The sequence below is a fragment of the Psychrobacter sp. AOP22-C1-C5 genome (assembly GCF_052378885.1).
Taxonomy (GTDB): domain Bacteria; phylum Pseudomonadota; class Gammaproteobacteria; order Pseudomonadales; family Moraxellaceae; genus Psychrobacter.
Map to the genome: position 1 here is coordinate 57672 of NZ_JBQSYC010000006.1, position 95823 is coordinate 153494.

Sequence of the window (95823 nt, forward strand, 5' to 3'; positions counted from 1 at the left end):
CAAAGTACAGTACACCGTATGATTGATGGGGATTATCAAGCCAATCCAAACCTATCTAAAATGGGCGATGACGAATTGGGCTTATTGGCTAAAGACGTGGCCAAGCTATCAGTGCGACTGGCTGAAAGCGAACTGGCACGTAAGCAGATGCTAAGTGATATCTCGCATGAGCTGCGCTCGCCATTGGCGCGTCTGGATGTTGCCACTGAGCTGACGCGAGATTTTGCGCCCAATGCCAATCGTTATCTCGACCGTATTGATAAAGAGTCAGCGCGTATGAATGAGCTGATTGAACAAATCATTCATATCCAATCGTTGCAGATGCAGCAATATACCATCGATAATTTAGAAAACGACATGGTCGATATCTCGCAGATTATTAGTGAAATTGGACAAGATGTTTGTTTTGAGTTTCAGCATAAAAACGTGCAATGGCAATGGCAGGCATCTAGATTTTCTTCAAAAAACACTCTTGCTACTTCTTGGATGGTGCTCGGCAATCAAGAACAGCTGCACAGTGCCCTTGAAAATGTCATTCGTAATGCCTTTATGCATACTACATCTGATTCAGCGGTGACTGCTGACATTAAAAAAGTGGATCTGGACAATAAGCGGCCTGCCATCCAAATCAGTATTAAGGATGAAGGCGGCGGCATAGCAGAGAATGACTTAGAACGTATTTTTCAACCGTTTGTACGTCTTGATTCTGCTCGCCATCGCGAAACGGGTGGCTACGGGTTGGGGTTAGCAATTGTTCATGCAGTGGTGATGGCGCACAAGGGATATATCAATGTCTATAATCGACAAGATGGCATAAAAGGGCTGGTAATGCAGATCATTTTGCCCATTGAATATAAAGGGCGTTAAGCGCGAATTAGAACAATGAGCGTGGCGTTCTTACAATGTATTTATGATGTGCATAGAGTTAATTTACTTAAAAAATATTGTCCTAATTGGATAAAATTTCCTCGCGTGCTACTAACGCAAAGACTGCGTAAAACTCCTCGAAATAACCTATTTCCAATTCTAAGATGGTTTGACTACAAAGCGTCAAACATTGCATTATTCGCTTTTTATTTGTCAAATCACCGGATAAACTCATATATAAGAATGTTTTTAAGAGTATTCTAATAACTATTATGATGCCAAATTTTTTTACTCGTCCTCTCACTACTTGGATAACCATGTTAGTCGTCGTACTGCATGGGATCATTGCGTGGACAATGGTATCTGTTGATAAACCAGCACCTGTTATCACTAAAGCCAAGCCCAGTATCATTCACTTAGAGTTGATAACATTGGCATCAACACCTGAAAACATAAGACCATCTACAAAGAACCTTCCGACTGTCCCTCAGTCCAAACCCTTAAATGACAAACCCTCACCGCCCAATGTACAACCAGATGAACCGATAGAAAAGGCCGAAACTACTGAAACGTTCACAGTATCAGATTCAGTGGAGCCCCTAAAAACCGTAGTAGAACAGAAGCAAACAACCCCAATGACAAGTACAACATCGATTAAAGAAGATGTTGAAGTGGAGAGGAAGCCTGAAAATCCTTCATCAGACCAAAAGCTATTAATAGCAGAATTAAAGCAAACAGTTAACACATCTGACACAAAGGAAGAAACAGAAGATGATTTGTCTGCCATGATTCGTGCTGTAACCGCGCAATTTAATCGCGAACAAGCCGTACAGCAGCGAGCCGCGAAAAATCAAGCCAATAGAAAGCTAATAGAACAAGAACAGTGGCAAGCACAAGCAGCAAACGAAGCAGTTGGCAAGATGTTAGCATTAGCCGCATCCCAGGCCGAACAACAAACCACCGATCAAGCCGATTTAGATAATAACGTTAACAAAAACGACGTAGACGCTCCTTTTTTGGCAGAAGATGGCAGCTGGATGGATGGGCAAGAACCCACTACCAGTGTCCCATCGCTTGTATGGCGTAATGTTAATACTCGTTTGGGTGATGTATTTATTGTTATGCTAGAGCTACATGTCAACAAAGAGGGATATATTACTGAGGTGCAATTACTTGAGTCGTCAGCCAGTCCCATCATCGATGCCATAGCAACCACTCAAGTAAGGGCAGGGCAACTCAATCCGCTTATACAAAACGGCATCGCAGTGGATGCCGTTGTACCGATGTCGCTAGTTTATGAAAGACCTTAGTTTCAGATTTCAACAACGCGTAGGACAAAAAGGTTTGGCTACCAATTTGTCACAGCTGTTGTACTGGACGCCACCCATTTATATATTAAGCCCTTATATCAGATAGATGCGGCCAAACTGCGTGCTGTTTGGTTCTTTGAGTAATATTACTGTTCACTTGACCTAAAATGCCCGCTCAAAAAACCACCATAGGGCCACTAAAATACTAATTAATGATCCTATATAAAAAATAACGTACTTATAAAATTGCGTGTGACGTAACAAGAGGGCTATTGGAAACACTAAGGCGATAAATACCAGTTGTCCCAATTCAATGCCTATATTGAAACTCAATAATGCTAATACACGCGCGCTTGTGGCAAGTGGCAAATCTACTAAAACATTGGCAAAGCCAAAACCGTGAATGAGGCCAAAAAAGAAAGCAAGATAGATTGCTCGTACTCGCAACAATGGTACTAAGTTATTGAGCGCGGCAAAGGCGATAGACAAAGCAATGACAGACTCAATAAAACTGGCTGGTATACTGACGATTTGTAAGGCCGCTAAGCTAAGCGTAATCGAATGCGCGAGCGTGAACGAGGTGGCAATCCAAAAGACTTCAAGTAGAGCTGCTTTCGGTTTGGAGACAGCAACCAATTGTTTTTGTTTGCGCACGTATACGGCAGGGATGAGCAATACGAACAAAAATAGGAGGTGATCCCAACCAATCAGCAAATGATGTACACCGCTTTTGAGAAAATTTGTCGCCGTAGATATCGAGTCAGACGCTGCTTCTGAACCTAATGGGTTTTGACCGACAGCCAATACTTGTAGCGGCATGCCCTCATTGGGTTGTGTCAGGATCAGGCGGTGATTGGCGTCAATACCTGCCAGTATCTGATAATCAAGGCGATCAATTGGCTGCTCACAGTTTAATTTAAAATTGATATGTAAATAATTAAAACCGCCGCGTGTGTTGATTGCTAGTGGCTCAAAACTTGCTATTTGACAAGCTTGTGCCGCACTTTCTAATGTTACCTTAGACGTCATTAGCTGCTGTATAAGTGGCGTCTGTGATTTTATTTCCGCCCAGCTGACCTGCTGGTCTTGGTTTGGGTCTATGTTTATCAGCAATGCCAAATCGCGAAGTGACAACTCGTATTCGGCATCGTATCTGACTTCCGATGCTCCCTCAGAATCATCTTTGGTAAGGTTTAAGTAGGCGGTACTGGCTTCATGCGCTTGTACTAGGGTGCAAGTCAGCAATAAAAATAGTAGCGTCAAGTAACGATAGGTTCGACACCAAATAAGTCTGCTAAGTACGCTCATAAAGTCTTATCCTTGACCTGAACTTGTGCATCTGACTGTTGAGTGCTTTTAACCTGCATAGAGGCATCCTGCGTGCGAGCAGTTTGACAATGTATACAGTCGCTGATTTTACCTAAGCGTAGATCACGCTCTAGTGCTGGATATTCAAACTGAGTGTCTGTTATAAATTGACGTATAAGCTCGATGTCTTTTTGGCTGCGAGCTTTGAGAGCAGCTGTCGCATAGAGCACGATATCCGCTGTCTCACGCTGCTGTTGCCAATTATCCCGAGCCAGTTGAAGGGCAGAGTCAACCTGATTGGCAAGCAAAGCATAAGTGGCCTGTTCGCGCATATGAGCGTCTTCTTGGCGTATCTGCCACACATTAATGCGCTCCTTCATCAATGCCAAATTCTGACTGGCCCTCTTATCGCCCAATTTCATTTGAGCAGTAATGAGGCGTAGTAGCAAAGCATCTTTATCCGTATGCTCTTGAAGCAGATCACGGACTTTCTCATATTCACCAATACTCAATAGCCAATCAGATCGAGCCATGAGCGTAGGTACTGTCTGATCATCCATGACATCGAAGACTTGGCTGGCAAGCGTGGTATCTTGGCTACGTAATGCTGCATCTGCCTGAATCAGATAGATCCAGCGAGCAGTCGAGGCATCTAGCCCAGAAGCAATGGCTGCCAGACCACTGAGCGTTTGTTTTGCTGGTTCAAGTTCACCAGTCATGCTCTGTATTTGCGCTTCACAAGCCAATGCATAAACACGCAGGTCAGGGTCATCAAGCTTTTTGCAGTGGCTCATCGCTTCTGCAAACTGACCCTGAACCACGAGTAAAGAAGAAAGGGTCAGTAGCGCATCTGCATGAGCCGCATCTTGACTGAGTATTTGCTCTAATACGGCGGTTGCTTCAGCAAATTTGTGATCCGATTGAAGTGCCCGTGCTTGTAGCATGAGGGTCTCTATACTCTGGTCCGTTGTCTGATCTAGCTGCGCACGCGCTTGTCCTAATGCTCGTGGATCACCCTGTAGATAAGCACGCTCCAACAATTGACTGGTTTCCTCCAACGTGTTTGTACCCGTATCGGAGACAAAATCAGCTGAGCTTAGATAGCGTGGCGGTGGAGAGTCGTCAGGTAGGGTCGCAAGAATTTGTTGATCGTCTTTTGGAATAAAGGGGGCAGCATGAATCAGCTGGCTACTGATGAATAACAACAATAAGCATTCGATAGGGAACTTAATCCAGTGCATAAAATATCTCGCTCAGAACATAAAGAAACACCCAATCAGTATACTGACTAGGTGTTTGCTAGATTTATCTCACGTTATACTAGAGTGAGGCATTGGCATTTGCTACTACAACAGGTTCTGCCAAATTTGCTTCAGGAAGTATAATCCGATCGATATCTTGAGGCTCATCGGTATCCACATTATTACTGGCGTCAATCACATCAGAGGTTCTGCTAACAGCCAGCTTAGCTTTTTCTTGGTCTACTGCAACATCGTTATTGACTGGATTTGTTGGTTTACTAGCATTGTTATCATTGTCATTGAAACAACCAGAAAGCGCAGCTGATCCAGTGATCAATACGGCTAACATTAGATAGCGCATAGTATTTCTCCTTGGGTTAGTTTCAGCTTATCGGCTACCTGGGGTAGGAGTCGTTAGATAAGGAAAGACTGAATCAAACTCGGTAGCAGGTTTGAGAGCGCCATCAGTGAGTGGTGCTTTTCCAGCTTTGGCATCAGCAGGTACACAGGTGACCTTGGCGTCTAGACCAGCATGACACAGTGCACCCATCGATACTCTTAACGCAATGTCAGTCACGTCATCACCAGGGCGTCGACCATTTGGGAAGCCTGCAGTATCTTTAGCATCTGCCTTAGGACGACCATCGGTCTGACCAGGAATAATACTAATCACACCCAAGTCATTTTGCATAGAAGCAGGTACTGCTGCAATATTGGTGTTCAAGCGCAGCATATCGGCAGGTACTTGATTTGCATTCATTGGCTTATTAACACCAGGAACGCCCGTCAAAAATGCCGTTACTAAATCTTGACGTGGGAAGTTCGTCGGCGCTGGCGCACTTGGGTACAATGACTCAATCAAGGCTGGGAGTGTAGGATAAAAGACATAAGGTGCAAATTTTGCGACATCGTCTTTTGGTTCTGAGGCGTTAAACTTGTCTTTGTCCTTAAGACCAATCACCACTTCGTTGACTAATGGCATACCCAGTCTTGAAACCTGAGTCCATGCACCGCCTTTTTTAGCAGTGGTACTGATGCCAGAAGCAGGTGAAGGGTTCACAAGCGTTGCCTGACGGACACTAGCAGTTGTCCAAGCCCCAACCACAGGATCTTTGCTGCTCGCGTTGATCAGACAAGCTTTCGGAACTTCCATCGCAATCGACGTAACGTTTTTGTCCGCTAATACGTTGGTACCGCTATCGCGTGCGCCCAATGGGTTTAGGTTAACTAAATCGAATACTCTACCTAAATCGATAGCAAAACCTTCAGCACGTTGACCAACAAATACCTTACCTTGCCCGCAGCTGCCCAAATTCAGAGTTTTGATAAAACTTCGTGCGTAGGTAGGATAGTCTGCAAAAGACTTCGTACCGATATAATCAAACGGCTTATCGAAAGTACCTAAGGAAGTTCTTGTGCCACTACGGCGATCGCCTTTAACCATGGTTACGTTATAGCTCTCGCTCGTTTGTAAATTATCAGGATTTGAGGCATCACCAGCGTTCGATAATGGTATAGCGACATTTGGCGTCGATGGATTACCATCTGAGTCAATTTCAATGCTGTTTAATTTTTGAGTAAAGTCAAATTGGAAAGTGAGGTCTTCAACAGCGTCACCGTTGTTGTCGATATGAATCTCATAAAGGGCATCTGGATCTAGCGCAAAATAATTGGGTCCGCCGTAGGCGTCTTGTAGCGGTAGGTAGTTGGCAATAATCGTGACATAATCTGCCCGATTATTCTCATAGCTATTGAACATATAAAAGTCAGAGGCATCGACTTTTGGGGTTTTAGTGATAGAAGGTGCTTCGCGGTGACTTGAAGCGACTGCACTTGCGCTCACGCATAGTGCCATGGCTCCTATCAGAGTCTTAGTCATATATTTCATATACATCCTTGTAAAGAAACTTTAAGTGAAAAGGCTGTTGGGTCGGTACCACTTGTAAACATTGGTTAACTGAATAACGTCTTGATTAAGCTGATTTTAATCATACACTCATTTAAACGGATTTATCAAAAATTTTATTGATTTTAACAATTTATTATTTAGGACGTTCTTGGCGCATCTGGTTGCATCATAGGATCAGCGTCTGCAAAGGCTTTGAGTGTGCGACAATGTGTATCAATTTCAACGATATTGGGATAAAGGCTGAGGTCTACCTTGAAGCGGCGGGCAGAAGAGACCTGCGGAATCAGATAGCAATCTGCAAAAGTAGGACTGTCGCCATAGCAGAATTTTCCACGAGTCTTGTCGTCAGCCAAGCGTTTTTCTAACGCATCAAAACCCTCCTTCATCCAGCGACCACACCATGCCATTACCTCGTCCTCATCTACTGACAATTCATTGCGCAGATACTGTAAGATACGGCGGTTATTAATCGGGTGGATATCACAACCAATTAGAGCACTAAGCGCACGCACGTGCATACGACCAGTTGCGTCTTTGGGCAATAGAGGCGTATCAGGATAGACTTCTTCTAACCATTCCAGAATAGCGGGGCTTTGGTATAACAATAAATCATCCGCTTGCAGGACAGGCACCAATCCTTGCGGGTTGAGAGATTGAAACGCATTTTGTCGTTGTTCATCTTGCGCCAGATTGACCGCAATATAGTCATAATCCAGCCCTTTTAAGTTTAGCGCGATACGAGTACGATAAGAGGTACTGCTACGAAAGTAGCCATAAAGTGTCATCATTATTCATTCCTTTTGTTAGAGTGTCCGTAAGAGAAGGGGTTATAATTATCTAAACTACATTTATTTCAGATAAGTTTATTTTAAAGAGATAGAGACAGTTTTAAATAACCAAAAATAGTATGATGAAGTTAAAATTTATTCGACCGATACTAACTAAGCAAACTACTCATTAAGTAAATCATTTATCGAGCAAAGCATGCCAGCAGCTGACAACCTTGTAGATACGTCCCTTCTAGCCAATAAAAACCAAAGTGGTGTCCAGTCGCTTGAGATTGGACTATCGATATTAGATGTTCTTATCGATCATAATGAGCCTATGATGTTAAAGGACGTCGCTCACGTGATGCAGATGCATCCTGCCAAGTGCCATCGTTATTTGGTGAGCCTTATCCGTAAAAACTACGCTCGTAAGCTTAGCGATGGCCGTTATGGATTGGGTGATAGAGTCAATGCACTCGCAGCTTTGGGGCATACAGGGTACAATCAAAACAATATCTTAGAGCGGCTGACGCATATTGCCAATGAGATTAAAGATACTTTAAATTGTGCAGTACAAATTGCCAAATGGTTCAATGAAGGGCCTATCATCATTCATTCTGTTGAGCCAGACAGCCCCATCAGTATCATTACGCGTATCGGCTCACGTATGCCGCTGACGACATCAGCCACGGGTCAGCTGTTTGCCAGTTATCAACCCGATGCTGTGATTGAGCCATTGGTAATGAATGAATGGCAGGCTGAAGAGAACGCGGCGGCAGCAAAAAAGTGGCAACATTTTATCCAACTACAAGCCAACATTCGTACCCAAGGCTATGCAACCGTCACTGGTGATATGTTGATGGGCATCAATGCCATTACGATTCCGGTTATTTTGCCACAACGTACAAATAGCCATCCTACTCAGTCAGCTACCAATGACAAGCCCTCTGATAAAAACTTGCCATTAGAATACGCGATTACTGTCATCGGAACCACAGAGCAGCTGCCAATGAGTAAGCAGCATAATGTGGTTGAGCAAATTTTAGTCATCGCGCAGCGTTATCAAATCGCATAACCATTCTTTGGCATAAAACTGCCTGCGCCAGCCATGACCTGAGTCTATTAAACGTTAAACAACACAGGTTTTACTGGCGGCTTTGATTTTTTCGTATACGTCATTGGCGTCCAGCCCTGTAGCATTCACCTCATTTAAGTATTTCTGTGAGCCTTCCATTAATGGCCCTTTCCAATTGGGATCATCGAGAGGGTCAGGAATATCAATCATCACATCGCCTTTTTCTTTGGCGGCGTTCATCGCTTTGTCGTTACTCACATCAAAGACTTTAGAGACATTAGCCGCCATTGCCGCCCCTGAATTATCATCTATCACTTTTTTAAGATCATCTGGTAAATTATCGTATTTGTCTTTATTCATACTGATGACAAATGTGGAGTTGTAAAAAGGAATGTTGGTATGAGTATTGATCAGCTCATCGAGACGAAATGCCTGAATAGGCTGCCAAGTAAAGCTTAGCCCATCAATAACGCCGCGTTGAAGAGCGGTATAGGTATCACTGGCAGGCATACCAACGGGCGCAGCGCCAGTCGCTTCGATGATATGACTGGCAACCGCCGACGGTTGACGAATACGTAAGCCCTTCATGTCAGCTGGTGTGCGTATCGGTTTATCAACAGTATGCAGCGCGCCTTGTCCTGTGCCCACAAGAGCGAGGAGATGAGTGTCTGCGTACTCACTGGCAATAATGCCCTCGTCATAAAGCTTATGGAGGATACAGCTCTGCTGCTGGGCAGTATTTGTGATACCAGGAAGCTCTACAATTTGGGTTAAAGGAAATCGTCCAGCCGTATATCCTTGTGCTTGCATACCAATATCAACGATACCTTTCGCGGTGGCATCATAAGTAGCACCGGGTTTGCTCAAGGTAGCAGAAGGGTAGATCTCGACCTTGATACGTCCGTTTGAATCGGCTTCGATTTTCTTCGCCCAAGGCTCTAACGCCTCGGTATTGATATTATCAGTGGCCGTCATAAAATGTGAGAATCTTAAGGTCGTGACTTCTTCTGTATTGCCTGCGTCTGTATCCGCTGAAGCGTTGACAGCTTGGTCGCTATTGCTACAGCCACTTATCATCATTAAAGCGGTTAATAGCATTCCTAGGTGCGTTTTTGTTGTCATCATAGAATCCTTTCCTGATGGTTAAAGAGTAGGGCATGATAAACACGCCCTAGTATTCATCTGTCTATTTTGCCTCAGCCAGTTCTTCACTGTGCAAAAACTGTGTATGCGTTGGTGCGCGTTTGGTACGTGACCATTCTTCAAGCATGTCTTGCTTGATGGCTTCTGTAATCATCGAGACTTTGTCATGTGAAGTGGGGTCATCATAAGTCAGCTCTAAACGATGACCATTGGGATCAAAGAAATAAATAGAATGGAATATTCCATGATTGGTGACGCCAATCACATCGATCCCCGTTTTTTCCAAGTGTTCTTTGGCCAGTAGCAACTCATCGCGGTCTTTGACCTTGAGTGCCAAGTGCTGAACCCAGTTTGGCGTATTGGGATCAAAGCCCATTTCAGGCTGATTGGGCACTTCGAAAAACGCCAATACGTTGCCATTGCCAGCGTCTAAAAAAACGTGCATATACGGGTCAAAGGCTTTGGTCGAAGGCACGTGATCTTCGGCAAATGCTAAGATAAAATCCATGTTTAGGTGCTTTTGATACCATTCAACGGTTTCTTTGGCATCTTTGCAGCGATAAGCCACATGATGAATTTTTTCAATTTTAAAGCTCATATCAATATCCTTTTGATAAGGCGTGTCACTCACTGCGCTGTCAATACATGACTGTATGTAATCTTTCACTAGTCTGAATGAGATAGTCACGCCTGTGTTGTATGCCAATAAGGTTTATCTAAATTATTTGTCAAAATCAAAGCTAAGAGCGGGCAGTACTTTGCCGCGCACTTCACCAAAACCAACCCGAATACCGTCTTTTTCACTATAACCTTTCATAATCACAGTATCACCATCTTCGATAAAGCTGCGAGTTTCACCGCTACTGAGTGTGACGGGTTTGGTGGCGTTCCAAGCAATCTCTAACATCGAGCCGTAGGAGTCAGGCGTTGGTCCTGAAATGGTGCCTGAACCCATCATGTCACCGACTTCTACTTTGCAGCCTGTGATGGTGTGATGGGTCAGCTGCTGCGCCATTGACCAGTACATGTATTTAAAATTGGTTTCACAAACAACGGTGGCACTATCCGCATGTTCAGGCAGTAGCTCGACCGACAGATGAATATCAAAGCTGCTATCGGTGTCTTTTTCATTTAAATAAGCAAGGGGCTTTGGCTCTTGAGTCGGGCACGGCGTTTTAAAGGGTGCCAGCGCATCCATGGTCACAATCCAAGGAGAGACTTCAGAGGCAAAGGTTTTGGCGTTAAAGGGGCCTAAAGGCACGTATTCCCATTTTTGTATGTCACGGGCTGACCAATCATTGAGCAAGACCATACCAAAGATGTGATCGAAGGCATTATCTACCGCAATTGGTTGCCCGATGTTATTGCCTTTACCGACAACAAAAGCAGTCTCAAGCTCAAAATCTAAACGCTTACAGGCTGAAAAAATAGGGCGGTCATCCGCATTGGGTTTTAGCTGACCAGATGGGCGTACGACATCCGTACCACTGACAATCACTGTACTGGCGCGTCCATTATAACCAACAGGCATCTCTGTCCAGTTCGGCAATAGGGCGTTGTTGGGATCGCGGAACATGGTGCCGACGTTGGTCGCATGCTCTTTAGAAGAATAAAAGTCTGTAAATCCTGGTACTTGGACTGGCAGATGCATGATGACGTCTGTTTGCTTAAAAAGGGCTTTTTGCTGCAATTCTGCATTGTCACGCAAAGCATCGCTATCAGTAGACAGCAGCGTTTGAACGGTTTGACGCGCTTTCGTCCAGTTGTCTCGACCAGAATCGATAAAAGCGTTTAGCGTGGGTTGATCAAAATATGAGCCGCCCGCTAATTTCAACAGGCCTTCGGTTTCAAGTACAGACAGATCCAATATCTGATCGCCAATGGCGACACCAGCGCGACGTTTGCCGTCTTCAGTTTCGCTAAAGATGCCATAGGGCAGATTATGAATTGAGAAATCAGAATCGCTAGCGATAGTGATAAATGAGGTAAGATTTTTGTCAATCGTTGACATTGAGACGCTCCTTGCTAAAAGTGTGTTTTGAATTACGTTATGATTAACTACTTACGAATAATGTAATTTATAGAACAGTAGATTGCAAGTTTTTTTATGCAGCGATTGAACGTCTTGTTGGTAGTGCTAGGGGCATTACTATTGCTAGCGTTATTTGTATGGATTCAACAAATACGGGACGAAAAAAAGGCTAAGCAAGCGCTCAGCCTTTTTCTTATAACGTGCTTTTACCACATTGTATCGTTTGGCAAAGGAAGCAATTAGTCTTTTAATACGTCTGCCATGGCGTTTGCCACATAGTCGATGTTACTGGTGTTTAATCCTGCAACACACATACGTGAGTTGGAGATCATATAAATACCGAACTCGCTTTGTAGACGCTCGACCTGCTCAGGCGTCAATCCTGTGAAGCTAAACATACCATTTTGGCGGGTTAGATAATCAAAATTGCGGTCAGAAATCTTAGTTTCTAAGACAGATTTGAGCTTGAAACGCATCGCTTTGATACGATCACGCATCGCATACACTTCGCCAACCCACTGCTCGTGTAATGCCTCGTCATTCATGACGATATCGACGACGCGTCCACCATGTGATGGCGGGCTTGAGTAGATACGGCGTACCATAGCATTCAATTGACCAAAAACACGCTCAGTTTCGTCTACGGTTGGGCAGACTACGGATAGACCGCCGACACGCTCGCCATAGAGTGATAAGTTTTTAGAAAATGAGTTGCTGACAAATAACGGCAGACCCATATCGACCGCTTTACGAATCGCATAAGCGTCGCTGTCCATGTCCTCGCCAAAGCCTTGGTAAGCAATGTCCATAAATGGAATCAGTTCACGCGCTTGAACCACATTTAGAACGGTGTCCCATTGCTCACGAGTCAAATCCATACCGGTTGGGTTGTGGCAGCACGGGTGCAATAAGACCACGTCGTTTTTATTCAAGGTTTCAAAAAAGCTGATCATCTCATCGAATTTGACGCTATTGCTGGCCTTATCGTAGTACGGGTATTTACCCACTTCGACATCAGAGCCTTCAAAAATAGCAATGTGGTTGGCCCATGTTGGATCGCTGACATAGCACTTGGCTTGTGGAAACCATTCATTGATGAACTCTGCACCGATCTTTAGCGCGCCAGAACCACCGATAGTCGCGATGGTGGCAACCAAACCGTCTTTTAGAACTTGGGCATCTTTACCGAAAAGCAGCTCTTGACAGCCTTTACGGTGTCCTGGCAAGCCTGCCATTGGTAAATATGGGCGCGCAGTAATAGGATCGGCAATGCGCTGCTCGGCAGTTTGTACACAATCGAGGACGGGCAATACGCCATTTTCGTCATAATAAATACCAATCCCTAAGTTGACCTTGTTGGGATTTTTGTCCGCCAAAAACTTTTCCATAAGCCCTAAAATCGGATCACCAGCGTAATAGTCGATACGTTCAAACATGTTGTTTCCTTATAAAAATATAAATCGAGCAACCAAAAATCATAGAGCAAATTGGCACGTAACTCAACACGAGATTCAGTTATCTTGGATAATTCATCCTAGCCACATTTAGATACGCTGTAAGTCATTAAAATGGCTCGAAAAATAAGTCTGTAAAAAGGTTTTAAAGGCAATGGTGGCAGGTGACAAAGCGCGAGACGACCGCTGATAGATAAAAAATTGGCGCATTTTAGTGGGCTGGGTGAGCGGTCTCATCTGTAAGCCATTGGCACTGACCCAGTCAATGACCTCAGGCATGTAGGGCAGACACAGAGTGATCCCAAAGCCTTGGCGGGTCATCTCAAGCGCGGTAGACATAAAGTTCACTTTATAACGGGCTTGCTGGATATGAGTCGCGATGCTATCGGCAAGCTCTGCGGTTACTTGCTCAATAAAACGTCCTTGCAGTGTGATAAGTGGAATGTCTAATAAGTCCTGCCACGTGATTTCAGATTTTTGAGCCAGCGCATGACTGTCAGGCATGACCACACAAAATGGCAGCTGGTATAATAAATCAGCACTGATATCATCCTCAGTCTCCATAAAATCAAGCTCAGTACCGACACCCAAATCTACTTCAATGTCTTGAATATGTTTTAGCAAGTTTTCTGCTGAACAATCCAGCAAAGAGACGCTAATCTCAGGATGCTTGTCAGCAAATTGGGCGATTACAGCTGGCATGGAGGAAGCTGCAAACTGGGAAACCGCCAAACGTACCTGACCTTGCGCCAAGCTTGTCAGGCTGTTTGCCTCATTTTCAAACAATTGCATCTCATTTAAAATGCGCCGCGCTTGCGGCAGTAAATGCCGTCCTACTGCCGACAAGGACAGCTGGCGTGTGGTGCGGTCAAATAGCACGATACCAAGACTCGATTCTAGCTCTTTGATCAAACCACTTACGGCAGATTGGGTCAAATGCATCTGATCGCTGGCACGGGTAAAGCTACCATTGTCAGCAACTTCGATAAAGGCCGTCAATTGGCGAAAGCTGATATTCATAAGTAAACCTGATAAATAAATCATAAAAAACAATTAGTCTTATAAATAAAGCTAATCTAATATAAATGCATCGTCAATAAGAATTATTGATTGAACGCATTTTTCGCAGTATTTTTAACGTATTTTTTATACCACCAATTGAAATTAAGGATGATTACAATGGCAGATTTATTTGAAAACCCAATGGGATTGCAAGGGTTTGATTTTGTAGAATTCGCCTCACCAAAGCCCGATACGGTCGACGCATTGTTCAAACAGCTTGGCTTTGCCCATGTAGCCAACCACAGATCAAAAGACGTGGCTCTATACCGTCAAGGTGACATCAATCTTATCCTAAACCGTGAGCCTAAAAGCCAAGCCAGCTACTTCGTTGAAGAGCATGGTGCAGGGGCTTGTAGCATGGGTTTTCGCGTTCAAGATTCCAAAAAAGCTTATGAGCGTGCCATTGAAATGGGCGCGCAGCCAGTAGACGTGCCAACAGGCGTAATGGAGTTGAGATTGCCTGCCATCAAAGGCATTGGTGGCTCACTGATTTATCTGATTGATCGCTTCAAAGATGGCGAATCTATCTATGATGTCGACTTTGAGTTTTTTGCAGATGTAGATAGACGTCCTGTTGGCTATGGTTTTAAAGTCATCGACCATCTGACTCACAACGTTTACCGTGGCCGTATGGCGTACTGGGCCAATTTTTATGAGCGCATATTTAATTTCCGCGAAATCCGCTACTTCGATATCAAAGGTGAATACACTGGTCTGACCAGTAAGGCCATGACTGCGCCTGATGGCAAAATCCGTATCCCGCTCAATGAAGAATCTAAGCAGGGCGGTGGTCAAATCGAAGAGTATTTGATGCATTTCAATGGTGAGGGCATTCAACACATTGCCTTAGCCAGTGATAATCTGCTTGCCAGTATCGATAAACTTAAAGCCGCAGGCATTCCATTAATGACCGCACCGACGGCTGCTTATTACGAAATGCTAAGCGAGCGTTTGCCAAACCACGGCGAAAACGTCGATGACTTGCAAACTCGCGGTATCTTACTAGACGGTACGACAGAAGGCGGTACGCCGCGCCTATTGCTACAGATTTTCTCTGAAACCATCTTAGGTAGCCCTGTGTTCTTTGAATTTATTCAACGTAAAGGCGATTATGCAGATGGCTTTGGCGAGGGTAACTTCAAAGCGTTGTTTGAATCCATAGAACGCGACCAAGTGCGTCGTGGCGCGATTGGGCAACAAGAGGCTGGTTAGCAAAAGTCTGGTCTACTAGCGTCGTCGTTTTTACGCCAGTTATAGCCAGCTCAATGTAAAAGGGATACGGCTTGACTGGTATAAATTTTTCTTGCTTGCTGCGTTGCTGACAGAGGCTACGAAAAATTTGTACCAGTTACGCATCTAATCCCTTGTATCCATCTTATTTTGAATCAACAGTGTCAAAGTAAACAGATGATGTAAAAGTAATGGACTCATCGTAATAAAAGGAATACAGGCATGGAACGCCTACAACAGACTTCTAGTATCAACGCTGTCAATGCGAGTACTATTCATAACAATACTGGCAATGCTAACAATATAGCCTCCAAGATTATTGGTATCGATGGATCTCGTCATGACGATTCAACACCTCAAAAACAACCTTATGTGTCGCATCAGCCAGATGCCAATGGTCATATTCATTATAGTGATGATGAGAATGCCATGTGGCAAGCACTGCTTGAGCGTCAAGCCAAGCAAACCCCCAATCGCGCGTGCGTAGAGTACCTACAAGGTTTGGACAAGCTGAATCTGCCGCCGACACGTATTCCTCAGTTACAGGATATTGATGAAGTATTGCAAGCCACTACTGGCTGGCAGACAGCGGCTGTGCCTGCATTGATCAGCTTTGGTAAGTTTTTTAAACTCTTGGCCAATAAATCCTTTCCCGTGGCAACCTTTATCCGCCGCTTTGAGGACATGGATTATATCGAAGAACCTGATATTTTCCATGAAATCGTTGGTCATTGCCCGCTACTGACGCATCCTGCTTTTGCCACTTTTAATGAGACATACGGCAAGCTTGGTCTAGAAGCCACTAAAGAGGAAAGAGGATTTTTGGCGCGGCTTTATTGGTTTACCATTGAGTTTGGTTTGGTCGGTAGCAGTATGGAAGATCGGAAAATCTATGGCGGTGGTATCTTAAGCTCACCCTCTGAAACCATCTATGCCCTCAGTAATGAGCCAAACCACAGCCCAGAGTGCCGCGCGTTTGACTTATTGGATGTATTGCGCACGCCTTATCGCATCGATCAGATTCAGCCGGTTTATTATGTCATTGATGATTTGGATACGCTGTTTGATATCATTAATAGCGATATTAGGGGAGCGGTCAAGCAGGCCATGTCATTGGGATTGTTTGAACCGACTTATCCAGTCAAAACCCGCTGATGGTTCAAATGGGTTTTCAGTACTAAATATTTAAATAAAAAAACAGCATCAACATGGATGTATGTATCAAAAAACAATGGTTAAATTAAAAGGATATTATCATGACTGCATTATCACAAAACAGCTGCGAAGCCTGCCGCATTGGCGCACCAACAGTCGATGAAACTGAAGCAAAAGAACTACTACAACAAATCCCTGATTGGGCACTGATTGAGGTAGATGGCATCAAACAGCTACAGCGCCAGTATAAATTCAAAAACTTCGTCAAAGCGATGGCATTCGCCAATCAAATCGCAGAAATAGCCGAACAAGAAGGGCATCATCCTGGCATCTTGGTAGAGTGGGGCAAAGCAACCGTAACATGGTGGTCTCACAGCATCAAAGGCTTGCATCACAACGATTTTGTCATGGCAGCTAAGACCGATCGTTTATTGGATTAGGGCGTGTTTGATGATTCAACCATGGCACTGACAGAGACTATTTTTTAGGCGATTCGAAGGTAAAAATAGTGAGTATAGTTATTCTATACGGCTATTTTTACCTTCGAAGCGGCAAAAAAGAGTCCTGTCCTTTCAGGCTGATGCTAAAACTGCCCCATACTGTGTTGCAAGTCTCGCTAAGGTATTAACATTATCATCGACTTGCGCCTTGTCTGGAACAGTTTTAGCGATCAGCAGTGCCTATTTGTGAATATCAAGCACGCCCTAATCCGATTGGCAATCGCCAAACAAACTCATTAAACTTGCCCCCACCTAAATTCAATATTGAAATTCAATCTAACGCCAGCTTCCACTGGCGCTTTAAGGATGTGTGATGCCTCCAAAAATATTAACTCAAATTTCACCTCAACTGGCGTTTATGATTTCTGCCATTGTCATCGCTATCATGGGCGTTACCATGATTGGCTTTGGCTGGGTTCCTCATTTATCATTAATACTTGCTATCTGTGTCTTACTGGCTATTGGTCTGTTCAAAGGCTTGAGCTTTGATGACATGCAAACGCAAATGGCATCTGGTGTCATGCGCGGTATTGGTGCGATATATTTATTCTTCTTTATCGGCTTAATGGTTGCCGCCTTGATGATGTCTGGTGCCATTCCAACGCTGATGTATTTTGGCTTTGAGCTGATATCGCCAGAGTATTATTATATATCTGCCTTTGTATTGACCTCTATTATCGGTATTGCTTTGGGCAGTAGTTTGACGACAGCTGCGACATTAGGCGTGGCTTTTATTGGTATGAGTAACGCTTTTGACGCTAATGTAGCAATCGCGGCAGGCGCAGTGGTATCAGGGGCGTTTTTTGGTGATAAGATGTCGCCACTGTCTGACACTTGTACCATTGCCTCATCGGTTGTAGGTATCGATTTGTTTGAACACATTCGTAATATGATGTATACCACCGTGCCTGCGTGGATATTGACAGTTATCCTGTTTTGGTTTTTCTCAGGGCAGACGGCAGGTTCTGATCTCAGTGAAGTCATCGTATTACAAGGACAGCTGATTGAAAGTGGCTTGGTGCATGGATATGCGGTGTTGCCTTTTGTAGTGTTGGTTGGATTAGCGGTGTTTCGCGTCAATGCTATCTATACGATTATTTGTACCATTGTAACTGCTTTAATCATTACCTATTTGCATAGCTCGCCAAGCTTTGGACAGCTGGGTGGTTATCTGTTTGCAGGCTATACCCCTGCCGAATCATTGGAGTTGGGTGAAGTCGGCGGTATGCTGTCGCGTGGCGGTGTGCAAAGCATGCTCTTTACTCAGGCGATTGTGATACTGGCACTTAGTCTTGGCGGACTGCTGACCGCATTGGGTATCTTGCCAGCATTATTGTCAGGTATAAAGGATACGCTAACCACATCGGGACGCGCCATATTTGCGGCTGCCATGTCAGCATTGAGCATCAACGTGCTGATCGGCGAGCAGTATTTGAGTATCTTACTGTCTGGTACGGCGTTTCGTCCGACGTTCGAGCGTTTGAATTTACATCCCAAAAACTTGTCTCGCACCATTGAAGATGCCGGTACGGTTATCAATCCTTTGGTGCCTTGGAGTGTGTGCGGCGTGTTTATCAGTCAAGCGTTAGGCGTACCTGTGCTTGATTATCTGCCTTATGCGTTCTTCTGTTATTTGTCTCTACTGCTGACGATACTGTTTGGTTTTACGGGCGTGACGATCAGTCGCCTAAAAAGTCATGAGTCAATTAAGACAGCATAAGAAATTCTTAAAGCAATGAAACTTCTATGAAAAAATTTAGGGCGTATCTTCAATGAGGATACGCCCTGTTTTTTACCAGCCTTGCAGAATAATATTGTTATTATTTAATGTCACCTGATAAGCCTCTAGTATCACACTCTCATCATCCAAGCATTGCCCTGTGGCAAGGTCAAAGCGCTGCTTATAGATGGGCGAGGCGACATAGAGTATTTCTTCATCTGTGCCAGTGTCGCTTACAATCGTCGTCCCACCAATCAAACCTCGGGACAGTACGTTTGCTTGGCTAAATGGGTCGTAATTATCAAGGGCGAAGAGGTCGTTTTTTTTGGTGCGAAAGATGGCAATTTGTTTGCCCTCTATCAATGCACAAACGCCTGTATCCGGAATGATGTCGTTAAGATGGCAAATGGTGTGCTGTTGCATGGGATTTTATCCTTAAACAGTGTAGCGTTAATAAAGCGGTCTGCTGGTATAAATTTTTCTTCCTTTACCTCGGCAGGCAAAGGATTTGAAGCATTTGTCCCAGCAGTGCTATCTTCTTTAAAAGGTGTTTTTTAAATTGAATCAACGCTCTGCAAAAGAGCAGGGCGCTGATATTCAGTTAAGCCAACTCCACCAGTTTGATCTCTGACTTTTCCGCGTCAGTTGCAGGGCGAATCTGATCCCGTTCGGTCACAAAGACGACGTTGTCATCGCCTTGCTCACTGTTCACAAAGTGACGGAAGCGCTTGAGTTTTTCGGTATCGTTGATTGTCTCTGCCCACTCACACACATAGTTTTCGATGAGGAGCTGCATTTGTGCCTCAAGCTCCTCCGCAATTCCCAAGCTGTCCTCGATGATGACCGCTTGTAGATAGGCAAGACCGCCCTCTAAACTCTCGCGCCATTTTGAAGTGCGCTGGAGCTTATCAGCTGTTTTGATATAGAACATAATAATGCGGTCGATGTATCTGACCAGTGTCTCGGTATCGAGATCGGTTGCAAACAGCTCACCGTGGCGCGGGGTGATACCACCATTACCGCATACAAATAAATTCCAGCCGTTTTCAGTTGCGATCATGCCAAAGTCTTTACTTTGCGCCTCGGCACACTCTCTCATACAGCCTGACACCCCCATTTTGATCTTGTGCGGTGAACGCACGCCTTTGTAACGATCTTCTAGCCTCAAAGCAAGCCCCATACTGTCGTCAACTCCATATCGGCACCAGTCATTACCCACACAAGACTTGACGGTACGCAGCGACTTACCATAGGCATGACCCGTCTCAAACCCTGCCTGTACCAATTGTGTCCAGATATCTGGTAGCTGCTCCATACGTGCACCAAATAAATCCACACGTTGTCCGCCAGTAATTTTGGTATATAGATTGAACTCTTTTGCGACCTGACCAAGGACGATGAGCTTGTCCGCCGTGATTTCACCACCTGGTACTCGCGGCACAACCGAATACGTGCCGTCTTTTTGGATGTTCCCTAAATAATAGTCGTTGCTGTCCTGTAGCGGGGTCAGCTCAGGTTTGAGCACATAATCATTCCAGCACGATGCCAAAATAGAGGCGACGGTTGGTTTGCAAATCTCACAGCCATGACCGCGACCATGTTCAGTCAGCAATTCATCAAAGGTTCTGATGCCATGCACGCGAATCAAGCTGTACAAGTCTTGACGAGAGTAGGCAAAGTGCTCGCACAAGTCGTTATTGACCTCAAAACCAAGCGTGGTCAGTTGATAGCTCACGGTGTCTTTCACCATGGGCGCACAACCACCGCAGCCTGTACCTGCACTCGTTACTGTTTTTACGTCAGCAATGGAGTACGCGCCGTTTTCGACCGCTGAGCAAATGGCCCCTTTGGACACGTTATAACAAGAGCAAATTGTGGCAGTATCTGGCAAATTATCGATGCCCATTACAGGTTTTTCGACATTGGGTAGTATTAGGCTTTCAGGATGCGCTGGCAGGTCAATGTCATTTAGATACAATTGCAACAAGTTGTTATAGTCTTCGGTGTCGCCGACCAATACAGCCCCAAGCAAGCGTTTGTTATCGGCTGTAGTGACAAGCTTTTTATAAATACCTTCTGCTGGATTCTGATACAGATAGCTGAGTCCGCCTTCAGTCGTGCCATGAGCATCGCCAATACTGCCCACGTCAACACCCATCAATTTCAATTTAGTGCTCATATCGGCACCCGTAAAAGTTTGCTGGCTATCACCTGCAATTTGCGCGGCACAAATGCTTGCCATGCTATAGCCTGGAGCAACTAAGCCAAACACCTGATTGTCCCACACGGCGCACTCGCCAACCGCATAGACATGATCGGCATTGGTGCGACATTGCTCATCGATCAAAATCCCGCCGCGAGCGCCCATTGCAATACCGCATTGCGGGTTGTTTTTTATAATGTCATCTTGAGGTCTAATGCCCGCACTGAACACAATCATATCGGTATCCAATGATGTGCCATCGGTAAATTGCATGGTCAAGTAACTGCCATCATCGCCTGTATTATCAGGATGAGAGACAATTTCTTTGGTGTTTTTGCCTGTCAGGACTTTTACGCCCAGCGCCTCAATTTTACGCTTCAAAATCTCGCCACCCGCTGCATCTAGCTGAACGCCCATCAATTGCGGAGCAAACTCGACCACATAAGTATCTAGACCTAATGTGACCAATGCTTTTGCCGCCTCAAGTCCGAGCAGGCCGCCACCGACTACCACACCTTTTTTGACTTTGGGCAATTCAGCAATGGCTAAAATCTCATCTAAATCAGCAATCGTACGGTACACATGACAGTGCGGATGCTCACGACCCGGAATCGGCGGCACAAACGGATATGAGCCTGTCGCCAATACCAATTCACTGTATTCAATCTGCTCGCCAGACTCAGTGGTGATGGAACGATTGGTCGAATCGATATCTACAATCCGCTGGTTCAAATGCAAATTGATTTGTGACGACTCATAAGTGGTGAGATCGACTAGGTTCAGCTTGCTAGCATCTTTGTGCTCAAAATAACTGGATAGATACACACGGTCATAAGCAGGGCGGTCTTCTTCTGCAAACACATGAATCTCAAATTGTTCATGCAGTCCTTGCTCAATCGCTCTTTCAACAAAATGATGACCGACCATGCCATTGCCAATCACGACCAAATTGCCTTTGTTTTTTATGACTGAGTTTTTTGTGACCATGTTTTTTACGCTCATGTTTTCTGCGTTCATTGTAGTGCTACTCATACGTCTGTCCTCTATATAGCTGATAAATGACATTTAGATGCCTACTACTAGAGAGCATTCAATAATTGTGCCAAGCAACTTTGTTTTTATGTATTTCTTGAGGATTAACCCTACTGGTGGTTGCGTGAAATATGAGGATAAACAGTAGGTTTCTTAACGTTTTGTAGGGATTAAATAGAGGCTAAATAAAAACGAAGATCAACATAAATACTGATCATAAGAATGTCGTTTATGAATTTTTTATAAGTGCCAACATAAAATATTTATGCACCAAAATAGATACTATCGTGCCCCAATTTGGGTTCTCTGATTTCTTAGAAAACCCCTCGCTACTGTCGTTTTATTTATCTGTTTCTAATGCGGATTAAAAAAATGATCGAATGCTAGCACTGCTGCAAAAGCCTTTATCAATGGGCGTTGTCACGTTGACTGAAAACCGTTTCTCATTTCTTAAAACGCTTCACATAAAAACAACTGGCATAGCCATTGCACCGCCTTAAGTGTCTTAACGGATTATTTTTTGGACATCTGACGCTTTGTAATAATCTAAAAGTTAACCATTTGAGGAATTTGCCTATGTCATCATCGACCCCCGTTGCACCTACCAAAGACAAGCTCAATATCTTGTCCTTTTCGGGTAAAAATAAAATCCTGCATTTAGGTTGGATGGCATTTTTTCTAACTTTTTTTGTGTGGTTTAACCATGCACCGTTTTTATCAGCGATTGGTGAGACGTTGAATTTGAGTAAAGACCAAGTCAAAACGTTGCTGATTTTAAACGTGGCATTGACCATTCCAGCCCGTGTCATCATCGGCATGCTGACGGATCGTTTTGGCCCGCGTCTTGTTTATACGGCCATTTTGGCTATCGGCGCGATTCCTTGTTTTACCTTTGCATTTGCGCAAGATTACAACACCTTAGCGCTGTCTCGTTTTTTACTGGGTTTTGTGGGGGCAGGCTTTGTGGTTGGGATTCGCTTGATGAGTGATTGGTTTCCAACCAACGAGCTGGGCACGGCGGAAGGCATTTATGGCGGCTGGGGTAACTTTGGTTCAGCGGCAGCGGCACTATTATTGCCAACCGTGGCGATTGGAGCAGCGGCTGTCTTTGGCGGCGATGAAGGGTGGCGTTATGCCACTGCCGTATCAGGTGTCGTCATGGGACTTTATAGCGTGGTTTTTTACAAGATGGCACGCAACACCCCTAAGGGCGCTACGTACTTTAAACCCAAAAAGTCTGGCGCTATGATGGTGACCTCATCAGGCGACTTTTGGCTCATGATGGCATTTAAATTGCCGATGTATTTGGCCTTGGCTTTATTGGCATGGAAGTTGTCACCTGCGGGCGTGAGTTTGCTCAGTCAGTCTAGTGTTACGATTATCTATATTGGCCTTGCCGTGCTGTATGTTTATGAGTTCATCAGTAGCTATCGCTTTAATAAAGAGGTGTTTACCACGCCTGTACCTGAAGCGCATCGTTATGATTTTAAGCAAGTCGGTATTCTCAATATTCTCTATTTTGCGACCTTTGGTTCAGAGCTTGCCGTCGTCTCGATGTTGCCTCTGTTTTATCAAGAGACCTTCAACCTGTCGATCGTGATGGCGGGTGTGTTAGCGTCGAGTTATGCCTTTATGAACCTGATGTCACGCCCCGGTGGTGGCTGGCTCAGTGATAAATTCGGCCGCAAAATAACCTTGTTGATTTTGACGGCTGGTTTGGCAGTAGGCTATCTATTGATGGGTATTCTGGATTCAACTTGGCCACTGGCGCTCGCATTATTGATCACTATGTTTTGCTCGTTCTTTGTACAAGCAGGTGAGGGAGCGGTATTTGCGGTGATTCCACTCATCAAGCGCAGTATGACAGGGCAGTTTGCAGGTATGACGGGCGCGTACGGTAATGTCGGCTCAGTGGTCTATCTCACGATACTCAGCCTAGTGTCTTATCAGGTGTTTTTCTTTGTGATCGCTGCGACGGCCGTGGTTGGTTTCTTTGCGCTGTTTTTACTTAAAGAGCCATCAGGCGTTATTATTGAAGAGATGCCAGACGGGTCGTTTGCCGAAATCCAAGTCAGTCACAGTTAGCATCAGTCATAGGTAAAACAAGAAAAATAAATGAGGACGACTTTGAACACTATTCTCGAAATCAGAAAAAACAAAAACTATAAAGGCACTCATAAAAGCCAGCAGGATCATGGTCATGAGTTGGGTGCTAATGTAACCACTGACACCGTGACGGGTTTGGATGTTCAAAGCCATACGGCTAGTCAATCGTCGCCCATTGAATCGAGCCATCCGAGGGCAGATTCTGCCTTGTGGTGGCTTGATTTTTTTACAATGAAAGGTCGCAAAGCCGAAAACCAAGACAGTCTATTGATAACGACTTGCCTGCCGTATCATTTTTTGGCGTCAACATCGACCAAATCGGACGACTTAAACCACGGTGATTCAGCTAAAAATATATCAGTACCGCCAGCGCCACTGTTGGTGCTTATGGCAGACGGCGTCAGTGCTTGCCAGTTTCCAAAGCAGGCCAGCCAATTGGTCATCAACACAGTTGCCGAAAAAATCACACTGGCATTGGCAAAGTTGGCGCAAGTCCAGTATGAGTCACAAGAGCAATCTCAAGCCATGTCTATTAGCTTGGATGACGATCAAGTTGCTAGCATCATTAGGACGGCGGTAGATAAAGCCAATGATGTGTTGTATTTTCCGCAAGCATATCAGCGGGTGCCGCCCTTGTTGTCTACGCTGTCAGGTCTATTGTGCATTGGCGATCGTATCCATTTGTTCCATACGGGCGATTCACGCATTTACCGTGTTGGGATAGACAGTCTGACGGTACTTAGTGACGATCATCGCATTCATCGAGGTGAAGATAAAGGAGCGCTTTCGGCGGCTATCGGTGCTGACAGGCAGATAGAATTACAGCAATTGGTCTTTACGCTGCACCAAGACGAGTGCTTAGCAATCATGACGGATGGTATTTATGAGCATATCGATGCGATAGAGTTGGAGTTTGAGCTGTGTAGTGCGGCCACAACGATGTTTCAGGCGCTGGCTACAATGCACAAACTGCCCGCAGGGTTTCATGCCAGTCAGACCATATGTAAGCATGCGTTTACAGACGGCAGTCATGATAACTTGAGTATGATTATGCTGAGTATGAATGCGATGTCAAATCAATCAGACCCAGCAGACAGTTCTGGTGTGGTTGATCCTCTTGCAAGTGACAGCGCAACGTCCCAAGATATGCATCGCTATCGACTGCCTACAGATTTAGAAGTGGGCGATAGCATTGATGGTTTTACGGTGATCAGCATTATCGCACGCACTGCGCGTAGTCATGTGTATTGGGTGCAAGATGAGGATCATAACGATTTTGTTTTAAAGTCGCCGAGCCTTGACACCATTGCTGATGGTCATTATTTGCGTGATTTTTTACAAGAACGCAAAATTGGTCTAAGCTTGTCAAAATACCGACGGGCGGGTGAATCTGCTTATAATCAAGCCGATCCGAATCTCTTGCAGACGACTGGCTCAAACCAAAGTAGCCCGCATCCTATGGGTTCTGGACTCAACACATCAGGGCTGCTGCGCTATTATCCAGTACCCGCCAGCACCACGTATCTGTATCACTTGACTGAGTATATCGAAGGCGAGAGCTTACGAGATTTTATTGAACGCAATGCACCATGCGATGTATGGCAGACTTATGATTTGTTGACCAAAATCGGTATGACGGTTCGAGTGATGCACCGCAATTATCTGTTGCACCAAGATATCAAGCCCGAAAACATACTATTGACCAAGTCAGGAGCGGTGAAGCTGATTGACTTTGGCTCTGCCAGCTCATCCATCCTAAAAGACAGTACGCGACCACCCAATGGCGATCTGCACTACGCTGCACCAGAGTATTACACCGATGCACCAAAAGGGGTACATTCTGATCTGTTTTCAATCGCCGTGATTGGCTACGAGCTTTTAACAGGCCAGTTGCCGTTTGGCTCGCAAGCTTTGATGAATCCGCAGCAGGCTTTGGTCATGCCAGCGCAGCCATTACGACAACGAAATGTCCCGCCTGTCAGTCAGCAAGCGCTCATGCGGGCGCTACATTCCAATCCCAATGTTCGCTATCAGGCCATCGGTGAATTTTTACAAGATTTTAACCCTGATAACAGAGCACGCAGTCGTGACCCCGAACCTCTGATTAAGAGCAATCCTTTACTGGTATGGCATGGCATTTGCTTCACACAGACTGTCATCATTGTATTATTGTTGTGGGTCTATCTGTCATAGGTATCGTCAGTACAAAGTAAAATTGATACGTTGATAGCCAGTGCTCTGGTACAAGTTTCCCTCGCTTGTTGTGTAACTTTGTCACTCTAGCGACTTCGAAAACTTCATTCCAACTGCACTGTATCAGTAGCCTACATCCAATGAAACACCATCACTTGTTTAACGCTGCACTATGCTGCTAAGGAACGTCTTCATATGTTGCTCCATAGGTCAAAAACTGCCGCACCATCTGATAGTTCTACTACAGAAATGATTGAAACGTCCGCTTATCAAGGCGCTACCAACCCTGTGAATGATCGTGAGGATAACTATAGTCGTGATCATGCCGGAAATGTGGGTATCGTCATCATTGGTGCCGGTATGGCGGGTAGCCGTTTTGCCATTGAGCTTGCGCGGGCTCAACAGAAGAATAAGTGCCGAGACAGTTTGCCTTTGCCCATTACTCTGATCAGTAAAGAGCTGCATGTGGGTTACAACCGCATTATGTTGTCCCCTGTGCTGGCAGGAGAAACGGCGTTTGAGGATACGTATTTGTATGACAAATCAGATTATGAACAATTGGGCATTACGGTACTGGCTGGGGTCAGCGTTGATATGCTTGACACTGACCGGCAGTGTATTGAGCTTGATAATGGGCAAACGCTTCCTTATGTCAAATTGGTGATTGCCACTGGTTCCACGGCTCGAGTGATACCGTTTCCCAATCATACGGCGAAAGGCGTTCATGTTTTTCGTGATTTAGCGGATGTCACCACCTTGACCGAATACGCCCGTCAAGGCAAAACGGGGCTAGTGATTGGCGGCGGCGTATTAGGATTGGAGGCGGCGTGTGCGTTGGCGGCGCAAGGGGCGACCATGAGCGTCATTCATGTGGACGACTATGTGCTCAATAATCAGCTGGATTTGCCTGCTGCTCAGCTGTTACAAGCAGAGCTGCGTCGCCGTGGTGTTGGTCTTGAAGTGTCTGCGAATACTGAAGCGATCGTCACGAATGATACAAATGAGGTATGCGGATTGGCCTTAAAAGACGGTCGCACCTTGCGGGCGGATTTTATCGTGATGGCAGTGGGCGTGATTCCCAATACCGCCTTGGCAAAAGACAGTGGGCTTGAGGTCAATCGCGGCATTGTCGTTGATGATTACATGCACACCAGCTGCCCGCATGTGTATGCGATTGGCGAATGCGTCGAGCTGGATGGTGAGCTGTTCGGCATGGTCGCACCCGTGAATCAGCAAGTCGATACGCTCGTGTCGGTCTTAAAAAACGCAGTGATATCAGACTCTGTAATGTCGGACATCACAGACTCAAACGGTTCAGCGTCCTTGCAAGATTCTTGGATTCCGTTTGTCAGCAAACCTTTGTCATTAAAACTCAAAGTCTCCGGCGTGTCAGCGTTTTCAGCGGGTCAAATTGCCTTTGATGATGATGATAGCGACGCTGAAGCCATTGAAACGCTTGTTTATCGTCAGCCCACCTTAAACCATTATCACTGCCTCTATCTAAAAAATAATAAAGTCGTCGGTGCTGTCCTTTATGGCGACGTCAATGATGGCAGTTTTTACAGTCAGTTGATTATAGATCAGGTCGATATTACGGCTATAAAGGACACGTTAATCTTTGGCGAGGCCTACTGTGATTTGGAAACCATAGATCCGAGTGATCTCACTTGTCATATAGTCACCAATGAACATGGCGAGGAAACTGATAATGATAAAAGCACAGTAACTGAATTAGTAGAGGAGGCATCATGAATGAATCGGCTGCCAGTAAAATCCCAGATAGTAGCGAAACCGTACAAGCTGATGTGTTAGGCCATTTATCTAACAGGTCTAAAAACACGACTGGTCAGGTTATTGCCACTCACAACATTACTACTCATAACACTAGTGCTGCTGAAAAGGTTGATCAAGTAGCGTCATCAACGGTTGATTTGACCAGAACCATTCGCACAACCTGTCCTTATTGCGGCGTCGGTTGCGGGGTTTTGGCTCAGATCGATGACACTGGCAGTATTAGCGTAGCGGGCGATCCTGAGCATCCTGCTAACTTTGGTAAGTTATGTTCAAAAGGCAGCGCGCTTGCCCAAACGCTGGGCACCGAACGTCGATTAAAACAGCCTTATTATCAAAACAAGCTGGCGTCCATGCACCAGCAGCAGCCCATGCCGCTGGATATGTCCTTTGGTACTCATGCTATAAAAAAGTCTGATGCGCAGCCACTCATTAAGCAAACGGACTGGGACAGCGTATTAGCAGATATTGCCAAACGTTTAAACGATACCATCGCCAAATATGGGCGCGACAGCATTATGTTCTATGTCTCAGGTCAGCTATTGACTGAAGACTATTACGTCGCCAATAAATTCATCAAAGGCTTTATCGGTAACAATAATATCGACTCCAATTCTCGACTGTGTATGTCATCAGCGGTAGCAGGGCACAAGCGCGCATTTGGTGCCGATCTGGTGCCGGGCAATTATGAGGACTTTGAAGCTTGTGATTTATTGGTGCTGGTCGGCTCAAATATGGCGTGGTGTCATCCCATTCTTTTCGGACGTTTTTTAGCGGCCAAGAAATTGAATTCGAACAAAAAGCTAATCGTCATCGACCCACGCCGTACGGACTCTTGTGAGTTTGCGGATTTGCATTTACCTATTGCAGCTGGTACGGATACCCATTTATACAATGGTCTATTGCATTATCTTGAGCAGCAAGGTTGCGGTGACGATGCTTATATCGAGCACGTTGATGGTGTTCATGAAGCGTTGACTGCAGCTAAAACATGGACGATTGACAAGGTGGCCAGCGCTTGCCAAGTGCCAATCGATAGTATTCGCCAATTCTATGAGTCAGTGGCGGCCAATGATCGGACAGTCACTGCATTCAGTATGGGGGTGAATCAGTCCAAAAGTGGCACGGACAAAGTCAATGCCATTATCAACACTCATCTATATACGGGGCGCGTAGGTAAAGTGGGCGCGAGTCCGTTTTCACTCACCGGTCAGCCCAACGCGATGGGCGGACGGGAAGTGGGCGCACTGGCCAATTTGCTGGCCGCTCATTTGGATTTGGATAATGCCGATCATCGGCAGCTGGTGGCGGACTTTTGGCAATCGCCGCAGTCTATCTCCTCAAAGGTTGGTGTCAAAGCTTGCGACGCGGCGGACGCTATTTTGGACGGACGTATCAAAGCTATTTGGATTATGGCGACCAATCCGGTGGTCAGTTTGCCAGAGGCGGATAGGTTTCGCCAAGCGCTGGCAGAATGTGACTTGGTAATCGTGTCCGATTGCTCAGTGGACAGCGACACGGTAAAGTGCGCCGATATTGTGCTACCTGCCCAAGGGTGGGGCGAGAAGTCAGGAACGGTGACCAATTCTGAGCGGCGCATCTCGCGTCAACGCTCATTAACACCTGCGGTAGGTATGGCAAAGCCAGATTGGTGGATACTCTCACAAGTTGCCAAGCACATGGAGCTAGCAGGGTTTGACTATCGAGATCCCAGCGAGATATTCAACGAGCATGTGGCGTTGACGGCTTATGGTAATGAGCAAAATGAAAGCACATCAGCCAAAAGCCAGCCGCGTTATCTGAATCTTGCCAATGACTTGTCTGCTTTTATGACAGAGGCCGACCATAACGGTCAGTCTATCTATCAGAGCCGTAAGCCAAGTGCGCTTAGTCGTGAAGACTATGACGTGATGCCACCATTTCAATGGGGCAACACGCGTATATCCATGATTGAGACATCAGATGACTTATCCAATCAGTCGACAGAGGATTCTATTGATCAAATTACCATTTGCGTCAAAGCACAGCTGATCGCCATTACGCCTGCTGATGACGCCAGTGTACCCAATCGGCACCAACAAACGCGACAACCTAAAAGACGGCAGACCGATGTTAATCAACCGTTCTTTAAACCTTACTCTCAATCGGTTAGCCAATTAGAGGAGAATATATCGTCAACCTTTAATGACCCAAACATTGATTTGCGTCTTATCACAGGCAGATTGCGTGACCAGTGGCACACCATGACTCGCACGGGTTTGGCACCACAACTCAATCAGCATCAATCCGTGCCAACGCTAACGCTTCATCCCAACGATGCCCAGCAATTAGGTGTTGCAGCCGATGATTTTGTGCAGCTTTACCCTAAATATGAAGCGACATCTATTTTGGTCGATCATACATCAGTGAGTAATGTACTGGCGCAAGTCACGATTAGCAATGCAATGCGAGTTGGTGACGCATTTATGCCTATGCACTGGAGCGATGCTTTTGCCAGCTTTGCTCGTATGGGTACGTTGATTCCAACAGTCGTGGATCCCCATTCAGGGCAGCCTGAGCTTAAAAACTCCGCAATCAGCATCATGGCAGTGCCAATGCAGGCATTTGGCAAGATTTTGGTGCATCCTGACTGGCAGGACACCGTTATAGTGCAACTGCGTGATATTTTGGACAGTTTTGAGGCAGACAGGCGACAGAATGGACTGTTAGAAAAAAACAGCAGTAGCAGCCTTGATAGTGGCAGTCGCAATACTGCTTCGGCAAGTCAATTACCCGCACTGACTTGGAACCTCAGCCATCAAGTCCATAGTGTATTGATTAACTTTGCTAGCCCAATCGCTAGTGTTGGTGACACGTTGAGTACCCCTGACTTTTGGCAGCAGTTTGTCTCGTCTGTACAGTCATCATTACAGTTGCCAGCACAGGCGCGCACTACGAATACGGCATTCACCATCAACCAACAGCATGATCAATTACGCTTTATTGTGACCCAATCCACTCCCATAACAGCGCTTGATAATGGTGCTGCTGACAGTGCTGTTTTTGAGAATGAAGAGTCCGAGGATAAAGGGTCTGAGGAGCGCCTCATCATGGCGATTTATCTGGCACCAGAACTAAAAGAGTTGCCGACTGTCCATTGGCTGGATAGCTGTTTTGCGGATGCCAGTCAAATCCCTAGCAGCCAGCGTTATAAATGGTTGCTGGCAGGGCGTCCTGCCAGTGGTTACGTCGATCCAGGGCCATTGGTGTGTTCGTGTATGTCTGTGGGAGAAAACATTATTATTAATGCGATTACTCAGCATGATTGCACCAGTGCGACAGCAGTCGGGGCACAGTGCCGCGCTGGTACCAATTGCGGTTCTTGTGTGGGTCAGATCAATGAATTGATCGCGGAACATGCGCAACTAGAGCAGGCTTAATCACTCATGTGGCATGCTGTTTGCAACTAGTAATAGGTAGCGCGAAACTAATTATATATCCTCATGACTTTAACTGATTTCCTTATGGTTTTACCTGCACAGTCAGTCCTAAGTAAAGACAAACGTTATAACGCGCTACTGAGATGAATTTTTCTTGCTTGCTGTGCCTGCGCAGACAGAGGCTGCGCAAAACTTATCTCAGTAGCGCTGTACTTACTTTCTAGTCAAGAAATAATAGTTACAGCTATCTACTTTATTATTTTTATAGTGTTATCAGGAGCGCCCACCATGACTGATTTATCTGCCTTTGCCTCAAACCGTGTTCCATACGATCTAGTGAATCAAAATGGTGCGGACGCTGCCGTATCTACTCAAAAAGGGGTTGTGTATTTGGTTGGTGCAGGATCTGGTGACCCTGATTTATTAACTTTAAAAGCATTGAGAGTGATGCAACGCGCCGATGTGGTGCTGTATGACAGCTTGGTGTCTGAAGATATTTTGGATATGTGTGCGCTCACTGCCGAAAAGATATTTGTTGGTAAACGCCGTGCCAATCATGCGCTACCGCAAGAGGGTATCAACGAGCTTTTGGTCAAACATGCATTGGCCAACAAAACAGTGGTCAGACTCAAAGGTGGCGACCCCTTTATTTTTGGGCGCGGCGGCGAAGAGCTACAAGAAGTGGTACGTCATGGCATCTATTTTGAATCGATTCCAGGTATCACAGCCGCCAGTGCCGCAGCAAGTCGAGCGGGTATTCCACTGACGCACCGTGATCACGCTCAATCGGTTAAGTTTGTCACTGCCTGCAAAAAACTTGGCGAACCCAATAATGACTATAGTGAATTGCTTGAAAGTACTGAGACGGTCGTTTTTTATATGGGATTACATCGTTTGGATGAGATGACCAAAGGGTTGATTGCGGCAGGTCGCGACAGTGAGACACCCTTTGCTGTTATCAGTCATGCCAGTTTACCCACGCAGCAAGTACTGATTGGCACGTTGAAGGATATCGCAGAACAACAAGCGTTTGCCAATCTGCCCACACCAGCACTACTGATTATGGGCGATGTGGTGACCTTGCATGGGGAGTTTGCAGACTATAATCTTGGCGCGCTGAAGGCAACTATCGAGGTAAGCTGCGCGTAAACGGTTTTATGTATCTTTAAAGGACTATCAAGCCTTTAATCTTTACGCCAATAAACTTTCACAGTTGCATCAGCACGCTCTAACTTCAGTCTTTGTTTCAATAGCCCGCGAAGTGCTTTGGCTGTATGTGCTTCTAAGGCACCCCACACCTTGTCAATGCGTAAGGGATAAGTGGTTAAATAATCGGCCAATGTATGATCGATTAATGCGGCCAACGCTCGTCCTGAATGTACCTGATCCGTCACTAACGGCAACACTGTAAATTGGTTGGCTCCCTGAGCCACACCATTATTATCGATGTTGTCAGTTCGTATGTTAACCCCATCAAAATACGCTTGATCGGCGGCATCTTGTGTGACGCAGAGGATTAGTGGCGGCTGAGAATTGTCCCAAAGCTCCAACAAGCGCGCAACAGTTGGCATCGAGGTCTCATCCGCAATCAGCAATGCTTGACCCTCACGTAAGTGCTCGACCTTTTCAGGAAACTCACGTTTACTCACCACGCTATCACCTGCTTGTAATGAACGCGCCCAATTACCGCCCGATGTATCACCATGCAAAAAGACATCAACCCATGCCTGCACGCCATCTGAGGTTTGCCACGCTTTTCTTAATGTGTAATAGCAATGAGCGCGTGAAGGTTGAATGCTTTCATTGACACTGTCATCAACGCTTGTATCACCACCTTGTAAGGCGGTGCGGTTGTGCTCTAAATCGAACAAATACGCGTAGCCAGCTTCATTCAGTGGTACAGAGCTTGGGTGATGGTTATTTAAGGTTTCACCAGCGGCATTTGAGTGAGGGGCGGTTAATATAAGACGCAGCATGTTTTTGCTGACCATGTGGCTGTCTTGCACGATAAAGGTTTGCTTGGTCAGTTTGATGGTTTTTTTACCGAGCTTCTTATCCGCTTTTTGTTTGAGCAAAATATATTGGGTGTTTAACTCATCAATCTGGGTGATAGGTGCTACAAGTGGGATAAAAAACGTCTGGTCACAAGACTGAGCAGACGTCTTTTTTGTGTCTTGAAACTGTAATTGTAGGGCGATTGCTTCCGCATAAACTGCGGTCAATTGTACATTTGCCCCAACCAGCTCATCTGATGTTAGAGACGTAAAAGCCTGCAAAAATCCGAGCAGCTCATCGACATGCTCCTCATTGATATGAGCCATGGCAGCTGCAATCTCAGGGAAAGTTAACAGAGTATACAAGTCTGTTTGGGGTTTAGGTTTACTTATAGTAGGTGCAATAGAATGGGTCATATACGTACTCGTGAGCAACTAATAAATAGAAGAAAAAACAATTTAAGTTAATGATAATTGTTTTTATTATCATTTACGAGTAAAATCCATTTTTATTGGCAATTGTATACTTAGTAAGTTGGTCATACGGGAACGTCGTTCTCATTGACATTGGCAATGGCTTTATAGCACGTCAGTCCGACACAATCGCTTAAAAGTCGGCTTTACTTATGTTTGCTCATTTATTTCATCCTACTTTCTTAAAAGATAGACCGTTATGTTTTCTGTCCTGCACAAATATAAGTTATCTCACCTGATAGTAAAGTCCTTCATCATTGATCGCTTAACTGCTACTGCCGCTAATATGACATGCTTACCTGTCATAACGGTTTTGGCATTAACCACAGTGCTAACAGCCTGTCATCGACCAGTGACTGAGCAAGAAAACGTCCAAAATGGCAACACTAAAAATGATAACGCTAATAGTGCAAGAATCAATATTGCATCTCCTGATTGGGGCAATGCGGCGACGTTAACGGCTATGGGCTATCCACCGATTGCTACTGGCGATATCAGAGTATGGGACAGATGGGTAGGCACACCGCAATTACCGGCCTCAACAGTCGATGTTGGTATCCGCTATCAGCCCAATGCTGAGCTAATAGCACAGTTGCCCGTCGATATGGTCGTGGATAACTTTTTTTATGAGCACGCCCGCAATCTGTATGGTGATGTACCCGCAGAGTCTGTTATGTTTACTGCTAAAGGGGAGAGCGCGACTTGGGCCGATTATAGCGAGCCGACTCGGCAGTTGGGTAAGCTGATTGATGAGCCTAAACTCGCTGAAGACTATATTGTAAAAAGTCAAAAAGACATACAGCTTGCTGGTGAGCGTCTTCAGCAGCGTTACCCAAACGTCAATAAATTTGCTGTAGTGCAGTTCGCTGATGCCAATAATATGCGCATGTATGTCGCAAACAGTTTGTTCCAACCAGCGCTGACTCAAATGCAAAAAGAGCTTGTGACACTAGGCAAAGGCAATAGCTTTGGTTTTGTGCCAATACGAATGGGCGATCTGGCGCAGTTGGATGAAGATATTTGCTTATTGATTATAGATCCTCTTAGTCCGATAACTAGGGCTGAAATTGAAGACAGTCTGATTTGGCAGCGCTTAAGTTATGGGAACAATCGCTGTGTGGGTGAGCTGCCACCAGTATGGATTTATGGTGGTATGTCCTCGTTAGTCGGTTTGGCAAATAACTTAGCCACTGTCGAGTTAGAAGGAGGCGCCGCATTATGAGCACCAATACTGTCAACACTGCTCACAACACCACTGCCAATAACCCTACTATTAATGCAAACGCTATGAGCTCATCTTCTTCTCAATCAACCAATTTGCCGCCCGATAAGTTATCAGACGTGACACCGTCACAACCTCAATCAGACTTACCAAACCCGCTTCTCCCAAAAAACACGCCCGTTGCCACTACTTCATGGCGATTATGGGCCGTACTTATCATATTGGTGATTTTGTCCGTATGGAGCAGTTGGACACTGATCGATCAGGAATGGAATCGGCCGTTTAGCGATTTGTTTATCCCGAGTATGCAGTTGGATATTGCCAGTATGGCAACGCAGCTACATTTAGTAGCGACCAGTATAGTGGCTCTGCTCGCAGGTGGTCTGCTTGGTGTGGTCAGTATTTTGCTACAGCAATTGGTCAAAAATCCTCTAGCGTCCGACACGACTTTGGGCGTGGGTGTTGGCGCTCAATTGGCCATACTTATCGTGACGTTGTTTTTGCCAAGCTTAGCGATTTATGGCGGTATTTATGTTGCTCTGGTCGGTGCGCTCATCAGTATGGGATTGGTTTTTGCACTGTCAGCACCCAGTCGATTCAATCCGCTAATTCTGATATTAGCGGGCTTGGTAGTGAATATTTTGCTCGCCGCCGTTGCCAATGTATTGGTGTTGTTTTTCGCTGAGCGTAGCAATGGTATGTTGTCATGGGCGGCAGGGTTTTTGGCACAAAACAGCTGGCATACCAGTATGGTGCTAGCGATAACCACAGTCATAATGACAATCGTCTGTCTGCCTCTATTAAAACCACTGACCCTGATGAGTTTGGATGATATGCAGGCCAAGCGTTTGGGTGTGCCTATTAATGGTATAAGGGCATTGGTCGTGCTTATCGTGGCAATTGTGACAGCTTTGGTGGTCAGTGAAGTTGGTTTGATTGGCTTCATTGGTCTTGGCGCTGCCAGCTTGGTCAATGCGCTGGGAATATTTTCCATTCGCAAACGTTTGGCCGCAGCCTTTGGCTTAGGAGCTTTATTGCTATGGCTGACCAGTAACGTGGCTCTATTGCTTGAGCCGATATTGAGTATGCAAATACCAGCAGGGGCGATGACGGGTATTCTGGGAGCGCCACTCATTATTTGGTTAATTTTGCGCCAGCGCCGTGAGCGGATAGAGACTGTGACGCCAATGGTGACGGGTCAGCATACGCCTGTCGCGTTTTGGCACTGGGGCATTGGCGTACTTGTCATGATTATTATCGCTGGCCTATTTGTCCAAGATGTCAGTGGTTGGAGTCTTAGCACGGATTGGGCGATTACCCAGCAGTATCGACTGCCTCGCAGTTTGAGTGCGGCCGCAACGGGTCTTATGCTGGCTGTCGCTGGCGTCCTATTACAGACCCTCACGCGCAATCCGATGGCAAGTCCTGAGGTTTTGGGGGTGAGCTCGGGAGCGGCACTTGGGGTCATCTTAGGGTTTTTATTGCTACCAAGTTTGGGGTTGTCCGCCGGATCAGGTACATTGCTGCTGTCAGGATTGTCTGGCGCTATAGCAGTGCTTTTGTTAATTGTTTGGCTAGCGCGTAGGGTAAGCTCAGGCTATCTATTACTGGTCGGTATCGGTATTGCTGCCATGATGGATGGCGTGATGCATATGGTCAAGCTCTCTGGTGACCCGCGTCTAGAAGCGATGCTCAGTTGGCTATCAGGGACGACTTATAGTGCTCAGCCCAGTACTGTATGGTATCTGATGGGCATTGCGCTTGTCTTATTTGTACTCAGTCTATTGCTGATCAGACCTCTGCGCGTTCTTGGTTTGGGGACAGAGGTCGCTCGTAATTTGGGCGTGTCAGTGACGCCTGTGACGATTGCACTCCTAGCATTGGTGGCGGCGCTTAGCACCGCCAGTACGCTTGCGGTGGGACCGCTGAGTTTTATTGGCTTGATGGTGCCGCATTTGGCAACCTCACTTGGGGCAGTTAGGCTTGAGCGCCAATTGCCTTTAGCGGCTTTACTGGGCGCAGGCGTTATGGTGCTGGCAGATTGGATTGGGCGCTATGTCATTTTCCCTTATGAGCTACCTGCTGGCACGATTGCGGCCATTATTGGCGGCACGTATTTCTTGTGGTTGATTCGCAAAGTGCCAGTTGCTATCAATCGATAGCTTTTTGTGGGTAAATAGGTAGAACCAGTGATAAGTACTTTCGCGTATTTTTCACTGGTTTTCTGTGCTCGTTTATTCAAAATTAATCGAGCCATTCACTTAAAAAAACTTGTCAAAAAATAAACAAATGAGGTTGACAGCAGTGCATAGGTCGTCAATAATACGTCACATAAACGATAATGATTATCATTTATATTATCATTCAATGTTTGACCGCCCTTATAGTGAAGCCATACTATATTTTTTAAATTAAGCCGACTATTTCTCCACACTTTCTTTAAAAGCCAAGTCTGAGTGTTTTTGAAGAATAGCGAATAAGGTTCGATACTATGTATATGTCCTTTTTAGATGAAAAAACTGATAACGAATGCTATTTACATCGTCAAGCGAATTTTGAATCCAAGGTTCGCAGTTACCCGCGCAAATTGCCGTTTGCGATTCAATCAGCAACAGGCGCTTGGATTACCGATGTAGAAGAGAATAGATATATCGATTGTCTATCGGGTGCAGGAACGCTAGCGCTTGGACACAACCATCCTGTGGTCACTGAGAGCATTAAACAGCTCTTGGACAGTAATCTGCCAATGCACACCTTAGACATTACCACGCCATTAAAAGACAAATTCAGTGAATTTTTATATACGCTTTTGGGTACTAGTAGCGATGAGTATTGCTTACAGTTTTGTGGGCCAACGGGTGCTGATGCGGTAGAAGCGGCTCTCAAACTGGCAAAACAAGTGACTGGGCGCTCAGGTATTGTCAGCTTCAGCGGTGGTTATCATGGTATGACTCATGGCGCGCTTGCGGTGACTGGAAACCTTGCGCCCAAGCAAGGCATCGAAGGTCTGATGAGTCCGGTGCAGTTCTTACCTTATCCCAATGCTTATCGCTGCGCTTTTGGTCTGTCTAACGAGCAAAGCGTCAGCGCGCACATCACTTACTTTGAGAACTTTTTAAAAGACGTAGAAAGCGGCGTGGTCAAACCAGCGGCGGTTATTTTAGAAGTCATTCAGGGAGAGGGCGGGGTCAATCCTGCGCCAATAGAATGGTTAAAACAGGTGCGCCGCGTGACCAAAGAGCTGGATATCTTGTTAATCATCGATGAGGTACAAACAGGCTTTTGCCGTACCGGACGCTGGTTTGCCTATCAATACGCGGATATTGATCCCGATATGATTGTTATGTCAAAAGCCATCGGCGGCGGCTTACCAATGGCAGTATTGGGTATCAAAAAACAATATGATGCATGGCAAGCGGGCAATCACTCTGGCACTTTTCGTGGCAATCAATTGGCCATGGCAACGGGACTTGCCACCCTCGAATATCTAAAAGAGAACGACATGGCCGCTTATGTCGCTGAGATAGGTGCGTGGTTTATGTCAGAGTTAAAATCTCTACAACAGCGCTACCCACGGATTGGTCACATCAGAGGTCGAGGACTGATGATCGGTATGGAAATTATAGACCCGAGTCTGCCCAAACAAACCGACGGCAGTTATCCTGCGGACAGTGTGGTGGCTGCAAACATTCAACAGGATTGTTTTAAGCGCGGCTTGGTTATCGAAAAAGGCGGACGCGGCGGGACCGTGCTGCGCTTCTTACCACCACTCAATGTGACAAAAGAAGAGCTACAACAAGTACTAGAAAAATTGGATAGCGCGCTGCAAGCCAATCAGTAGCACGTCATATCGCTAGTATGGTTTTTAAAATTATAACAATAGTCGCAGGATAGACTGGTGAGGATACTTTGTACTTATTAAATCAGCAAACCAGTGAGCAATACCTCACGCACATGCAGCAAACGAGTGTCATCATTAAGGAGTGGCTCAATGACAACAATGTCTATTTAGGTGGAACGCCGCAGCAGGTGCAAGACGCTATCTCTGTTAGTATTAATGCAAAAGGGCAAGATATCGAAGCCATATTGGCTGACATACAAGACAAGTTTTTGCCCAATTGTGTGTCAACCGCACATCGTCATTGTTTGGCACATTTACATCCGCCAACCTTGGTGGTGGGTCAAATCGCCGAGATGATTATTGCAGCGACCAATCAGAGTATGGATTCTTGGAACCAAAGCCCAGCGGCCACCTATATCGAAAAAGATCTCATCGAATGGCTGTGTCAGCTCTGCCAGTTTGATACCAGTTTTGAGTCCCAAACGGACGCTCAAATTAATCGTCAGTATAAGCGCAAGGCAGGCGGCGTGTTTACCAGTGGCGGTACACAGAGCAATCTTATGGGGTTGCTACTGGCTCGCAACAAGTTCTATGAAGCCCAAGGCGTCGATGTACAAAAAGAAGGCTTGATGGGTCAGCGCCGCGGTACGATTCTGTGCTCAGACCAAGCACACTTTTCTATCGAAAAAAACGCGGCGCTCTTAGGGCTTGGCGTACAGTGCGTTGAAAAGGTAGCGACCGATTCGAGTGGCGCTATGCTCTTATCCGATCTCCAGCATAAGATAAATAAGATTGGGGTAGACAATGTAATGGCGGTGGTAGCCACGGCTGGCACTACCGATTTGGGCGCTATTGATCCTTTAACGGACATCGTCAAGATGTGTCGCAACGCCCAGATATGGTTACATGTAGATGCGGCATGGGGCGGGGCCTTGCTACTGTCGCAACGCTATCGCCATTTGATTGATGGCATTCATGAAGCCGACTCAATTACCTTAGATTTCCACAAGCATTTCTTTTTGCCCATCAGCTGTGGCGCTTTTTTATTACGCGATCAGCAAGACTTTGAGAGCATTCGCCATCATAGTGAGTACCTAAACTCTTCTGACGATGAAAAAGACAATATCCCGAATTTGGTCACTTATTCGCTACAGACTACTCGCAGGTTTGACGCACTAAAGCTTTGGATGGCGCTTGATTTATTAGGTACGGACGACTATGGCGCATTGATTGATACCTGTCTTGATACGGCCAGACAAGCGGCGCGATTGATTGACGCCCATGCCGATTTTGTGTTGGTGCATCAGCCTATTATTAGCAGCGTCTTGTTTTACTTCAAGCCACAAAATCAAGCGTTATCGAGCCAGCAGCTGTCCCAGTTGAATCGCCAAATTGCCCAAGATTTATTAATCAATAATATTGCGAATGTGGCCACCACTCAATTCGAGCAGCAGCTTTGTCTGAAATTTACCATTTTAAATCCTAATACCCAAGTCAGTGACATCAATACCATCATTGAACAAGTGGCTCTTGCTGGCTTTAACCGACTCCATATTTCTGAAGGAAAACACAATGATGCAACATAAAACGCTGGATCGTTTAACCCTACAAAACTTAGTGAACGCCTACAGTTATGAGACAGGGCGTGGCAAGATTGTAATGGTAGAAGAGCAGGATGCGCTCCAAAAACAAATCTCGCAAGACAAACCTATTTTGGTATTGACCCTAGCGCCGCATGACACTGTGATGGCGGTGCCCATTGATAGGGTTAGCCAATTGGGTCAGCACCGTTTCGCTGATACGCCTTCTTTATTGAATTCGGCTTCGTTAAATGACGCTCAATCAGAACGCCACTGGCTAAAACCTTCGGCTGTGAGCCTCGCTGCTTTGATTATCGAAGATATCGTACATCAGCATAAAGATGAGGTGACGCTTGATGGCAATGGCGTACTCAAGCGCTGGCTCGAGAGTTATGAAGGATTGCAGATTATTTTAGAGCATCGTAACGATGAGATTGATGACATTATTGATGCCAAACAGAATTTTATTCAAGCCGAGCAAAGCCTGATTTATGGTCATGCCATGCATCCCACTCCAAAAGGTCGAGCGGGCTTTTATGGTGCGGAGTGGGCGAAATATGCGCCCGAAACCAGCAGCAAAACACAGCTGCGTTATTGGCTCGTGCATCCTGACCACATTGTCGAAGAATTTGTGGATGGCGATAGTATCACCGCCGAGCTTAAATCAAAGCTGTTGTCTGATATGAGTCATTATCAACAACAACGCATCGCACAACATCCTGATTATAAACTGTTGCCACTGCATCCGTGGCAAGCGACGTTTTTGCAGCAGCAAGCGTGGTATCAGCAGTTGATTGAGAAAGGAGAATTGGTTGATTTGGGCGCGCTTGGTTGGTATTTGCGCCCGACAACTTCGGTGCGCACACTGGCGGCATTTGATGCGCCTTGGATGTTTAAATTGTCGCTATCTGTGGCGATTACCAACTCTGTGCGTATCAATTTGCCAAAGGAATGTAAGCGCGGTATGCACGCTTGCCGGATATGGCGTAGCGATTATGGTAAACAGTTGGGCACGGAGTACAGCACGATTGCCGTATTGAATGATCCTGCTTGGATTGCCTTGTCGATAGGCGGTAAGATCATCGATGAGACCATTTGTATCTTACGCGACAATCCTTTTACCGAATCGATGCAAGTCACCAATCTTGCCAGCCTAAGTCAAGATCATCCAACTCGTCTCACCAACCGCTTGGCCTCTTTATTTCAGTCAATTCACGAGCGCACCAATGAGCCTTTGGAGGACATTGCTGGCAAATGGTTTGATACCTATTTACAAGTCGGTTTTATACCGCTGATGCATATGTATTATAAGCATGGGCTTGCGTTTGAGGTTCATCAACAAAACAGTCTGATAGAGCTAAAAGACGGCTATCCTGCAAAATTTTGGGCGAGGGACAATCAAAGCTTTGGCTATATTGCTGAATATGCCAAGCCGCTTGTTGATGCTTATCCGGAGTTGATCAGTGAAGCAGAGTGCGTCATTCCAGAAGATTTTGCTGACTCACGTATTGCTTACTATTTAGTGGGTAATACGATCTTTGGTCTTATTACCGCGATTGCGCGCACCCAGCTTGTCAGTGAAGCTGCGTTACTAGCGACGTTCCGAGACTGTCTGATGATTTTAGAAACCCAATATCCGCACCGCTCTCTAATCGCTCTGTTGCTGCGTAGTCCGACATTGCCATTCAAAGGCAATCTGCTTACCAGACTTCATGCATTAGATGAGCTTGTAGCCCCTGTTGAAACCCAATCTATCTATGTGGACATTCCCAATCCTATGAGCGCCTAGGGTAGGTATCGTCGATGCTAAATGAAGCAGAAACAGGTCGTTAGCATGCAGAACTGCCATAAATTTTTCTCGCTTGCTGTACCTATGGCGACAGAGGCTTTGTAAAATTTATGCCAGTCCTGCTGACTGACTTTTATATTGATCTGACTATCGCTCAAAATATCGCTCAAAATAAAATCGACATGTGAATAATCATTCTAAACAAGTAAGGAATCAATGTGTTAGATCTTATCGGTATTGGTTTAGGGCCATTCAATCTTAGTCTGGCGGCATTGCTGGAAAAAACAGACATCAATGCCAAATTCTTTGAGCAAAAAGCTGGATTTAATTGGCACAAAGGTATGATTTTACCGCACACCACGTTGCAAGTGCCCTTTATGGCAGATTTGGTAACATTGATAGATCCGACCAGTCCCTATTCATTTTTAAACTATTTGCATACGCAGCATCGATTGCTGAAATTTTATTTTTTAGAAGACTTTAAGATTTATCGTAAAGAGTACAATCATTATTGCCAATGGGTCGCAGAGCAGCTGGAGAACTTAGCGTTTGACGCACAAGTGGTGGATGTGGCGTTTAACGAAAATAGTGATGGCGCTAATACTGACGAACGTCTAGGATTTGTCGTTACTGTCCAAGAACAAGGCATGCGAAAAACGTACTACGCTAAAAATCTAGTGATAGGAACAGGTACGCAGCCAACACTGCCACCTTCGCTGCAAAAGATTGCCAATCAAGCCCCCGAACGCTGTATGCATACTGCGAATTTTGCCAATAATTTTGATCTTGAAGCGATTCAAGCAAAAAAGGGACAGGCAGATGATGGAGAAGATAGGCTGACTAAAATAGTGGTATTAGGCTCTGGTCAATCATCGGCTGAAGTATATCGCGCGTTGTTTGATCAACAACTTGATAGCAACGATGAACCAACGTTCCAATTGGACTGGATGACCCGTTCGGCGGGTTTTTTCCCCATGGAATACTCACCTTTAGGCTTAGAGCATTTTAGCCCCGCTTATACCGATTATTTTTATCAGTTGGACGGCGCTACCAAAGCAAAAGTCGCACCCAAGCAAGACTTGCTCTACAAAGGCATGGGGTTTGAGACCATACGCGATATTTATCATAAGCTTTATGAGCGCAGTATCAGCAACCAAGATCTGCACACGACGCTGCTGTCCAATTGTGCAGTGGTCGAGGCAACATTTGATGATGCTTTGTCAGATGACACTTTGAAGATAACGTTTGAGCAGTGTGAGCAACAGCAGACGTTTACGGCGGATTATGACTGTGTGATCGCTGGGACGGGCTACCGTCATGCACTGCCTTCCTGCCTAAACACGTTGCTGCACTCTATGGAATACGATGACTTTGCGCAACCAAAGATTGATCGAAATTATGCGTTGGTTTATAAGAACCAAGCTGGCAATCGCGGTAAAGTGTTTGTGCAAAATCAAGAAATTCATACTCATGGTGTTGGTACGCCTGACTTAGGCTTAGGCGCTTATAGAGCAGGACAGATCATCAATCAATTAACGGGGACAGCGATTTATGACACGGAGGCTTTACAAGTTTTTCAAACATTTGGGGCGTCATCGTAGTATCAACACGCCCTAATACAAAATAAATCACATAAAATAAGGAGCTATCAATGCCAACCATCACGCAAAATCTGCCAGATATCTTTGCCGTAGACGCTTATCAAAAAAAGTTTGGACTACGAGCGGTCAAATATCCTGAAGACATGCCAATGCTCTATCAATGGATGCACGCTGAGCATGTGGTCGAGCAGTGGCAGCTACATCTGCCGATGCCGCAGCTGCGAGTACATTTTGAAAAAATGCTGGCCGATGACCATCAGCGTCTCTACATCGTACTTTGTGAGGGTGTGCCTATCGGCTATGCAGAGATTTATGAAGCCGCTCGCGATCGTTTGTCTTACTACTACAAAGCCAAAGAAAATGACATGGGCTGGCATCTGTTATTGGGTGATACTGCCGTCGTTGGCAAAGGGTATCTCAAGCCAATAATAATGATGCTCAATAAGTTTATCTTTGAGCATACTGATGCCAAAAAAATAGTAGGAGAGCCTGATAGTAAGGTTGAGGCGTATAAATGGGTGGCTGATGGTTTTGCCTATCACTTACAACGATTGATCGATATGCCTGAAAAAAAGGCATCGCTTTATTTTTGTAATCGTGATGAATTTTTTGAATCGAGTAGCTATCTCAAATTTTATGGTGCTGTTGCTCAATGAACAGACTTTCTGGCGTCGGCTTTATCTACCACGTTCCATGCCGTTTGGCGGCACGGCAGGATTGGTCATGCCATGATGGAGCGATGATTTAAATGATACGCCCAACAGATAGCAGTCACGGACTGACAGAAAAGCAAGTGCGTCAGGTACTGTTGACGCTGCTGCTCGGCGGTACGGTGGTCAGCTTTAGTAATAGCGCCCTTAACCCTGCTATTCCCGTCTTTATGTCGGTGTTCGCAGTCGATATTGTGATGGGCGGCTGGGTGTTGAACGCTTACATACTGTCTATGAGCGTGGGGTTGATGCTCAGCGGTTATTTGAATAAAAGGTTTGATTTTAGGCCAGTGTATTCGACCGCTATCCTAGGGTTTATGCTGGGTTCGGTGATTGGTATGCTAGCGCCATCCATGACAATGGTGATTGTGGCGCGTGCTGTACAAGGCTTTAGCGGCGGTCTCATTATCCCTTTGTCTATTGGCATGCTTTATCAGATTTATCCGCAGCACAGACATGGCAGAGTGATGGCGCTATGGGGCATCGTTATCATGATGTCACTGGCGTTCGGCCCGCTGATAGGGGCTTATTTAGTAGAGCAATTTGCATGGTGGACATTGTTTGCGGCTACTCTGCCGCTGAGTGCGTTGGTCATGGTTATGGTGTGGACATTATTACCAGATGTGCGCGCGCACAAGGTAAGTAAATCCTTTGATGTCATAGGTTTTGTCAGCTTACTCGTTTGGCTATTAGCGCTGATGACATGGCTTAGCAAGCTCAAAACAGATTTTTATAGCAGTCTTGCGAGTGTGATTGAGACCAGTCTGCTTGCTGCTATATTCTTGATATCTTTTATGGGTTGGTGGGCGTATGAGAGCCAGCAGAGTCAGCCGTTATTAAGCGTACGTTTGTTTAGCAATAAAGTGTATTTGCACAGTACGATTATCAGCATTACTCAGACTTTGGGTCTGATGGTAGGCCTATTGCTATTGCCCATTTTGGTGCAAGAAGTGATGGGCGAAAGCGCGTTATGGACGGGCGTTATCTTGATGACAGCGACGCTCGTGTCTAGTATCACCACGCATTTTGCTGGCAAGCGCGTGGATAAGGACGGTGCGAGAAGCATAGGAATTTTGGGTATTGTAATCAGCGCACTGTCCATGCTAATGCTGGCATTGTGTTTATATCAGCCAACGCTTTGGCTGCTGATGGCGATTATGAGTATCCAAGGTGTGGGTGTGGGACTGGCGTATTTGCCCACCACCACGGTCGGTTTTAGTAGTCTGGCCAAAGAAGTGGTCACCGAAGGTGCAGCGCTCAACAATATCAGCCGCCGAATTGTCTCTACTATTTTTATCACGTTGGTGACGGTCTATGTGGCAGGACGCGGCGCGCAGTTATTAGCAGCTGGCAGTAATCAGAGCGTCAGTACTGCTATCCAAGAGATTTTTGTTATGTTAGCTGTGATGTTATTTTTGACGGTTTTTTCAGCGCGGCAACTACCAAAAACGGCATAAGTAATGTAGCCGTATTTTGACGGTATGAATCCGTAAACAAACCCGTATAAGGGATTATTTTAATTTACTAATGTAATTAATTCTCATTCTCTTTAAAGGCTTGGTTGATTTAGTCATTCACTTTTTTGTTTTTAGATAGGAAATTTATATATGCACAATCATAAAGTAGAACAGAGCACGAGCCCTGTAGATATGGATGTTACCAAACCGTGGCAAGCGCCGATTGACCATCGGGTTAGGCAGCGTGCAGAACAGCGGGTCATCAAGCAGCTGTTACAAGCGCTACTGTATGAAAACATCATTGAGTTTGAGTACGCGAGTGCAGACTCTAGTAATGACAAGGCGCTCTTAAACTTTACGATAAAAGCCACTGATAATGTCAATTACCGCGATATCAATTACCGCGCTCAAGGCTATATTCATTATAGCTTCGATATTATTCGTTTTAATGATCTTAACGTCCAGCGAGTCGTTGATGGTAACGCTTGCGATGCCATACTTGAGCATGTCATTAGCGATATTTTGTTAAATATAGCCGACGCTTCTTTAAAAGACGGCTTTGTCAAAGAGCTGCGTCATACTTTGGTAAACGAGACCCAAGCCCAGCGGCTGTCACCCAACTTATCAATGCCGAACGTACCAACACCAAACGCACCAGCGCCGATTGATGTGCTCACTTACGAGCAGCTCGAGGGCTATTTGATGGCGGGTCACCCGTATCATCCCTGTTTTAAGTCTCGGATCGGCTTTGATTTACAGGACAATTATGACTATGGACCGGAGTTTGACCAAAATATTGAGGTGGTTTGGCTGGCGGTTAAAAAGGAGATGCTGGTTAGCAATACGGCTTTTAACACTACTTCTGTTACCACGCTTAACGAATGGATTAAAGACTATATAGATGCGGATAATTTTGCCACGTTAAATGACAAGCTAAAACGTATTCTTGCGACGACAAATGATAAAAGTGAGGCAAACGAAGATGAGGACGCCAATGCTTATGGTTTGATACCAGCGCATCCTTGGCAATGGCAAAATACTCTAATCCTTGCGTTGCAGCCGCTTATTGACACGCAGGAAGTGATTTATTTAGGCAGTACGGGTAACCAATACCGCGCTCAGCAGTCCATTCGCTCTTTATCAACGCTGCAAGCAGACAAAGCCTATTTAAAGCTTAGTATGCATCTGATTAATACCTCAAGCACCCGTATATTGGCCAAACATACCGTTATGAATGCCGCTGTTGTGACCACGTGGCTCAATCAGTTGGTAGCAGAGGACGAAACGGCACAAGCGTTACAAATTGCATTTTTGGGCGAAACGGTAGGTATCAGCTTGGATCATGAAGCGCTACAAAAGCGTGGCTATCAACATCCAGACATTTATGGCGGGCTTGGCGCAATTTGGCGTGAAAATGTGAGCCAGTATTTATCGACAAACCAAAAAGCCTTTCCGTTAAATGGCGTCAGTTATATCAATACGGACGGCTCTACGCTCATTGACCCTTGGCTTAATAAATATAGCGTGGAGGATTGGACTGCTGAGCTTATCAAAGTAACCGTCGCTCCGATATTGCACCTCTTATTCGGTCACGGTATTGCTTTAGAGTGTCATGCACAAAATATCATATTGGTACATGAAGACGGCTTTCCCGTAAAAATATTGCTAAAAGATTTGCATGACGGGGTTCGCTATTCGCCAAAGCATTTGACGCGCCAAGACTTGATTCCGAGTTTTCATAGCTTGCCAGCTGCCCACGCGGCGCTAAATCGTGGCTCATTTATTGAAACAGATGACACCGATGGCATCCGTGATATGACGGTGGCGTGCTTGTTTTTTGTGGCATTTGCAGACATTGCTATTTTTATGCAGACCCATTACGACTATCCTGAGGCAACATTTTGGCAACAGGTTGCTGACTGTGTGACAGAGTATCAAACCCGTCATCCAGAGCATCACGCGAGGTTTGAGTTATTTGATGTCTTCGCCAAGCAAACGCGTATTGAGTCTTTGGCTAAGCGCCGACTGTTCGGCGATCAGGTGTTTCCGATCAAATATATTAATAACCCATTAGCCAAAAGCCGAGTACAGATATCATGTTAAATACAATCAGGATATTAAATACCGACGCGGTGCTAAACGCAAATACGTTGTTAAATATAGACGCAGTACCTACTTTATTTCCAGTCCAAATCAGTCATTCAGAAAGCCAGCCTGATATTGTAGCAATACAAAGATCAATGATAACGTATTTGATCGAGTGCGCTTTACTTGAGCAATGGCTAGAGGAACATCGCGTTGAGTTGACAACGACGTCTAATTATCTAGCAGAGCAAAATTTACTACAGGCTGTCGCGTCGCTACCGAGCGTGTATCAACCATTTTTTACTCAAGACAACCCATTGCTGGTGATTGAAATCAGCAGCGACAGCCGATTGTTGTTACTAGTGGAGTCGGGATATACCGCACCGTGGCGACTTTATAAACCTTGCTTGCCGGTTTTGTATAATCTATCAAATTTAGACAACTCTATCAGCGATTGGTTACAACCGTTAGAGGCAGTAGAGACGCTACTAGATATTTTACTGTCTGCCATGGATCACTCGGCGCTGAGTACAACAGGTATTGTCAAATTAAAAGAAAGCTTGCAAGCGTCCTTAGTTGCCAAGCAGCAATCCGCTCATGCCGATATCACCACTACCGTCTATAGTCAGCCGCATTGGTATCAAACCTTAATTGCCGCCGAGCAATGGGCATCGTTGATGGATCGTCCTTTTCATCCGCTGGCAAAGGGCAAGCTGGGATTTACGGCAGCAGAGTATCAGCGCTATATGGCAGAGTTTAATCAGCCCATTGCGCTGGTGTGGGTAGCAATTGCCAAAAGCCATCTTATGGTGGCGGATCAAGTAGAGGATATCAACCGACAAAATCCAGCAGCGTATTTATTAGACAAACCGCAGCAGCAGCGATTGCGACAGATACTAGAAGACAAAAATCTGACTGATACTCATGTAGCAATACCTGTCCATCCTTGGCAGTTGACTCAATTACTTGATAACAACAATGCGGATAATAGTTATGCCGATGATTTTGCCAATGGTACGGTAGTCAAATTACCCTTTGATAGCCCAATGACTTATGCCAGCGCTTCCATGCGCAGTATGTTATTGAGTGCCGATACGCCGCATAGTATCAAGCTACCGATGGGGGTGTATGCCTTAAATTCCAAACGGTATTTGCCAGCACTTAAGCTGATTAATGGTGAAAAAAACCAAGCGATTTTGATACAGGCAAGACAGATCGATGACGTATTGTCAGCGCAGCTGCGGCTATGGGATGAGCATCTTTGGTGGGGCTATATGTCGCCCGCCCATCTGCAAGACAAAAGCGCCACCAATCCGGGGTTTTATCAAGAAAAACCCACGCACTTAGGCGCCATGCTCAGGAGTCTACCAACCGATTTGTGCGATGAGCAAATACGTTTGTTGCCCATGGCCAGTCTAGGAATGTTGGTTTATAAAGAAGGCGTCAGTCATCATATCTTTGATGAGATCATTCAAGCAAAATCGCCTACGACGCAAACAGTTCACATAAAACGCGCGGCTATTGATTGTTTCAAAAACCTCTGTGAGGTGTTTTTGGGTACGATGCTGCGCTGCCTACGCTTAGGCCTTGCTCCTGAAATGCACGGACAAAATATCGTAATGGTGGTAAAAGACCATCGTTTTACCAGTTTGCTACTACGTGATCATGATTCGTTACGCATTCACTTGCCGTGGCTTACGCGTCATCAGATAGCAGATCCTGAGTATTTAAGCCCGCCCAATTTTAAAAATCGCTTATACCGTGAGACTCCGCAAGCACTGATATTTTATCTTCAGTCTTTGGGTATATTGGTCAATATTCGCGCCATCATTGAAGCGCTGTCAGAGCATTATGAGATTGATGAAGCAGTGCTGTGGTGTGAGGCGATGAACAGTATCGATAGCGCATTGACGGATATTGACTTTGATGCCGATCAATATGAGATTCTCCGCGAGCAGCTACTAACCACTGAGTTCTATCCACACAAAACGTTGCTCTTGCCCGTCATTGAGCGCGGCGACGATCCACACGGCAGTATGCCAGCAGGCGAGAGTGTGACGACCAATCCTTTTTTTATAATAAAAAACAGCTAAGCGACTGTTAAATCCAATTCAATTTAAAAAGAGTAAGTGCTGTTAATAAGTGCTATTGGAATGGATTTTTTGAAGTCTTTGTCTGCAATGGCACAAATGGCAGTAAGGTGAGAATAAGATGGACAAAATTGATACTCATGCACTTATAGAAGGCTATAAACAACTGGCCACCTCGACGATTGGTCATCTGACTGAAGTGGGTTATTTGCCAGACATCAAAGCGCTATTTCCTTGTGCGCATACCATAGTGGGAAAGGTGATAACGGTGCGCTTAAACTCTGACAATACTGAGGTGATCAATCAGGCATTGATTCAGGCGCAGCCAAATGACATCTTGTGTATCGACGCGCAAGTGCTCGGGATCAAAGCCTGTTGGGGCGCGTTACGTACTTGCGCTGCTATTTATGAAAAGCTCGCTGGCGTTATCGTCATTGGACAAGTGACTGATTCGCTACAGATTCAGCAACTGGACTTTCCTGTATTTGCGCAAGGCATAAGCGCGATCACTACCTTTAAGAGTGAGCAAACGCATGGCATATTGGCAGCTAATATCAGTTACCGTTTTGGCGCACAGACTACGCTTATTCGCTCAGGCGACATCGCCATTATGGATAATGATGGGGTATTTGTATTGCCACCAGATATGGCGCAGGAGTTATTGCCAAACTGCCAGACAAAGCATCAGCAAGACGAGACCAAGTTCCAGTTGTTTTTTGAGGCTTATCAGAATGATCAATTGGATTTGCTGTTTAAGTAGTAACTAGAACTGGATAAGAGAAAAGGCTTGAAAGTTTTATTTAGCGTTAATGCTATGTTCACTAAGCTGATTCCTACTATAAAAACGAGTGTCGAATTTTGTAAATAATCATGGAAATGTGAACGATTATCATTTACAATCTGTTCGTTCACAAACTTAGTACATTCAGTATGACAAGCTAAACATCTTTTAATTTTTTATTATTCAGCCAACCTCTATTCCAATAAGTGAAATGACAATGAAAAGCCATCATCAAGTTGCCCTCTCTCTTCTTACACTATGCATCAGCCAGCAGTTATATGCGCAAACCGACGCCACGCCTTCAACATTAGAAGCTACTGCAACCTCGGCAGCTAGTGATACACCAAGTGTCACCTTGGATACCATTACGGTCACGGCGCGTGCCAAGACGGGTACGGCGCTGGCACAAAAAATCAGTGAGATGCCAGCAGTCACACAAGTGATTGGTGAAGAAGATATTCAAGCACAGGCCACAGGCAACCGTACCACAGGCGATATATTGGCACAACTGATTCCGAGTTTGGGCGCTAGCAGCGGATCGACCAGTAACTATGGCACGACCATGCGTGGCCGCCCAGTGCAGTACTTGCTTAATGGTGTGCCGTTATCAGGATCACGCAGTTTATCACGAGAGCTAAACAGCATTGATCCAGCGCAGCTTGAGCGAGTAGAGGTGCTCTCTGGTGCGACCAGTATCTATGGCGCTGGCGCAGCTGGTGGTCTTATCAATCTGGTTACGAAGTCGGCAGCAGGTGAGGGTTTTACTGGTCAAACTCGACTAGGTATCGACAGTAGCCGTGAGTTTAAATCAGAGTCATTGGGTTATCACGTTGGTCAGAGCTTGGGTTATGGCGGCGAGCGTGTCTACGGTCGTCTAGATGTAGATTACGCCAGCAAAGGCGGTAAGTTTGATAGCCATGGCGATCGTATCGGTCCAGACGTCAATCAAACCGATCAGCAAGATACCGAGTCATTAAGTGTCAATGCCAACTTAGGAATGGACATCGATGACAGCCAAAGCATAAACCTTGCGGTGACTTATTATAACGATGAGCAAGATACTGATTACGGTCCAGATTATGGTAAAGAGTTAGGAGTATTATTACTTGGTACGCCGCCATCATTAAAAGCAATCGATGGTGCTCGTATAGAGAATCAGCCTTATACCACCAAGACCTCAGTGAATCTCAATTATAACAATGACGATGTTGCAGGCTCCAACTTAAGCGTTACGGGTTACTACCGCGATGAACAGGGACGTTTTTATCCTTCTGGTAAAACGGCCATCAAACAAGCCCGTGAAGTATTGCTAGCAAACGGCATCGACAAAGACACAGCGAAAAAGCTGGCAGCCGATGCGAAATTCGTTATGCAATCAGAAGCCGATATCGAAGTGATGGGTTTACGCGCGGCGATGCAGACTGAGACAGAGCTTGCTGGCAAACAAACACTATTGAGCTATGGCGCGGATTTTGAGCGTGAGAACAGCGAACAAACCTACCACGGTCAAGACTTCAAAAAGTTCGAGGACAGTAATGGTCTGATCTCAAAGGCAAATGGTGCGACCTATAACGGCGGGCCGGACACCACTATTGATAAGATTGGCGCGTTTGTCAATGCGGATATAGATATGACGGATAAATGGCATGCCAGTGCGGGCGTGCGTTATCAAAAACTCAAATCAAAAACAGATGCCTTTATCCCCATTTATGAGCAGTTGTTAGAAGAATACTTTAATGGCTCTAGTACCGACTATCAAGCAGGAGAAGTAGCAAAGGGTAAGACGGATCATGACAAAACCTTATTTAACCTTGGCAGTAGCTATCAGCTGACACCAAATGATCAAATATTTGCCAACTTCTCTCAAGGTTTTACCACAGCTGACATACAACGTGCCTTACGTGACGTGCGTGCAGGCTATGTGGTCAACTCAGACAATGTGCAGCCCATCTCAATCAACAACTATGATTTGGGCTGGGAAGGTAAGCGCGGTGATACGTCAGCCAGAGTAAGCACCTTTTATAATACCTCGGACAAAACCGTTCGTTTTACCAAGGATTATACCGTAGAAGTGGTGGATACTGACGAGCGAGTTTACGGTGTAGAGGGATCGCTTACTCAAGATATCAGCGATCACTGGCAAGTGGGCGGTAGTGTGGCTTACACCCGTGGTCAGTATAAGAAAGACGGCGATTGGCTTGAGCTGGATGCGGTGCGCTTGACGCCGCTCAAAGGTACGGCGTTTGCGCAATATAACTTTGATGAAGGCAGCAACATCCGCCTGCAAGCGTTGGCGATTGGCGGCGATGATAGAGCGTTTAAAGACCAACAAAAAGACCCAGACGCTGGTGCACTACCAGTCAAAGGTTATATGACGTTAGACGTGTTAGGTCAAGTAAACATGCCTGTCGGCCGGGTGGGTTATGGCGTTTATAATTTACTCAATAAAGACTATCAAACGGTCTATCATCAAACCACGTTTGGCGATACGAACCGTCTACCTGCTACCGGTACGACATATGGTCTGAGTTATACGATTGATTATTAAGAGATAAAATAACGCTTCAACTCACAAATTAAACACCCCCAATATTCTAGGCTTGAGGTCATAAATAGACTTCATTCTTAAAATATCGGGGGTGTTTTTTGTATTAATGAATCATACTATTTGGCTTATTAAATAGTATGATTTTTTAGATTGTTATTCAATTTAATAACATCACTACTGTTGACGTTCTTTTGCTCGTGCGATGTCCAGAATCAACGCCTTTAACAAGCTGATTGCCATCAGGATGATGATAAATGAGAAGGGGATAGCAGCCACAATCATGGCTGAGGTAATGGCGTTTAAGCCGCCCGCCAATATCAATGCTCCAATCACCGCAGTTAAAGCAATGCCCCACACAATAATATGTCTTGGGCCGTTCTCAATATCGACTTCACCCGCAGCATTCAGCGTATTTACTACCAGTAGTGCAGAATCTGCCGACGTTACTAAATACGTCAGTAGCAGCACCACAACCATAGATGATAGGACACCTGCCAAAACGGGGTTTAGCATAAAGCCAATAATCTCGAACAATTGAGCGGTCAAACCTGAATCAAATATCTTGCCACCAGCGATACCACTTAACTCCAAGTCGATACCCGTGCCGCCAATGAGCGAGAACCAGACAAACAGCGTCAGACTCGGCGCCACAATACCAATCAAACCAAATTCACGAATGGTACGGTTTTTGGAGATACGCGCTAAGAACAGTCCCACAAATGGGGCAAAAGCAATCCACCACGCCCAGTAAAAAATAGACCAGCTGGTCTGCCAGCCGCCCAGTTCAGTATTTGGATCCCAAACAGTGAAGGCCATAGCAGGCAAGTGTACTACATAGCTAAAGATACCTTTGCCAAGCATTTCTAAAGCAAACATCGTTGCCCCAAAAATTAAGAAAAAAGCGAGTAGCAAAAACGACAGCACCATATTGATATTACTTAACCATTTTACGCCGCGTCCCACACCCGACAATGCTGATATGGTTGATAGGCACATCACAATAAACAGCGACATCAATAGCGCCCCTGTAGTCGGCTCAGGGTTTACCGCGTCAGTGACCAACCAAGAAATACCTGTAATGCTATACAGTCCTGAGGCAAAAGAGCTTAAGCCAATACCGATGGTTTGAGCAACGCCAAATAAGGTAGCAATGACAGCGGCAACATCGATTATATTGCCAAGTGGTCCTTCTAAATACTTGCCAAACAACGGCGAGAGCGCTGAACGCATGGTGAGTGGCAAACCGCGCGTATAAGCGAAAAACGCCAAACAAATACCCACGAGGCAATAAGTGGCCCAAGCGCTAATACCCCAGTGAAAAAAGGAGTAGCGAAACGCGGTGTCTAAGGCTTCTTCACTTTTGGGTATGACCAAACCATCAATCGCAGTCATGGTGTTGGCAGCGACTTGATCTTGATAGAATGTAAATACATCAGCCCCTTGAGGCAAAGCGATACCATTGGTACTTAGTGACGACAAAATCACATCTTTTGACATGATGATGTCAGGGTTATTTGCCAAGTGCCAAAGCGGCTCAGCAGCACTATAGGTCAAGACACCAATACCAATCCCTGCACCAAAAATCATGGAAAACCAAGAAAAATTAGAAAATTCAGGTTTCCCATTTGGGTCAGAGCCAAGCTTAATACGGCCAAATGATGGCCATAAAATGACCGTCAGACAGACCAAAATATAAAAGGCAATGGAGTAGGTATAATAGCCATTCAAATTGGTATAAGACCAGTTTTTCATGGCATCGAGCATTGCACCAGAACGCTCGATATCGCTTAAAATCCAAATCACAACCAGAGTGACAAAAATCTTCGATGTCACCGTAACGAAGCGATTAAAACCTTTATAAAAACCTTTGTCATGCGTTTTTATATTTAACTCTTTTAGGGGAGGACGGATAGCCATAGTTTTTTCCTTAAAACTTCATGTAGCTGACTACACTGATCGGTTATCTCATGATAAAAGGATTAGCCATCGGCTCCGCCGAAATATTAATCCATGTCGTTTTTGTGCGCGTGTATTGCAGTACAGATTCGCTGCCCGCTTCTCGTCCATAACCTGATTGGTTGTAACCACCAAACGGCGCGGTAGGAGAGATAGCACGGTAAGTATTGATCCAACAAACCCCTGAGTGGATTTGCTGTGAGACGCGATGGGCGCGAGCCAGATTTTGTGTAAATACCCCTGAGCCTAAGCCGTATACACTGTCGTTTGCCATCGCAATGGCTTCATCTTCAGTATCAAATGCCACCAATGACATGACAGGGCCAAACATCTCAATGGTCTGGGTCTCGATATCGGTGTTTGGGCATTCTACTAGCGTTGGGCAAAAGTAATTGCCATCAGCTAAATCAGCGTCTTCAGGAGCATGACCGCCAAAACGAATAGTAGCGCCTTGGGCAACTGACTTTTCTAACGTGTCTTTAATACGCTCAACCTGCGCTTTGGTACATAGTGGCCCAACGTGTGTTTCAGGATTGAGTGGATTACCAATGACGATATTTTTTGCTTTTTCTTCCACGCGTTTCATGATTTCATCAAAAATCGAGCGTTGAACGAAACCGCGAGATCCTGCAACACAAGACTGCCCCGACGCGCCAAAATTACCAGCGATGAGACCGTTGGCCGCGCTTTCCAAATCCGCATCTTCAAAGACGATGATCGGTGATTTGCCGCCAAGCTCTAAGCTTGTGACTGCAAAGCTATTGGCAGAGTTTCTAACTACGTGCCTTGCCGCCTCAGGGCCGCCCGTAAAGGCAATTTTGTCGACATCAGGATGACTGGTCAGCGGAATGGCGCAGTTCTCAGCATCACCTGTGATGACAGAGACGACGCCTTTAGGGAATCCTGCTTGCTCTATCAACTCAGCAAACGCAAACATCGGACAAGGAGCAACTTCAGAGGCTTTTAAAATAATGGTACAACCCGCTGCCAGCGCTGGCCCAAGCTTCGTTGCTGTTAAAAACATCTGCGCGTTCCAAGGCACCACAGCTGCGACCACGCCGATTGGTTCACGCGTGGTAAAGACGTGCATGTCGGGCTTGTCAATCGGTAGCGTTGCGCCTTCTAGTTTGTCGGCAAGACCTGCGAAATAACGATAGTAATCGCTGACATAGCGCGTTTGAGCCACGGTCTCGTGAGCCAATTTACCACTGTCTGTCGTTTCGATTTTGCCGAGCTTTTCAGCGTTTTCTTCGATCAATTCAGCCAAGCGATAGATTAGCTTACCGCGCTGAGTGGCGGTCATTTTCGCCCATTCAGGGTTATTAAGTGCGGCTTTTGCACCGTTTACGGCACGCTCAACATCGGCTGGGCTGGCGCAAGCGAAAGTCGCCCATGCCGCGCCCGTTGCAGGGTTATAACTTTCTAGGCTTTGATTTTCGCTGCCTTCGCACCACTCACCGTTGATATAGAGCTGGTAATGAGGTTTGGTCATGATGGTTCTCCAGATTTTTTGTTAAGTCGGTCTGTTGAGTCCGCACTAGAATATGAGGCTGAATTCATTTATACAAACGCTGGCATGACATCATCAATGAAGCGACGTAATGATGCGCGTTTTTGCTCATAAGTCATGCTAGAGTCAATCCAGAATGCAAATTCGTCATAGCCCAATTCTTCATATACTTTGAGTTTTTCGATGACTTGCTCAGGCGTTCCTATTGGCATGTTTTCTAACATTTTTTCAGGCGCATACATGTCGATTGCTGCCATTTCTTCTTCGCTCAGTGGCTCAAGCAGTCCTTGACGAATCGGACGCTCGTTTTTGAACCATGCGCCAAAGTAGCAATAAAAACGGCTGATAGATTTTGCAGCGATAGCCACGTCATCGGCATCACTACCCACGTAAGCATGTTGTAAAAGCATGATTTTTGGGTTTTTGCCTTCGCCATGCTCAGCTTTGGCATTTTTGAACGCAGTCATCAAGTTTTGGATTTCTGTCATGCCTTGCCATAGAGGCGTAACTTGCACATTACAACCATGCTCTACCGCAAAATTGTGGCTATGAGGGTCGCGGGCGGCAATCCACATTGGCACACCGCCACTTTGTACAGGTTTTGGGGCTGAGGTGGTAGAGGGGAATTGTGTGTATTTGCCCTCGTGGGCATAATCGCCTTTCCATAACTTTTGCACCGCAGGGACAAGCTCACGCATGCGACCACCTGCTTCCATGGCGTCCATACCGGGCATCAAACGTTCGTATTCAAAGTTATAAGCGCCGCGAGCAATCCCTAAATCCAATCTGCCTTTGGTGATAATGTCCGTCATGGCCGCTTCACCAGCCAGTTTAATTGGATGCCAAAACGGTGCAATCACTGTACCTGTACCTAAGCGCACGTTTTTGGTGTGATGGGATAAGTCGATCAAATTTAAGAATGGGTTAGGGGCGATGGTAAAGTCCATACCATGATGTTCGCCTGTCCAAATAGCGTGCATGCCACCTTGGTCAGCCATTTTTGCCAGCTCAATAAAATCAGCATGTAGTTGTTCATACGTTTGTGATTCGTCGAGTCGTTCCATATGTAAAAATAATGAGAATTTCATAAGGCAATTCCTTTGCTATGCGTTGTAATATGGGTTCTAAATTTTTATCAGTTTACAATTTATGTGAGTCTAAAGTTTAGTGGACGCGGCCTTGCTCTTCTTGTCCGACATAAACACCATAAAAACCGTTTTTGCTTTCTGAAGCATAGCGATTCATCATTGAGTTCATTGCTGTGGTCGCAAAATCTTGTTTTGCGATATCATCGATAGCCACGTATTCACCCAGCCCTTTGGTGTCTGCCGAATGAGCAATAACTCGGTAAAAAATATAATTGGTATTGTTTTTGGTGTTTTCATAGATTGAGAAGACAGCGCCTAGCTGCGCGTCGATACCATTTTCTGTTAAAAACTGCTTGATGGTGCTGACCGCATTGGTATTGTCATCAGTTGTCATGGTCGGTAGGACTGTTTTACCATCTTTTTGGCTAAGCAGTACTTTGCCATTATGCTCAATGATAGCGCCCACGCAGACGTGTTTTTCTTGCGTGCTGATTTCTGCAGCTTCGCGCTCAAGGCCTAAGCTAAAGTAACCGCCAGAGGCGTATCCCAAGCCGCGTCCTTCACGGGTCGCAAAATCCAATACTTCGCCAACCAAAAGATGATGGTCACCTGCATCAAGATTGCGATCAGTTTTACACGAAAAATACGTCAATGCACCATCGATAACAGGATTGCCTTGCTCGTCTTTATGCCACTCAATTTGACTAAAACGGTCTTCTTTAGAGCCTGCAAATATGTTTGAAATGGCTTGCTGTTCTTCGCTCAAAATATTGACAACAAAGCTGTCACAGTTGGCAAACACATCAAAGCTCGATAGAGATTTTGCTGGGCAAACCAAGAGTAGCGGCGGCTCAAGAGATACTGACGTAAATGAGTTGGCAGTAAAACCAACGGGTGTACCGTCGCTACTTATAGCGGTTATCACAGTCACCCCAGTCATATAACTGCCAAAGGCTTTGCGAAGAGTTTTAGGATCAAGTTGTTTCATAGGAACCTCTTTTTCAATTAGGTATTGACCGTGGAGTACGACTCGCACTGGGTAAAAAATCTTGCCAAAGCAGCGTTGACGGCGTTGGCGTGTGTCATTTGTGTCATGTGCCGGGCTTCGGGCACGATAACTGCATTGGCATTGGTCAATATGCTGGCCATGGCTAGCGACATTTTAGGGCTAGAATTTACATCCATCTCACCTGTGAGTAATAGCGCAGGAACCTTGATGGTTTGTAACTCTTCCGCAGACATGCCACGCAGATGTGCAAACATTTGATAAGCCTGCGCATACCCCAAGCGGTTGCCATTATTTAGCCAAGATCGGCACAGCTCAGCTTCGTTGTCATATTGTGGATTGCCATCGAACCATCTGGCAATCGGTTGGTCCGTCACGTTTTGATCAAGGTCATTTAACAGCGACTCGGCGCGGGTTTGTATGTTTTTAGCCGCCGTATCTGGCCTATCATAAATGGCATTAAATGCAGCAATGCCCTTTACCACTTCTGGATAGCTGACCGCCGTTTGTAATGCAGTCATCGCACCGAGTGAGTGTCCGACGATAATGGCAGGCTCACCAATCACATTCGTGATAAAGGTGTTTAGCGCCTCCACAAAGTCCTCTAGCGTAAGCGTGGGATTTGGCAGTAAATCACTCTCGCCATGTCCTGGCATATCGATCACATAACAACGATAGCGATCTTCGAACGCTGTTACTTGTTGATACCAGCTTTCTGCTCGCAAACCGACGCCATGAATAAAAACAACGGGTGTGGCTTTGTCATTGTTATTATTACTGTCATTACCACTATTTTCACTACTATTACTAGAATAGTAATAGGCAATGCCGTCAGAGATTTTGCGTGACCATTTCATCAGTAACTGCTCCTTAAACGGCGGCTGGGTTATTCAGATCGTGTCCGAGGTCTTTTAGATCTTGGTAACGATCACCAATACGATGATGCGGACGACCACCAGTAGCACCGCCTAAAACGATCACAACTTCATCGTCGCGAGGGGCGTCAGGAATGGCAAATTGAATTGTTAAATAATGCGAGCGGCGACCAGCATCGTCTTTATCCATCAATGGAATCATGATAGGGGTGTTGGCTGTGCCACGTGTGTTGGTAAAAGCCAAGTAGGTATTTGCTGACAATGCTTCACGATAAAAGTTGCCGAAATGCAAAGTATGAATCAAACCTGAAGCATGCTCGATCTCACCGTTCAAACCCACGACAGCGGCTTTGCCATACGCTTCGATTTTGTCGGCGCCGCCTGCTAGAGTGATGATTTTGTCGGTAAGTAATTTACCTAAGATAGGTGCGAATGCTTGGATTTCAGGTTTCAAATCTTCAGCATAACGACCGGCCCATGGATTGGTCAAGACGGCTGCAACTGCAAACATGCGTAGCGGTGTGTCGGCTGATTTATAGCCCTCAATCAACGTCTCTTCTTCAAAAGTAACAATTTTTCTGATTTGTGGTTGCATCATAAGTTCCTTCTATTGATTAATAATGTCTAACAATGTTGGTATACCATAATACGGTATTAAATAAATTACTAGCTTTTTTTAAAAATAAATATTATGGTATACCGTAATACGATATGAAAGCGTACTGATTTTTGTCGTCATACCCGTTATACTTCTTTTTTACATTTAAGAGAGCAGAGACTTTATGTTAGAAAGAGTAGAAAAACCAAAGACCTTAAAGGACACGGCACTGGAACAATTGCGACTCGCCATCATGATTGGACAGCTCGCACCGGGTAAAAGATTGGTAGAGCGCACGATTTGTGAACAGCTGGGTGTCAGTCGGACCGTGGTACGAGAATGTATCAGGCATTTAGAAAGCGAGCATTTGGTGACGTTTTCTGCGGGAGGCTCCTCAGTTGCAGTACTAGAAAGTGATGAGATTCGTCAAATTTATCATTTGCGCGCGATGCTAGAGAGTGAAGCCGTTCGTCACTGTGCTGAGCAAGCGACCCCTGAGTTGGTCGAAACATTGCAAGAAGGTTTGATTCAGATTCGGGACAATCTACATGCTGGAGACGTGGTGGAAGCATTGGCCCATTCTTATGCATTTTATGAGCGTCTGTTTGTGACGGCTGGCATGACGGTCGCATGGGAGCTAACAGAACGGTTGAATGGACGTATTGGTCGTTTGCGTTTTATGACTTTGTCAACTCAAGAGCGTGCTGTCAAAGGCCCTAACAATCTGCAAGAAATTGTGAATAATATTGCAAAAGGCGATAGCAAAGCCGCGGTCAAAGCTTGCCGAAAACACATCGATGAAGCCTGCCGTATGGGTTTGCATCTCAATAAGCAGTAGTCTTAACTCGTCCTATTCTCAAGAGACAATATTCTTAATAAACAAAACTTTGAACAAATAGTACTCTGAACAAACGATACTCTGGATAAATAATACAAGGAACTAGTAATGGATAAACAAAGATTTGATTTAGGACTTACCAAGCGTAAAGCCACTTTGGGCGCTGAGTATGTCGAAAAAAACCTACAAGCTGCCGATGATTTTAATCGTCCGTTTCAAGAAGCCATGACCGAATGGTGTTGGGGGTTTGGCTGGGGTGATGAAGCAATCGATGCCAAAACTCGCTCATTAATGAACCTAACCATGATTGGTGCGCTTGGTAAAATGCATGAGTGGGAGTTGCATTTAAATGGAGCCATCACGAATGGTTGCTCTGTGGAAGAAATCCGAGCGGCTATTCATGCGATTGCAATTTATTGCGGTGTGCCACAAGGGGTTGAGTGTTTTCGCATTGCCCGCCAAGTATTGACCACACGTGGGTTTTTAGAATCCTAAAAAACAGTTGGAGAAAAAAATGCAATTAAAAAATGATGCGTTGTTTAGACAGCAAGCTTTTATTAATGGTGTATGGTGTGATGCGGACAATGGGCAAACCCAAGAGGTATTGAATCCTGCCACAGGTGAGGTCATCGGTACCGTACCAAACATGGGCAGCGATGAAACCCGCCGTGCGATTGAAGCGGCCGACGCTGCTCAATCAGCATGGGCGAAAAAAACGGGTAAAGAACGTAGTACGGTTTTGCGCCGTTGGCACACGTTGATTGCTGAAAACGTTGAAGATTTGGCTTTATTAATGACTCATGAGCAAGGCAAACCGCTGGCTGAGGCCAAAGGGGAGATTCAAAGCGGACTGGATTACTTAGAATGGTTTGCCGAAGAAGCAAAACGTATTTATGGTGACGTGATTCCAGGGCATATGTCAGACAAGCGCCTGATCGTAATTAAGCAACCAGTGGGCGTTACGGCTGCTATTACCCCATGGAATTTTCCTCATTCTATGATCAGTCGCAAAGCAGGGCCTGCATTAGCAGCAGGTTGCCCAATGATTGTGAAGCCTGCTATGGAAACGCCGTTTTCAGCATTGGCAATGGCTTATTTGGCTCAACAAGCAGGCGTTCCAGATGGGATTTATAGCGTGGTTACAGGTGATCCTGTGGCTATCGGTGGGGAGATGACCACCAATCCTATGGTTAAAAAAATCAGCTTTACGGGTTCAACGCGTGTGGGAAAAATCTTAATGAAACAGTGCGCCGACACGGTCAAAAAAATGTCGATGGAGCTGGGCGGCAATGCACCTTTCATCGTGTTTGATGATGCCGACATAGATGCCGCAGTGACAGGCGCGATGATGAGTAAATATCGCAACAGTGGGCAGACTTGTGTGTGCGCCAACCGCTTATTTATACAAGCAAGCGTTTATGAAGAATTCTCACAAAAACTGGCAGAGCAAGTACGTGCGATAAAAGTTGGCAACGGTTTAGAAGCAGGTGTGGCGCAAGGCCCGCTCATCTCTCAAGCAGCTGCCAATAATGCAGAATCACTTGTCAATGATGCTAAAGACAAAGGCGCAACGGTATTGTGCGGCGGTCAAAGAGTGGACGCCAATGCTAACTTTTTTGCGCCAACTATTTTGACTGACGTCAATAATGACATGCGCGTTGCTAGTGAAGAGATATTTGCCCCAATCGCGCCTATTTTTAAGTTTGAGACAGACGAAGAGGCGATTGCCTTAGCGAATAATACCGAGTATGGCTTGGCAGGTTATTTTTATAGCCGCGATATCGGCCGTGTCTGGCGTATCGCTGAAGCACTCGAAGTCGGTATGGTCGGGGTCAATACAGGCATGCTTACCACAGAGGTCGCGCCATTTGGCGGTGTCAAAGAATCGGGTATGGGACGCGAAGGCTCAAAATACGGTATCGAAGAATACGTTGAGACCAAGTACATCTGCTTGGACATCAACTAAAATAAATGGCAAATAAGCTAACGCGTGACTGAAACACGTTTTTCTTGCTTGCTTGCTGTGCCTTCGCCGGCAGAGGCTGCGCAAAACGTATTTCAGCCGCGCTGAGTCTATTTTATTTAGGATCAACGATCAAACAGCAGTACTATTATTTATTTGGTATTGGTTCATCCCAATAGGGCGGTGAACCGTAATATCCTTCAATGAAATCAATAAAACATCTAATTTTATGTGGCAGTAGTTTTCTATGAGCATACACCGCATATAACCCTAGCGTCTCGGGTTCATAGTTAGGCAATATTATAACAAGCTCGCCTCGACTAAGTGCCTCGCTTGCAATAAATGTTGGTTGTAGTGCCAAACCTGCACCTGCTATGGCGGCATTGACGAGCAGATCTCCGTTATTACTACTCAGCTCCCCACTAAGCTGACCACCCTCTGTCCCTAACCATTGATAAATGGCTTCTTTAGCATTTCTCTCCATATAACTGTAATGCAAATAGCGATGATTTCTTAGGTCTTCAGGTCTGTTCGGTGTGCCATGCTTTTCGAGATAGTCAGGGGAGGCACACAATATGACGCGAATGGGCGCCACGTATTTAGCAATCAATGAAGAGCTTTTGAGCTGTCCAATACGAAGTGCGATATCAAACCCTTCCTCAACGATATCGACTTTACGATCGGTCAATTGCAAATCAACCATGACAGAAGGATATTTGGTTTGAAAATCAGTGACCAATTGAGCCATGTGTTTTAAAGCAAACGAGACAGGAGCGCTTATTCTTAGCGTGCCTTTCGGATTCTGTTGCAATCCTCCTAGCTTAGATTCCATATCGTCAATACTTAATAAAATTTGCTGCGCATGTTGAAAATAATCAGTACCTGCCTCCGTTAGACTGACTTTACGAGTGGTACGATTGAGCAGACGAATATCAAGTCGTTCCTCTAATTTTGACACGTATTTACTCACCAATTGCGGTGACAATTGCATCGCTGTCGCAGCATTACTGAAACTGCCTTCATTCACGACACACACAAATGCCCGCATTGCATCGATTCTATCCATTATTTATTCTGCCCATTATTCATCCTACCCATTTTCCACGCATCTCTTATCGAAGATAATATTAATACTATTATCAACATTTTGTTGTTAGTTATTTTCCATATCTTATCTTATTCTTTTGCCTCGTTGATAGTAAAGTATCTTGCCCCACTGAGATGGGTCGACCATCCACTACATTTTATAGAGTAATCATAGATGAATACATCAACATTGAATAAAGTCTTAATATCAAATGCTGGGGTAGCAGCGTTGATTCTTCGAGTACCAGTAGGTTTAATTTTGGCAGCACATGGGGCGCAAAAATTATTTGGATGGTTTGATGGTAATGGCTTGGCAGGCACGGCTGGCTGGATGAGCAGTATCGGTCTGGAACCCGGTTATCTGATGGCGATATTAGCAGGTGGTGCCGAGTTTTTTGGTGGTTTGGCTTTGGTACTGGGGTTGTTGACTCGACCAGCGGCAGTGGTTGCAGGATTTACCATGTTGGTGGCGATTTTTTCAGTACATATCGGTAATGGGTTGTTCGCTGCCAATGACGGCTATGAGTATGCGCTGGTACTGTTGGCTGCCTCAGCTTCTTTGGCCATACAGGGCGGTGGTTATCTAAGCCTTGATAATCTTTTGGCAAAAAAATAAAAGTCTAAGTCATGAAAATTTAAGTCATGAAAATCATAAGTCATGATTGCTCATTAGGAATGATGACAATAACTAAGAGCACCAAAGACCAAGAGCACAAAGACTCGCTTGCTAAAAACAGTTTGATACAGACAATCAGCTTTTAAACGTACTAGCGCAGACAGTGTGTCTTGCGCGGTATTTTTATGAAAACATACCCCGTTTTAGATAAACAGCTGTCTACATCGTGTTAATAAAGATTGTGAGTAAAGCGTTTCTAATTGGATGTCAGTTCAAGTACAAGTAATACTAAAAATAGGCTCATTTTAAAATTCTCTCCTAAAGTCATGATAAGCATATCAAAATTTCTTAATTTTATTTACAAATAAGAATAATTATCATTAGTGTTTGTATTATTGTTATAATGTTGCTAAAGTGTGCATTCTTTATTGCCGAACCGTTAATAGCGGTTCGGTCTTGTTGTTTTTAAATGTGAGCTGTATCAATAATCTAGCCATTCAGCTGGTGCCAGTAGCACCCAAAAAGGATCTATTTTCATCTTTTTGACTACACCTTGTTTGTTCGCTTTATCAAAAAATAATCGAGCTCTGGTTGGTCAATTTGCATGATTGTATAGAGTGTGCGTGATGGCACAAAACCTTTTTTCTACCGACACAGCTGAAAGGTATTGATAAAAAACTAAGTACTTTTAGGATTGTTATTTATGCCGATGTTATCAACACCTTCTACCCATAAAAAATCTGTTCGTGCACAAAAACCGCCACGTTTGGTGACTCGTCAAGCGCTCCTGAGTATCGCTATTGCTTCTGTCCTTAGTACGACAGCGTTTGCAGCTGAGAATGATGCGCTTATAGCGCAGCAAACCCCTGTTCAGGAAATCGCTGACTCACAAGACATGCCAAGCACTGAGTTAGATACTATTGTCGTTACCGCCGCCAGAAATGAGTTGGTACAAGCGCCTGGTCTATCTGTTATTAGTGAGGAAGCTATTGAGAAGGCATCGATTTCTAATGATATCTCAGAAATCGTTCGCAAAATGCCAGGGGTTAATCTTTCAGGGTCGTCTACTTCAGGCCAACGCGGTAACCAACGTCAGATCGATATACGGGGCATGGGGCCAAATAACACGCTTATTTTAATTGATGGCCGTCCTGTTACCTCTCGTAATGCGGTGCGTCCTGGCCGTGGAAGCGAGCAGGACACTCGCGGTGACTCACAATGGGTACCGCCAAGCGCTATTGCACGCATCGAGGTGTTGCGAGGTCCAGCAGCGGCGCGTTACGGCTCTGGTAGTATGGGCGGTGTGGTAAATATCATCACCAAGTCTCCAACCGAAAAAGAATTTTCGGTCACAGGCCATTACGAGCTACCAGATAGCGATCTTGAAGGCAAAAACTGGCGCACGAACATCAATATGGCAGGTCCATTGACGGATAAATTGTCTTTCCGTACCACGCTTGGCTATCATGACAGCGAAGGAGATGACCCTTATATCAATGCAGCAGATGCTCAAATTATTGATGACCGCGGTGTGCCAGCAGCCTCTATTGCTGCTGGCCGTGAAGGCGTCGAAAATATAGACGCGCGCCAGCTGTTTGAATATGCCATGGATGCAATGAATACGGTTGGCTTTGAAGTCAACTATAGTAATCAAAGCAACCGCTGGGCGGGTGACTCACAGTTTCAAACGATAAATGATGACTTAGTCAATGCGTTGGCAGGTCAAGAAACCAATAAGATGGAGCGTTATGGTGCTGCATTTACTCACCGCGGTGAGTATGATGATACCAGTAGTAACAGCTATCTGGAGTATACGCGCACTGTTAATGAGCGTCTCAATGAAGGTACTGCTGGTCGTTACGAAGGTGAAATCTCGCAACCTGAAGGAGAGGCAGAATATAATTGGACAAAAGCGACCTATGACACGTTGAATGCAAAATCGGAGTGGGACATCTACTTTGACAAACATACAGTAACGGCTGGTGCAGAATTCCGCGGTGAAAGATTGGATAATCCACTGGTTTCTGCTTTAGAGTTTGATGAAGGTTTTGACTTTGGAGATACTGAGGCCGACCCTTCTAAGCGTGACACTGTGACAGATTCATACCTTATTGGTGCATATTTAGAAGACAACTATCAATTGGCACCTGACTGGTATATCACACCCGGCGTACGTTTTGATTATCATGATCAAACGGGTAGCAACTGGTCACCTAGCCTAAATACTACTTGGAACTTTAGTCCAAACTGGTCAGTGAAAGCGGGCGCAAGTCGCGCGTTTAAGGCACCGTCACTTTACCAGCTTGATCCAAACTATATCTACTATACACGTAGTAACGGTTGCCCATCCAATGTACCACTTGATCAGCGAGGCTGCTATGTCTTGGGTAATCCTGATCTGGAGCATGAAACCTCTTGGAATAAAGAGCTGACCTTTACTTATGAAGACGATGATGGGCTGAACGCAGGATTGACTTACTATCACAATGCTTATGACAATCGTATCGGCGCTGGTGTAGAGCGTGTGGGTGTGGTCGGTGTTGTGGCCGACGGTATTGCCGCAGATCGCTCTGTTTTCCAATGGGAAAACCAAGGCGCTGCGGTCATCGAAGGTCTTGAAGGGTTTGTAAAAGTTCCCGTTACAGATACCGTCACGTGGTCAACCAACTTGACAGGCAATATCCGTTCAGAGCGTAAAGACACAGGTGAGCCATTATCGCTGATTCCTAAATTCACAATGAACTCAAATGTGAATTGGGACATCACGCCGCGCTGGAATACAGACTTTGGAGTGAGCTACTTTGGCACCATCGAAGCACCTGATCTTTCTGTCACGACTGGTGACGCGCTTGATACACTAAAGCTCGATCGTAAGCCATACGCGCTTGCCAATGTTAGCACGCGCTACAATCTAACGGATGACATCACCGTTGGTGCAGGTATTAAAAACCTGTTTGACAAGCAAGTTAAACGAGAAGGGACGACGACGAATGCTGGCGCACGCACGTTCAATGAGCCTGGTCGTTACTATATCTTCAATATCAGCGTTGATTTTTAATGGCTAGATGAATCATTTGTCTAAATCGAAAAAAGGTCTGAGCCATACGCTGAGACCTTTTTTTATGGGGTTTTTTGAGATTAAAGTGACGGTTGTATTTACAAATAAACAAACCAAAACTTGTATCACATAACCTTCTAAAGCTTAATTGTATCGAAAGGGATACTGTGCAAGAAGCTGTCTTGACAGTGACGATGGCGCTCACGTATATTTTAGAAAGACTTACTTTAAAGCATGGACTGTAAAGTAGTCGTTTTAAAAGAGTCTGTTTTAGAAACGATATAACTGGCTAAAAAATACAGTATCTCAGAATAAAAAATGCTCTAGTAGCAAGTACTGCGCTTTAGAGATGGGCGCATACATGCAATGCTTATCAGGGCTAGACTTCATCACATATTATAAAAAAGGATTTGACCCATGAGTACCACAGAATATACCGACATTACCGCTGCCGTCACCCGCGAAAAAGAAGGGCCTTTTACCTTAGAAGAAGCCAAAATTCGTGCGCCCAAAGCGGATGAGGTGTTGGTCAAAATCATTGCAACCGGCATGTGCCATACCGATATGATCGTCCGAGACCAAGACTATCCTGTGCCGCTACCATTGGTATTGGGTCATGAAGGCGCGGGCATAGTCGAAAAGATAGGCCCTTTGGTCAAAGATATTGAAGTTGGCGATCACGTGGTACTGTCTTATGGCTACTGCTCACAATGTAGCTCATGTCACTCAGGCCATGAGGCTTATTGCCAAGAATTTTACCCACGCAATTTTGGCGGCAGCGACATGGAAGGCAATAACGCGATTCAAGATGCTGATGGTAATCCAGTCCATGATCATTTCTTTTCGCAGTCCTCCTTTGCAACCTACGCACTCAGTCTTGAAAGCAATACCATCAAAGTCTCTAAGGATGCACCCATTGAATTGCTTGGCCCATTAGGGTGTGGTATTCAGACAGGTGCAGGCGCTGTGATTAATTCGCTAAAGGTGAGTCCAGGTACAAGCTTTGTGACTTTTGGGGCGGGCGCAGTGGGTCTATCAGCGGTACTTGCCGCACAAGTGGCTGGCGCGACGACCATCATCGCTGTCGATGTCGTACCATCACGACTTGAGCTTGCCAAAGAGCTGGGCGCAACCCACGTCATCAATAGTAAAGAAGAAGACGTGGTCGAAAAAGTACGTGAAATCACAGGGGGCGGCGCATTGTTTGCGCTAGAGTCAACGGGTATTCCTGCTGTCCTGCGCCAAGGTGTCGATTCACTTGCAACGCTCGGTACGATTGGCGTGGTTGGTGCTCCTGCCTTGGGCACTGATGCTGGCTTCGATGTCAATGATTTGCTGCTAGGCGGTAAGTCTATACAAGGGATTGTGGAAGGTGACTCCACGACCAAAATCTTTATCCCGCAGCTAGTAGAGCTGTATCTGCAAGGCCGTTTTGCTTTTGACAAATTGGTCAAATACTATGATTTTGAGGACATCAATCAAGCAGCAAAAGACAGCGAAGATGGTATCACGCTAAAGCCCATCATTCGTATTGCTGACCATGCTTAATACGGTATAAGGCATTTATTTGTAGAACGTTTTACCTAAAAATTTAGTTGTACTAAAAGTAGGACATGCTACTGCTAGAAAGTATCTTTTCTAGCGGCGGTATGTCCTACTTTTTTTGTCTGTAAATTGGCGGCTGTTTTGTTATTCATGTTGAGAGATAGTTGATAAAGGCCGTTAGAAACGTAGAGCTTTAGAATCTTATAGGCCTATTTGATAGCGTCTCTCAACAACCTTTGCTAGCAATAAATGAGAAATCTTTTCACCTTAGTTGTTTACCTTCGCGAGCTTTCGTTATAGTATAACGTTTTTTTTGAAATGTTATACTATAACGGAAAAAATTATGAGAAAGACTGCCTTAATTGCTGTTCTATTAGCACTAGCAGGGTTAGCATGGTATTTCATTGCTGGCGCTAAACCGTCTGATAGTCAGACAGCTTCTACGCCTCAAAGCGATAATCAACAAAACTTGATCGTGGTCACGCCATGGGAGCTCACGTCCATTGATCCAAGTAAGTCGGGATTTATTTTCCAGCGTTTGCAACTTGCCGAAACGCTCGTTGATGCCGCACAAAATGCCGATTTGCAGCCGATGCTTGCGCAAAGCTGGTCTGCCAATGACAAAGGTGATGTGTGGACGTTTGTATTGCGTGATGGCGTTAAGTTCCATGATGGCTCGTCATTAACGGCAGACGACGTGGTAAAAAGTTTGGAGGTGGCGTTAACCAAACCCACGGCGTTGAAGTCTGCGCTTATCTCACAGATTAAAGCCATCGACAGCCAAACGGTCGAGATTACGTTAGAAAAGCCACTGATGTCTCTACCTGCTTATCTCGCTCATGCCACCAGCATTATTTTGGCAACTTCCTCGTTTGACGATAATAATGAAGTAAAAGAGCTGATTGGTACGGGTCCGTATTACGCGACCAAAATTGAGCCGCCACAAAAAATTGAACAAAAAGCGTTTGCGGACTACTGGGGCGAAAAAGCCAAGATCCAAGATGTCACGTATCTGGCCAACAGTCGTAGTGAGACTCGCACCTTACTGGCCCAAAGTAAGCCCAACTATCTCGTATTTACCTTAGATTCCGCAAGCCTTTCGCGCTTGCAGCAAGACCCCAATTTACAAGTCAAATCAAAATCATTGGCGCGTACTATCCAATACAAAGTCAATGCCGAAAACCCTTTATTTAGCGATGTCAATGTTCGCCAAGCACTCAGTGACGCGATTGACAGACAAGGCATTGCCCAGTCTGTGATGCGTGCCGACAACGCCGTGGCCAATCAGATACTGCCGCCCATTTTTAAAGACTGGCAAATCAAAACCGCGACACAAACACCAGATCCACAAGCAATCAAACAACGTCTATTGGACTTGGGGTTTACAGCGGATGCCAATGGCATGCTACAAAAAGATGGCAAGCCGTTTAAATTCACCTTGCGTACTTTTTCAGACCGTCCAGAACTGCCTATTATTGCGACTGCACTGCAAGCCCAGTGGAAAAAAATTGGCGTGGATGTAGACGTGTCCGTGGGTAATTTTTCAGAGATTCCTGCCGGTCACCAAGATGGCACGTTAGAGATGGCGTTATATGCGCGTAACTATGGTATGACGCCTGATCCTGTTGGTTCACTCATAGAAGATTTTGATCCAAAGGGCAGCGATTGGGGCGTCATGAATTGGCAAGACTCTGAACTGACTGAAAGCTTATTAAAGCTGGAGACGACTAAAGACAATGATGTAGCCACCAAGCAACGGGTTTCAAAAATTATTTATGACGAACGTCCTATCGTGCCTGTGGTGTATTACCAACAAAACGCCGCCGCTCATAAGTCCCTAAAAGGCTTAGAGATTGACGGTCTAGAACGTAATTTTTATTTGAACAAACTGTCTTGGTAATTAGGGCATGTCTTCAATTCAATCGATGGTCATCTAAATGGGTTAAAAATGGCTAAATTTTGCCAAACCGCGTCAAATATCTGGTTAATATCTCGATATTATCTACGCTATTTTCCTTGTTTGACTGCAATTTATCTCATTATTGTTCTTATATTGGCACCATTTTTAAAATGAAGACACGCCCTAGCTGTTGCCGTAACTCGCTTTATAAATTTGAAAATAGTGACTCATAGTTATGTTTAAGTATATTTTGCAGCGTTTATTACAACTGGTCTTTGTCGTATGGTCGGTTGGCACCTTGACATTTATTTTGACTCGTAGCTTACCGGGGGACATGGCTTACCGCATTGCAGCCAGTCGCTACGGTTACGATCAGACGGATGCAGCCGCAGCCGCGATGGTACGAGCTGAGCTTGGTTTGGACAAGCCGTGGTGGCAAAGCTATTTTGACTGGTTGATAGATTTGGCGCAGTTTAATTTAGGGCATTCATTGGTGAGTGGTGAGGCGGTATGGACTGAGATTGCGCATCAATTTGGACATACTCTAGCATTGGCGCTAGCCGCATTGGCTTTATCGCTGATCATTGGGCCGCCCTTGGGTCTGCTTGCTGCTCAAAGACCAAGCGGGATATTTGATCGTTTGACCTTGGTGGTGAGTACGGCATTGCGTTCTGTGCCCGTTTTTATTATCGGTATTGCTCTGATTACGCTACTTGCCGTACAAGTAAAGTGGTTACCAGCGGCAGGGTATGGTACGCCGCAACATTATATTTTGCCAGCGTTGACGTTGGCGATTGGTCTGGCGGCAGTGTCAGTCCGCGTCAGCCGTCATGCGATGGTACAGGTGCAAACGTCAGAATATTATCAGTTTGCCCAGTTAAAAGGTCTTAGTAAATGGACTTCGTTTTGTCGACATGGACTGCGTAATGTGGCCATTCCAATTTTGGCCTATCATTCTGTTCAACTGGTTTATTTGGTGGAAGGGGTTGTGATTGTGGAGAGTTTGTTTGCGTGGCCGGGTAGTGGTCATGCCTTGGTACATGCGATTGTCGCTCGTGATGTGCCGATGATACAAGGCACCGCGCTGATCATGGGCGCTATGTTTGTGGTGCTAAACATGGTGGTGGACTTATTAAGTGGTTTGATTGATCCACGTATTGATTTAGCACGTTAACTTTTATCACAAACTCACATATAAACTAGGAAAGCCAACGTCATGAATGTTTTGAAGTTATTTGACAAACTGCAACCTGCACAACGTTTTGGAGTTATTTTACTCCTCTTATTAGTAGTGTTTGCCTTTTTACAGCCTATTTATTACCCAATAGACGCTAATATCCAAGATCTGGGTGGCATGTTGCAGTCATCGAGTGCCAGCCACTGGTTTGGCACAGACCATTTTGGGCGAGATATGCTGGCAAGGGTGGCATCCGCTATTCGTTTGTCGTTTTCGCTGATTATATTGTCAGTCAGTTTTGCGTTGTTTTTCGGATTATTACTGGGGGTATTAAGCGGTTACTTTGGCGGCTGGATAGACTTTGTCTGCCGGTTTTTGTGTGACATTGTCATGGCATTACCGGGCCTGTTGTTTGTCTTGCTGTTCGCCGCCATTGCACCCAACAGCTTTTGGTCATTATATCTTGGGATTTCATTGGTGCTATGGGTGGAGTTTTTTCGTATGGTGCGAGCCATGACGCAAACGATTGCCAGCAGCCGCGAGATTGAATCCTCACGTTTGATGGGCATGGACTTCTTTTATTGTTTTAAACGTCATTTTTTACCTAAGATTTTGCCGGTTATCGCGACGCTCAGTGCGTTTGCCGCTGGCAATGCGGTACTGGCTCTTGCCACATTGGGCTTTATTAATGTGGGTTTGCGTCCGCCTACGGCTGAGCTTGGATTGATGATGACTGAGTTGTTTCCTTACTATTATCAAGCACCCTTTGTTTTTCTACAGCCTATTATTGCCGTATTTATTTTGGTATTAAGCTTACAATTAATCTCAGGGAAAACAAAATGATAGAACAAGCAGCAGCACAACAACCATCTATAGAAGAATCGTCGATTAAGGACTCATTAAAAAACATCTTGGTACAAACGGATAATGTATCTGTGTTTACCAAGTCTGGACAAAACTTGGTTGAGCCTATCAGTTTGACGCTACATAAAGGACAGAACGTCACTATCTTAGGTGAAACAGGTTCAGGTAAAAGTTTGCTGGCTCAAGCCATCATGGGCGCATTGCCCGATGAATTGGTCAGTCAAGGTGATATCTTGATTGAAAACCAAACGCTAGACAAGCAGCAGCTTCGTGAGTACTGGGGCAGACGTATAGCGATGTTGCCGCAAGAGCCTAGCCGTTCTCTTAACCCCACCATGACTATGCTCGACCAAGTTTGGGAAAGCCTATTTTTTGTGGCCAAAAAAGACAACACGACCAGTAAGCAGTTGGCAAAAGAAAAAATCGATAGCTTGGGACTGGCAAAATCGGCAGATTATTATCCACATGAGTTGTCAGGCGGTATGGCACAGCGCGCCTCTTTTGCGATTGCTACCTCGGGCGGCGCGTATATCGTGATTGCAGATGAGCCGACCAAAGGTTTGGATGAAGCCAACAAACAAGCGGTCATCAGTTTATTAAGAAGAGTTGCCGAAAATGGCGGCACGCTTTTGACCATTACTCATGATATCGATGTGGCAAGATCATTAAGTGGCGGTGCCAGTGACCGTATGATAGTCATGAAAAAAGGTAAGCTGCTAGAAGAAGGCAATGGCGAACAGGTGCTCAATCAACCCACATCAGACTATGCCAAACAATTAATCGCTGCTGCTCCTCACAACTGGCAAAGCCAGGACAGAACTGTTATTCAAGACAGCCCTTTGCTCACTGTCCAAGACTTGAGTCTGGCGCGTGGCAAACGGGTGTTGTTTAAGGGCTTAAATTTTAGCCTGCAAAAAGCGGAAGTATTGGGGGTGATTGGCGGCAGTGGTATCGGTAAAAGCTCGTTGGGCGATACATTATGTGGCTTGCTACAACCTGCCAGCGGCGCTATCACTTGGCAACAGAAACCAAAGAGCCATCAGGTGCTAAAATTGTATCAAGACCCACCAGCCGCTTTTGCTTCGCATGTGCCACTACAAACCTTGCTAAATGACGTGATTAAAAAGCATCGATTGGATGCCAGTCGCGTGCCTTATTTATTGGAGCAATTAAAACTTGATGAGCGTATTCTCACTCGCAATGCGTTGAATGTGTCGGGTGGCGAATTGCAGCGTGTGGCTATCTTACGGGCGTTGTTGTTTAATCCTGTATTGCTATTTGCCGATGAGGTTACATCCAGACTAGACCCGATTACCCAAAAAGAAACGCTGGATTTGCTCGTAACTCAGTGCAAAGCGCAAGATTGTACATTGGTTATGGTCAGTCACGATCACTACGTAATGCGCCATTACTGTCATCAGGTCATTGATTTGGAGACATTGGCAATATAATAGCTGATAAATTGGCTTCTCAGGCTAAACATACTCACATAAAAAGAAGTCCAAAAAATGGTCGTTTTTTGGACTTCTTCATATTTACTAGCTTATTAAGAAATGTAGATAAGACAATCCGTTAGACATAAAGGCAAAGCAAGCAACTTTTCTAAGTGAGCGTTATCTATTAAAAATCAATGATCGATGCGCTCCTACACCAGCCATTGTGCCTGACATAACAGCTAGGGTTCCGCTTTGCATAGCGTTGGATAAATCACCAGCGACGAAGACGCCTTTTACTGAACTTTCTTTAAAATCATTGACTGTGACGACAGTGCCCATCGGCGTCTCTACGGTTTCAAGGTTTAGCATTTCGATCAGTGGTGACGCTACTATCGCTTTGGGCGCAACATATAATCCTTCAATGAGGATTGTGCGACCATCCTCCAGCAAAACATGCTGAATGTGTTCCCCGTCTCCGACCACATAAGTAATGGGGCTTTCTTCTATGACGACGCCGCGACTGATGAGATGATCCAGTACCTCGCCCTCAGGCTTGAACTGTCCTTGCGTAAAAAGGGTGGTTGCGCCCCAATCAGGAATCATTGCCGCTTGATGATAGGCCATCTCGCTCGTCGCCAATACGCCAAGAGATCGATCCTTTAATTCATAGCCGTGGCAATAGGGGCAATGAATCACGCTCTTTCCCCAATGTTCTTTTACACCAGGAATATCAGGAAGCTGGTCTGTAATGCCTGTTGTTAAAATCAGTTTTTTTGCATAGTATGTCGCGCCATTTTTTAGTGTGACACAAAATCCCTCTGGTATTTTATCAACCTTGGTAGCCATCTCTTCTACAAGATGAAAGGTTGGATAGTCGCTTAATTGAGACAATGCCGTTGTGCGAATCTGTGCAGGTGTTTTGCCATCCGAACCAAAGATACCATGAGAGGTTTTTGCAAAGCGATTGCGCGGTGAGTTGGCGTCTATTAGCGCCACATGACGGCGACCACGAACCAGTTGCATGGCTGCAGACAGACCCGCAAAACTGCCGCCTACAATAATCACATCTATTTTCATATTGAACTCACTATTGTTAAAGAATTTTTATTGTTACATGAAAATTAAGCGATGGCAATCATGTAATAGTAAAAGTTTCATGATATAGTTAATGTTTATTATTTAGGATGCCAGATGAGAAAAGATAGCCGACTCTCCCGCGCTTTACATGTACTAGTACATCTCAATGACGCTGATAAACCTGTCACCTCAGAGACAATAGCAGAAATGCTATCAACCAACCCCGTAGTAGTCAGGCGTATGCTGGCGTTGCTGCGCGATCAGGAATATGTTCACTCAACCAAAGGGCATAATGGCGGCTGGGTGCTTGCCAAGCCTTTAGGGAGCATTACGCTATTAGATATTCATAACGCTTTTGGGGACAGTTCACTTTTTACAGTTGGTTTGACTGACGAACATACCAACTGCCCAATAGAAATTGCGGTTAATAATGCGCTAAAAGAGGTCATGGATGAAGCGGAAAAATTAATGTTGAAGCGCTTTGGTGATATTCATTTGAGTGTGCTAGAAGAAGCGTTTAGATAGAGACATGGTAAGTAAAACTAAAAGGGTATTTAGACCTAAAACAATCGTTTAACTGCCATAAATAACGTATAAAAAAAGCCCAAAAAACGACCGTTTTTTGGACTTCTTTTTTATATTAAACCAACCACGAGTATTCAAACTTACGTTCTATTTTATCAGTTTTAGCTATTAGCGCGATTGTTTCAACATCCGTTGCCGATACTGATAGCGGCTATAATAAAAAATTGCCAAGCCGGGTATGTATAGCAGCAAGGACAATAGCAAATTATCAACGCCTGCCGCATAAATCAGCCAAACGCCATACACACTTGCGCCAAGACCGATGGCTTTGATATGCCAGCGCTCTGACTGTTGGAATGAGACTTTTACCAAGTATGCGCCCACCAAAAAGTAAGGGATAAGAATCATAGAGGTGGAGAGCACGACTAAGGTATTGTAGCCCTCACCAGTCAAAAAAATCATTAACAAACACAGCTGTACGGTCAAGCTGGTGAGCATCAGTGACGCGTAGGGCGTGCCTTGCTTATTTTGTCTAGTGAAAATACGCGGGAACGCATCATATTTGGCCGCTGTATAAGGCACTTCGGCCGAGTAAAGAATCCAGCTTAAGTAAGACGCCAGTACCGAGACGATAAGCCCAATACTGATCACCCATTTGCCCACGCTACCTGTCATCTGCGCCATGATTCCTGCCATTGACGGGTTGCTCAAAGCGGCAACATCAACGCGGCTCATTACTCCAAGCGAGAGCAGGGTGATGGCGATATACAGCACCAATGCCAAAATCACCCCGATATACGTGGCGCGCCCGATATCAGAACGCTTTTTTGCGCGTAGCGATAAGACAATCGCGCCTTCTATACCCGTAAACACCCACAAAGTAATGAGCATGGTGTTTTTTACTTGATCCATAAACGGTGTATTTAAGGTTTCACCTGCGCGGTCGGTATTATAGGTCTGTATATCAAAGGCATAATAGGCAAACACAATAAAAGCAATGAGTGGTAAGCTTTTGGCCAAGGTGGCAAGCAAATTAATAAGAGCGGCTTGTTTGACGCCGCGCAGTACCAAATAATGAACCAGCCACAAAATAGCAGACTCGCCTGCAAGCGCCCACAAGGTATTGCCTTCACCAAAAATAATACTATTGGGCGTATCCACAAAACTGCCCAATGCTGCAAACGCTACCACCAGATAGCCTACTACGCCAATGGTGGCACACAGCCAATAACCCCATGCCGAAAAGAAGCCTGCCAAGTCTCCAAATCCTGTTTTGGCATAGGTATAAATACCACCATCTAACTCAGGCTTGAGGCGCGATAAGTGTAAAAAGCAGCCAGCGAGGAACAAAATCCCCACGCCTGTGATCAGCCATGCGGCGATAATGGCATTCACCCCTGCGACTTCTGCCATGTTTTGCGGCAAACTGAAAATGCCAGCACCAACCATCGAGCTGAACACGATGGCAGTGAGCATGGTTAACCCAATTTTCTGTCCATTTTGCATCGTGCTGTCTCTATGTTGTGGAAGTACCTGTAAAATGCTGGCTTAATACTTCAATGTGCTCGGGGCCAATACCGCAGCAGCCGCCAATCAATGAAGCGCCTTGGTCTTGCCATTTCTTAGCCCAGACCAGATAGGCAGGCGGCGTCAAATCATCGCGTACTTCATCGAGGCCATCATTGGCAGTGGCGTCTTTTGGCTGCGGTGGAAAAGCATTGGCATAAGCGCCAAGCTTGATCTGCTGCGCGTTTTTGTCTTGCAAGGTGGTTTGCGCGACGTCTAACGCTTGATCAATCACTTCAGGCTGGCAGCAGTTGAAAAGGATGGCCTCAATATCAAGACCAGCCAGTGTCGCTACCGCTTCTTGCACCGTTTCTCCTGAGCGCAAGCGTGGTACATCAAGATGCTCACTGTCCTCCAGCGTAAATGACACCCAAAGTGGCTTACGATCCGTATCTAATGTGTTCAATAGTTCACGGATAGCAACCGACTCGGCGATTAAACTTTGGGTTTCAGCCAACCAAAAGTCCACGTGCGGAGCTAAGCCTTTAATAAGCGGGGTGGCGATGTCTTCTACGTGATCAGCATCGAACAAGTCAGCACGGTATGAGCCAAACAATGGCGGGATAGAACCAGCTACCTTGGTCGCTGTGCCTTCTAACGCGACTGCTGCACGTGCCATTTCTCCCGCTGACGTTGCCAAGTCTTGCGCCTGACTGGCAAAGCGTTCATCGCCAATATGAAAGGGTACTAACGCGTAGCTATTGGTAGTGATGACGCCAGCGCCGCTTTGGATAAAGGCACGGTGGACATCGCGGACGATTTCTGGTGCTTCTATCATTGCCAGCGCCGACCACTCAGGCTGGCGAAATGGAGCGCCGCGTTTTGCCAACTCTCGTCCCATGCCGCCGTCAAGAATTGTGATTGAATTGGTTGACATAATAAGTCCTTCTTTGTTGTAAATAGACGTCTCTACTGTGGCTCTGTTTTGAGAAGTAGAATTATTTAGAGGGTCGAAATACTAGGCGTAATAAAGAAGATATGCAACCAAAAGTTTGGCAACATTGAAAACTTATCACCTTTACTGTTTTATTCTCTCAACAGTGATTTGCCCTTTACTGTCTCTCGCAAATTGTCCATGATTGTTTTATAGATTATAAGTAGTTAGCAGATGATTCAACACGGTCATGTAACAGCAGATAGTGATTGATATTAGCTAGGAGGCTAAGCACCTTTATCAGCATTGCTTTTGACCAGCAACAGCGTATAGTTGTAGAGTTGATAACCCAACTTTCATCTGGGAATTACGTTATCGAGCAACCCTCGTTGTGTACACTCATCAAAGGAGCATGATATGAAAGCAGCACGTTTTTATGACAAAGGTGACATCCGTATCGAAGATATCCCGGAGCCTACCGTTGAGGCGGGTACTGTCGGTATCGACGTGGCATGGTGCGGTATTTGTGGGACGGATTTGCATGAATTTATGGAGGGGCCTATTTTTATCCCTCCTTGTGGTCACCCACATCCCATCTCGGGAGAGTCTGCGCCTATCACAATGGGGCACGAGTTCTCAGGAGTAGTATACGAAGTCGGCGAAGGCGTTGATGATATCGAAGTTGGGCAACATGTGGTGGTTGAGCCGTATATCATTGCTGATGATGTGTCCACTGCTGAGGGCGAAAACTATCACTTATCAGAAAATATGAATTTTATTGGTCTGGGTGGACGCGGAGGTGGCTTGTCTGAAAAAATCGCGGTCAAACGCCGCTGGGTACATCCTATCTCAAATGATATTCCCTTGGATCAAGCAGCCCTTATTGAGCCATTGTCTGTAGGCTATCATGCCTTTGTCCGTAGTGGCGCGCAGGCAGGTGATGTGGCGTTGGTCGGCGGCGGTGGCCCAATTGGTTTATTATTATCAGCGGTTTTAAAAGCCAAAGGTTTGACCGTCATCCTCACAGAGCTGAGCGCCAAGCGTAAAGAAAAAGCCTACGATAGCGGCGTTGCTGATTATATCTTAGACCCTACCGAAGTGGATTTAAAAGAAGAGGTGATGAAAATTACCGACAATCGCGGCGCGGACGTAGCGTTTGAATGTACCAGTGTCAACGCGGTGCTCGACTCATTGGTTGAGCTGACCAAACCTGCTGGCGTGGTGGTTATTGTCTCTATTTGGAGTCATCCAGCCTCCATCAACGTCCATAGTGTGGTGATGAAAGAGCTGGATATTCGTGGCACCATTGGCTATGTGAATAATCACAAAGACACCATCAAGCTGGTCGAAGATGGTTTGGTTGATCTTGAGCCGTTTATTACTCAGCGTATTAAGCTCGATGATTTGATTTCAGAAGGGTTTGAAACGCTAATTCACAACAATGAGTCTGCGGTAAAAATAATCGTGAATCCAAATTTATAAGCGATATGTTTGATTAAAATTGGCTTTGTAGAGTCAGTTAAGAAAACCAAAAAGCGTCATCTATTCGGATGGCGCTTTTTTTGCTAGTTTTTTGACTGTATATACCGTGATTGGCTAGTTGAAAATCGCTGAGCATTTTATGCGCTTTAATGCGACTTAAGAAACTAATTCACGCATTTTGGGGTGTTGTCTCAAGCCTTTGCTGCCGTGAGGCATGCTATTCCTGAAGGTTTGGGAAATAAAAATATCATCCTTGGTGATGGATGCGATGAGTGTAATGAGTTCTTTGGGAATAATTAATATTTTATGCACTTTAATATGGCCCATTCTATTCAATCCCCACCACTACCCAAGCAGCGGAAACTGATAGATAGTGGCGTATAAAAAGGTTGCGACTAGCACAGCAACGACGCTGAACCACACCATATATCGCTGAGGGGCTGACCATACGATGCGCCAATTGATTTTACCTCGGGTCGTCAGCCATTCCATCAAACTAATGGCAATCGTCAGCCATAATGTCCCCACCAAAAATCCACCCATGATATCGCTGAGATAATGTTCATTTAACACAATTCGGCTCAATCCTATGAGTAGGCATAATAAAATCGCGAGCGACAATGTCCGCACTTGGCGAATAAAGCTTTGGCTAAAACGAATCGCCATATAAGCGAGAAACCCATAAAGCGCGATACTGATGGTCGCATGACCGCTGGGAAAAGAGTAAGTGTGCTCCATCAGCAAAATATCTATCGGTCGCGCCCGTTGAAAAACCATCTTGCTCAAAAACGTAAAGGTGGTACTACCGATGATTGAGATCAGTAGTCCAATCAATATATAAGGCTGGCGTACTACGGCGCAGAGGATTGCCATCAGTAGAATGATTAAGCAAGTAACTGGTGTGGAGCCTAGGCTAGTGATGAAAATAAATGCAGGGACAATACTTGAGTCTTGTAGCACACTCATATGCTGCGACACAAACAGGTCGGTGGTCACAATAGAGTCTGCCTCCACGACATCCTCAACCAACCCTGCAAACAGCGCCAAAACATATATATTTAAGAGTGTCAAAACGGTGAGTATCAAGCCAGAAAAGTGACCACGGGCAAAGCGCTCTGTGATAAAGCCGAATAGCGCTGGGTACTTATGCTGTATACGCACCATCAGTGATAGGCGTGCAATATGTCTGCGCAACCAAAGCTCGCCGCGAGAGAGCAGCGCCAATAGGCGCTTACCATAGCGAATCAATAAGTGCTGGATCAGCCATAATAGCGCCATCGTTAAAATAAGCACCATGCCCAAGCTGACTAGCTGAGGGTGTTGTTCAATGAGAGCAATCATGGATAGCCTATTCCTTTATTGTGGCTGATAAGGCACTAAATCATGTGCTTACTATGGCGGTTAAATACAGTAATCGAAGTTCAAGGCATACTCGCTAGCCGCCCAGTCTAAATCATCGGCTGATACTGTAGCAAACCATACACGCATTGCTGTCTGGTTTTCTTTACGGTATGTCGTTATTTAAAAGCTTTACGCCATTTAATACTATTTTTATATCAGCAGTAAGCGGACATCTTTCTAAAGCAAAAATTGCAAAAAATAGGGTGCTAAAAAGCGGTTAAAACTGTTACCTTGAGCATTCATCTTCTCTTTAATATTCATAGACGCTATAAGTAAATATCTAATGAAAATATCCGCTCAAACAACCTTTGCCAGTCTAACGTTTAGCCTGTTGATGTCAACGTTGCTCTTTTCTGGAACGGCTCAGGCAGCAGACCCTATTGTCTCAAATGATTGCTTAAAGAATGAAGTCGATAAGCAAGCCGAGCGCCTAATGACGGAACATCAAATTTCCGGTATGGCGTTTGGGGTTATTATCGATGGTAAGTCATATTTTTACAATTATGGTCTGGCTGACAAACAGCGCAAGACACCAGTATCAGAGGACACCATTTTTGAGCTGGGTTCTGTGAGTAAAACCTTTACGGCAACCCTTGCTAGTTATGCGGAGTTAAATGGCGCATTGTCGCTGGATGATACAGCGGATAAATATATTCCATACCTAAAAAACAGCGACATTGGCAACACAAAGCTTATCAACCTAGCGACTTATAGTGCAGGTGGGTTACCGCTACAAGTGCCAGAAGATATTAAAAACGACAAAGAGTTGCTGCGATACTATAAATCTTGGCAACCAGAGTTTCCTGTTAACTCAGCACGCTTGTATTCTAATACAAGCATTGGGCTGTTTGGACATATAGCGGCCTTGAGTATGGACAGCGACTATACCGAGCTGATGGAAAACACTATATTGCCTTCACTCAAGATGACTAATACGTTCGTGGATGTGCCTGCTGACAAAATGGCGGATTATGCGTTTGGTTATAATGCGGCAGGCGAACCTGTCAGAGTCAATCCTGGCCTATTGGATGCAGAAGCCTATGGCATCAAATCAACCAGTGCAGATATGACGCGCTATATGGCAGCAAATATGGGACTGGTGCCTTTGGATAGCCAAATGCAGCAAGCATTAAACAACAACAGAAAAGGCTACTATCAAACAAAGCACTTCACGCAAGGGCTGGCATGGGAGATGTACCCTTTGCCTATGACGTTACCAGTGCTTGTCGAGGGTAATTCGACAGAAACCATTTTAAATCCTCAGCCCATACAAGTAAATGAGCCACCAACCCCTGTGATGAATAATGTATGGGTCAATAAAACTGGATCTACCAATGGTTTTGGTGCTTATATGGCTTATGTACCTGCCAAAAAAACAGGCATCGTCATTTTGGCAAATAAAAACTACCCCAATACTGAACGCGTTGAGGCAGCTTATAGGATTTTAGAGAGTGTAGTAAATCACTGACACTTAGCTAGGCATAGGATGTTTATAGTCAGGTGAATATAATAGAGCATCAGCGGAGCTGGGATAAATTTTTCGTAGCCTTTATTTGCATAGGCACAGCAAGCAAGAAAAATTTGTCCCAGTGCCGCTTCATAATGTTGTACATCTATTTTATTTAATACAGACAAAAAACCTGATATCTATCTAAGTTTTTTGTTAAAACTACCATCAGAGATTAAGAACAGCCTTCAACCAAATAAATCGCTTCTGGAATACCGATATCAATGCTTTGTACTTGACCTTCCAACGCTCTTTTAGTCTCTACAGTCCAGTCAGTCTCAGTAATGGTATTGGCACTGAGCTTTTGCCCGCCTTTGATGTGATACTCAACTTGCAAGGGTAGCGCATCGTTCTCGTTATTTAGTTTGATGTTTTCTGCTTTTAAGAGCGTCCCTAAATTCTCATCATTTACAATGATGAAGTTCACGTTTGCGATCAGATTGTAATAGTCACCATCAACGGCATATTTATCAACCGCATAGGTGATACTGTCATCATGCGCGCTCATTACCGCTTCCACAGAATCGCCAACATGGACCCCTGTATAAAAAGGCGTTTTTGTATCTCGAATGCTGATCAGTGCCACTTTGCCGTCTATGATTTGATATAGCACGGCTGCGCGTTCGCCATAGGTTTGATCTGTATAAACCTGCTTTGGATCACTCACGTAGTAGCATTGCTCGTTATCACTCTGCTGTTTGGTCAATCCCAAATCAGCCAAAAGCGCAGGGGTAACTACCTGTCCAAAGCCCAGCTTTTGATAGCCTGATGGACTCACGACTTGGTCGTCAGGTAGGTTTGTTTCTTTGTTCGTTGCTTTATCGTCAGTGACAACATTGTCAGTATCAACACTGTCAGTATCAACGGATGTCTCTTTGCTTTCTTCAATTTGCACCGCTTTGTCACCAGAAGGTGAGGGCTGTGAATCGCAACCTGTAAGTAGCTGCATACTACCTACCAAACATGCAGAAACCAGTAAAGATTTAGACAGTAAATGGTTATGTGAATCGAACATGGTCATACTCCTAGATGTAGCAAATGCAACAAGTTTTGTTCTCTATAAAACAGTCATAATAGAGCTGAATCTGGTACTTCATTGTTGACTTATATCATATTAATGGTAATCTAACCACTCTTTGGGGAGTAGCCTGCTTTCACTCTATGAAAGCGTTCGTATCAACATACTTGGCCACATGCCATGGTGCGAACACCTCTCGGTTGGCGAGACCATCGATATATCCACACTGCAGGTCGAGAGTGTGCGTATGTCGTGGACTCTATACTCGACCTGAGATACCCAAAATGAACCCTGTTGCTCTTCTATTACTTGCTTTTTCCATGTCTACTGATGCCTTTTCTGTAGCCATTAGTAAAGGCGCTAGTCTCAAAAACCCTCGTTTTACCGAAGCTTTAAGAATAGGCGTCATTTTTGGCACCATTGAAGCGATCACTCCCATTATTGGCTGGTTAATTGGCCGTTCTGCCACTTCTTTTATAGACGCTTCTTTTGTTGAAGCATGGGATCACTGGGTCGCGTTCGTCATTCTTACAGGCTTAGGATTGCACATGCTGTATGCAGGATTGAAACCTAGTGATGACGAACAAGAAGCGCCCTCAAGACACTCCTTTTTCAAACTTGCCGTTGCCGCTTTTGGCACAAGCATTGATGCGATGGCCATCGGCGTTAGCCTTGCGTTTATAGAGGTTAATATTTTGCTAGCAGCGGGTCTGATCGGCTTGGCAACGGGCATGATGGTCACGATAGGCGTCATGCTTGGAAAAGTGCTTGGTTCACTTGTCGGTCACAAGGCTGAAATATTCGGTGGTCTAATGCTCATCGCTATTGGCGGATGGATACTAGCAAGTCATCTGTAAAGTCGTTTTAAAAAAAGTCTATTCAAACGAGATAAACCACGCTCATATCAGCAGATGAATTTGGTTGATTAGACAGTTATACCTACATTATAATTCGATCTTTGTTAGATATTAAAAGGTAAAGAGACGATGGACTATACAACTTGGCTGACCTTTACCATCATGGCAACTTTAATTGTAATGTCGCCAGGCCCCAATGGGGTCATCGTATTAAAAACATTAGGTCAATATGGCTATAAGCCGACATTGCTCATTATTTTTGGTCTATTTTGTACAACGTTTATGCATGGTCTCTTTGTTCTATTTGGCTTATCCGCCTTATTAATTTATGTACCGCAAGCGTTTATGGCTATTAAAATAATAGGCGCTTTATACTTGTGCTATCTAGGGATCAAATCACTGAAACAAATCTTTAATTATAACCAAACCAAGAACAGCGTGAATGTGAGTTCCCCCTCTCAAGTAAGTAGTCATAAGAAGTTGGGCAGACAGTTTTGGCGAACAGGATTCATTACCCAGATTTTAAACCCTAAAGTCTCTGCGCTTTATTTAGCAGTTATTCCTAACTTCGTTGATTTTACATCTGCGACTGCTACCACAGATACTTTGCTTCTTACCTTTACCCATGCAAGTATTGTAGGAAGCTGGTTTATACTCCTAGCTACCGTCAGTATGAAGCTTCTTCCTTACTTCAAGAATGCCTCTATTGGAAGATGGCTGAACGGTTTGGCAGGAGTTGTAATGCTATATTTTTCAGCAATGCTACTGACTTATGAGGCGAAAAAGGTGTAGTACACTTTTTCGCCTCTAATATTTCTTTCAGGTTTTTTCTGTGCAAACCTTTGAATATATGCAGTATTTTTATAAAGATGATGCTGATAATTAAGAGTCATCAGTGTTTGAAGGTTACGAATAGTGCAAATGTCTATAGCCGTATTATCCGTAATAGAGTTTGCTTTAAATCTGCGTTGGCTCAGTCTTATTTAAATGCCTTTTTAACACATAGTCGAATATAAATGGACCAAATGGCAAGAACGATCCAAGCACGCCTGCAGGTATGGCCCAAATCGGCATTTTTATTCTCATGGCAGTGGCGAACAGTACCACAATATAAGCCACGAATAACATACCGTGTGCCATACCAACGTAGGTCACAGCTTCTGGAATGCCCATCATGTACTTTAACGGCATGGCGATGCACAGTAATAGTAAAAAAGAAGTCCCTTCTAGGTAGCCCATAATCATAAGACTTTTCAAAGCAACGTTTTGTGCTTTGTTAAGGTGAGGTATGGGTTCAAAGATTGACTGAGCCTGCGACACTGTATTTTCCTTTTGTGACTATGAGCAAATAATAGAGAGTAGGGCTTGCGATATCGATACTTTTAGAGCTTTTTATGATGGTAGCCATTCTGACGGTATCGACCGATATCGTCAATAGCCCCTTTATTAGACTGATAGTATTTTGTGATGACAATATTTTCGGTAAACCATCAAGGTCAACATTAAATGCGCCTCTGCCCAGACAGTTGCACTCAATAGGCGTAGTATGGATATGTAGTTAAGCAAAAATGAAAATCTCAATGAGCCAATGAAACATGTTCTTATTTCAATTAGCTGAGGTATTTAATTATGAAACGCGCCGCACAATTACAACCCTTATCCCGCCAGCATCACCTTGGTCTCAATCTATCTCGCCACGCCAAAGAATGCACTGATGAGCCTAAAGAGATTAACAAGCATTGGCTGAATCTAACGTCTTATCTCAATGACATGCAACATCATTTTCAGATTGAAGATAATCTAATCGCTAATGCGCTACAACCTTATCACAACGCCCAACCTGAGGTGGCATCAGCACTTCGTACCCTCGATGAACAACATAAATCTTTGCATACGTTTATGTCAGAGGTAGAAGAGGGAGCGCAGTCTCAGAGCAGTCTTGTCACGGTGGAACAAGTTAGAAAGCTTGGCGCACTGTTATACGATCATATTCGTTTTGAAGAACGTGAGTTGTTTCCTCTGGCTGAGCGTTATCTGACTAAAGAGGAATTGGATGCTATTTATGATGCCAGTCCAAATGAAATCAAACGCTTAGACGAAAATCGCTAGACAGGCTATTGGCTGTGGTGTATGTCAGTAGAGTCTCAGTCAATAGCGAGGTAGCCTGCATCAGAAAAGTACTGTTGTCCGGCAGGCGAGCGCAGATAGTTCGAGAAGTCGGTTGCCACAGATGCGTCGCCGATTACAATACCGTCTTGCAAAATAGGTGGGTACGAATCTGCGGCCAAGGTATAAAACTGATTAGGTTTGGCCTTAATTGCCGTCAGCTGTGATTGGGCGACGAAACCATAATCGACACTGCCAGTATGCGCGTACTGAAACGCTTGCCCGATGTTTTCGGCTTGTATGATGCGTTTTTGCTCAGTAAGCGTGTCGTAGAGGTTTTGCGCTTGTAGATAAGATTTTGCTGATTCGCCATAAGGGGCAAGTTTTGGATTGGCAAGGGTGATTTTTGTGTTCGAGCCAGTCGTTAATAAGTTGTTCAATGCCGCAGGATTAAACCCCTCTAAAGAATGCGACACGCTATAAATGGCCAGCTGACCTTTGGTATAAGTGAAGGGCTCTGACATGGTTTTGTTAGCAGACGTGCCATTACCTAGTTTTTCTTTGACAAGCTTGGCAGGAAATTCTTGATTGGCTGCCAAAAATATATCGTAAGGCGCGCCGGAGGTAATCTGCGCATATAGCTTGCCTGAAGAAGCATACGTGACATCAATCTTTTGGGTGGGCAGGTTTTTGTCGGTTTTATACCCTGCAATGATTTTGGGCAGTACATCGGACAAATTGGCAGCCGCCGCGATACGGAGCGTTTGATTCTGTTCAGTGGCGTTATTGGTGCCCGAGGGCGTAGGCTCAATGTTTTGTTCTTTGGTACAAGCCGTTAGCATTAATGCTAAGCAGGCCGATGTCACGATTGCGGGTTTACTCATGATTTAGCCTTGTGATCTTGCTTTATTATTGAATTTTATTCTTATCAGCCAAGCTGGCAAAGTATAAAACATTAACTGCCATCATGGTATCAGGCATGGCAATATCAAGGACAGGGTGTCTGTATGATTTTCTATTAATGGGGTTATGGCTTTATCAGTTTGGCATTCAATGCTCAATCACATATTATATAGGTGCTCAGTGTCCAACAGTACGTTTATCATGAATGACTTGGATTGAGACGCATAAAGTGCGGCACAAAGTTGCAAGGGCGAGTGCGGCTATCGAGCTGTGCTTTTAAAATACCTTCCCAGCCTGTGCGACAAGCACCTGACGAGCCAGGCAAACAAAAAATCCCTGTGCCATTTGCCATTCCTGCAATAGCACGCGACTGAACGGTTGACATGCCGATGTCGTCTTTTGAGATGAGACGGAACATTTCACCAAAGCCGTCCACGGCCTTATCAAACAATATGCTGACCGCTTCTGGCATACTGTCACGAATATAAAAACCTGTCCCGCCAGTCGTGATCACAGCATGGATGCTTGGGTCAGCAATCCAGCCGCTAATAACAGCTCTAATCTGATAAATATCGTCGATGATTAGCTGGCGGTCGGCCAATTGATGGCCTGCTGTTTTTAGCTGATCAATCAAATACTGTCCCGAGGTATCTTCTGCCAGAGTGCGACTGTCAGAGACTGTCAAGATGGCGATATTAAGCGGAATAAATAGGGCTTGAGGCTTACTCATGAATGTTCCTTAATAACTATAGCGAAAATCTAGCGAATGACATAATCGAGAATACTTTTAGCCCCGAAACACGTTTTCTTGCTCAAGGGTCATCTCGATGCCTTCGATGTCTACGGCATTGGCTAAGGTAAACAGGTAATCGCATAATGATTGGTGAAACGCTTGTTGGCTCAGCTTGTTATGGATGGCTGGGCTGACTTGCTCATACGTCATTTGTATGCCTGACTCTTTATTGAGCACCTCAACAATGTGAAAACCGTATCTGCTCTCGATGGGGCTCGCAGCCAGTCCTGCCTCTAATTTGAATAATGTGCCTTCAAATTCTGGAACGGTTTGTCCTTTACTAATGATACCCAGCTCGCCACCTTGTTCTTTTGATGGACAGGCAGAGTGCTGGCGTGCCAATTGAATAAACTCAGCACTAGGGTTTGGACTGTTTTTGATTTGTTCGATAAATTCGTAAGCGGTCTTTTTAAGCATTAACCGCTCATCACCATCTTCAGGCAAACACGCCAGCAAGATATGGCGCACTGTCATAATAGGATCGGTCATAAAATCAGTCATATTTTGCTTATAGTAACGCTCACACGTTGCCATATCAGGAATCGCCGCTTGTACATTATTATCTATTAAAGCAGAGATTGCTTTTTCTTCGTCATCCAACCATGCAGCCACGCCGAGACTTGGCTCATCTAAAACAGCAAGTCTGAGCAATTCACGAACGACTAAAGCCTGCGTCGCCAAAAAGACAGCGTCCTCTTTGTTTTCTGCTGGATGGTATTGTAGCTCTTGCGCGATAGCCGTTCTGTCTATCATCACGCCATTTACCAGCACAGAAGGCAATTCATCACGGCTAGAGGCAATGAGATTTTTATGATGACTATGTTCTTCTGCCATCGCTTTTTCGATAAATTCTTGGTCAGAATGCGGTTTTTGCAGGTCATCCAGTGTTGGCATTACCCGAATGATATCATCACCATGACTATGATTGTGCTCATGGCTATGATCGTAGCTGTGGTCATGGCCACAATCATGACCGCTATGTGTGTTATCAGCACCAGTAGAAGCATGAGCGGCACGATTATCACTGTTAATATGACTACTGGCGTTATTATTAGTAGCATGGTCGGCTGGATTATAAGTACTGACAGTCATGGCTTTTACTCCGCTAAAGATTTTTATAATAGAAATGCTAAAGTACAGGGTGTAGGGATTAAATATCGCCTTACTGAGATTTCTTTTGCCTAACGATCTGATAACGGCGACCAAAATACCAAATGGGCGCGCTAATGATGTGTATCAGTCGAGTGAAAGGAAAAATCATCACAAGGGTGATGCCAAGCGCCATGTGCAGCTGATAAATCAGGCCAGTCTGCTCTATACGCGCGGCTGCATGCCACGGTCTTAAGATGGTGATGTCTTGTGCCCAGCCCGCCAGATTCATCATGGTTAAACCATCTAAATGCTTCACTGAGGTAAAGATGGACAATAGACCTAAATTAAGCTGAATAAATAACAGTACCAGTACCAGTTTGTCTGAGAACGTTGAGGTGTTTGAAATACGATCATCCGTAAAGCGTCGCCACATCAGCATGACTAAGCCGAACCAACAAAATACCCCCGCGATACCACCGACGACCACCGCTAAAATCTGTTTATGACCGGCACTAATAAAGCGGTCATAAAGAAAATGCGGTGTCAGCATCCCAAATAAATGTCCCAGCAGCACGACGATAATACCGACATGGAATAGGTTGCTGGCAACACGCATGTTTTTGCTTCTTAGCATTTGTGTTGAACCAGTCTTCCATGAGTACTGAGACAAGTCAAAACGTACCCAAGTACCAATAATAGCGATGGTCAGTGCCACATACGGATAAACGCCAAAAAGGAAAATTTGTAGCCAATTTAAATTGACTAAAGACTGTACACTAGGATCTGCAATGTTCATGTCCTTTCTCCTTATTATGGTTTAACCGATTGGTTGGTTTTAAAGTCCACCCAGTGCACAGGTGCATCGACCGTTTTGGTAGCGTTGGCATTTCTAGCGCCAGATTTGGCTGCCAGATTTTGAGTGCTCGTCTGCGAAGAACAGCGCTCTTCTTGTTGTGCATCTAAGAAGGTGACGACTTCTTCTTCCCATTCTTTGTCTAATGCCTCAAAACTGTCATCGCGTTGCTCTTTGCTGATTTTTTCTTGATACTCTTCCACCATATCGAGCGGTTTGCCAGCGATCTGTAATAGCGCATTGAAGCAGCCTTGATAGGCACTGCCACGATCTTCGAGTCTGGCGGCGAGCAAAGCAATGATGTGGCTGACATCAGCGATATCCATACGAATCTGAATATCATCGTCGATAACCGTTGCTTGATAAGCTAAGAACTCTAGATATAAAGGCAGATAATCAGGCAGCTCTTTTACGCTAATCTCAAAACCGGCTTCTTGATATTGGTTCATCAAATCAACCATGGCTTGACCGCGATCGCGAGACTCCCCATGCACATGCTCAAACAACCAAAGCGATAAAGAGCGACCGCGCTCAAACAGACCGTCATAGCGAGCTTGCGCCTCAAGCGGCCCTGTATCGATTAAATCTTCAATCAAGTCAATGATTTGTTGACGTACTGCTGGGCTAATCAAGGTGGATTTTGCGACAATCTCTGTGCAATCTGCCAACGTATTGTCCAAGAACAGCTCATTATTTGGATAGTCTATGAGTAAGCTTAAGACCTTTAATAGCTTTAAGTCTGATGTACCAATGAGCGGCGGGGCAATAGACTCAGTCACTGAATGGTGATGATCAAATTGTGTAGTTTGCATATTAAGACTCCCACTTTTGGACAGTGTCGATGAAATCGCGGCGATTGGCTTTGCGTTGTCCAAACATGCTGTTGTCAGAATGTCCTGAGCAACCCTCACCGAAGGTGAAGCCGCAACCATTACGTTCAGCGAAGGCATCACTTAGTGCTTCTTCACGATGCGCCGTTGGGATAACAAAACGGTCTTCATAGTTGGCGATAGCAAGATAGCGGTACATCTCTTCTACTTGTAGCTTGGTGAGACCAACATCATCTAAGATACTTTGTACTTCTTGTTTTTCGACCAGTTGCATCCGTTTGTAGCTACGCATGGCAAGTAGGCGTTTCAATGCCAAACGTACTGGTGCTTCATCGCCTGCGGTAAGCATGTTGGCAAGATAACGCAGTGGAATACGTAAGCTGTCTACATCTGGAATGAGGCCATCCATACCGACTTTGCCCGCTTCAGCAGCATTTTGAATCGGTGATAACGGCGGCACATACCAGACCATTGGCAATGTACGGTATTCAGGGTGGAGCGGTAGGGCAAGTTTCCAATCCACCGCTAGCTTATAAACGGGTGAGCGCTGCGCAGAGTCAATGACAGACTGCGGCACGCCGTCTTTTAGTGCTTGGGCAATAACGATAGGGTCATTCGGATCTAAGAATATGTCTAACTGCGCTTGATACAGGTCTTGCTCATTCGGCATGCTCGCCGCTTCAGCGATTTTATCCGCGTCATACAGCAATACGCCTAAGTAACGGATACGGCCGACACAGGTTTCTGAACAAACTGTTGGCAAACCCGCTTCAATACGGGGATAACAAAAGATGCATTTTTCAGATTTGCCTGACTTCCAGTTGTAGTAAATCTTTTTGTAAGGACAGCCTGATATACACATGCGCCAACCACGACATTTTTCTTGGTCAATCAGCACGATGCCGTCTTCTTCACGCTTATAGATTGCACCACTAGGGCATGACGCTACGCAAGTGGGGTTTAAGCAGTGCTCGCACAGACGCGGCAGATACATCATGAAGGTATTTTCGTATTCGCCATAAATCTCTGCTTGAATGTTGTCAAAGTTTTTATCTTTACGACGTTTTTCAAACTCTGTGCCGAGGATTTCTTCCCAGTTAGGGCCCCATTCAATCTTTTGCATACGCTTACCTGTGATGGCTGAGCGCGGACGAGCGATAGGTTGATGGTTGCTGATGGGAGCGGTGTGCAAATGCTGATAATCAAAATCAAACGGCTCGTAATAATCATCGATTTCTGGCAAGTCAGGATTGGCAAAAATATTGGCCAAGACTCTGAATTTGCCGCCGATGCGCGGATTGATCGTGCCGTTGGCATTACGTATCCAACCGCCCTTCCATTTGGTTTGGTTTTCCCACTCTTTGGGATAACCAATACCGGGCTTGGATTCAACGTTGTTAAACCACGCGTATTCCATACCTTCACGGCTGGTCCAGACGTTTTTACAGGTGACTGAGCAGGTATGACAACCGATACATTTATCAAGGTTAAGCACCATGCCGACTTGCGAACGAATTTTCATGGATCTGTGCTCCAAATAGTAATAACAAAAGCCGCGCTTCATTTTTTGACGTTATCTATTAAGTAGATGTCTCTTAAACAGAAGACTTTTGAATAAAAGAAACGGCTTTACCCTTCAATGCTGATCGGTAATGGACGAGGTAATTCGTTATCCGGCTTATCTTCTAGCCAGTCGATTTTTGACATCTTACGAATCACGACAAATTCATCACGGTTACAACCCACAGTGCCATAGTAGTTAAAGCCATAAGATTGCTGGGCATAACTACCAATCATATGCGTCGGTTTCAAGATAGTACGGGTCATTGAGTTATGAATACCGCCACGCGTACCGGTCTGCTCAGAACCTGGGATATTGACCAGTTTTTCTTGAGCGTGATACATCATGGTCATGCCTTCTTTGACTCGCTGGCTGACGATGGCACGAGCAGTAAGCGCGCCGTTAGCATTAAATAGCTCAATCCAGTCGTTATCGACGATACCTGCTTTTGCGGCATCAACTTCTGACATCCAAACACAAGGGCCACCGCGGCTCAGAGTCAGCATCAATAAGTTTTCAGAGTAAGTACTATGGATACCCCATTTTTGGTGCGGTGTTAAAAAGTTCAGTACAATCTCTTTATTACCATTCGGCTTGGCATCTTTTACCATCGCAGTGGTTTTGGTATCGATAGGGGGACGATACTGCTGCATCTGCTCACCAAACGCTTGCATCCAAGGATGGTCTTGATAAAACTGTTGACGACCAGTCAGCGTACGCCAAGGAATCAGTTCATGGACGTTGGTATAACCGGCGTTATAACTCACTTCATCCGACTCAATACCTGACCACGTTGGGCTTGAGATGATTTTACGTGGTTGAGCCACGATGTCTTTAAAACGAATTTTTTCATGTTCGCTAGATTTGGCAAGATGCGCATGCTCGCGACCGGTAAATTCAGACAATGCTTCCCAACCTTTGACTGCTACATGACCATTGGTTTCAGGGGCGAGCATTAAAATCATTTCAGAAGCATTAATAGCGGTGTTTAGACGTGGTCGACCTTCAGAAATACCCAGCTCAGTCACACAGTGGTTTAAATCACCCAGTTGTTTGACCTCGGTTTTCATATCCCAGTTCAAGCCTTTTGAGCCGTTGCCTAGCTTTTCTAGGGCAGGACCAAGGGAGGTGAATTTGGCATAGGTGTTCGGGTAGTCGCGCTCAACGGTCAGAATCATCGGACAGTTTTTGCCGGGTACAGGTTTTTCGCCAGCCGTTTTCCAATCAGTACCACCAAATGGTTGTGCAAGCTCACCTGGAGTATCATGTTGCATCGGCAAGGTGACGACATCAGTTTCAACACCGAGGTGACCTTTTGAGATTTCCGAGAAGCTCTTGGCAATGCCTTTATAAATTTCCCAATCCGTTTTAGATTCCCATGCAGGGTCTGTAGCGGCAGTGAGTGGATGGATAAAGGGATGCATGTCTGAGGTATTCATATCGTCTTTTTCATACCAAGTTGCGGTCGGTAAGACGATGTCAGAATATAGGCAAGTAGAAGACATACGGAAGTCTAACGTGACAACCAAGTCCAATTTACCAGTAGGGCCTTTTTCTACCCAATCTACTCCTTTTGGTTGCAGTTGACCTGCGGCATTTTCTTCATTGAGCAAGCCATTTTTGGTACCCAAGAAGTACTTGAGCATATATTCATGACCTTTACCTGATGAGCCCAATAGGTTTGAGCGCCAGATAAATATATTGCGCGGGAAGTTGTCTGGGTTGTCTGGAGATTCACAAGCAAAGCGGATGCTGCCATCTTCGAGAGAATCGACGACATACTCTTCCACGTCTTTACCACTTGCTTTGGCTTTAGCAGCGATAGTTAATGGGTTGCAGTTTAATTGCGGAGCAGAAGGAAGCCAGCCTGCGCGCTCTGCCTGAATGTTGTAGTCAAGCATATGCTCAGGAAAAAATGTCTTATTGACGAGTGGGGATAGTATTTCATGGGCAGAAATAGTCTCATGACGCCACTGTGAGCTGTGCGCATAGAAAAAGCTGGTACCTGCCATCTGGCGTGGTGGACGCATCCAATCGAGCGCAAATGCCAATGGCAACCAGCCGGTTTGTGGACGCAGTTTTTCTTGACCAACATAATGCGCCCAACCGCCGCCAGACTTACCGATACAACCACAAAGCATGAGCATGTTGATTACGCCGCGATAGTTCATAT

Annotated in this window: 74 protein-coding genes and 1 riboswitch (1 of these 75 cut by a window edge); of the genes, 40 read left to right on the forward strand and 34 right to left on the reverse strand. The window is 45.2% G+C overall.

All coding sequences use genetic code 11. From position 1 onward, the window contains the following. Positions 1-867, forward strand: partial view of a sensor histidine kinase gene (locus tag ACT3TH_RS09580; protein ID WP_444755623.1) — the 3' portion only. Its footprint begins 777 nt before the window's first position; only the last 867 of its 1644 coding nucleotides appear in the window; its start codon lies beyond the left edge, outside the window; the stop codon is at positions 865-867. A 272-nt stretch (positions 868-1139) separates the two neighbouring features. Beyond that, positions 1140-2177, forward strand: a complete 1038-nt coding sequence (locus tag ACT3TH_RS09585) for an energy transducer TonB (protein ID WP_444755624.1) — start codon at positions 1140-1142, stop codon at positions 2175-2177. Positions 2178-2339: 162 nt separating this feature from the next. On the opposite strand, the gene ACT3TH_RS09590 is transcribed toward ACT3TH_RS09585, so the two are convergent. The 5 genes from ACT3TH_RS09590 to maiA form a co-directional block, all read right to left on the reverse strand. Continuing rightward, complete coding sequence (locus ACT3TH_RS09590; protein ID WP_444755625.1) at positions 2340-3485, reverse strand: HupE/UreJ family protein; 1146 nt, start codon at positions 3483-3485, stop codon at positions 2340-2342. Continuing rightward, entirely contained in the window at positions 3482-4726 is a 1245-nt protein-coding gene (locus tag ACT3TH_RS09595; protein WP_444755626.1) for a tetratricopeptide repeat protein, read from the reverse strand. Before ACT3TH_RS09595 ends, ACT3TH_RS09590 begins: the two co-directional genes overlap by 4 nt. Positions 4727-4805: 79 nt before the next feature. Continuing rightward, positions 4806-5087 carry a hypothetical protein gene (locus ACT3TH_RS09600; RefSeq protein WP_444755627.1) on the reverse strand — a complete coding sequence of 94 codons (282 nt, stop codon included), beginning with the start codon at positions 5085-5087 and terminating at the stop codon, positions 4806-4808. A gap of 27 nt (positions 5088-5114) precedes the next feature. After that, a complete protein-coding gene (locus tag ACT3TH_RS09605) occupies positions 5115-6614 on the reverse strand; it encodes a DUF4331 domain-containing protein (RefSeq protein WP_444755628.1) in 1500 nt (499 codons plus the stop codon). 158 nt (positions 6615-6772) lie between these two features. Next, entirely contained in the window at positions 6773-7420 is a 648-nt protein-coding gene (gene maiA / locus ACT3TH_RS09610; RefSeq protein WP_444755697.1) for a maleylacetoacetate isomerase, read from the reverse strand. A gap of 199 nt (positions 7421-7619) precedes the next feature. On the opposite strand from maiA, the gene ACT3TH_RS09615 reads away from it, so the two are divergent. After that, the gene (locus tag ACT3TH_RS09615) at positions 7620-8477 is read left to right on the forward strand and encodes an IclR family transcriptional regulator (protein ID WP_444755629.1); all 858 of its coding nucleotides are present in this window, start codon (positions 7620-7622) and stop codon (positions 8475-8477) included. Positions 8478-8531: 54 nt separating this feature from the next. Here ACT3TH_RS09615 and ACT3TH_RS09620 read toward each other — a convergent pair whose 3' ends face one another. The 5 genes from ACT3TH_RS09620 to ACT3TH_RS09640 form a co-directional block, all read right to left on the reverse strand. Beyond that, the gene (locus ACT3TH_RS09620) at positions 8532-9599 is read right to left on the reverse strand and encodes a TRAP transporter substrate-binding protein (RefSeq protein ID WP_444755698.1); all 1068 of its coding nucleotides are present in this window, start codon (positions 9597-9599) and stop codon (positions 8532-8534) included. Between the two features lie 64 nt (positions 9600-9663). Further along, positions 9664-10218, reverse strand: a complete 555-nt coding sequence (locus ACT3TH_RS09625) for a VOC family protein (RefSeq protein WP_444755630.1) — start codon at positions 10216-10218, stop codon at positions 9664-9666. 123 nt (positions 10219-10341) lie between these two features. Next, positions 10342-11631 carry a fumarylacetoacetase gene (gene fahA, locus ACT3TH_RS09630; RefSeq protein WP_444755631.1) on the reverse strand — a complete coding sequence of 430 codons (1290 nt, stop codon included), beginning with the start codon at positions 11629-11631 and terminating at the stop codon, positions 10342-10344. 260 nt (positions 11632-11891) lie between these two features. Continuing rightward, complete coding sequence (locus ACT3TH_RS09635; protein ID WP_444755632.1) at positions 11892-13088, reverse strand: amino acid aminotransferase; 1197 nt, start codon at positions 13086-13088, stop codon at positions 11892-11894. Positions 13089-13196: 108 nt separating this feature from the next. Continuing rightward, positions 13197-14126, reverse strand: a complete 930-nt coding sequence (locus tag ACT3TH_RS09640) for a LysR family transcriptional regulator (protein ID WP_444755633.1) — start codon at positions 14124-14126, stop codon at positions 13197-13199. A 159-nt stretch (positions 14127-14285) separates the two neighbouring features. Between ACT3TH_RS09640 and hppD the strand changes: the two genes are divergently transcribed. The 4 genes from hppD (at position 14286) to nhaC (ending at position 18773) form a co-directional block, all read left to right on the forward strand. After that, positions 14286-15380, forward strand: coding sequence for a 4-hydroxyphenylpyruvate dioxygenase (gene hppD / locus ACT3TH_RS09645; protein ID WP_444755634.1), 1095 nt, complete (start codon positions 14286-14288; stop codon positions 15378-15380). Positions 15381-15620: 240 nt separating this feature from the next. Continuing rightward, entirely contained in the window at positions 15621-16553 is a 933-nt protein-coding gene (phhA, locus tag ACT3TH_RS09650) for a phenylalanine 4-monooxygenase (protein WP_444755635.1), read from the forward strand. A gap of 101 nt (positions 16554-16654) precedes the next feature. Further along, entirely contained in the window at positions 16655-16993 is a 339-nt protein-coding gene (locus tag ACT3TH_RS09655; RefSeq protein WP_444755636.1) for a 4a-hydroxytetrahydrobiopterin dehydratase, read from the forward strand. A gap of 373 nt (positions 16994-17366) precedes the next feature. Further along, positions 17367-18773, forward strand: a complete 1407-nt coding sequence (nhaC, locus tag ACT3TH_RS09660) for a Na+/H+ antiporter NhaC (RefSeq protein WP_444755637.1) — start codon at positions 17367-17369, stop codon at positions 18771-18773. A 72-nt stretch (positions 18774-18845) separates the two neighbouring features. Here nhaC and nirD read toward each other — a convergent pair whose 3' ends face one another. Both nirD and nirB read right to left on the reverse strand, forming a co-directional pair. Beyond that, positions 18846-19196, reverse strand: coding sequence for a nitrite reductase small subunit NirD (gene nirD / locus ACT3TH_RS09665; protein ID WP_444755638.1), 351 nt, complete (start codon positions 19194-19196; stop codon positions 18846-18848). A gap of 178 nt (positions 19197-19374) precedes the next feature. After that, positions 19375-21963 (reverse strand): nitrite reductase large subunit NirB, encoded by a 2589-nt coding sequence (gene nirB / locus ACT3TH_RS09670; protein WP_444755699.1) that lies wholly within the window; start codon positions 21961-21963, stop codon positions 19375-19377. Between the two features lie 621 nt (positions 21964-22584). Between nirB and ACT3TH_RS09675 the strand changes: the two genes are divergently transcribed. From ACT3TH_RS09675 to cobA, 5 genes are all read left to right on the forward strand, one after another. After that, a complete protein-coding gene (locus tag ACT3TH_RS09675; protein WP_444755639.1) occupies positions 22585-24093 on the forward strand; it encodes a NarK family nitrate/nitrite MFS transporter in 1509 nt (502 codons plus the stop codon). Positions 24094-24135: 42 nt separating this feature from the next. Beyond that, a complete protein-coding gene (locus ACT3TH_RS09680) occupies positions 24136-26307 on the forward strand; it encodes a protein kinase domain-containing protein (RefSeq protein ID WP_444755640.1) in 2172 nt (723 codons plus the stop codon). A gap of 195 nt (positions 26308-26502) precedes the next feature. Beyond that, complete coding sequence (locus tag ACT3TH_RS09685; RefSeq protein ID WP_444755641.1) at positions 26503-28059, forward strand: NAD(P)/FAD-dependent oxidoreductase; 1557 nt, start codon at positions 26503-26505, stop codon at positions 28057-28059. After that, complete coding sequence (locus ACT3TH_RS09690; RefSeq protein ID WP_444755642.1) at positions 28056-31517, forward strand: molybdopterin-dependent oxidoreductase; 3462 nt, start codon at positions 28056-28058, stop codon at positions 31515-31517. Before ACT3TH_RS09685 ends, ACT3TH_RS09690 begins: the two co-directional genes overlap by 4 nt. 288 nt (positions 31518-31805) lie before the next feature. Continuing rightward, complete coding sequence (gene cobA, locus ACT3TH_RS09695) at positions 31806-32666, forward strand: uroporphyrinogen-III C-methyltransferase (RefSeq protein WP_444755643.1); 861 nt, start codon at positions 31806-31808, stop codon at positions 32664-32666. Positions 32667-32701: 35 nt separating this feature from the next. Here cobA and ACT3TH_RS09700 read toward each other — a convergent pair whose 3' ends face one another. Beyond that, positions 32702-33928, reverse strand: coding sequence for an SIP domain-containing protein (locus tag ACT3TH_RS09700; RefSeq protein ID WP_444755644.1), 1227 nt, complete (start codon positions 33926-33928; stop codon positions 32702-32704). A 343-nt stretch (positions 33929-34271) separates the two neighbouring features. Between ACT3TH_RS09700 and ACT3TH_RS09705 the strand changes: the two genes are divergently transcribed. The 12 genes from ACT3TH_RS09705 to ACT3TH_RS09760 all read left to right on the forward strand — a co-directional run bounded on the left by ACT3TH_RS09705 (position 34272) and on the right by ACT3TH_RS09760 (position 53689). Then, positions 34272-35207 carry an ABC transporter substrate-binding protein gene (locus ACT3TH_RS09705; protein ID WP_444755645.1) on the forward strand — a complete coding sequence of 312 codons (936 nt, stop codon included), beginning with the start codon at positions 34272-34274 and terminating at the stop codon, positions 35205-35207. Next, positions 35204-37369 carry a Fe(3+)-hydroxamate ABC transporter permease FhuB gene (fhuB, locus tag ACT3TH_RS09710; RefSeq protein WP_444755646.1) on the forward strand — a complete coding sequence of 722 codons (2166 nt, stop codon included), beginning with the start codon at positions 35204-35206 and terminating at the stop codon, positions 37367-37369. Before ACT3TH_RS09705 ends, fhuB begins: the two co-directional genes overlap by 4 nt. A gap of 329 nt (positions 37370-37698) precedes the next feature. Further along, entirely contained in the window at positions 37699-39048 is a 1350-nt protein-coding gene (locus tag ACT3TH_RS09715) for a diaminobutyrate--2-oxoglutarate transaminase family protein (protein ID WP_444755647.1), read from the forward strand. A gap of 68 nt (positions 39049-39116) precedes the next feature. Beyond that, a complete protein-coding gene (locus tag ACT3TH_RS09720) occupies positions 39117-40634 on the forward strand; it encodes a pyridoxal phosphate-dependent decarboxylase family protein (protein WP_444755648.1) in 1518 nt (505 codons plus the stop codon). Beyond that, positions 40621-42417, forward strand: coding sequence for an IucA/IucC family protein (locus ACT3TH_RS09725; RefSeq protein ID WP_444755649.1), 1797 nt, complete (start codon positions 40621-40623; stop codon positions 42415-42417). Before ACT3TH_RS09720 ends, ACT3TH_RS09725 begins: the two co-directional genes overlap by 14 nt. A gap of 218 nt (positions 42418-42635) precedes the next feature. After that, on the forward strand, positions 42636-44018 hold the full coding sequence (locus ACT3TH_RS09730; RefSeq protein ID WP_444755650.1) for a lysine N(6)-hydroxylase/L-ornithine N(5)-oxygenase family protein: 1383 nt from the start codon (positions 42636-42638) through the stop codon (positions 44016-44018). Between the two features lie 50 nt (positions 44019-44068). Beyond that, positions 44069-44674: a GNAT family N-acetyltransferase gene (locus ACT3TH_RS09735; protein ID WP_444755651.1), complete on the forward strand. Its 606-nt coding sequence runs from the start codon at positions 44069-44071 to the stop codon at positions 44672-44674. 92 nt (positions 44675-44766) lie between these two features. Beyond that, positions 44767-46185 (forward strand): MFS transporter, encoded by a 1419-nt coding sequence (locus ACT3TH_RS09740; RefSeq protein ID WP_444755652.1) that lies wholly within the window; start codon positions 44767-44769, stop codon positions 46183-46185. Positions 46186-46335: 150 nt separating this feature from the next. Further along, complete coding sequence (locus ACT3TH_RS09745) at positions 46336-48288, forward strand: IucA/IucC family protein (protein ID WP_444755653.1); 1953 nt, start codon at positions 46336-46338, stop codon at positions 48286-48288. Continuing rightward, positions 48282-50363: an IucA/IucC family protein gene (locus ACT3TH_RS09750; protein WP_444755654.1), complete on the forward strand. Its 2082-nt coding sequence runs from the start codon at positions 48282-48284 to the stop codon at positions 50361-50363. The genes ACT3TH_RS09745 and ACT3TH_RS09750 overlap by 7 nt, the downstream gene beginning before the upstream one ends. Positions 50364-50481: 118 nt before the next feature. Continuing rightward, a complete protein-coding gene (locus ACT3TH_RS09755; protein ID WP_444755655.1) occupies positions 50482-51120 on the forward strand; it encodes an RraA family protein in 639 nt (212 codons plus the stop codon). 238 nt (positions 51121-51358) lie between these two features. After that, on the forward strand, positions 51359-53689 hold the full coding sequence (locus tag ACT3TH_RS09760) for a TonB-dependent receptor (RefSeq protein WP_444755656.1): 2331 nt from the start codon (positions 51359-51361) through the stop codon (positions 53687-53689). Between the two features lie 174 nt (positions 53690-53863). Here ACT3TH_RS09760 and ACT3TH_RS09765 read toward each other — a convergent pair whose 3' ends face one another. The 6 genes from ACT3TH_RS09765 to ACT3TH_RS09790 form a co-directional block, all read right to left on the reverse strand. Then, entirely contained in the window at positions 53864-55606 is a 1743-nt protein-coding gene (locus tag ACT3TH_RS09765; protein WP_444755657.1) for a BCCT family transporter, read from the reverse strand. 43 nt (positions 55607-55649) lie between these two features. Continuing rightward, entirely contained in the window at positions 55650-57137 is a 1488-nt protein-coding gene (locus tag ACT3TH_RS09770; protein WP_444755658.1) for an aldehyde dehydrogenase, read from the reverse strand. 68 nt (positions 57138-57205) lie between these two features. Continuing rightward, a complete protein-coding gene (locus ACT3TH_RS09775) occupies positions 57206-58243 on the reverse strand; it encodes an LLM class flavin-dependent oxidoreductase (protein ID WP_444755659.1) in 1038 nt (345 codons plus the stop codon). 76 nt (positions 58244-58319) lie between these two features. Beyond that, complete coding sequence (locus ACT3TH_RS09780) at positions 58320-59231, reverse strand: flavin reductase (protein ID WP_444755660.1); 912 nt, start codon at positions 59229-59231, stop codon at positions 58320-58322. A 17-nt stretch (positions 59232-59248) separates the two neighbouring features. Further along, positions 59249-60106 (reverse strand): alpha/beta fold hydrolase, encoded by an 858-nt coding sequence (locus ACT3TH_RS09785; protein ID WP_444755661.1) that lies wholly within the window; start codon positions 60104-60106, stop codon positions 59249-59251. Positions 60107-60119: 13 nt separating this feature from the next. Beyond that, a complete protein-coding gene (locus tag ACT3TH_RS09790; protein WP_444755700.1) occupies positions 60120-60719 on the reverse strand; it encodes an amino acid synthesis family protein in 600 nt (199 codons plus the stop codon). 187 nt (positions 60720-60906) lie between these two features. Here ACT3TH_RS09790 and ACT3TH_RS09795 point away from each other — a divergent pair, with 187 nt between their 5' ends. The 3 genes from ACT3TH_RS09795 (at position 60907) to ACT3TH_RS09805 (ending at position 63526) form a co-directional block, all read left to right on the forward strand. Continuing rightward, positions 60907-61560 carry a GntR family transcriptional regulator gene (locus ACT3TH_RS09795; RefSeq protein ID WP_444755662.1) on the forward strand — a complete coding sequence of 218 codons (654 nt, stop codon included), beginning with the start codon at positions 60907-60909 and terminating at the stop codon, positions 61558-61560. Positions 61561-61668: 108 nt separating this feature from the next. Then, positions 61669-62055, forward strand: a complete 387-nt coding sequence (locus tag ACT3TH_RS09800) for a carboxymuconolactone decarboxylase family protein (protein WP_444755663.1) — start codon at positions 61669-61671, stop codon at positions 62053-62055. Positions 62056-62074: 19 nt separating this feature from the next. Next, on the forward strand, positions 62075-63526 hold the full coding sequence (locus ACT3TH_RS09805) for an NAD-dependent succinate-semialdehyde dehydrogenase (RefSeq protein WP_444755664.1): 1452 nt from the start codon (positions 62075-62077) through the stop codon (positions 63524-63526). Between the two features lie 145 nt (positions 63527-63671). Here the strand turns inward: ACT3TH_RS09805 and ACT3TH_RS09810 are convergent, their stop codons facing one another. Further along, complete coding sequence (locus ACT3TH_RS09810) at positions 63672-64589, reverse strand: LysR substrate-binding domain-containing protein (RefSeq protein ID WP_444755665.1); 918 nt, start codon at positions 64587-64589, stop codon at positions 63672-63674. A 195-nt stretch (positions 64590-64784) separates the two neighbouring features. Here ACT3TH_RS09810 and ACT3TH_RS09815 point away from each other — a divergent pair, with 195 nt between their 5' ends. The 7 genes from ACT3TH_RS09815 to ACT3TH_RS09845 all read left to right on the forward strand — a co-directional run bounded on the left by ACT3TH_RS09815 (position 64785) and on the right by ACT3TH_RS09845 (position 75220). After that, positions 64785-65225 carry a DoxX family protein gene (locus ACT3TH_RS09815; RefSeq protein WP_444755666.1) on the forward strand — a complete coding sequence of 147 codons (441 nt, stop codon included), beginning with the start codon at positions 64785-64787 and terminating at the stop codon, positions 65223-65225. A 703-nt stretch (positions 65226-65928) separates the two neighbouring features. Further along, a complete protein-coding gene (locus ACT3TH_RS09820; protein ID WP_444755667.1) occupies positions 65929-68283 on the forward strand; it encodes a FepA family TonB-dependent siderophore receptor in 2355 nt (784 codons plus the stop codon). A 417-nt stretch (positions 68284-68700) separates the two neighbouring features. Continuing rightward, positions 68701-69831: an NAD(P)-dependent alcohol dehydrogenase gene (locus ACT3TH_RS09825; RefSeq protein WP_444755668.1), complete on the forward strand. Its 1131-nt coding sequence runs from the start codon at positions 68701-68703 to the stop codon at positions 69829-69831. A 340-nt stretch (positions 69832-70171) separates the two neighbouring features. After that, positions 70172-71728, forward strand: coding sequence for an ABC transporter substrate-binding protein (locus tag ACT3TH_RS09830; RefSeq protein WP_444755669.1), 1557 nt, complete (start codon positions 70172-70174; stop codon positions 71726-71728). A gap of 235 nt (positions 71729-71963) precedes the next feature. Further along, positions 71964-72902: an ABC transporter permease gene (locus ACT3TH_RS09835; RefSeq protein ID WP_444755670.1), complete on the forward strand. Its 939-nt coding sequence runs from the start codon at positions 71964-71966 to the stop codon at positions 72900-72902. Positions 72903-72944: 42 nt separating this feature from the next. Next, on the forward strand, positions 72945-73748 hold the full coding sequence (locus ACT3TH_RS09840) for an ABC transporter permease (protein WP_444755671.1): 804 nt from the start codon (positions 72945-72947) through the stop codon (positions 73746-73748). Continuing rightward, positions 73745-75220, forward strand: coding sequence for an ABC transporter ATP-binding protein (locus tag ACT3TH_RS09845; protein ID WP_444755672.1), 1476 nt, complete (start codon positions 73745-73747; stop codon positions 75218-75220). Before ACT3TH_RS09840 ends, ACT3TH_RS09845 begins: the two co-directional genes overlap by 4 nt. Before the next feature lie 162 nt (positions 75221-75382). Here the strand turns inward: ACT3TH_RS09845 and ACT3TH_RS09850 are convergent, their stop codons facing one another. Continuing rightward, positions 75383-76282 (reverse strand): NAD(P)/FAD-dependent oxidoreductase, encoded by a 900-nt coding sequence (locus ACT3TH_RS09850; protein WP_444755673.1) that lies wholly within the window; start codon positions 76280-76282, stop codon positions 75383-75385. 114 nt (positions 76283-76396) lie between these two features. Between ACT3TH_RS09850 and ACT3TH_RS09855 the strand changes: the two genes are divergently transcribed. Further along, positions 76397-76807, forward strand: coding sequence for an Rrf2 family transcriptional regulator (locus tag ACT3TH_RS09855; RefSeq protein ID WP_444755674.1), 411 nt, complete (start codon positions 76397-76399; stop codon positions 76805-76807). Between the two features lie 168 nt (positions 76808-76975). Here the strand turns inward: ACT3TH_RS09855 and ACT3TH_RS09860 are convergent, their stop codons facing one another. Continuing rightward, a complete protein-coding gene (locus tag ACT3TH_RS09860; RefSeq protein WP_444755675.1) occupies positions 76976-78313 on the reverse strand; it encodes a basic amino acid/polyamine antiporter in 1338 nt (445 codons plus the stop codon). Between the two features lie 10 nt (positions 78314-78323). Then, positions 78324-79235, reverse strand: coding sequence for a homocysteine S-methyltransferase family protein (locus ACT3TH_RS09865; RefSeq protein WP_444755701.1), 912 nt, complete (start codon positions 79233-79235; stop codon positions 78324-78326). 429 nt (positions 79236-79664) lie between these two features. On the opposite strand from ACT3TH_RS09865, the gene ACT3TH_RS09870 reads away from it, so the two are divergent. Beyond that, positions 79665-80729 (forward strand): 2,3-butanediol dehydrogenase, encoded by a 1065-nt coding sequence (locus tag ACT3TH_RS09870; RefSeq protein ID WP_444755676.1) that lies wholly within the window; start codon positions 79665-79667, stop codon positions 80727-80729. Positions 80730-80885: 156 nt separating this feature from the next. Here the strand turns inward: ACT3TH_RS09870 and ACT3TH_RS09875 are convergent, their stop codons facing one another. Together ACT3TH_RS09875 and ACT3TH_RS09880 are read right to left on the reverse strand one after the other, a co-directional pair. Beyond that, on the reverse strand, positions 80886-81056 hold the full coding sequence (locus ACT3TH_RS09875) for a hypothetical protein (RefSeq protein ID WP_444755677.1): 171 nt from the start codon (positions 81054-81056) through the stop codon (positions 80886-80888). Between the two features lie 18 nt (positions 81057-81074). Next, positions 81075-82070 carry a phosphatase PAP2 family protein gene (locus tag ACT3TH_RS09880; RefSeq protein ID WP_444755678.1) on the reverse strand — a complete coding sequence of 332 codons (996 nt, stop codon included), beginning with the start codon at positions 82068-82070 and terminating at the stop codon, positions 81075-81077. A gap of 343 nt (positions 82071-82413) precedes the next feature. On the opposite strand from ACT3TH_RS09880, the gene ampC reads away from it, so the two are divergent. Continuing rightward, on the forward strand, positions 82414-83598 hold the full coding sequence (gene ampC / locus ACT3TH_RS09885) for a class C beta-lactamase (protein WP_444755679.1): 1185 nt from the start codon (positions 82414-82416) through the stop codon (positions 83596-83598). A 214-nt stretch (positions 83599-83812) separates the two neighbouring features. Here ampC and ACT3TH_RS09890 read toward each other — a convergent pair whose 3' ends face one another. Continuing rightward, positions 83813-84652 carry a hypothetical protein gene (locus ACT3TH_RS09890; protein WP_444755680.1) on the reverse strand — a complete coding sequence of 280 codons (840 nt, stop codon included), beginning with the start codon at positions 84650-84652 and terminating at the stop codon, positions 83813-83815. A gap of 111 nt (positions 84653-84763) precedes the next feature. Then, a riboswitch (yybP-ykoY riboswitch) is annotated at positions 84764-84932 on the forward strand. A gap of 7 nt (positions 84933-84939) precedes the next feature. On the opposite strand from ACT3TH_RS09890, the gene ACT3TH_RS09895 reads away from it, so the two are divergent. Beyond that, positions 84940-85512: a manganese efflux pump MntP gene (locus ACT3TH_RS09895; protein ID WP_444755681.1), complete on the forward strand. Its 573-nt coding sequence runs from the start codon at positions 84940-84942 to the stop codon at positions 85510-85512. Positions 85513-85641: 129 nt separating this feature from the next. Then, the gene (locus tag ACT3TH_RS09900; RefSeq protein WP_444755682.1) at positions 85642-86304 is read left to right on the forward strand and encodes a LysE family translocator; all 663 of its coding nucleotides are present in this window, start codon (positions 85642-85644) and stop codon (positions 86302-86304) included. A gap of 165 nt (positions 86305-86469) precedes the next feature. Here the strand turns inward: ACT3TH_RS09900 and ACT3TH_RS09905 are convergent, their stop codons facing one another. After that, positions 86470-86832 carry a DUF3817 domain-containing protein gene (locus ACT3TH_RS09905; RefSeq protein ID WP_444755683.1) on the reverse strand — a complete coding sequence of 121 codons (363 nt, stop codon included), beginning with the start codon at positions 86830-86832 and terminating at the stop codon, positions 86470-86472. Between the two features lie 309 nt (positions 86833-87141). Between ACT3TH_RS09905 and ACT3TH_RS09910 the strand changes: the two genes are divergently transcribed. Beyond that, positions 87142-87621 (forward strand): hemerythrin domain-containing protein, encoded by a 480-nt coding sequence (locus ACT3TH_RS09910; protein ID WP_444755684.1) that lies wholly within the window; start codon positions 87142-87144, stop codon positions 87619-87621. Positions 87622-87656: 35 nt separating this feature from the next. Here ACT3TH_RS09910 and modA read toward each other — a convergent pair whose 3' ends face one another. The 7 genes from modA to ACT3TH_RS09945 all read right to left on the reverse strand — a co-directional run. Further along, on the reverse strand, positions 87657-88502 hold the full coding sequence (gene modA, locus ACT3TH_RS09915; protein WP_444755685.1) for a molybdate ABC transporter substrate-binding protein: 846 nt from the start codon (positions 88500-88502) through the stop codon (positions 87657-87659). A gap of 218 nt (positions 88503-88720) precedes the next feature. Further along, entirely contained in the window at positions 88721-89251 is a 531-nt protein-coding gene (moaB, locus tag ACT3TH_RS09920) for a molybdenum cofactor biosynthesis protein B (RefSeq protein ID WP_444755686.1), read from the reverse strand. Between the two features lie 57 nt (positions 89252-89308). Continuing rightward, positions 89309-90406, reverse strand: coding sequence for a peptidylprolyl isomerase (locus ACT3TH_RS09925; protein WP_444755687.1), 1098 nt, complete (start codon positions 90404-90406; stop codon positions 89309-89311). Positions 90407-90476: 70 nt separating this feature from the next. Then, a complete protein-coding gene (narI, locus tag ACT3TH_RS09930; RefSeq protein ID WP_444755688.1) occupies positions 90477-91202 on the reverse strand; it encodes a respiratory nitrate reductase subunit gamma in 726 nt (241 codons plus the stop codon). A 14-nt stretch (positions 91203-91216) separates the two neighbouring features. Then, the gene (gene narJ, locus ACT3TH_RS09935; protein ID WP_444755689.1) at positions 91217-92071 is read right to left on the reverse strand and encodes a nitrate reductase molybdenum cofactor assembly chaperone; all 855 of its coding nucleotides are present in this window, start codon (positions 92069-92071) and stop codon (positions 91217-91219) included. A 1-nt stretch (position 92072) separates the two neighbouring features. Next, entirely contained in the window at positions 92073-93611 is a 1539-nt protein-coding gene (narH, locus tag ACT3TH_RS09940; RefSeq protein WP_444755690.1) for a nitrate reductase subunit beta, read from the reverse strand. Positions 93612-93718: 107 nt separating this feature from the next. After that, positions 93719-95823 (reverse strand): nitrate reductase subunit alpha (locus tag ACT3TH_RS09945; RefSeq protein WP_444755691.1); only part of this gene is annotated, 2105 nt, incomplete at its 5' end.

Bases quoted from the DNA above. Each gene is read 5' to 3' on its own strand.
- ACT3TH_RS09615 (WP_444755629.1), top strand. From the start codon at position 7,620: ATGCCAGCAGCTGACAACCTTGTAGATACGTCCCTTCTAGCCAATAAA.
- ACT3TH_RS09800 (WP_444755663.1), top strand. From the start codon at position 61,669: ATGGATAAACAAAGATTTGATTTAGGACTTACCAAGCGTAAAGCCACT.
- ACT3TH_RS09725 (WP_444755649.1), top strand. From the start codon at position 40,621: ATGATGCAACATAAAACGCTGGATCGTTTAACCCTACAAAACTTAGTG.
- modA (WP_444755685.1), bottom strand. From the start codon at position 88,502: ATGAGTAAACCCGCAATCGTGACATCGGCCTGCTTAGCATTAATGCTA.
- ACT3TH_RS09910 (WP_444755684.1), top strand. From the start codon at position 87,142: ATGAAACGCGCCGCACAATTACAACCCTTATCCCGCCAGCATCACCTT.
- ACT3TH_RS09855 (WP_444755674.1), top strand. From the start codon at position 76,397: ATGAGAAAAGATAGCCGACTCTCCCGCGCTTTACATGTACTAGTACAT.
- ACT3TH_RS09620 (WP_444755698.1), bottom strand. From the start codon at position 9,599: ATGACAACAAAAACGCACCTAGGAATGCTATTAACCGCTTTAATGATG.
- ACT3TH_RS09775 (WP_444755659.1), bottom strand. From the start codon at position 58,243: ATGAAATTCTCATTATTTTTACATATGGAACGACTCGACGAATCACAA.
- ACT3TH_RS09830 (WP_444755669.1), top strand. From the start codon at position 70,172: ATGAGAAAGACTGCCTTAATTGCTGTTCTATTAGCACTAGCAGGGTTA.
- maiA (WP_444755697.1), bottom strand. From the start codon at position 7,420: ATGACACTTTATGGCTACTTTCGTAGCAGTACCTCTTATCGTACTCGT.
- ACT3TH_RS09740 (WP_444755652.1), top strand. From the start codon at position 44,767: ATGATACGCCCAACAGATAGCAGTCACGGACTGACAGAAAAGCAAGTG.
- fahA (WP_444755631.1), bottom strand. From the start codon at position 11,631: ATGTCAACGATTGACAAAAATCTTACCTCATTTATCACTATCGCTAGC.
- ACT3TH_RS09590 (WP_444755625.1), bottom strand. From the start codon at position 3,485: ATGAGCGTACTTAGCAGACTTATTTGGTGTCGAACCTATCGTTACTTG.
- ACT3TH_RS09925 (WP_444755687.1), bottom strand. From the start codon at position 90,406: ATGACTGTCAGTACTTATAATCCAGCCGACCATGCTACTAATAATAAC.
- ACT3TH_RS09820 (WP_444755667.1), top strand. From the start codon at position 65,929: ATGCCGATGTTATCAACACCTTCTACCCATAAAAAATCTGTTCGTGCA.
- ACT3TH_RS09715 (WP_444755647.1), top strand. From the start codon at position 37,699: ATGTATATGTCCTTTTTAGATGAAAAAACTGATAACGAATGCTATTTA.
- ACT3TH_RS09860 (WP_444755675.1), bottom strand. From the start codon at position 78,313: ATGCAAAATGGACAGAAAATTGGGTTAACCATGCTCACTGCCATCGTG.
- nirB (WP_444755699.1), bottom strand. From the start codon at position 21,963: ATGGTCACAAAAAACTCAGTCATAAAAAACAAAGGCAATTTGGTCGTG.
- ACT3TH_RS09600 (WP_444755627.1), bottom strand. From the start codon at position 5,087: ATGCGCTATCTAATGTTAGCCGTATTGATCACTGGATCAGCTGCGCTT.
- narI (WP_444755688.1), bottom strand. From the start codon at position 91,202: ATGAACATTGCAGATCCTAGTGTACAGTCTTTAGTCAATTTAAATTGG.
- ACT3TH_RS09605 (WP_444755628.1), bottom strand. From the start codon at position 6,614: ATGAAATATATGACTAAGACTCTGATAGGAGCCATGGCACTATGCGTG.
- ACT3TH_RS09745 (WP_444755653.1), top strand. From the start codon at position 46,336: ATGCACAATCATAAAGTAGAACAGAGCACGAGCCCTGTAGATATGGAT.
- ACT3TH_RS09895 (WP_444755681.1), top strand. From the start codon at position 84,940: ATGAACCCTGTTGCTCTTCTATTACTTGCTTTTTCCATGTCTACTGAT.
- ACT3TH_RS09890 (WP_444755680.1), bottom strand. From the start codon at position 84,652: ATGTTCGATTCACATAACCATTTACTGTCTAAATCTTTACTGGTTTCT.
- ACT3TH_RS09640 (WP_444755633.1), bottom strand. From the start codon at position 14,126: ATGAATATCAGCTTTCGCCAATTGACGGCCTTTATCGAAGTTGCTGAC.
- ACT3TH_RS09585 (WP_444755624.1), top strand. From the start codon at position 1,140: ATGATGCCAAATTTTTTTACTCGTCCTCTCACTACTTGGATAACCATG.
- ACT3TH_RS09880 (WP_444755678.1), bottom strand. From the start codon at position 82,070: ATGATTGCTCTCATTGAACAACACCCTCAGCTAGTCAGCTTGGGCATG.
- ACT3TH_RS09900 (WP_444755682.1), top strand. From the start codon at position 85,642: ATGGACTATACAACTTGGCTGACCTTTACCATCATGGCAACTTTAATT.
- phhA (WP_444755635.1), top strand. From the start codon at position 15,621: ATGGAACGCCTACAACAGACTTCTAGTATCAACGCTGTCAATGCGAGT.
- ACT3TH_RS09625 (WP_444755630.1), bottom strand. From the start codon at position 10,218: ATGAGCTTTAAAATTGAAAAAATTCATCATGTGGCTTATCGCTGCAAA.
- ACT3TH_RS09810 (WP_444755665.1), bottom strand. From the start codon at position 64,589: ATGGATAGAATCGATGCAATGCGGGCATTTGTGTGTGTCGTGAATGAA.
- ACT3TH_RS09755 (WP_444755655.1), top strand. From the start codon at position 50,482: ATGGACAAAATTGATACTCATGCACTTATAGAAGGCTATAAACAACTG.
- ACT3TH_RS09850 (WP_444755673.1), bottom strand. From the start codon at position 76,282: ATGAAAATAGATGTGATTATTGTAGGCGGCAGTTTTGCGGGTCTGTCT.
- nirD (WP_444755638.1), bottom strand. From the start codon at position 19,196: ATGCAACAGCACACCATTTGCCATCTTAACGACATCATTCCGGATACA.
- ACT3TH_RS09770 (WP_444755658.1), bottom strand. From the start codon at position 57,137: ATGACCAAACCTCATTACCAGCTCTATATCAACGGTGAGTGGTGCGAA.
- ACT3TH_RS09790 (WP_444755700.1), bottom strand. From the start codon at position 60,719: ATGCAACCACAAATCAGAAAAATTGTTACTTTTGAAGAAGAGACGTTG.
- ACT3TH_RS09760 (WP_444755656.1), top strand. From the start codon at position 51,359: ATGAAAAGCCATCATCAAGTTGCCCTCTCTCTTCTTACACTATGCATC.
- ACT3TH_RS09840 (WP_444755671.1), top strand. From the start codon at position 72,945: ATGAATGTTTTGAAGTTATTTGACAAACTGCAACCTGCACAACGTTTT.
- ACT3TH_RS09805 (WP_444755664.1), top strand. From the start codon at position 62,075: ATGCAATTAAAAAATGATGCGTTGTTTAGACAGCAAGCTTTTATTAAT.
- ACT3TH_RS09785 (WP_444755661.1), bottom strand. From the start codon at position 60,106: ATGAAATGGTCACGCAAAATCTCTGACGGCATTGCCTATTACTATTCT.
- ACT3TH_RS09815 (WP_444755666.1), top strand. From the start codon at position 64,785: ATGAATACATCAACATTGAATAAAGTCTTAATATCAAATGCTGGGGTA.
- ACT3TH_RS09795 (WP_444755662.1), top strand. From the start codon at position 60,907: ATGTTAGAAAGAGTAGAAAAACCAAAGACCTTAAAGGACACGGCACTG.
- ACT3TH_RS09765 (WP_444755657.1), bottom strand. From the start codon at position 55,606: ATGGCTATCCGTCCTCCCCTAAAAGAGTTAAATATAAAAACGCATGAC.
- cobA (WP_444755643.1), top strand. From the start codon at position 31,806: ATGACTGATTTATCTGCCTTTGCCTCAAACCGTGTTCCATACGATCTA.
- fhuB (WP_444755646.1), top strand. From the start codon at position 35,204: ATGAGCACCAATACTGTCAACACTGCTCACAACACCACTGCCAATAAC.
- nhaC (WP_444755637.1), top strand. From the start codon at position 17,367: ATGCCTCCAAAAATATTAACTCAAATTTCACCTCAACTGGCGTTTATG.
- ACT3TH_RS09685 (WP_444755641.1), top strand. From the start codon at position 26,503: ATGTTGCTCCATAGGTCAAAAACTGCCGCACCATCTGATAGTTCTACT.
- ACT3TH_RS09635 (WP_444755632.1), bottom strand. From the start codon at position 13,088: ATGTTTGAACGTATCGACTATTACGCTGGTGATCCGATTTTAGGGCTT.
- ACT3TH_RS09825 (WP_444755668.1), top strand. From the start codon at position 68,701: ATGAGTACCACAGAATATACCGACATTACCGCTGCCGTCACCCGCGAA.
- ACT3TH_RS09690 (WP_444755642.1), top strand. From the start codon at position 28,056: ATGAATGAATCGGCTGCCAGTAAAATCCCAGATAGTAGCGAAACCGTA.
- ACT3TH_RS09655 (WP_444755636.1), top strand. From the start codon at position 16,655: ATGACTGCATTATCACAAAACAGCTGCGAAGCCTGCCGCATTGGCGCA.
- ampC (WP_444755679.1), top strand. From the start codon at position 82,414: ATGAAAATATCCGCTCAAACAACCTTTGCCAGTCTAACGTTTAGCCTG.
- ACT3TH_RS09705 (WP_444755645.1), top strand. From the start codon at position 34,272: ATGACATGCTTACCTGTCATAACGGTTTTGGCATTAACCACAGTGCTA.
- ACT3TH_RS09835 (WP_444755670.1), top strand. From the start codon at position 71,964: ATGTTTAAGTATATTTTGCAGCGTTTATTACAACTGGTCTTTGTCGTA.
- ACT3TH_RS09735 (WP_444755651.1), top strand. From the start codon at position 44,069: ATGCCAACCATCACGCAAAATCTGCCAGATATCTTTGCCGTAGACGCT.
- hppD (WP_444755634.1), top strand. From the start codon at position 14,286: ATGGCAGATTTATTTGAAAACCCAATGGGATTGCAAGGGTTTGATTTT.
- ACT3TH_RS09595 (WP_444755626.1), bottom strand. From the start codon at position 4,726: ATGCACTGGATTAAGTTCCCTATCGAATGCTTATTGTTGTTATTCATC.
- ACT3TH_RS09870 (WP_444755676.1), top strand. From the start codon at position 79,665: ATGAAAGCAGCACGTTTTTATGACAAAGGTGACATCCGTATCGAAGAT.
- ACT3TH_RS09700 (WP_444755644.1), bottom strand. From the start codon at position 33,928: ATGACCCATTCTATTGCACCTACTATAAGTAAACCTAAACCCCAAACA.
- ACT3TH_RS09750 (WP_444755654.1), top strand. From the start codon at position 48,282: ATGTTAAATACAATCAGGATATTAAATACCGACGCGGTGCTAAACGCA.
- ACT3TH_RS09875 (WP_444755677.1), bottom strand. From the start codon at position 81,056: ATGGGCCATATTAAAGTGCATAAAATATTAATTATTCCCAAAGAACTC.
- ACT3TH_RS09675 (WP_444755639.1), top strand. From the start codon at position 22,585: ATGTCATCATCGACCCCCGTTGCACCTACCAAAGACAAGCTCAATATC.
- moaB (WP_444755686.1), bottom strand. From the start codon at position 89,251: ATGAGTAAGCCTCAAGCCCTATTTATTCCGCTTAATATCGCCATCTTG.
- ACT3TH_RS09780 (WP_444755660.1), bottom strand. From the start codon at position 59,231: ATGAAACAACTTGATCCTAAAACTCTTCGCAAAGCCTTTGGCAGTTAT.
- narJ (WP_444755689.1), bottom strand. From the start codon at position 92,071: ATGCAAACTACACAATTTGATCATCACCATTCAGTGACTGAGTCTATT.
- ACT3TH_RS09845 (WP_444755672.1), top strand. From the start codon at position 73,745: ATGATAGAACAAGCAGCAGCACAACAACCATCTATAGAAGAATCGTCG.
- narH (WP_444755690.1), bottom strand. From the start codon at position 93,611: ATGAAAATTCGTTCGCAAGTCGGCATGGTGCTTAACCTTGATAAATGT.